The sequence below is a fragment of the Rhodopila globiformis genome (assembly GCF_002937115.1).
Taxonomy (GTDB): Bacteria; Pseudomonadota; Alphaproteobacteria; order Acetobacterales; family Acetobacteraceae; genus Rhodopila; species Rhodopila globiformis.
In genome coordinates, this window is the sequence record NZ_NHRY01000250.1 from 1 (window position 1) to 82,307 (window position 82,307).

Annotated in this window: 77 protein-coding genes; 32 read left to right on the forward strand and 45 right to left on the reverse strand. The window is 66.8% G+C overall.

Annotation, left to right across the window (positions count from 1 at the left end; all coding sequences use genetic code 11):
• Nucleotides 1-39 precede the first annotated feature (39 nt).
• Both CCS01_RS25625 and CCS01_RS25630 read right to left on the reverse strand, forming a co-directional pair.
• Nucleotides 40-1,533 (reverse strand): PfkB family carbohydrate kinase, encoded by a 1,494-nt coding sequence (locus tag CCS01_RS25625; protein WP_104521607.1) that lies wholly within the window; start codon nucleotides 1,531-1,533, stop codon nucleotides 40-42.
• Nucleotides 1,534-2,451: 918 nt separating this feature from the next.
• Nucleotides 2,452-3,168, reverse strand: a complete 717-nt coding sequence (locus CCS01_RS25630) for a metallophosphoesterase family protein (protein WP_104521608.1) — start codon at nucleotides 3,166-3,168, stop codon at nucleotides 2,452-2,454.
• A 98-nt stretch (nucleotides 3,169-3,266) separates the two neighbouring features.
• On the opposite strand from CCS01_RS25630, the gene CCS01_RS25635 reads away from it, so the two are divergent.
• Genes CCS01_RS25635 through CCS01_RS25645 form a run of 3 tightly spaced genes read left to right on the forward strand, consistent with a single transcriptional unit; the run spans nucleotide 3,267 to nucleotide 5,463 of the window.
• A complete protein-coding gene (locus tag CCS01_RS25635) occupies nucleotides 3,267-4,007 on the forward strand; it encodes an ABC transporter ATP-binding protein (RefSeq protein WP_104521609.1) in 741 nt (246 codons plus the stop codon).
• A complete protein-coding gene (locus CCS01_RS25640) occupies nucleotides 4,004-4,846 on the forward strand; it encodes an ABC transporter permease (RefSeq protein WP_239992394.1) in 843 nt (280 codons plus the stop codon). The genes CCS01_RS25635 and CCS01_RS25640 overlap by 4 nt, the downstream gene beginning before the upstream one ends.
• A complete protein-coding gene (locus CCS01_RS25645; RefSeq protein ID WP_104521610.1) occupies nucleotides 4,846-5,463 on the forward strand; it encodes a histidine phosphatase family protein in 618 nt (205 codons plus the stop codon). The genes CCS01_RS25640 and CCS01_RS25645 overlap by 1 nt, the downstream gene beginning before the upstream one ends.
• Nucleotides 5,464-6,024: 561 nt before the next feature.
• Here the strand turns inward: CCS01_RS25645 and CCS01_RS25650 are convergent.
• Nucleotides 6,025-7,491 carry an oligosaccharide flippase family protein gene (locus CCS01_RS25650; protein ID WP_104521611.1) on the reverse strand — a complete coding sequence of 489 codons (1,467 nt, stop codon included), beginning with the start codon at nucleotides 7,489-7,491 and terminating at the stop codon, nucleotides 6,025-6,027.
• Between the two features lie 1,510 nt (nucleotides 7,492-9,001).
• Nucleotides 9,002-9,739, reverse strand: coding sequence for a pyridoxine 5'-phosphate synthase (locus tag CCS01_RS25655; RefSeq protein WP_104521612.1), 738 nt, complete (start codon nucleotides 9,737-9,739; stop codon nucleotides 9,002-9,004).
• 168 nt (nucleotides 9,740-9,907) lie between these two features.
• Here CCS01_RS25655 and CCS01_RS25660 point away from each other — a divergent pair, with 168 nt between their 5' ends.
• The gene (locus CCS01_RS25660; RefSeq protein WP_104521613.1) at nucleotides 9,908-12,130 is read left to right on the forward strand and encodes a CHASE3 domain-containing protein; all 2,223 of its coding nucleotides are present in this window, start codon (nucleotides 9,908-9,910) and stop codon (nucleotides 12,128-12,130) included.
• A gap of 219 nt (nucleotides 12,131-12,349) precedes the next feature.
• Here CCS01_RS25660 and CCS01_RS25665 read toward each other — a convergent pair whose 3' ends face one another.
• The 3 genes from CCS01_RS25665 to dctP all read right to left on the reverse strand — a co-directional run bounded on the left by CCS01_RS25665 (nucleotide 12,350) and on the right by dctP (nucleotide 15,753).
• Complete coding sequence (locus CCS01_RS25665; RefSeq protein WP_104521614.1) at nucleotides 12,350-13,981, reverse strand: acyl-CoA synthetase; 1,632 nt, start codon at nucleotides 13,979-13,981, stop codon at nucleotides 12,350-12,352.
• Nucleotides 13,982-14,122: 141 nt separating this feature from the next.
• Nucleotides 14,123-14,512: a DUF4280 domain-containing protein gene (locus CCS01_RS25670; protein WP_104521678.1), complete on the reverse strand. Its 390-nt coding sequence runs from the start codon at nucleotides 14,510-14,512 to the stop codon at nucleotides 14,123-14,125.
• A gap of 206 nt (nucleotides 14,513-14,718) precedes the next feature.
• On the reverse strand, nucleotides 14,719-15,753 hold the full coding sequence (gene dctP / locus CCS01_RS25675; RefSeq protein ID WP_104521615.1) for a TRAP transporter substrate-binding protein DctP: 1,035 nt from the start codon (nucleotides 15,751-15,753) through the stop codon (nucleotides 14,719-14,721).
• Nucleotides 15,754-16,291: 538 nt separating this feature from the next.
• On the opposite strand from dctP, the gene CCS01_RS25680 reads away from it, so the two are divergent.
• Nucleotides 16,292-16,720, forward strand: a complete 429-nt coding sequence (locus tag CCS01_RS25680; protein ID WP_239992395.1) for a GFA family protein — start codon at nucleotides 16,292-16,294, stop codon at nucleotides 16,718-16,720.
• 75 nt (nucleotides 16,721-16,795) lie between these two features.
• On the opposite strand, the gene CCS01_RS25685 is transcribed toward CCS01_RS25680, so the two are convergent.
• The 12 genes from CCS01_RS25685 to CCS01_RS25745 form a co-directional block, all read right to left on the reverse strand.
• Nucleotides 16,796-17,200, reverse strand: coding sequence for a hypothetical protein (locus tag CCS01_RS25685; RefSeq protein WP_104521617.1), 405 nt, complete (start codon nucleotides 17,198-17,200; stop codon nucleotides 16,796-16,798).
• A 357-nt stretch (nucleotides 17,201-17,557) separates the two neighbouring features.
• A complete protein-coding gene (locus tag CCS01_RS25690) occupies nucleotides 17,558-18,868 on the reverse strand; it encodes an MFS transporter (RefSeq protein WP_158258596.1) in 1,311 nt (436 codons plus the stop codon).
• 390 nt (nucleotides 18,869-19,258) lie between these two features.
• Complete coding sequence (locus tag CCS01_RS25695; RefSeq protein ID WP_104521619.1) at nucleotides 19,259-19,723, reverse strand: hydrogenase maturation protease; 465 nt, start codon at nucleotides 19,721-19,723, stop codon at nucleotides 19,259-19,261.
• A complete protein-coding gene (locus CCS01_RS25700; protein ID WP_104521620.1) occupies nucleotides 19,716-21,005 on the reverse strand; it encodes a Ni/Fe hydrogenase subunit alpha in 1,290 nt (429 codons plus the stop codon). Before CCS01_RS25700 ends, CCS01_RS25695 begins: the two co-directional genes overlap by 8 nt.
• Nucleotides 20,995-21,777: an NADH-quinone oxidoreductase subunit B family protein gene (locus CCS01_RS25705; RefSeq protein ID WP_104521621.1), complete on the reverse strand. Its 783-nt coding sequence runs from the start codon at nucleotides 21,775-21,777 to the stop codon at nucleotides 20,995-20,997. The genes CCS01_RS25700 and CCS01_RS25705 overlap by 11 nt, the downstream gene beginning before the upstream one ends.
• Before the next feature lie 12 nt (nucleotides 21,778-21,789).
• Complete coding sequence (locus tag CCS01_RS25710; protein WP_204848436.1) at nucleotides 21,790-22,644, reverse strand: FAD/NAD(P)-binding protein; 855 nt, start codon at nucleotides 22,642-22,644, stop codon at nucleotides 21,790-21,792.
• Between the two features lie 4 nt (nucleotides 22,645-22,648).
• A complete protein-coding gene (locus CCS01_RS25715; RefSeq protein ID WP_204848437.1) occupies nucleotides 22,649-23,140 on the reverse strand; it encodes a cyclic nucleotide-binding domain-containing protein in 492 nt (163 codons plus the stop codon).
• A 48-nt stretch (nucleotides 23,141-23,188) separates the two neighbouring features.
• The gene (locus CCS01_RS25720) at nucleotides 23,189-24,049 is read right to left on the reverse strand and encodes an FAD/NAD(P)-binding protein (protein ID WP_104521622.1); all 861 of its coding nucleotides are present in this window, start codon (nucleotides 24,047-24,049) and stop codon (nucleotides 23,189-23,191) included.
• A complete protein-coding gene (locus tag CCS01_RS25725; RefSeq protein WP_104521623.1) occupies nucleotides 24,033-24,494 on the reverse strand; it encodes a cyclic nucleotide-binding domain-containing protein in 462 nt (153 codons plus the stop codon). Before CCS01_RS25725 ends, CCS01_RS25720 begins: the two co-directional genes overlap by 17 nt.
• Nucleotides 24,481-25,611, reverse strand: a complete 1,131-nt coding sequence (locus CCS01_RS25730) for a 4Fe-4S dicluster domain-containing protein (RefSeq protein WP_104521624.1) — start codon at nucleotides 25,609-25,611, stop codon at nucleotides 24,481-24,483. The genes CCS01_RS25725 and CCS01_RS25730 overlap by 14 nt, the downstream gene beginning before the upstream one ends.
• A gap of 896 nt (nucleotides 25,612-26,507) precedes the next feature.
• Nucleotides 26,508-29,321 (reverse strand): phosphoenolpyruvate carboxylase, encoded by a 2,814-nt coding sequence (locus CCS01_RS25740; RefSeq protein ID WP_104521626.1) that lies wholly within the window; start codon nucleotides 29,319-29,321, stop codon nucleotides 26,508-26,510.
• A 336-nt stretch (nucleotides 29,322-29,657) separates the two neighbouring features.
• Nucleotides 29,658-30,074 carry a cupin domain-containing protein gene (locus tag CCS01_RS25745; protein ID WP_158258597.1) on the reverse strand — a complete coding sequence of 139 codons (417 nt, stop codon included), beginning with the start codon at nucleotides 30,072-30,074 and terminating at the stop codon, nucleotides 29,658-29,660.
• Between the two features lie 132 nt (nucleotides 30,075-30,206).
• Here CCS01_RS25745 and CCS01_RS25750 point away from each other — a divergent pair, with 132 nt between their 5' ends.
• Nucleotides 30,207-30,983: an ABC transporter ATP-binding protein gene (locus tag CCS01_RS25750; RefSeq protein WP_104521628.1), complete on the forward strand. Its 777-nt coding sequence runs from the start codon at nucleotides 30,207-30,209 to the stop codon at nucleotides 30,981-30,983.
• A 50-nt stretch (nucleotides 30,984-31,033) separates the two neighbouring features.
• Nucleotides 31,034-31,495, forward strand: coding sequence for an NMCC_0638 family (lipo)protein (locus CCS01_RS25755; RefSeq protein ID WP_104521629.1), 462 nt, complete (start codon nucleotides 31,034-31,036; stop codon nucleotides 31,493-31,495).
• A gap of 209 nt (nucleotides 31,496-31,704) precedes the next feature.
• Here the strand turns inward: CCS01_RS25755 and CCS01_RS25760 are convergent, their stop codons facing one another.
• Both CCS01_RS25760 and CCS01_RS25765 read right to left on the reverse strand, forming a co-directional pair.
• Nucleotides 31,705-32,013 carry a HigA family addiction module antitoxin gene (locus tag CCS01_RS25760; RefSeq protein ID WP_104521630.1) on the reverse strand — a complete coding sequence of 103 codons (309 nt, stop codon included), beginning with the start codon at nucleotides 32,011-32,013 and terminating at the stop codon, nucleotides 31,705-31,707.
• A 14-nt stretch (nucleotides 32,014-32,027) separates the two neighbouring features.
• Nucleotides 32,028-32,309, reverse strand: a complete 282-nt coding sequence (locus CCS01_RS25765; RefSeq protein ID WP_104521631.1) for a type II toxin-antitoxin system RelE/ParE family toxin — start codon at nucleotides 32,307-32,309, stop codon at nucleotides 32,028-32,030.
• Nucleotides 32,310-32,454: 145 nt separating this feature from the next.
• Between CCS01_RS25765 and CCS01_RS25770 the strand changes: the two genes are divergently transcribed.
• The 7 genes from CCS01_RS25770 (at nucleotide 32,455) to CCS01_RS25800 (ending at nucleotide 38,185) form a co-directional block, all read left to right on the forward strand.
• Nucleotides 32,455-32,919 (forward strand): copper chaperone PCu(A)C, encoded by a 465-nt coding sequence (locus CCS01_RS25770; protein ID WP_158258598.1) that lies wholly within the window; start codon nucleotides 32,455-32,457, stop codon nucleotides 32,917-32,919.
• 298 nt (nucleotides 32,920-33,217) lie between these two features.
• Nucleotides 33,218-33,415 (forward strand): type II toxin-antitoxin system VapB family antitoxin, encoded by a 198-nt coding sequence (locus CCS01_RS25775; RefSeq protein WP_104521633.1) that lies wholly within the window; start codon nucleotides 33,218-33,220, stop codon nucleotides 33,413-33,415.
• Entirely contained in the window at nucleotides 33,415-33,810 is a 396-nt protein-coding gene (gene vapC / locus CCS01_RS25780) for a type II toxin-antitoxin system VapC family toxin (RefSeq protein ID WP_104521634.1), read from the forward strand. The genes CCS01_RS25775 and vapC overlap by 1 nt, the downstream gene beginning before the upstream one ends.
• A 126-nt stretch (nucleotides 33,811-33,936) precedes the next feature.
• Nucleotides 33,937-35,328: a DNA repair protein RadA gene (radA, locus tag CCS01_RS25785; RefSeq protein ID WP_104521635.1), complete on the forward strand. Its 1,392-nt coding sequence runs from the start codon at nucleotides 33,937-33,939 to the stop codon at nucleotides 35,326-35,328.
• Nucleotides 35,329-35,389: 61 nt separating this feature from the next.
• Nucleotides 35,390-35,974 carry a CvpA family protein gene (locus CCS01_RS25790; RefSeq protein ID WP_104521636.1) on the forward strand — a complete coding sequence of 195 codons (585 nt, stop codon included), beginning with the start codon at nucleotides 35,390-35,392 and terminating at the stop codon, nucleotides 35,972-35,974.
• Between the two features lie 12 nt (nucleotides 35,975-35,986).
• On the forward strand, nucleotides 35,987-37,453 hold the full coding sequence (gene purF / locus CCS01_RS25795; protein WP_104521637.1) for an amidophosphoribosyltransferase: 1,467 nt from the start codon (nucleotides 35,987-35,989) through the stop codon (nucleotides 37,451-37,453).
• A 3-nt stretch (nucleotides 37,454-37,456) separates the two neighbouring features.
• The gene (locus CCS01_RS25800; protein WP_104521638.1) at nucleotides 37,457-38,185 is read left to right on the forward strand and encodes an SDR family NAD(P)-dependent oxidoreductase; all 729 of its coding nucleotides are present in this window, start codon (nucleotides 37,457-37,459) and stop codon (nucleotides 38,183-38,185) included.
• A 256-nt stretch (nucleotides 38,186-38,441) separates the two neighbouring features.
• On the opposite strand, the gene CCS01_RS25805 is transcribed toward CCS01_RS25800, so the two are convergent.
• The 7 genes from CCS01_RS25805 to fabD form a co-directional block, all read right to left on the reverse strand.
• The gene (locus CCS01_RS25805; protein WP_146101960.1) at nucleotides 38,442-38,693 is read right to left on the reverse strand and encodes a hypothetical protein; all 252 of its coding nucleotides are present in this window, start codon (nucleotides 38,691-38,693) and stop codon (nucleotides 38,442-38,444) included.
• A gap of 136 nt (nucleotides 38,694-38,829) precedes the next feature.
• Complete coding sequence (locus CCS01_RS25810; RefSeq protein WP_104521640.1) at nucleotides 38,830-40,134, reverse strand: MFS transporter; 1,305 nt, start codon at nucleotides 40,132-40,134, stop codon at nucleotides 38,830-38,832.
• Between the two features lie 226 nt (nucleotides 40,135-40,360).
• The gene (gene mltG / locus CCS01_RS25815; protein ID WP_239992396.1) at nucleotides 40,361-41,458 is read right to left on the reverse strand and encodes an endolytic transglycosylase MltG; all 1,098 of its coding nucleotides are present in this window, start codon (nucleotides 41,456-41,458) and stop codon (nucleotides 40,361-40,363) included.
• A 61-nt stretch (nucleotides 41,459-41,519) separates the two neighbouring features.
• Nucleotides 41,520-42,782: a beta-ketoacyl-ACP synthase II gene (fabF, locus tag CCS01_RS25820; RefSeq protein WP_104521642.1), complete on the reverse strand. Its 1,263-nt coding sequence runs from the start codon at nucleotides 42,780-42,782 to the stop codon at nucleotides 41,520-41,522.
• A 36-nt stretch (nucleotides 42,783-42,818) separates the two neighbouring features.
• The gene (locus CCS01_RS25825) at nucleotides 42,819-43,055 is read right to left on the reverse strand and encodes an acyl carrier protein (protein ID WP_104521643.1); all 237 of its coding nucleotides are present in this window, start codon (nucleotides 43,053-43,055) and stop codon (nucleotides 42,819-42,821) included.
• Between the two features lie 169 nt (nucleotides 43,056-43,224).
• The gene (fabG, locus tag CCS01_RS25830; protein WP_104521644.1) at nucleotides 43,225-43,962 is read right to left on the reverse strand and encodes a 3-oxoacyl-[acyl-carrier-protein] reductase; all 738 of its coding nucleotides are present in this window, start codon (nucleotides 43,960-43,962) and stop codon (nucleotides 43,225-43,227) included.
• 15 nt (nucleotides 43,963-43,977) lie between these two features.
• Nucleotides 43,978-44,940 carry an ACP S-malonyltransferase gene (fabD, locus tag CCS01_RS25835; protein ID WP_104521645.1) on the reverse strand — a complete coding sequence of 321 codons (963 nt, stop codon included), beginning with the start codon at nucleotides 44,938-44,940 and terminating at the stop codon, nucleotides 43,978-43,980.
• An 830-nt stretch (nucleotides 44,941-45,770) separates the two neighbouring features.
• On the opposite strand from fabD, the gene CCS01_RS33955 reads away from it, so the two are divergent.
• From CCS01_RS33955 to CCS01_RS25845, 3 genes are all read left to right on the forward strand, one after another.
• Nucleotides 45,771-46,148, forward strand: a complete 378-nt coding sequence (locus CCS01_RS33955) for a DUF29 family protein (protein ID WP_158258599.1) — start codon at nucleotides 45,771-45,773, stop codon at nucleotides 46,146-46,148.
• A gap of 87 nt (nucleotides 46,149-46,235) precedes the next feature.
• On the forward strand, nucleotides 46,236-46,514 hold the full coding sequence (locus tag CCS01_RS36235; RefSeq protein ID WP_408887511.1) for a toxin-antitoxin system TumE family protein: 279 nt from the start codon (nucleotides 46,236-46,238) through the stop codon (nucleotides 46,512-46,514).
• Nucleotides 46,511-46,906, forward strand: coding sequence for an HVO_A0114 family putative DNA-binding protein (locus tag CCS01_RS25845; RefSeq protein ID WP_104521647.1), 396 nt, complete (start codon nucleotides 46,511-46,513; stop codon nucleotides 46,904-46,906). The genes CCS01_RS36235 and CCS01_RS25845 overlap by 4 nt, the downstream gene beginning before the upstream one ends.
• 171 nt (nucleotides 46,907-47,077) lie before the next feature.
• On the opposite strand, the gene CCS01_RS25850 is transcribed toward CCS01_RS25845, so the two are convergent.
• The 12 genes from CCS01_RS25850 to CCS01_RS25900 all read right to left on the reverse strand — a co-directional run bounded on the left by CCS01_RS25850 (nucleotide 47,078) and on the right by CCS01_RS25900 (nucleotide 57,975).
• Nucleotides 47,078-47,863, reverse strand: coding sequence for an MlaE family ABC transporter permease (locus CCS01_RS25850; protein WP_104521648.1), 786 nt, complete (start codon nucleotides 47,861-47,863; stop codon nucleotides 47,078-47,080).
• Entirely contained in the window at nucleotides 47,860-49,047 is a 1,188-nt protein-coding gene (locus CCS01_RS25855) for an alanine racemase (RefSeq protein WP_104521649.1), read from the reverse strand. Before CCS01_RS25855 ends, CCS01_RS25850 begins: the two co-directional genes overlap by 4 nt.
• The gene (locus tag CCS01_RS25860) at nucleotides 49,037-50,536 is read right to left on the reverse strand and encodes a replicative DNA helicase (protein ID WP_104521650.1); all 1,500 of its coding nucleotides are present in this window, start codon (nucleotides 50,534-50,536) and stop codon (nucleotides 49,037-49,039) included. The genes CCS01_RS25855 and CCS01_RS25860 overlap by 11 nt, the downstream gene beginning before the upstream one ends.
• 555 nt (nucleotides 50,537-51,091) lie before the next feature.
• On the reverse strand, nucleotides 51,092-51,418 hold the full coding sequence (locus CCS01_RS25865) for a type II toxin-antitoxin system PemK/MazF family toxin (protein WP_104521651.1): 327 nt from the start codon (nucleotides 51,416-51,418) through the stop codon (nucleotides 51,092-51,094).
• A complete protein-coding gene (locus CCS01_RS25870; RefSeq protein WP_104521652.1) occupies nucleotides 51,415-51,663 on the reverse strand; it encodes an AbrB/MazE/SpoVT family DNA-binding domain-containing protein in 249 nt (82 codons plus the stop codon). The genes CCS01_RS25865 and CCS01_RS25870 overlap by 4 nt, the downstream gene beginning before the upstream one ends.
• A gap of 616 nt (nucleotides 51,664-52,279) precedes the next feature.
• The gene (locus CCS01_RS33960; RefSeq protein WP_158258601.1) at nucleotides 52,280-52,456 is read right to left on the reverse strand and encodes a hypothetical protein; all 177 of its coding nucleotides are present in this window, start codon (nucleotides 52,454-52,456) and stop codon (nucleotides 52,280-52,282) included.
• Nucleotides 52,457-52,654: 198 nt separating this feature from the next.
• On the reverse strand, nucleotides 52,655-53,506 hold the full coding sequence (locus CCS01_RS25875) for an LLM class F420-dependent oxidoreductase (protein ID WP_104521653.1): 852 nt from the start codon (nucleotides 53,504-53,506) through the stop codon (nucleotides 52,655-52,657).
• Nucleotides 53,507-53,608: 102 nt separating this feature from the next.
• On the reverse strand, nucleotides 53,609-54,865 hold the full coding sequence (locus tag CCS01_RS25880; protein WP_104521654.1) for an SAM-dependent methyltransferase: 1,257 nt from the start codon (nucleotides 54,863-54,865) through the stop codon (nucleotides 53,609-53,611).
• Between the two features lie 151 nt (nucleotides 54,866-55,016).
• Nucleotides 55,017-55,580, reverse strand: a complete 564-nt coding sequence (gene rplI / locus CCS01_RS25885) for a 50S ribosomal protein L9 (protein WP_104521655.1) — start codon at nucleotides 55,578-55,580, stop codon at nucleotides 55,017-55,019.
• A gap of 12 nt (nucleotides 55,581-55,592) precedes the next feature.
• The gene (gene rpsR / locus CCS01_RS25890) at nucleotides 55,593-55,865 is read right to left on the reverse strand and encodes a 30S ribosomal protein S18 (protein ID WP_104521656.1); all 273 of its coding nucleotides are present in this window, start codon (nucleotides 55,863-55,865) and stop codon (nucleotides 55,593-55,595) included.
• 6 nt (nucleotides 55,866-55,871) lie between these two features.
• The gene (gene rpsF, locus CCS01_RS25895; RefSeq protein ID WP_104521657.1) at nucleotides 55,872-56,342 is read right to left on the reverse strand and encodes a 30S ribosomal protein S6; all 471 of its coding nucleotides are present in this window, start codon (nucleotides 56,340-56,342) and stop codon (nucleotides 55,872-55,874) included.
• Between the two features lie 457 nt (nucleotides 56,343-56,799).
• Nucleotides 56,800-57,975, reverse strand: a complete 1,176-nt coding sequence (locus CCS01_RS25900) for a M20 aminoacylase family protein (RefSeq protein ID WP_104521658.1) — start codon at nucleotides 57,973-57,975, stop codon at nucleotides 56,800-56,802.
• Nucleotides 57,976-58,084: 109 nt separating this feature from the next.
• Between CCS01_RS25900 and CCS01_RS25905 the strand changes: the two genes are divergently transcribed.
• Nucleotides 58,085-59,038 (forward strand): alpha/beta fold hydrolase, encoded by a 954-nt coding sequence (locus CCS01_RS25905; protein WP_104521659.1) that lies wholly within the window; start codon nucleotides 58,085-58,087, stop codon nucleotides 59,036-59,038.
• A gap of 1,115 nt (nucleotides 59,039-60,153) precedes the next feature.
• Nucleotides 60,154-60,408, forward strand: a complete 255-nt coding sequence (locus CCS01_RS33195; RefSeq protein WP_146101962.1) for a hypothetical protein — start codon at nucleotides 60,154-60,156, stop codon at nucleotides 60,406-60,408.
• A 176-nt stretch (nucleotides 60,409-60,584) separates the two neighbouring features.
• Here the strand turns inward: CCS01_RS33195 and CCS01_RS25910 are convergent, their stop codons facing one another.
• Both CCS01_RS25910 and CCS01_RS25915 read right to left on the reverse strand, forming a co-directional pair.
• Nucleotides 60,585-61,511, reverse strand: coding sequence for a hypothetical protein (locus CCS01_RS25910; RefSeq protein ID WP_104521660.1), 927 nt, complete (start codon nucleotides 61,509-61,511; stop codon nucleotides 60,585-60,587).
• A 41-nt stretch (nucleotides 61,512-61,552) separates the two neighbouring features.
• Nucleotides 61,553-63,007, reverse strand: coding sequence for a BCD family MFS transporter (locus CCS01_RS25915; protein WP_104521661.1), 1,455 nt, complete (start codon nucleotides 63,005-63,007; stop codon nucleotides 61,553-61,555).
• A gap of 501 nt (nucleotides 63,008-63,508) precedes the next feature.
• Between CCS01_RS25915 and CCS01_RS25920 the strand changes: the two genes are divergently transcribed.
• The 6 genes from CCS01_RS25920 (at nucleotide 63,509) to CCS01_RS25940 (ending at nucleotide 69,815) form a co-directional block, all read left to right on the forward strand.
• On the forward strand, nucleotides 63,509-65,842 hold the full coding sequence (locus CCS01_RS25920) for a GAF domain-containing protein (protein WP_104521662.1): 2,334 nt from the start codon (nucleotides 63,509-63,511) through the stop codon (nucleotides 65,840-65,842).
• Entirely contained in the window at nucleotides 65,839-66,489 is a 651-nt protein-coding gene (locus CCS01_RS25925; RefSeq protein WP_104521663.1) for a response regulator, read from the forward strand. Before CCS01_RS25920 ends, CCS01_RS25925 begins: the two co-directional genes overlap by 4 nt.
• 475 nt (nucleotides 66,490-66,964) lie before the next feature.
• Nucleotides 66,965-67,105 carry a hypothetical protein gene (locus CCS01_RS33965; protein ID WP_158258602.1) on the forward strand — a complete coding sequence of 47 codons (141 nt, stop codon included), beginning with the start codon at nucleotides 66,965-66,967 and terminating at the stop codon, nucleotides 67,103-67,105.
• 589 nt (nucleotides 67,106-67,694) lie between these two features.
• Entirely contained in the window at nucleotides 67,695-68,288 is a 594-nt protein-coding gene (locus tag CCS01_RS25930) for a YoaK family protein (RefSeq protein ID WP_146101963.1), read from the forward strand.
• A gap of 66 nt (nucleotides 68,289-68,354) precedes the next feature.
• A complete protein-coding gene (locus CCS01_RS25935) occupies nucleotides 68,355-69,215 on the forward strand; it encodes a hypothetical protein (protein ID WP_104521665.1) in 861 nt (286 codons plus the stop codon).
• A 108-nt stretch (nucleotides 69,216-69,323) separates the two neighbouring features.
• Entirely contained in the window at nucleotides 69,324-69,815 is a 492-nt protein-coding gene (locus tag CCS01_RS25940) for a cytidylyltransferase family protein (RefSeq protein ID WP_104521666.1), read from the forward strand.
• 54 nt (nucleotides 69,816-69,869) lie between these two features.
• Here the strand turns inward: CCS01_RS25940 and CCS01_RS25945 are convergent, their stop codons facing one another.
• Complete coding sequence (locus tag CCS01_RS25945) at nucleotides 69,870-70,835, reverse strand: metallophosphoesterase (RefSeq protein WP_104521667.1); 966 nt, start codon at nucleotides 70,833-70,835, stop codon at nucleotides 69,870-69,872.
• Nucleotides 70,836-71,288: 453 nt separating this feature from the next.
• Between CCS01_RS25945 and CCS01_RS25950 the strand changes: the two genes are divergently transcribed.
• Nucleotides 71,289-72,812: a hypothetical protein gene (locus CCS01_RS25950; protein WP_104521668.1), complete on the forward strand. Its 1,524-nt coding sequence runs from the start codon at nucleotides 71,289-71,291 to the stop codon at nucleotides 72,810-72,812.
• A 127-nt stretch (nucleotides 72,813-72,939) separates the two neighbouring features.
• Here the strand turns inward: CCS01_RS25950 and pgi are convergent, their stop codons facing one another.
• Nucleotides 72,940-74,577, reverse strand: coding sequence for a glucose-6-phosphate isomerase (gene pgi / locus CCS01_RS25955; RefSeq protein WP_104521669.1), 1,638 nt, complete (start codon nucleotides 74,575-74,577; stop codon nucleotides 72,940-72,942).
• A gap of 428 nt (nucleotides 74,578-75,005) precedes the next feature.
• Between pgi and CCS01_RS25960 the strand changes: the two genes are divergently transcribed.
• Entirely contained in the window at nucleotides 75,006-77,348 is a 2,343-nt protein-coding gene (locus tag CCS01_RS25960; RefSeq protein ID WP_104521670.1) for a 4Fe-4S binding protein, read from the forward strand.
• Nucleotides 77,345-78,355, forward strand: a complete 1,011-nt coding sequence (locus tag CCS01_RS25965; RefSeq protein WP_158258603.1) for an FAD:protein FMN transferase — start codon at nucleotides 77,345-77,347, stop codon at nucleotides 78,353-78,355. The genes CCS01_RS25960 and CCS01_RS25965 overlap by 4 nt, the downstream gene beginning before the upstream one ends.
• Nucleotides 78,356-78,463: 108 nt before the next feature.
• On the opposite strand, the gene CCS01_RS25970 is transcribed toward CCS01_RS25965, so the two are convergent.
• Nucleotides 78,464-78,856: a hypothetical protein gene (locus CCS01_RS25970; protein ID WP_146101964.1), complete on the reverse strand. Its 393-nt coding sequence runs from the start codon at nucleotides 78,854-78,856 to the stop codon at nucleotides 78,464-78,466.
• Between the two features lie 431 nt (nucleotides 78,857-79,287).
• Between CCS01_RS25970 and CCS01_RS25975 the strand changes: the two genes are divergently transcribed.
• The 4 genes from CCS01_RS25975 (at nucleotide 79,288) to CCS01_RS25990 (ending at nucleotide 82,293) form a co-directional block, all read left to right on the forward strand.
• Nucleotides 79,288-79,848 (forward strand): flavin reductase family protein, encoded by a 561-nt coding sequence (locus CCS01_RS25975; protein ID WP_104521673.1) that lies wholly within the window; start codon nucleotides 79,288-79,290, stop codon nucleotides 79,846-79,848.
• Between the two features lie 309 nt (nucleotides 79,849-80,157).
• Nucleotides 80,158-80,355, forward strand: coding sequence for a hypothetical protein (locus CCS01_RS33200; protein ID WP_146101965.1), 198 nt, complete (start codon nucleotides 80,158-80,160; stop codon nucleotides 80,353-80,355).
• A 406-nt stretch (nucleotides 80,356-80,761) separates the two neighbouring features.
• Complete coding sequence (locus tag CCS01_RS25985; RefSeq protein ID WP_104521675.1) at nucleotides 80,762-81,421, forward strand: cytochrome c3 family protein; 660 nt, start codon at nucleotides 80,762-80,764, stop codon at nucleotides 81,419-81,421.
• Nucleotides 81,409-82,293, forward strand: a complete 885-nt coding sequence (locus CCS01_RS25990; protein WP_146101966.1) for a molybdopterin-binding domain-containing protein — start codon at nucleotides 81,409-81,411, stop codon at nucleotides 82,291-82,293. The genes CCS01_RS25985 and CCS01_RS25990 overlap by 13 nt, the downstream gene beginning before the upstream one ends.
• The last annotated feature ends 14 nt before the right edge of the window (nucleotides 82,294-82,307 follow it).

Sequence of the window (82,307 nt, forward strand, 5' to 3'; positions counted from 1 at the left end):
GGGGAGGGCCAAGGGGGCGGCCCAGGGTCGAGGGCGGCTTTACCGGGTCTTCAGCACGGTCATCCCCGGCTGCGGCATCGACTCGGCCAGCAGGTCGATCTGCATCAGCCGCCCGCCCCAGCTGCGGATCAAATCGGCGCCGGCGACCGCCCCGCGCGCATGGTTGGCGCCCTTGATCAGCACCTCGGGGCGCAGCGCCTCGATCAGCGACTCGGGCGTGTCCTCGTCGAACAGGCACACCTGGTCGACGCAGGCGAAGCTGGCCAGCACGGCGGCGCGGGCGGCCTCCGGCTGCACCGGATGCGGCAGACCCTTGCTCCGCCGCACGCTGCTGTCGCTGTTGACCCCGACGATCAGCCGATCGCAGGCGGCGCGGGCCTGCTCCAGCAGGTGGATGTCGCCCGGCTGCAGCAGGTCGAAATAGCCGTTGGTGAAGCCGACGCGCCAGCCGCGGTGGCGCCAGCGCTCGGCCTGCTCCACCGCCTGCTCACGGGTGACGACCTTGCGCAGGGCACTGCGCTGCGGCGTCAGCGCCGCCATCAGGTCAGCCTCCCGCACCACCGAGGCGCCGACCTTGCCGACGGAGATGCCGGCGGCCAGGTTGGCCAGGCGCGCGGCAATCGGCAGGTCCAGCTTCGCCGCCAGGGCGGCGGCGAGCATCGCCAGCGCCGTGTCCCCGGCCCCGGAGGTGTCATAGACCTCAGCCGCCTCGGCGGGGAAATGCTGCGAGCGGGTGGCGTCGACCAGCGTCATGCCGGCGTTGCCCAGCGTCACGACCACGGCGCCGAAGCCGTGCTGCGCGCGCAGGGCCTGTGCCGCGGCAACGACCGCAACCTCGTTGTCCACCGGCATGTGCGTGGCGGCGGCGAGTTCCTGGCGGTTGGGCATGACTACGTCGGCGCCGGCATAGCGGGCGAAATCGCTGCCACGCGGATCGACGATCAGCTTGCGGCCGGCCTTGCGGGCGGCCGCCACGAGTTGCATCGGCACGTCGCCCGACAGCACGCCCTTGCCGTAGTCCGACAGCACGGTGACCGAGGTCGCCGCCATGGCATCCAGCGCGATGCGCACCATCCGTTCGGCCAGCCGCGGCTGGATCGGGTCGGTCTGCTCGCGATCGGCGCGCAGCAGGTGCTGGCCGGCGGCGATCAGCCGGGTCTTCTGGGTTGTGGTCCGCCCGCCCTGCACCATCAGCCAGGGCTCGACATTCGGCTGTCCGCCGATCAGCCCGGTCAGGTCCGACCCGGCCTGGTCGTCGCCGACGACCGAGATGAAGGCGGTTGCCGCCCCCAGGGCGGTAAGGTTGCGTACGACATTGCCGGCGCCGCCCGGCAGCGCCACTTCCCGCTCGATGGAAAGGACCGGAACCGGCGCTTCCTGGCTGATCCGCGTGACCTCGCCATAGGTGTAGCGGTCGAGCATGACGTCGCCGATGACCAGGACGCTGGTCCGCGCCAGGCGCCGGACGGCGCCCGCAAGGTCCGGCTGAGGCTCATCACCGCGCGATGCGGCTCCAGGGGTAATCTGGTTCATTCATTCTGCCGTAACGGGACTGTCGCACTGGCGCAACCCATCTTCGCGTGGAGCGCGCGCAAGAAGCAAGCGATGATGAAGAAACCGTATAGTTCCTGGTATCATACCAGAAACGGATCGGCCGGGCCCGTCGGCCACGGCGGGCGCGGAGCCTTGTCGCGGCCATTGCTGGGATGCATTCACAGGGAGAAAGTTCGGATATTTGAGGGGTTGAGGGAGGGAAGTATCAGCCACAGGTCGGCGTTGGCCCACTGGCGTGGGCGGGGGTTGCCCGGGTTTCGGCTGATGAGCGTCACCGGCGGCGGGCGTGCGGTGGATTGTCGGGAAATGTAACCACAGAGAATAAGTAGAGGTTCGTGGAGGGCCACAGGGAAAAGCCCATGCCGCCGCGCGCGAGGCGCATGACGCACTGTACTGCCGGACGATGCGATGCCAGGCACCGTTGCCTGGCCGGGCGGATCAACCTGCCTGCTCCTGTGAACATGCGACCCCACACGCGCCAATGGCAGGGCAGAGCAAGGTCGTCTCCCTATCGTCATGGCCGGGCGTGTCCCGGCCATCCCCCCAACCGTCGAAGCGCAGATGGCCGGGACACGCCCCATACGCGCTAACTTAGGCGGATGGTGGCACGGCCGTTGCCCCAACGTCATGGTGGGCGAAGGCCCACCATCGACGCCTTCTGCTGATATCAGCACCGCAAGGCATGGATGGCGGCCCTGCGGCCGCCATGACGACGGGACGGTGCCGCGCATACGGCCGCGCGACGCCCCCCCTGATTCTCCGGGGCCCTCCGCAATTCTCAGCCTTTCTCTGTGTGAACAGAAATGCGTGATCGGCCACGCGACCGCCACCGGGGACGCACCGCCCCGTATCAAACCGCGGCCGTCCCGCCCCAGGCAAACACCGACGCTCACCTCCTCACGCTTGCAGGAAGGCCAGCTTGTCCTCTTCCAGCACGACGCAGGTCAGGGCGCCGCCCAGCACCGCCCCGGTGTCGATGGCGATCCGGTTGGGCTGGATCACCGGCTCCCGCTTCGGGGTATGGCCGTGGACGATCACCGCGCCGTGGTCCGCCCGCGACGACAGGAACGGCTCCCGGATCCAGATCATGTCGTGCCGGGTCTGCCGGTCCAGCGGCAGGCCGGGCAGGATGCCGGCATGGACGAACAGGTAGGGGCCGGCGCGGTGGCTGATCGACAGGTCGCGCAGGAACAGCAGATGTTGCGGCGGTATATGGCTGGCCCACGCCTGCGGCGGCACGAGGCGGGAGATCCCCCAGCTGAGCAGCGAATCGGCCCCGCCGTTGGCCAGCCACAGCGAGGCCGCCTCCTTGTCCGCCCCGGCGATCGCGGCGAGCATCATTTCCTCGTGGTTTCCCATCAGGTTGATGATCTCGTCCGCCGGCACCGGCGGGCCGTTGATCAGCCAGTCCACCACCTGTGCGCTGTCCAGGCCGCGATCGACATAGTCGCCAAGATGTACCAGGGTCGTTTGCTCCGCCGGACGGGTGGCGATGTCCTCGGCGACCAGTTCGTGCAGGGCCGCGAGCCGGTCCATGCAGCCATGGATGTCGCCGATGGCATAGATGCGCTGTCCAGGCGGCAAGGTCGCGGGGGCGGCGGCGAATTCAAGCATGGAGGCCAGACTAAGCCTGTCGGCGGATTTGGCCAATCACCACTTGTTCGCCCAATCGTCGCTTGGCGGATGGCGGATGGGACACTATCCGAAGGGTCATGGAAGCAATTCAGGTCGAACACCTCGTTAAACGCTACGACAGCGTGCTGGCCGTCGACGACATCGGCTTCACCGTCCCGGCCGGCGGCACAGTCGGTCTGCTGGGCGGCAACGGCGCCGGCAAGACCACCACCATCGCCATGCTGCTGGGGCTGATCGTCCCGACGTCCGGACGCATCACCGTGCTCGGGCACGACATGGCGAAAGACCGCTTCGCGGCGCTGGAGCGGATGAACTTCTCGTCGCCCTACGTTGCCCTGCCGCATCGGCTGACCGTCAGGGAGAACCTGCGGGTCTATGGCCACCTGTACAACGTGGCGCATCTCGATGACCGGATCGCCACGCTGGCGCGCGACCTCGACCTCGGGCAGATCCTGGATCGTCCCGCCGGCCAGTTGTCGGCCGGGCAGAAGACCCGCGTCGCCCTGGCCAAGTCGCTGATCAACCAGCCGGAGGTGCTGCTGCTGGACGAGCCCACCGCCAGCCTCGATCCCGACACCGGCGACATGGTCCGCACCTGGCTGGAACAGTATCGCGCGCAAAGCGGCTGCACCATCCTGCTCGCCAGCCACAACATGGCGGAGGTCGAGCGGCTGTGCCACCAGGTCATCATGCTCAAGCAGGGCCGCGTGGTCGACCGCGGCACGCCGGACGAGTTGCTCGCCCGCTACGGGCGGCAGGACCTGGAGGACGTGTTCCTCGACATCGCCCGCGATCGCCGGCAGGCGGTGGCGGCATGAAGATCCGCTCCCTGCCCATGGTGCAGCCGCCCCAATGGCAACCGATGGCCCGCCGCATCTGGGGGCTGATGTACCGGCACCTGGCGCTGTACCGCCGCTCCTGGCCGCGGCTGCTGGAGCTGATGTACTGGCCGATCCTGCAGATGTGCATCTGGGGCTTCACCGCGCGGTTCCTGGCGACGCGGATGGGCAGCAACCCGGCGATCATGGCCGGCGGCCTGCTGCTGAGCGGCGTGCTGCTGTGGGAGGTGACGCTGCGCAGCCAGATGGGCATGTCGATCTCGTTCCTGGAGGAGATGTGGTCGCGCAACCTGGGCCACGTCTTCGTCAGCCCGCTGCGCCCGTTCGAGATGGTCGCGGCGCTGATTGCCATGTCGGTCATCCGGATGTTGACCGGCGTGCTGCCGGCGATCCTGCTGGCCTGGGCGTTCTATGCCTTCAACCTGTTCAGCCTCGGCCCTGTGCTGGTGCTGTTCTTCGTCAACCTGATGATCTTCGGCTGGGCGATCGCGCTGGGGGTGGTGTCGCTGGTGCTGCGGCACGGCGCCGGGGCGGAGCCGCTGGCCTGGGGCATCCTGTTCGGCCTGGCGCCGTTCTCGGCGGTGTTCTACCCGGTCTCGGTGCTGCCGGCGGCCCTGCAGCCGCTGGCATTGACGCTGCCGACGACCCATGTGTTCGAGGGCATGCGCGCGGTGCTGATGCACGGCACGGTGCGCTGGGACCATTTGGCGGCGGCCTTCGTCCTGAACCTCGTCTGGATTGCCGGCGCGGCGGTGTTGTTTGCGTGGCAGTTCCATCAGGCCCGGGTGCGGGGCGCGCTGATGAGCATTGGTGAGTAATGGAAACAGGTTTTTGGCTGATCCGCCACGCCCTGGTGGCGGAAAACGCGCGCGCTTTCCTGTATGGCGTGATGGACGTGCCGCTGTGCGAGCCGACATTGCTGGAGCAGGCGCCGATGTACCGCTCGCTGGCGGCACGGCTGCCGCGCCCGGCCGACTGGCTGGTGACGCCGCTGTCGCGCACCCGGCGCACCGCCGAGACGCTGTTCGCCCACGGCTATCCGCGCGCCGGACTGACGGTCGAGCCCGGTCTGACCGAGCAGTCCCTGGGCGAGTGGCAGGGCCTGCCGCACGCCGAATTGCCCGCCCGGCTGGCGCTGCCCAAGCACGCCTTCTGGCCGCTGGGCGGGCATGAGAAGCCGCCGGGCGGCGAAAGCATGGCCGAGGTGATCACCCGCGTCGGCGCAACGATAGAGCGCCTGGCGGAAACCCATGCCGGGCGGGACGTGGTGGTCGTCTCGCACGGCGGGGCGATCCGCGGCGCCGTCGCCCATGCGCTGTCCATCGGCCCGGACAATGCGCTGCACCTGTCGATCCAGAACCTGTCGCTGACGCGGCTGGAGCGGACGCCGGACGGCTGGCGGGTGGTGTGCGTCAACGAGATGCCGGGCTACTGAGGCATTGGCGCCACGGTAACCGCAAGCTGGTCAGAGCGTCCCTCGAGGGAAGGCAGGTCTCCCGAATCGTCTCGGCCCGGCGAGATCGTCTCCTTATCGTCATGGCCGGGCGTATCCCTGTCGCATGCGCATATCTCGGAAACGGCCTGCCGCGGCCCTGGCCCCTGTCGTCATGGCCAGCATGCCGAGGCTTGCCGCGATCAGGCGCGTGACACGGGGCCGGACGGCGACGGGGACCCCCGGTATCTTGGCGTCTTGGCGTTGAACGGGAACCGTGCCACCGCGCCCGGCGCTGATGGGTGCGCTGCGCCGCTGGCCCGTGCGGTTGCTTCCACCGATAAAACGCCAAGACGCCAAGATACCGGAGCATGCGTCACTGTCCGGGGTGGCGGCACCTGTCATGCCTTCGATCGCCCCTTGCCGATCCGTACCGGCGCGGGATCGGCACGAAGGCATTCCCACGGTATCCGGCCAAGGCGGCCCGGGTTGTTCCCGGGATGTGTGCACGCCGTAGGGCGTGTCCCGGCCATGACACGCCCGGCCATGACGGAAGGGTGCTCCCTATCCTGCCAGCACCGGCAGCTTCCGCTGCAGCCGCCGGCGCAGCGCCCGCTGGCCGATGGACCGCACCTTGCCGACATCCAGCACGACGGCGCTGACGCCGTAGATCGCCCCGCCCATCATCACGGCCCCGACCAGGCCCAGCCAGTCCATCGGCAGCGGGATCAGGACCAGTGCCGCCGCCATCGGCACGATGGCCAGGAGGCACCGCACCACCTGGCCCGGCGGCAGCCAGACCGGGAACTGCCGGTTGGCCAGATACCAGCACCCAGCGGCCGCGGCGCCATGGCAGACCACGGCGACCCAGGCCGCGCCGAACATGCCATAGTGTGGTACGGCCCACAGGTTCAGCAGGATACTCAGCACCGTGGCCGGCCCATAGCTCCAGAGCATGGTCAGCGGCTTGCCCGACAAATGGAAGGCATGGTCGATGAAGTGCGCCCGCACGCCGCGGATCAGGGACGCGAAGCAAATGATCGGGATCAGCGCCGCGACTCCGTCGCGGAACGCCGGGCCCACCAGGACGGTAGCGATGTTGTGGGCGGTCAGCGACAGGCCGACACAGGCGGGCAAGGCCAGCGCCAGCAGCGCGATGCCGTTGCGCCCCGCCTGGATTCGCGCCGCTTCCCGGCCCTGCCGCTCCAGCACCTGCATCGCCAGCGCGAAGGTCGTGGTGGTGATCGACAGGCAGATCAGCGTCATCGGCCGGTCCACCAGGTTGTACGCGACGGCGTAGATGCCCAGCGCGCCGGCGCCGACCAGCGAGCCGAGCAGGAACCGGTCGGCGTTCTGCATGACGATCTCGGTCGCCTGCGCAGCCACCAGCGGCCAGGCGTAATCAACCAGCTGGCGCAGTTCCTGACGCCGGAAGGCGCCGGCGGCCGGGCGGAACGGCGCGCCGAGCAGCCGGAAATCCACCGCGGCGCAGACGACCGCGGCGACCAGCAGCCCGAGAATGATCGATTCAGGCCCGTGGCCGAGCACGAACAGCGCCCCCAGACCAAGACCGAAGCCGAGGGCGGCATGCAGTCCCTCGATCAGATTGTACCGCCCCATCCGGTTGGTGGAGCGGTTGACCGATTGGTTGAGCTGGACCAGGGCCCGGACCAGCAGCAGCGGCAGGCCCAGCCAGGCGGCCCAGCGGTAATCCGCGGGCAGGTGCACCAGCAGGCCGGCGGCAACGCCCAGCATGGCCGTCACGCCGGCCAGGGCGTAGAACAAGGCGTAGGCCTGCTTGAGGAAGCGGTCCTGCCAGCCGCCGACCGCGGCTTGCGGATAGAAGCGCATCACCGTGATCGGCAACGCGAAGAACAGTGACGTCTGTAGGACGAGAACGCCGGAAAAGACGAACGTATAGCTGCCGAGCGCTGCCGGCGTCAGCAGTCGCGTATAGGCAAAGACCATCGCCATCGAGACGAAGGCCGGAACGATGACCGAAGGAATATAGCCGATGATCTGACGGTACACGGATGAGCTGCCTCGTCGATTAGGATCAATGCATGAATGTGATGCGCGGGGGCAGGAGCCCGGGAGTCGTCGGCGTCCGGCAGAAAGGGTGGAACCCGGAAATAATCAACGATGCGACCATTGCCCGCAAGTCGCGAGCGCCGCAAATCACGTTGCTCGGGCGGAAGTGAACTATTTTTGATTTCACAACAAGAACGGGCTGTCTGGCGCGCGGCTGGCATCACCTGGCGCAAAGTCGCCGGGCAAGACTGGCCCGTTACGCCGCCGCGAGCGGCGATGCGCCGAGCGGAAACGATCTGCGCGTGGTGTGATAACGCAATGTTTATTGCCCTCGACGCCAGACGGAAGCGGCCGCGCACCTCCATATCGTGTAGGAACGCTGCCATCCTTGTTTCGCGGCCAATTTCACCACCCGGGAATGCGTTGCATGATCGGCGCCGGACGACGCCGTCATGGCGGGTACCCGGGGCCAGGCCCGGGCACGAACCGGGCATCCCGATACTGGGAGGCTGTTCGCTGCGATTTCGATCCGAGATGGGTATGTGTCCTGCGTCAAAGGCTGGGGTCGGAACCCGCGGCGGGTGGTACCAGGGGTCATCCGGAATCGCCCGTGCTTGTTGATCCTTCCGAAATGCTACAGACCCGGCCCTCAATATCCTGGCGATGGCAGCGCAGTGATCAACGCACGGCCACCCCGCCCGCAGGGCATCCGAATCGCTTCTCTGCGTGCTCTGCGCCCCGCTATGCGATCTCTGCGTTGCAAAAATGCGGTGCCGCAACAAAAGCCAGCGTTGCCGGTGAGTCGCCGAACCTCCAACGCCGGTGGCGCCCCGCCCACCGCGATTCAACGCAGAGCACGCAGAGCGGGGCGCAGAGCACGCAGAGAAGATTTCATTGCGGCCTGCGGCCGCGATGGCTCGAACGCGGCCTGGCTGTTCCTGCTGCGACTCGCGGCCCGGCATTCAGGACAATCAGGGCCAGATCCGTAACGCCGTATGGGGAGCGGTCGTCCGTCCAGGCTCCGCCGTTGCCCCGGGCCGCCCCTACGCAATGCACACATCCTGGAAACGAGTCGGAAATGACCGTAAAATCAAGTGCTTGCCTGGGCGCCAAGAGCGTTCCACCATCGTCATGGCCCGGCTTGTCCGGGCCACCTATTCCAGCACTTGTGCCGCGACAGGTGACCCGGACAAGCCGGGCCATGACGAAAGGGAAACGCAGCGGCGGACCGTTTCCGAGATGTGTGCATCCCGTAGGGGCCGCCCGGGACGACCTTGAATCCCACGGCCGCCTTTCACAAGCGCCCCAGCACGAAGGCCTTGACCGGTTGAGCATCGGCGGAGCCGTTTGCCGCCGCGAGACCGATCCGATACGGTTCCGATCTCAACACGGAGTCGCGGCGAACGCTGGTGGAGGCCCCTTTTTCCCAGGTTTACCCGGCTGTTGCCGATCCAACGCCATATGCAACGAAGCCGCCTGCCCAGCCGGTCAGGATCACTGCACGGAGGGACTAGACCTGAAGCGCCTTCACATAGGCCGCAACCGTCGCCGTGAAGCCGTTTTCCAGCGCGTCGGCGGTCAGCTCATGGCCGATGGAGGCCTCGGCCAGGAACGGCACGGCGGCCATCAGCGGCGGGATGTTGTGCAGGTTCAAGTCGTGGCCGGCGTTGACGACGAGGCCGGCCTCCCGGGCACGCGCCGCCGTCGCGGCGATCCGCTCCAGCACCGGCTGGTGCGTGCCGGCGCGGAATGCCTCGGCATAGGGGCCAGTGTAGATCTCCACGCCGTCGGCGCCGCTCGTTCGCACCCGGTCGATCACCGCGGGATCGGCGTCGATGAACAGGATCGCCCGGCCGCCCTGCGCCTTGATCGCCTGGATCGCCGGGCCGGTCACCTGCACCTGCGCCGGGGTGAGCTTCCAGCCTTCATCCGAGGTGAAGGCACCCGGCGCGTCCGGCACCAGCGTCACCTGCTCCGGCCGGTTGGCGCGCACGATGTGCATCAGCCGCGCGTCCGGGTAGCCCTCGATATTGAACTCGATTCCCGGACGGAGCGGACGCATCAGGTCCGCCAGCATGGGCACGTCGCTGCCACGGATGTGCCGCTCGTCCGGCCGCGGATGCACCGTCAGGCCATGCGCGCCGGCCTCCAGCGCCAGATGGGCGAAGCGCCGCAGGTCCGGCACGCCGGTGTGGCGGGAGTTGCGCAGCAGGGCGATCTTGTTGAGGTTGACGCTGAGGTGAGCCATGCCGGCACGATACCGTGTGCGGCCCGGCAACTCAACGCGGATACCGGCCGGCGCGCTCAAGGTATTGACTGGACCTGGGCAGAACCCGACCCAGATTGCCCGCCCAGGCCCCGTCCGATTTATCGGCACGATGGCAGGGAATGAGGCTTTTCGCCGGGGGACCGTCACATGTCGAAACAGATCGTCGCCCGCGCCAACTTCCTGGTCTTCGCCGTCCTGATCGGCTTCCTGGCCCTGATCGGCGCCCTGACCTGGGATGGCTTCGCCACCACCCGCTCGGCGCGGGGATGGACCGAGCACACCTACACGGTGCTGGCCACCCTGCGCGACCTGCGGATCGCGCTGCGCGATGCCGAGACCGGCGAGCGCGGCTACCTGCTGACCGGCGGCGACGACTACCTCGCGCCCTACCAGGCCGCGCTGGGCCGGATTTCCATCCTGGAAGGCGACCTGCAGCAACAGACCGCCGACAATCCGGCGCAGCAGGCGCGGCTGCGGTCCCTGGTGCCGACCATCCAGAGCCGCCTGGAGCAGTTCGCGCAGACCATCCAGGTCCGGCGCGATTCCGGCCCGGACGCGGCGATCCAGCGGTTCCGCGACCGCGCCGGACACGACACCAGCCAGGCGATCGAAGCCGGGCTGACCGCCATGACTGCCGAGGAGCAGACCCTGCTGTCCCATCGCCTGGCGGCTGTCGACGAGCACACCGAATGGGTCCACCGGCTGGTGCTCGCCGGCGTCGCGGTCGCCATCCTGGCCTTGCTGTGGGCCGCCCGCATGCTCAACCACGCCTGGTCGCGCTCGGCCGGCGCCGAGGCCACCCAGCGCGCCCTGGCCGGAGAGCTGCGCGCCTCGCTGGACAGCCTGAGCCAGGGGGTTGCCGTGTTCGGCCCGGCGTTCCGGCTGAACCACTGGAACGAGTGCTTCCAGACCCTGCTGGCCGTGCCGCCCGCCATGCTGCGGGTCGACATGCCCTATGCCGCCTTCGTCGAATTCGCCGCGTCTGATGGGGGGGAATTCCTGGAAACCGAGGACCAGGTGCGCCACGGCCAGAGCCGCAACGGCGAGCCGGTGGTGTATGAGCGGACGCGGACGGACGGCCAGGTGCTGGAAATCCGCCGCACCCCGACGCCCGGCAACGGTTTCATCCTGACGCTCAGCGACATGACCAAGCGCACCCAGTCCGAGGCGGTGCTGCGCGAATCGCAGAAGATGCAGGCCATCGGCCAGCTGACCGGCGGCATCGCCCACGATTTCAACAACCTGCTGACGGCGATCATGGGCAACCTGGAGCTGGCGCGCACCAGGCTGGACCCGCAGCATCCGGTGGTCACGCATATCGAGCGGTCGCTCTGGGCGGCCCAGCGCGGCGGTACGCTGACCAGCCAGTTGCTGGCCTTCGCGCGCCGGCAGCCGCTGTCGCCGACGGCGATCGACCTGTCGGCGACCTTCCCCGAACTGCTGCCGCTGCTGCGCCGGACCCTGGGCGAGCATATCGAGGTACGGTTCGTCGACACCGCGGGCCTGTGGCCGGCGATGGCCGATCCGGCGCAACTGGAAAGCGCGGTGCTGAATTTGGCGCTGAATGCGCGCGACGCGATGCCGGGCGGCGGACGGCTGACGATCGAACTGGCGAACAAGGTGCTGGACGAGGAGTACGCCCGCAGCCACGCCGAGGTCACGGCCGGCGACTACGTGATGGTCGCGGTCTCCGACACTGGGCACGGCATGACCCCGGACTTGGTTGCCCGGGCGTTCGAGCCGTTCTTCACCACCAAGACCGAGGGCCGCGGCACCGGGCTCGGGCTGGCGATGGTGTTCGGCTTCGTCAAGCAGTCCGGCGGGCACGTGAAGATCTATTCCGAGCCGGGCGAAGGCACCGCGGTGAAGATCTACCTGCCGCGCGCCGTCGGCGCCCAGGTGCCCACCATGCAGCGCAGCAGCGCGCCGGCGGAGCTGCCGCGCGGTTCGGCGACGATCCTGCTGGTCGAGGACGAGGCCGCGGTGCGCGAGGTGGCCGGGGCGATCCTGCGCAACCTGGGCTACCGCGTGCTGGAGGCGCAGGATGGCGACGAGGGGTTGCTGGTGTTCGGCGCCCATGCCGCCGAGGTGGATCTGCTGCTGACCGACGTGGTGCTGCCCGGCAAGGTGCGCGGGCGCGAGCTGAGCGAGCGGATCACGGCGATGCGGCCGGAGGTGAAGGTGCTGTACATGTCGGGCTATACCGAGAACTCGATCGTGCACCACGGGCGGCTGGACGACGGGGTGCAGTTGCTGGGCAAGCCGTTCAAGCGCGAGCAGCTGGCGCGGAAGGTGGCGGACGTGCTGGGGGTGGCGCCGGGGGCCGGTCCGGAGAACGTGGTGGACCTGCGGACGCACAAGCGGGAGTGAGGCAGACAGCCTGGCTGGGCGTTGCCATGCGTATCAGGATAGGGAGGTGGATGGGGAAGGATCTGGCGCCAGGTCTGTTGCCCCACCGTCGTGGCCGGACGTGTCCCCATGGCTACCGGGATAGGGCGGCGATTGGAGAAGGATCTCGGGGCCGGTCCGTTGTCTTACCGTCATGGCCGGGCGTGTCCCGGCCATGACGGGGAGGCAACGGACCCGCGCCTACTCGATCGCCGAACTCGACTTCGCAAGCTCCCGCAGCACGAACTTCTGGATCTTGCCGGTCGAGGTCTTCGGAATCTCCCGGAAGACAAACGTCTTCGGCACCTTGAACCGGGCCATGTGCTCGCGGCAGAAGTCACGCAGTTCCTCGGCCGTGGCCGTCGCCCCCAGCTTCAGTTCGATGAACGCGCAGGGCGTCTCGCCCCATTTCTCGTCCGGCTGCGCCACCACCGCGGCGCTCAGCACCGCCGGGTGGCGGTACAGCGTCTCCTCCACCTCCAGCGAGGAGATGTTCTCGCCGCCGGAGATGATGATGTCCTTCGACCGGTCGCGGATCTTGACGTAGCCGTCCGGCTGCATCACCGCGAGGTCGCCGGTATGGAACCAGCCGCCGGCGAACGCCTTGTCAGTGGCGGACGGGTTCTTCAGGTAGCCCTTCATGGTGATGTTGCCGCGGAACATGATCTCGCCCATGGTCTCGCCGTCCCACGGCACCGGCTGCATGGTCTCGGGATCGAGCACGGTCATGCCGTCCTGCAACGGCGTCCGCACCCCTTGCCGCCCGTTGCGCTCCGCCCGGCGGTCGATCGGCATGAAGGCCCAGGATTCCTGCTTGTCGCAGACGCTGGCCGGACCATAGACCTCGGTCAGGCCATAGACGTGCGTCAGGTCGATGCCGATGGCCTCGGCGCCTTCGATGATCGCCGCGGGCGGGGCGGCGCCGGCGACCTGGCCGTAAATGCGATGGGAGATGCCGGCGCGCAGGTCCTTCGGCGCGTTGATCAGCATGGAATAGACGATCGGGGCGCCGCACATGTGCGTCACCTCGTTGTCGCGGATGGCGTCCAGCACCGACTGCGCGTCCACCCGGCGCAGGCAGACGTTCACCCCGGCGCGCTCGGCCACCGTCCAGGGGAAGCACCAGCCGTTGCAGTGGAACATCGGCAGCGTCCACAGGTACACCGCGAAGCGCGGCATGTCCCAGTTCAGGATGTTGCTGACCGCGTTCAGGTGCGCGCCGCGGTGATGATACACCACCCCCTTCGGGTCGCCGGTGGTGCCGGACGTGTAGTTCAGCGCGATCGCATCCCACTCGTCGCCCGGGGGCTGCCAGTCGTACTCCGGGTCGCCCTCGGCCAGCAGCGCCTCATAGGTCACCTCCCCCAGCAGCTTGCCGCCGGAGAAGGCGGGATCGTCGATGTCGATGACCAGCGGCTTTTCGTCCAGCAGCGCCAGGGCGGGCTCGATCACGGCAGCATACTCCCGGTCGGTGATCAGCGCCCTGGCGCCGCCGTGCCTCAGCATGAAGGCGATGGTGTCGGCGTCCAGGCGGGTGTTCAGCGTGTTCAGCACCCCGCCGCACATCGGCACGCCGAACGCGGCCTCATACATCGGCGGCGTGTTGGGGGCCATGATGGCGACGGTGTCGTTCTTGCCGATGCCGCGGCGCGACAGGGCGGAGGCAAGGCGGCGGCAGCGGGCGTAGGTCTGCTTCCAGGTCCAGCGGTCGGTGCCGTGCACGACGGCCAGCCTGTCGGGATAGACATAAGCCGCCCGCTCGATGAAGGTCAGCGGAGTCAGCGGGGCGTGGTTGGCCTGGTTCCTGGGCAGATCGTCGAAGGGGCTGGTCATCGTGGGCGTCTCCCTGACAGGCGGTCCGGTGGAGCCGGGCCTTTAACCACCTGACATACCGCCGAAAGGCGGAAGGCGGCAATCGGAGTCGTTGCACATCGACGCCTGGTGAACGGAGCGGGACCGGCGCTGCCGCCCGGGTCAGGGCACCATCACGGTGACCTGGCCGGGCACGGTGACACTGATCACGCCGGCGTAGGCACACATGCATTTGCAGTTGTTGTCGAGCGCCGGCATGCTGCCCAGCAGGACCGTCGGCGCGCCCGGCACCCACGGCGCCACGGTCGCGGGAATACACGGCATCGGCGTCAGCACGCCCAGCGCTGCCGCGGTCGCCGAGGCGACGGTGGGGTTGGCGATGCTCATGCACATGCCGAACGGCATGATGTTCACCATCGGCGCGAAGTCCATGATGGTCGCCGCCGGCATGCCACCGGCCATGGTGCGGTTGGTCGGCAGCACGACCAGGGATGACGGCGCCGCCCCCATCGTGCAGGCGAGCATGGCTCCATTCACGACCTGGATCGCCATCTGGGTTTCCCGTTGCGGCTGGTGGGTCGCCGGCAGGATGCGCGTTTCGGTGTTGATTGACAATAATGATGTGAGCGCCCCGGGGTGGCATGGCAGAGCGGGAACCATGCCGGATCATGCGGGAAGACGGGTCCGCCAGGCGGCCGCCGGGACGGATGTCCGGCTTGCGCCATTCGGCGCCGCTGACGATCGCACGGCGGTGCGCGTCAGGCCGGGCCATTCACCGACTCCTCGGACAGGCGTACGACATCCGGCGACAGCCTGGCGTCGCGGACCAGGCTGGCGACGTCCGCCTGTATCCGCTTGCGCGTCTCCGCCAGCACCGCAGGCGCCGGATCGACGAAGCGGACGCCGTTGTCTGCCATCATCCGCCGGGCGCGCGCCTGCGCCGCCAGGGCGTCGGCGCGATAGCCGCTGATGTTGGTGATCCAGAGATCAGCCATGATCTTCTGCACGTCGGGCGTCAACTTCGCCCAGAAGGCCCGGCTGATCATTGGAATATACTGGCCGGCGGACTGGTGGTCCTGGTACGAATACCGGACCCCGGCCTCCCACAACCTGGCGCTGGCGCAGCTTTCATTGGTCGAGACCAGGCCGTCGAAGCGACCCCGCGACAGCGCCGTCGGCGCGCCGGGCCAGGCGGTGGCGACTGGAATGCCGCCGCAGAAACCGATGCGCCAGCTGACGCCGGCGCCGCCGGCACTGCGGATCCGCAGGCCGCGGATGTCGTCGAGGCTGCCGATGGGCCGTTTCGTCGTGTACCAGTTCTGCAGGCCCAGGTCGATCCACGGGCCGATGACGTGCACCCGCAGCGCGCTTTCGATCTGCCGCACGATCAATGCGCCGGGCTTGCCGTCGGAGGCGCGGTCCGTCACCGCGACCCTCTGGCCGTAGAACACCGGCAACTGGCAGAAATCGCAGTCGGGCACGATGCCCGTCTGGGTCCAGGCACCCGGCGCGGCCATGTCGATCCGCCCTTGCAGCAGCGCCGTGGCGACGTCCAGGTCCGCATAGAGCTGGCCGGAGTGGAACACCTGGCTGCTGACCTGGCCCCCCGTGGCATCCTCGACCCTGCGCAGGTAGTCGACGATCGCGCGGTTGCGGGCATGGGACGGGGCGGTGTCGAGGGAACAGCGGATCGTCAGCGCCTCCTGCCCGCGGGGGTGGCGCAGGATGGCGCATGTTCCGGCCGTGGCGGCGGCCGAGCGGGCGAATGCCCGGCGAGACAAGCCTTGCCGCATGGGCTGACCCTTCCTGGCCCCCCGGTTGACCGGGATGGCGCGACTGTTTGCCGTTCAATCCATGTGCGTCAAGAGGGCGAGGCTACGCTGCCCGCCACCGGGACAACGCCTTGCGGGACCGCTTCCCTTCGTGGCGCCGCGGCGGCGGCAAGCAAAGGGCGCCGGAGGGCGCCCTTGAAGTTTCGACCAGCATCCACTCGGCTTGCGCCTTGGCCACCGTTGCTGGTGGCACGGAACCGAAGTTCCGCCAGGAGGTGCTATCTCAGCCGGTGTCACCTCGTTAAATCCAGCGTAACACGTTGCGGGCGACGCGCAAGGTCCGGCATATCACATGTCAAGTACGCCGCAGGCGGCCGCCGGCAGCGCGGTCACGATGCCGGTCCCCGGCCGCCGGCGTGGCCGCAGCCGAGGACGGGCGGACACCGGACCGATGGCGGTGGCGGGCCAGCCGCCCCGCTCGGCCCCGGACCGCGCCCCTATACAGCCGGTGAAATCCGCCTAGACTTGCCGCCGCGCGACAACGAACAGGAGGAACGTCTTGAGCGATTCATATTCCGGAGCATGTTTTTGCGGCGCGGTGGAGATCCGCGTGACCGGCAAGCCCAATGCCATGGGCTACTGCCACTGCCGGTCATGCCGTTCCTGGTCCGGCGGGCCGGTCAACGCCTTCAGCCTGTGGCCGCCCGAGGCCGTGCAGGTGACCAAGGGCGCCGAGCACATCGCCACCTTCGCCAAGACGGAAATGAGCCATCGCCAGTTCTGCCGCCTGTGCGGCGGCCACCTGATGGCGCGGCACCCGCCGCTGAACATGGTCGACGTGTTTTCCGCAACCATTCCAGACCTACGGTTCGAGCCGGCGGTGCACGTGAATTACGCCGAAACGGTGCTGCCGATCCGCGACGGGCTGCCGAAGCTGAAGGATTTTCCGGCCGAGTTCGGTGGCTCCGGGGAGGCGGTGCCGGAATAGGCCGGCGCCACCCCCGCCAGGGCCGGCCGCCAGCACCGCCCGGCATGCCGACGCGCGTGCCGGGCGGTTCGGCGTTCAGGTCCCGGCCGGAGGCGCGAAGCACTGCACCAGGCCATGGTACAGCCACAGAATCGGGCTGCCGGTCGGGTTGGCGCCGACGATGATCTTTTCGTCCGGAACGATGATCCAGTGATCCGGCTGCCCGGGGAAATGCGCCGGCGTCACATGTGCCCGCCAGTGCGTCCGCCTGACGTGATCGGCATCGATCATCGTGATCATGTCGGCGTCCACCGGCCGGCCGTCGCCGATGTCGCAGCACGGAATCTGATACTGGTCGTGTTGCGTCGTGATCCATGCCTTGTACGGCGCCATGAACCGGGCGTCGTCGCTGCCCGGCGTGGGGGGCGCCGCCAGCGCCGTCCGCAGCAACAATGCCGCTGCGATCAGGCCGTACCGGCCGGCGGCCAGGCGGTTGCTCATGGCGGTGCCTCGTGCCTATCGTTCATGCCACCTCGATGCGTCCCGGCGGGACTGTGGAAAGCGCCGGCAAATGGCCCGCAATTTCCGTGCCACGCCCTCTGCAGCCCAAGAAACGGTCGCTTGCCTGGCAGCATATGTCCTGTAGAGACGGATGTTCCCAAGAAAAAGCGGCGCCTGGTGGCGCGCGGGAGAAGACTTCAACGGGACGCCTGAAGTCCACAATTTTCGCGTGTTCATTTGTTGCGGATGTGGCGCGCGGCCCGCGGCCAGGCAGCACGGCCGCCGCCGGAGCCGCGCTGCCCGCCAACGGCGGGGCCATGCCGCACGGCGCCGATCGGCAGGACCGTGCGGCGAAGCTCAGTGCATCAGGGTGCCGCTTTCCAGCGCCACGCCGCGCGGCATGTGCTTGCGGATGCCCGAGGCCAGGATCAGCCCGGCGCCGGCCAGCATGACGGCGCCGGCGACCAGCATCGGCACCGTGTAGCCGCCGGTGGCGTCGCGCAGCGCGCCGGTCACCTGCGGCGCGAGATAGCCCGAGATGTTGCCGATGGAATTGATGAAGGCGATGCCGCCGGCCGCCGCGCCGACGCCCAGGTACGCCGTCGGCAGGTTCCAGAACACCGGCAGGCTGGCGGCGATGCCGCAGAACGCGACGCAGAAGGCGCTGATGGCCAGGTAGATATTGCCCAGCAACAATCCGGCGGCCATGGCGCCGAACCCGGCGACGACGGTAGGCAGCACGACGTGCCAGATCCGCTCGCCGGTGCGGTCGGAGCTGCGCGAGCACAGGATCATGCCGATGCTGCCGCAGATGTTGGGCAGCACCAGGATATAGCCGATGGCGGTGTTCGACAGGCCGAGCGACTTGACGATCAGCGGCAGGAAGAAGGCCATGGCGTAGATGCCGTAGGCCATCGCGACATAGGCCACGGTCAGGATCAGCAGCTGCGGGCTGGCGATCGAGCTGAGCACGCCCTTGCCGTGGCCGGCTTTGGCGGCGGCCTCGCTGTCAAGCTGGCCCTGCAGCCAGGTGCGCTGCCCGGCGGTCAGCCAGTGGGCATCCGCCGGCCGGTTGCTCAGGGTGATCAGGCCATAGCAGGCGAGCATGACGGCGGGGACGCCCTCGACCAGGAAGATCCATTGCCACCCCCGGACGCCGAACGCGCCGTCGAGCTGCAGCAGCGCGCCGCCGAGCGGGCCGCCGATGACGCCGGCGAAGGCGCCGAAGGCGAAGAAGATGCCCATCATCTGGCCGCGGTAGCGGGCGGGGAACCAGCAGGTCAGGAAATAAGCGACGCCGGGGAAGAAGCCCGCCTCGGCAATGCCCAGCAGGAAGCGGGCGGCGACGAAACTGGTTTCTCCTGTGACCAGTGCGGTGCCGGCCGAGAAGACGCCCCACATGGCCATGATGGCGCTGATCCAGACGCGGGCGCCAACGCGGTTGAGCATCATGTTCGCGGGAAGCTGGAACAGGATATAGGTCCAGAAGAAAGCGCCGGCGCCGAAGCCATAGGCGCTGGCGGTCAGGCCAAGGTCCTTGTTCATGGTCAGCGCGGCCATCGAGACGTTGAAGCGGTCGAGCGCGTTGATCATGTAGCCGATGCTGAGAAACGGTATCAGGCGCCATGCGACCTTGCGCATGACGGCGCGTTCGAAATCGGGCGTCATTGTTTCCTCCTGCGAACTCTGTCGGTCCCGCGGGAAGGCTAAAGCAGTTTCGCGCGACAGGGAAATGGGAAGGCGGCTTATTGGTTCGAATTCGTAACGTATCGATGCCGCGGGCTGGCGGCACGCCATTGCCTCCTCGTCATGGCCCGGCTTGTCCGGGCCACCTGTCGCGATGCACGTGCTGGAATAGGTGGCCCGGACAAGCCGGGCCATGACGGATCGGCAAAGTTCTTCGCTATGTTAACGCCTATGGTGCGTGTCCCGGGCCATGACGGTGAGGGACAAGCCCTTGCTCGCTGTTTCGCTTACCCTGGTGCGCATGGGGACACGCCCAGCCATGACAAAGGGAGAACAATCGCGGCAGTCAAAACGCTCTTCGACCCGCACCAGTCACGCCGCCGTCAGCTCCGTAACGATCAATCGCGCGGCCTCCTGCGCGGCAGACACGACCTCACCCGACATCGCCCCGCCTACCGCGAACGAGCCCCCCTCGATCACATACGCTACGCACACGCGCGGCATGCACGACAACGCGGCCGCCAGGGCGACCGCCTGCGCCACGCCGAACCCGTGCGACGAGGCGCCGCCGCTCTCCGGCACCACGTCCCCGGCCCGGCAGTCCAACCGCCGGATCGTGCCCGGCGGCGCGCCCGACACCGCGGCATCCACCAGGATCACGCAATCCGCCTGCTGCAGCAGGTCGACCAGCTCCGCCGCGCCGCCGGCCTGTTCCTCGATCCGCACGTCCGCCGGCAGCCGCCCGCGCAGCAGGCGCGCGACCAGGCGGCCCACGCCGTCGTCGCCACGGTCCGGATTGCCGACGCCGACCACCAGCCGGCGTGGCGGTTCAGACACGCACGATGTCCAGCTTCAGGAAATGCACCGAGCAGGAAATGCACGGATCATGGTTACGAATCGTTTGTTCACACAAATGACGCAGCCGGTTGGTGTCCTGCTGCAGCCAGGCCGGCGCGAACGTGCGCAGGTCGTCCTCGATGCTCGGCAGGTTCTGCGATGTCGGCGGCACGATCTTGGCATCCAGGATGGCGCCATCCTCGGCAATGCTGTAGCGGTGATACAGCATGCCGCGCGGCGCCTCGGTGCAGGCATAGCCGGTGCCGGCGCGCAGCGCCACGTCCTCGAACGGACGGTCCGGCGGTTCGTAGGCGTCGATGACCCGTAGCGCTTCCTCGAACGCGAAGATCACCTCCACCGCGCGGACGACGATGCTGCGGAACGGATTGTTGCAGGTCGCCTCCAGTCCCGCCTCGCGCGCCGCCTGTTTCGCCAGCGGCGACAGCAGCGCCGAGTTCAGGCTGTAGCGGGCAATCGGCCCGGTCAGGTACGACCCGGCGCCAACGCGGCGCGAATGCAGCGCGTTCGAGTGCTCGACGTGGTATTCCTCGAAATGCGCGTCGTATTCCTGCGGCGTGATGTCGACGCCCTTGCTGCTGACGACGCGCCCGGCGTTGAACGGATACTCGCCGGCCTTGCCGAGCGAAACCATCTCGTAGTCGCGGGTGCAGTCGGGGAATTCGAAGCCGGCTATCAGCCTGACCGCGTTCAGGGACATCTCCAGCGCGCGTTGCAGTTCTTCCCGCAGCGGCGCGAGTTCCCGCTTGGTCGGCACGCGGTAGAAGCCGCCGACGCGCACGTTGATCGGGTGGATCTCCCGCCCGCCCAGCAGCTTCAGGATGGCGTTGCCCGCCTTCTTGATGCGCAGGCCGGTCTGCACGATGTCGGGATAGTCCTTCGCCATCTCGACGGCGCCCTCGTACCCAAGGAAGTCCGGCGCGTGCAGCATGTACATGTGCAGAACGTGGCTTTCCACCCACTCGCCGCAGTACAGCAGCCGCCGCAGCTCCCGGATCGGGTGCGAAACGGTGATGCCGAGCGCATCCTCCATCGCGTGCACCGCGCTCATCTGGTACGCGACCGGACAGATGCCGCAGATCCGCGCGGTGATGTCAGGCACCTCGGTGTAGTTCCGGCCGCGCAGGAACGCCTCGAAGAAGCGCGGCGGCTCGAAGATCTTCAGTTCGGCCTCGCGCAGCGTGTTCCCGTCGATGACGAGACGCAGGCCGCCCTCGCCTTCCACCCGGGCCAGAACATCGACCTTGATCGTCTTACGCGTCATGACGTTCGCTTTCCTTCTGGAAGGCCTCGGCCGTTGCGTTGAACGTGCGATAGACGCGTTGCAGCGCACGTTCATCCAAACCCCGATCGGCCAGCCTTGGGCTCAGCGACTGCGGATTCGGCGTCTCCTTCGGGCCGAAGCAGCCGTAGCAGCCGCGGTTGTAGGCCGGGCAGATCGCGCCGCAGCCGGCATGAGTCACCGGCCCCAGGCACGCCGCCGCGCCGCGCACCAGCACGCACACCGTGCCGCGCAGCTTGCATTCCATGCAGACGCTGTGCGACGGGATGTTGGGCTTTCGGCCGTGCAGATACGCCGTCAGCACCTCCAGCAACTGGTGCTTGTTGATCGGGCAGCCGCGCAGTTCGTAATCCACCTCGACATGCGCGCCGATCGGCGTCGATTTCTCCAGCGTGGAGATGTATTCCGGATGCGCATAGACGATGTTGGTGAATTCCTTCACGTCCTTGAAGTTGCGCAAGGCCTGGATGCCACCGGCGGTGGCGCAGGCGCCGATGGTGATCAGGCTGCGCGACTGCCGGCGGACGTCCTTCAGCCGCTCCAGGTCATGCGGCGTGGTGACAGACCCTTCCACCAGGGAAACGTCGTACGGCCCCTTCAGAACGCCGCGCGTGGCCTCGGGGAAATAGGCGATTTCCACCGCGCCGGCGACCGCCAGCAGTTCGTCCTCGCAATCCAGCAGCGACAACTGGCAGCCGTCGCAGGATGCGAACTTCCAGACTGCGAGTTTCGGCTTGCCTGGTGCCTTGGCCATGCCGGTTCTCCTCTAGAATTCCCGGACCGAGTACAGGTGCTCGATCTGGTCGTAGCGGTACACCGGCCCGTCCTTGCAGACGAAAGTGGTGCCGATCTGGCAATGACCACACAGGCCAATGGCGCACTGCATGTTGCGCTCCAGCGTGACCCAGACACGATCCTTGGTCACCCCAAGCTCGCCCAGCGTATCCACCGCCTGCCGTGTGAGCGCCTCCGATCGGCAGACAAAGGCAGTCGTCGCCGACCAGTCGGGACGCGCCGCGCGGATCGCCGCATTGACGCTGCCGACGCGGCCGCGATAGCCGCTCGGCGCGGAATGCACGGTCAGGTGCACATTGGTGTCGAACCGCGCCCGCCAGCGATGCAGGTCCTGCTCATACATGATGTCGTCGACGCCACGAGTGCCGTAGCAGATGATCACCTTGCCGAAGTCCTGGCGGCGGTGCAGCACCTCGTAGATCAGCCCGCGCAGCGGCGCCAGGCCGATGGTGCTGGTGACGAACACGATGTCGGAGCCGACCACCTCGTCGATCGGCCAGGGCCGGCCGAACGGGCCGCGGATGCCGACGACGGCGCCGGCGTGCAGTTCCTGCATGGCGTTGGTCACCGGCCCGACGGCGCGGATGGTGTGCACCAGGGTATCCGGCTCGCGCGAGTCGCCGCTGATCGAGACCGGGATTTCGCCGACCCCGAACTGATACACCATGTTGAACTGGCCGGGCCGGTAGTGGAACGGCTTGCCGTCGAGCGGTTTCAGGTGCCAGGTGTAGACGCCGGGAATCTCCCGGATCACCCGGGTGATCCGGAACGGCATCGGCACCATGGGATCCGTTGTCGCGACGACGTTGGCGGCGATCACATCCACGGGTTCAGCCCTTGTGCCTGGGAGTGACCGCCGGCTCCGTCGCCAGTTCGACGATCCGCATGCGAGTGCTCGCCAGCCGGCGTGCCATGATCGGCACGAAACGTTTATAGATCTCGTAGCCCAGCGACCGGTCGCTCTCCATCTTGCCGCGCAGGCAGGCGCCGTCGAGCTTCAGCAGGCGCACCTGCTCGCTCGCACGGGCGTCGCTGGTCCAGCGATACGGCGGGATCAGCCAGCTCCAGCCGAAGATGTCGCCCGCCTCCAGGGTTTCGACGACAATGGGCGGGCCTTGCGGCACGTGGATCTCCAGCGCCACCAGGCCGTGGCGGATCAGGTAGAAATTGTCCGCGGCCTCGCCTTCCCGGAAGATATAGTCGCCCGGGTGATAGACCGCATTGGCACAGCAGCCGACAATCGTGCGCAGTGCATCCGGGTCCATGCCCTCGGCAAACGGGTGGCTGCCCAATGTGTCTTCCAACCCGACGATATGGACCACAGCGATCTCCTTCTGGTTAATTCACGAAATGGCTGAATGGCCGTCGCATCACAGCTCCTTCACGCCCATGAGCCGGCGCACGCGGTCGTAGCGCAGCACCGGGCCGTCCTTGCAGACGAACAGCCCCTCGACCTGGCAATGGCCGCACAGCCCGATGGCGCATTCCATGTTCCGTTCGAGCGAAACCCAGATGCTGGAGTCGGGGATGCCAGTGTCGCTCAGGCCCGCGGCGACGAAACGCATCATCACCTCGGGGCCGCAGACCAGCGCGGTGGCCCGCGCCGCATCCACCGCCAGGCGCGGCAGCAGCAGGGTCACGGCGCCGACGCGGCCGTGCCATGACGAGTCGGCGTGATCCACCATGACGTCAAGCTGCACATCCAGCCGCTTGCGCCACATCTCCAGCTGGCTGCGGAACAGGATGTCCGCCGGATTGCGCGCGCCATACAGCAGCGCGACGTTGCCGAAGCGCGCGCGGTTCGCCAGCACGTGGTAGATCACCGATCGCAGCGGCGCGAGGCCGAGGCCGCCGGCGACGATGACCACGTCGCGGCCGTTCAGGTCCTCCAGCGGCCAGGCGGTGCCGAACGGCCTGCGCAGCCCCAGGGTGTCGCCCGGCTGCAGCTCCGTCACCGCCTGGCTGACCGCGCCGACAGCGCGCACGGTCTGCACCAGGCAGGTTTCGTCGGCGGCGTCGCCGCTGATGCTGACCGGGATTTCGCCGACGCCGAAGACATACAGCATGGTGAACTGGCCTGGCCGGAACGTCGGCAGCGGCATCTCGTCCGCCGATTCGAGGGTCAGGGTGACCGTTCCGTTGTGGTCGCGCGCGCGCTTGCCGACCCGCACGATCCGCGGCAGCATGGGATCGCCTTCCGCCGGGGCGAGCGGTTCAGTAATGGCGGGCATAGATGTCCAGCACCTGGAACCGGGCGGCGTTGACCTTCTGGACCAGCAGCCCGAGGAAGCGCTTCAGCACCTCGCAGCCCAGGTCGTGGTCCGTCTCCCACTTGTTGCGAAGACAGGTTGCATCGAGCGCGAGCGCGCGGGTCGGCTCGATGGCGCGGGCGTCGTGATCCCAGCGATACGGCGGCAGCAGCCAGGTCAGGCCGGCGACGTCGCCCTCGCTGACGGTTTCGAACATGACCGCCCCGCGGCCCGGCACCGCGGCCTCCAGCGCCACGTGGCCATGCCGGACCAGATAGATCCAGTCGGCCGGATCGCCGCTGCGGAACAGGTAGTCGCCGGCGTTGAACGCCACGTTCCGTGCGCAGCCGGCGGCCAGCGCCACGAACGGCTGCGGCAGGCCGACGAACAGCCGGTGCTCGCCGAGGATGCGTTCAAGCCCTTCCATGGCCCCCTCCCGGCGCGTCGCCGCGGATGGCGCTGACTTCCTCGGTGATGTCGATGCCGACCGGGCACCAGGTGATGCAGCGGCCGCAGCCGACGCAGCCGGAGGTGCCGAACTGCTCCACCCAGCTGGCCAGCTTGTGCGTCATCCATTGCCGGTAGCGCGAGCGTGGCGAGGGCCGCACGGCGCCGCCGTGGATGTAGGAGAAGTTCTGCGAGAAGCAGGAATCCCAGCGCCGCGTACGCTCGGTCGCGCCGGACAGGTCGTTGGCGTCGGTGACCGCGGTGCAGAAGCAGGTCGGGCAGACCTGGGTGCAGTTGCCGCAGGACAGGCAGCGGGCGGCGACGTCGTCCCAGCGCTTGTGCTCCAGGTTGTCCAGCAGCAGGTCCGGCACGTCGTCGGACCGCATGTGGCGGCCCATGTTGCCGGCGGTCTTCGCCACCACGGCGTCGGCGCGCTCGGCATCGGCGGGGGTGGAGGGACGCTGCGGCAGGCGGGCCAACAGGGCGGCGCCGCGCTCGGTGCCAGCTTCCAGCAGGAATTCGTGCGGCTCGCCCGGGAACTCGGTCAGCGCGAGGTCATAGCCGGTGGCGGCTTTGGGGCCGGTGTTCATCGAGACGCAGAAGCAGGTGCCACCGGCCTCGCCGCAGTTGACCGCGACGATGAACGCGCCGTCGCGCCGGGCCTGGTAGTGCGGATCGACATAGGGGCCTTGCAGGAAGACCCGGTCCTGGATGGCGATGGCATGCAGTTCGCAGGAACGGACGGCGAGGAACGCGAAGCGCTCGGTCGGCTTCGCGTCGGTGGCCACCTGCATGCCGGTGCCATCCGGTTCGGCGCGCCACAGGCGGAGCAGCGGCTGGTGCAGGAAGCGCTTCCAGGCGTGCGGGCCGACCGCGTAGCCGAACAGGGCGTTGTCGGCGCGCCGCTTCAGCCGGTAGCGGCCGCCGTCCTGCTCGTCGGTCCAGCCGGCGGGGAGATCGTCCACGGTAACGACGTCGTCATAAACGATTGCGTCGTCACGGACAGTCGGTCCCAGGACGCGGAACCCGTCGCTGTGCAGAGCGGCGATGAGTGCCGCCAGGCCGTCCCGTCCGACTACTACTGGTTGGTGTGACATCGGGGCAATGCTTCCAAATCAGCGAGGGCGGTGCATTGATGCATGTCAACGGCCTGTGATTCAAGCATTCGTGCGCGAGGGGCGGCAGGTTTTTTCGTGAAGTTTTTTGTATGTCTGGCGCCTGGCTGGTCGCGGATAAATGTACAGGCTTGAGGCGTGCGACGTGTGCGGTCCCGGCAAGGCGATCACAAGAATCTGATCAACGAGATCGTGCGGTTACCGTATTGTTCAGCCATTTGCATGGACATCTGTCATGACATCCAGCCATGCGCGGCGCGCGGTCGCACGGCAACCAGGGCATGAAGCCGCCGTTGCCTCTCCGTCATGGCCGCGCGCGGCCAGGGCGACTGCGTTGAATCGCGGTGGACGGGGCGCCACCGGCGTTTCCGGTTGGGTGACTCACCGGCCACGCCGATCTTTACTGCGCCACCGCATTTTTGAAGCGCAGAGCGCGTAGAGAAGAATTTGTTGCGACCTGCGGTCGCGGTGGGCCAGGGGCAATCGGCCTGCCGGGCCGCCGCTGCCGGCCAGCGCGACGGAATTCCAGCGAGTGGCGACCGCATCAATACCATTCAATTCATGCCGCTCGTTGTGGGTTCGTTATGCACGGGCGCCGACAGGTTGATATCCGCGGGCGGCCTGCTGATCGTCATGGCGGCGACCCCGGACATGCCGGAACACGGCCTCCGGGCCGCCACCCACGTCTCGTGCCGACATCAGCAGAAGGCGTGGATGGCGCGCCTCCGCCGATGATGACGTGCGAGGCGACGGCCGAGCCACTCAGCCGGGTATTCCATGCCTATGTGCGCCTGCGTCCGGCATGACGTAACTGCAACAACCACCGCTTCTTAATCGAAACAAAATCGGACTTTCCGGCGGCTCGGGATGGAAATCGCCTACCCAAACGCCCCAACCTCGTGCGTGATGGCCGTCGCGATCTCCCGCACCATGGCGAACAACCGGCGCATCGGCTCGAAGATCTCCTCGTGCTCCCGCGCATACGCCGCCGTGCGCCGCGGCGCCGCCGGCTCGCCATAGTCGCACTCCGCCGCCGGATCGGCGCCGGAGGGAAAGATCTCCGCCAGCAGCGTCAGCGACGCCTCGATATCCAGCCGCAGGATCGCCGCCTCCATCGCCAGCCGCGTGACGTTGTGGCGCGGCGAGAAATCACGGATCTCCGTCGCCAGCAGCCAGATGCGGTGGATCAGCGCCAGCCGCAGCGCGTGCAGCAGCACCTCCCGCGTCGCCATGTGCGGCATGTCCGGCCAGATCACCCGCAGCGCCAGATGATCCGCCTCGATCCGCCGGAACATCGACTGCACCGACGCCCAGATGTCCAGCCGCTCCAGCGCCCGCGCCACCGACACCAGCGCCTCGCGCCGCCCGGGCCGCTTGCTGTGGGCCGAGCGGTCGAGCCAGGTGCCCGGGTCGAGCGTCGCGATCACCCCCCGCAGCACCTCCAGGTCGGAGTGCGCCAGGGCATGGCTCGCCAGGTCCATGGCACGCCTGAACCGCCGGCTGGTCTGGCGCAGTTCGGCGAAGGTTTCGGGATGCCGCGCCGCCGCGGCGCCCAGGCCCTGCAGCGTGTTCGCGCACCACCCGAGCTGCTGCAGGATCGCGTTGTTCGGAATCGCCCGCAATTCCCGCGGGTGGCGGATGCGCGCCACCCCGGTCATGCCGTCCGACTGCCGCGCGGCGGGGCGGGAGCCGGTGGGATCCAGCAGCGCCGGTCCGAACGCGCCCAGCAGCGCGGCGTAGCCCTGGTCCTCCACCAGCCCGGCCATGCCGGTGCGGATCGTGGCGAAGAAATCGGCGGCAAAGTCCGGATCGGCATAGACCGGGTCCTCGATCGGCCCGGCCGCCGGGTGATAGGTCTGCTCGGCGATGCGGGTGATGGTCGCCAGCGCCAGTTCCGGCGTGCCGAACAGCAGGTAGCCGTCGCCGCCCTGGAATGCCGTTTCCTCGCGCACCTTCACCCCCGCCCGCCCCAGCGCCTGCCGCGACGCCGTCGGCGACAGATACTTCAGCCGATCGGCCAGCGAGCCGGGATGGGCGCCGCGGCCGATGCTTTCGCCGTGGGTGTCGAACAGGATCACCTCGACATTGGTGATGCCGTGATGATGCAGCGTGTGGGCGATCTTCATCCGCAGCCGCTCGATCAGGTAGCTGGCGGCAAGCTGGCCGACATAGCGGCCGGAGTCGGAGTAGCCGAACTGCAGGGCCAGCCGCCCGGTGTTCCTGAGGTATTCGCGATAGTGCGGGCTGCGCAGCGCCTCCTCCAGCACCGACGCGCCCTGTTCCAGCGCGTCGGCGGTCTCGAACAGCGGGCTGATTTCGACATGCCGCTCGACCCCGAACAGCTTCGCCAGGTACAGCGCGGCGAGCAGGGTGTAGCCGGTCTCGGTCTCGGCGATCAGGAAGCGGATAGGGATCGAGCCGTCCACGTGCTTGATGATCTGCGCCACCGTCATCATCAGCTTGGCGGCCGAGGCCTGCTCGACCAGCAGCGCGCCGAAATCGACCGGGATCGGCTGCACGGTGTCCAGCGCGGCGTTGATCGCGGCGAACAGTACGCGCCGGCGGGACAGGTCCTCGGGCGGATCGACGATGTTCAGCCGCTGGCGGGTCACGTTGTGGATCTGCGCCGCGTTCAGCCGCGTGTGGGTGTGCGCCAGCGCCAGGCCGTGCGACACCAGGCCGGCGCGGGCCACCGTCAGGGCCAGCTTGGCACGCTCGTCGGCGCCGGCGATCGCCTCCTGGAACAGCGGCAGCAGCGGCGCCGGGCTGGTCAGGGCGGCCTCGCGCCCGCCGACGAGCGCATGCGCGAAGGCGGCGACCTTCGGCGGGTTCGGATAGTCGGGGCACAGCTCGATCTGCCGGTCGACGACGTCGCGCGCCTCGGCGATGCGCTCGGCGAGGGCGGTGGCGGTGGGCAGGACGGACACCTGGCCGTGCAGGCGGTTGAGCTGCAGCCGCTTCATCTCCAGCCGCAGGCGCAGCGTGTGCCACCAGCCGATATCGGTCCGGCCGTCGGTGTCGTAGCCGACCCAGGAGGACAGGACGACGGGGCTTGGGTTCAGCTCGGTCCAGCGGTCGGGCCAGGCGGTCTTGGCGACCGAGATCAGCGCGGCGTTGAAGCGGTCGATCGAGTCGCGGCCGTTGGCGATGGCGGCGGCGGCCTGGTCGAACTCGCTGCGCAGGGTGATGGGCGGCGGGCGGTGGGAGTCGAAGGACGGCGCCGGCCGCCCGCAGGCCGTCTCGGCCAACGCCTTGCCGACTGCCAGCGGCAAGGAGAAGGTGGGATGCGCGGTGAACACCGCGGCGAAGCGGGTGCGCTCGGTCAGCGCCCGGTATTCCGCCCAGCGCACCGGGCTGTCGTTCGGGTCCGGGCGCAGCAGGGTGTGCGCCAGTTTCGCCAGGCAGGCGTCGTTGACGGCGGTATCGGTGCCGCCGACATACGCCGCCAGGCGCGCCGCCCGATCGGCGAAGGCGGCGTCGCGCAAATAGCGGACCAGCGCCGCGACGTCGCTTTCGGCGAGGATCTCGCTGTCCATCTGGCGGGTGATCGCCAGCGAGGTCAGCAGCACGGGATTGCCGAACGGATCCTCGTCCGCCCGGGCCGTCAGGCGTGCGGTCAGGTCGAGAAGGTTCCGCGCGAGCGTGGCGATCGCGTCGGGTTCGGTAGCGGGGGCGGTTGGCGCATCGGGCATGCGGGAAGTTTGACGGCCTCTGTGCGGCGCAGCAAGTACTTACCGCATCCCAACGGCCGGCGCCTCACCGTCATGGCCGGACGTGCCTCCATGCGTATCAGGATAAGCGGACCGGGGGAGCAAGGTCTTCTCCCTCACCGTCATGGCCGGGCATGTCCCGGCCATCTGCGCTTCGACGACGCGGGGTGGATGGCCGAGACACGCCCGACCATGACGATGGGGCGACGATTTGGCGCCAGGTCCTTCTTCGTCCTCCGCCTTAGCCTCATGCCGATGGGGCCAGGCTCGGCCATGACGAAGATGCAACAGCCCAGTCGCCAGCGCGCCATGAAGAGGCTATGCGGCCATCCCGGGCGGCGGGTCACACACGACCGTCTTCATCTCGGCCGGCACGGACACCTCCAGCAATTCCAGCTCATCCGCCGTCCCGGTTTCGTTGTGCCGCATGCCGCCGGGGATCATCAGCGAATCGCCGGGCATCAGGCGCACCTTGGTGCCGTCCTCGAACACCAGGTCCACCCAGCCCTTCATCATATAGACGAACTGGTGCTCGCAGACGTGATAGTGCCAGCCCGTCGGCTTGCCCATGCCCTGGGTCGCCGAGGTCACCTGCGCCCGCATCTTCCCGGCGGTGGCATCGGTGACGCCAAGGTCGCGGTACTTGAAAAAGGCGCGCCGCCCTTCGACGTATCTGGCGTTGTCCACGGTGGCGTGCGCGAGTTTGCCGGTGGGCGGTGCCACGGTATCGTTCATGGTCGTTCTCCTCCTGTGCGGGCGCGGGCCTTCCTGGCCGGCGCCACAGGCAGCTAACACCCGATCGCAGGTGGGCCGCAATTCGCGACAGGCAGCCTTGTCGAAATCCCTCCCGCACGGCATCTACCCGGCATGAGCGAGACGACACCCAAAATCCGCATCCGCGGGCTGTACAAGAGCTTCGGCAACAAGCTCGTGCTGGACGGCGTGGACCTCGACGTCATGCCCGGAACGTCGATGGTGGTTATCGGCGGCTCCGGCTCGGGCAAGTCGGTGCTGCTGAAATGCGTCCTGGGCCTGCTGGAGCCGGATGACGGGCTGATCGAGATCGACGGCGTGAACCTCGCCCGGCTGCCACGGCAGGAGAGGGAGGAGATGCGCGCCCGCATCGGCATGCTGTTCCAGAACGGCGCGCTGTTCGACAGCCTGTCGGTGTGGGAGAACGTCGCCTTCGGCCTGCTGGCCCGGCGCAAGCTGCCACGCGCCGAGGCCCGCGCCCGCGCCAACAGCTTCCTGGAGCAGGTCGGCCTGGCCGCCAGCGTCGGCGACCTGTCACCGGCGGAGCTGTCGGGCGGCATGCAGAAGCGCGTCGCCCTGGCCCGGGCGATCGCGGCGCACCCCGACATCATGTTCTTCGACGAGCCGACGACCGGGCTGGACCCGATCATGGGCGCGGTGATCGACGGCCTGATCGTGGATTGCGTCAAGAGCCTGGGCAGCACGGCCGTGGCGATCACGCATGACATGGCGAGCGCGCGGCGCATCGGCGACCAGGCGGCGATGCTGCACCACGGGCGCATCATCTGGCACGGCCCGGCCTCGCACCTGATGGACAGCGGCAACCCGGAGGTCGACCAGTTCACCCACGGACGGCGCGAGGGGCCGATCCAGATGGAGTTGCGGCGCTGAGGCGGGCGGGCTGGCTGCTGCTGGCGGCGGCGCTGCTGGCGGCGCCATCGGTGGCGCGGGCGGATGCCGCGCAGCAGATGGTCGGGCTGTTCATCCAGGGATGCGTAGCGTTCGCCGGCAATCCGCCGGACCTGCGGGCGTGGGCGAAGCGCAACGGACTGCCCTCCGTGCCGGAGCAGGCGCGGGCCGTGTTCCTGCATGGCGCGCCCGGCCAGGTGTTCGATGGCTCGACGCCGGATGGCAAGCTGGTGCTGGTGTCGTCGGACGACGGGCAGTGCTCGGTGGTGGCCGACAAGATTGTCGACCAAGCGGCCGCCGACAGCCTGGAGGCAGGATTCCGCCAGGCCGGGCTGAAGTTCCGGCTGGTGATCGAACGGGATGATCTCCATCAGAGCGGCATCCATCATCGCGAGTACCTGGCGGCGAAGGACGGCCGGGGCTGGCGGGTCCTGCTGGAGACCGTGAAGGATCCGGATGGTGGCGAAGCAATGTTGACGGCGGCGCCGGAGTAGCCGGCGGTGATCGTGGCCGGCACCCCATTGGCGCTGAAATAGCGGCGAGCATTGCTATCCCGTCATGCCGGGCGCAGGCCCGGCATCCACGCCTGGCAGTGCTGAAACCAAGGAAAGGCGTGGATGGTGGGCCTTCGCCCACCATGACGGGGTGGGAACAGTCGTGCGCCTATCCCGCTATTTTCACCCCAATGGGCCGGGACCCGGTCTCAGGCCGCCGGCAGCGTGTTCCGGAAGCTGTCGGCGCGTTCAATCGCCGCAGGCGAGACGCGGCTCTTGGCCACGTCGAGTTCGTAGCGGCTTTGCAGGTTCAGCCAGAACGCCGGCGTGGTACCAAAGGCATGCGCCAGCAGCAGCGCCGTTTCCCCGGTGATGCCGCGGGTGCCGTTGATGATCGCGGTGATCCGGTTTGCCGGCACGTCGAGCGCGTTGGCCAGGCGGTTGGCGCTCAACCCGTACGGCTTCATGAATTCCTCGGCCAAGACCTCACCGGGGTGTATCAACAGATCAGCGTCCATGCCGGGTCCTCATCCTAATGATAGTCCGTGATTTCGACACGTGTTGCATTCCCGTCCTCCCAGACAAAGCAGATCCGGTACTGATCATTGACCCGGATCGCGTGCTGGCCAAGCCGATCGGCTTTCAGGGCCTCAAGCTTGTTGTTCGGCGGTGACTTCAGATCGTGCAGGCTGGTTGCTGCATCGAGCAACAGCAACTTGCGCCGCGCGACTCGCAGGAAGCTTAGCCACCTCCTGTCGCCGCGGCCGCCGTTGAAAAGGTCCTCGGTCTCTTTGTCGTAGAAACTCAGGATCATCGGGGTTGATAACAGCTATTATGCATTACGTCAAGCATAATAGAGCCGTTACGCCCCTCTTGGCATGGATCCCGTTGGTCCCGGGCCGAAGCCTGTCGCTCAGAGACGCCATATGCGACACTGGGATGAGGATTTCAGGGAAATCATGATGAAAACGATCGGCCTATCCGGATTGGTTGCAGTTCTGGCACTCCTCGCGGGCGCCACGTTGGCCGCCGCCTCAGGGATCGAGGTCACGGATGCCTGGACGACAGCCGGCGGCACGAGCGGGGGTGAGGCTCCACTGTACATGACCGTCATCAATCATGGCAGCACCCCGGACGCACTGACCCGAGTACGATGCCCGGTCGCCTGGGCCGCCGAGCCACGCACCACCGACATCGGCGAGGGGGCGCCGATCAGCCGACTCGTGAAGTCGATCGCGATCCCGGCAGACACGCAAGTGAAGCTGGCGCCCGGCCGGTTCCACGTGGCTCTGCTGCAACTGAAGGAGCCGTTGCGCGAGGGCGATACATTCACCTGCGCTGTGACCTTCAAAGGCGGTCCCACGAACGTATCCGTCCGGGTGAAGGCGGCGGCCGGCATGGCGCACGACAGCAAGTCGTCCTGAATTCAGCTTGGCCGGCAGCGCGCCTTTCTCTCACCAACCCAGAGGCGGATAGCGGCGCAAGACGAGGATAGCCAGGCCCCGTGGCTTCGGCAGGCTAACCGCTGGCGGCTGGATCGTTCTCGTCAACATGGCATTGCGCGATCCCCGGTACGGTTCTTCGGCCTTGCCGGGCATATCCGATCAGAACCCTGCGCAAGGTTTTCGGAAGCGACCGGCTGATGCCCCTCCCGCCCGATGCAGAAAGTGTGTATATAGTTGGCGACTTTATACACACCAAGGCACATTCAAAGGCACACTCATGAGAACAAATATCGATCTCGACGACAGGCTCCTCAAACATGCCATGGCCGCAGCCGGACAAAGGACCAAGAAGGGAGTGATCGAGGAAGCCCTGCGACGCCTGATACGGGCGCACGAACAGAAGCAGGCCATCGAGGACCTGCGTGGTCTCGGGTGGGAAGGTAACCTCGACGAAATGCGCGCCGATCGGCCGTGATGGTTGTTGTCGATAGTTCGGTCTGGATCGGCGACCTGCGGAATGATGAAACGGCTGCCGTCGTGAAGCTCCGGACCCTGGACCCGATGCTGGCCGACATCGTGGTGCCTGATCTGGTATTGCTCGAGGTTCTTCGCGGCGCGCTTGACGAGGCCTATGCCGCCCGCATCGAGCGCGCATTGTCCAGGTTCGATATCGTTGATCTCGGCGGCAGGTCACTCGCCGTCGCTGCGGCGCGTCATTATCGGCACCTGCGCGGCCTTGGCATTACCATTCGCAGCGGCATCGATGTGCTGATCGGCACGTTCTGCATACAGCATGGTGCGTGGCTGCTGCGTCATGATCGGGGCGACTTCCTGCCGATGGAAAGACACCTTGGCTTGCGGTGCCTTTGATGCCGGCCGAAAACCGACCCGTCGACGGACGGCTATGACGCGGAATGGCCACAAGCCGGAATTGCATCGTTGACCGCCACCACCAACGTTAATACCCACTGCCCAGTTCCGAGGTCAAACAGCACATTGGCCAAAGCCGTCACCCGTTTCGTCTGCCAGAGCTGCGGCGCCGTCACGCCCAAATGGGCCGGGCGCTGCGAAACCTGCGGCGAGTGGAACACCATCGAGGAAGAAACCGTCGCCGCCCGCCCGGGCGCCACACCCAAGACGGCCGCCCGCAGCGTCACCTTCGTCGGCCTCGCCGGCCACGCCGAGCCGCCGCCGCGCGCCGCCACCGGCATCGTCGAGCTCGACCGTGTCCTGGGCGGCGGCCTTGTCCCGGCTTCGGCCGTCCTCGTCGGCGGCGATCCGGGCATCGGCAAGTCCACCCTGCTGCTGCAGGCCGCGGCGCAACTGGCCGCCACCGGCCGCCGCGTCCTGTACGTCTCGGGCGAAGAGTCGATCGACCAGATCCGCCTGCGCGCCCGCCGGCTGGGGGTCGCCGGCTCGGCCATCGAGCTCACCGCCGCCATCAACGTCCGCGACATCATCGCCGGGCTGGAGCAGGCGAAGGACACCACGCTGGTGGTGATCGACTCAATCCAGACCATGTGGATGGATCAGATCGACAGCGCCCCCGGCACCGTCGCCCAGGTTCGCGCCTGCTCGTTCGAGCTGATCCGCCTGGCGAAAGCCGGCAACTTCGCCATCGTGCTGGTCGGCCACGTCACCAAGGACGGCGCTCTCGCCGGCCCGCGCGTGCTGGAGCACATGGTCGATGCCGTGCTGTATTTCGAAGGCGACCGCGGCCACCAGTTCCGCATCCTGCGCGCCGTGAAGAACCGCTTCGGCGCCACCGACGAGATCGGCGTGTTCGAGATGACCGACTCGGGCCTGGCGGAAGTGCCCAACCCCTCGGCCCTGTTCCTGGCCGAGCGCCGCGGCAACATCGCCGGCAGCGCGGTGTTCGCCGGGCTGGAGGGCACCCGTCCGGTGCTGGTGGAGGTGCAGGCGCTGCTGGCGCCGAATGCCGGCGGCGCGCCGCGGCGGTCGGTCATCGGCTGGGACAGCGGACGGCTGGCGATGCTGCTGGCGGTGCTGGAAACCCGCGCCGGGGTGCGGCTGAACCAGATGGACGTCTATCTGAACATCGCCGGCGGCCTGCGCGTCAACGAACCGGCGGCCGATCTGGCCGTCGCCGCGGCGATCGTCTCCGCCGCCTTCGAAACCCCCACCAGCCCCGGCATGGTCTACTTCGGGGAGGTCGGCCTGTCCGGCGAGGTGCGGCAGGTGGCGCAGGCCGAGGCGCGGCTGAAGGAAGCGGCCAAGCTGGGGTTCGATTTCGCCACCCTGCCCCGCCGCGTGGCGCACGGCAACCGCCGTCTGGCGGCGCCGGAGGGGCTGCAGTTGCAGGAAATCGGCCACATCGCCGATCTCGTCATGCGGTTTGCGCCGGAATCGGCGCGGAACGATGCATGATCTGCTTGGCGACAGGGGGTGGCATGAACCATAAGAGCCCCTTCCTGACGGCGGCAAACGTATGACATGGGTTGACCTGGCAGTCTTCGGCTTCATGGCGGTCTCGGGTCTGGTGGCTTTTGTGCGTGGCCTGGTGCGCGAAGTCCTGGGCATCGGCGCCTGGGCCGGTGCCGTCGCCGCCGCCTTCCTCTTCCTGCCGACGATGCGCCCCATCGTGCGCAACTGGTTCCAGGGCACGGAAGTGGTGGACATCGTCAGCTTCGTCGTCGTCTTCCTGGGCTCGGTGATCATCCTGACCCTGATCGCCAGCAGCATCGGCCGCTATGTCCGGCGCTCCGCGCTGGGCGGCATTGATCGCACGTTGGGTCTGGTATTCGGCCTCGCCCGGGGTGCGGCGGTGGTCGTCGTCGCCTATATCCTGGGACAGATGGTCTTCCCGATCGAACGCTGGCCGGATGTGGTGCTGCACGCCCGCAGCCTGGGTCCGACGTATGAGGCGGCGCGCTGGGTGCGGGATCAGTTGCCGGAGAACTTCCGTCCGCACCGTCTTGATCCGCCGCCGGCGGGGCGCGAAACCAGCGCGGAGGCCCTGCTGCACCTCAACCCGCAGGGCCGCGCCACCGGCAAGCAACCTGTCCGCGAGTAGGAGTTGGTACAGATGGCATTCAACGGCCGCCACAGCGAAGAGGACTCCCTGCACGAGGAGTGCGGCGTCTTCGGCGTCTGGAACGTGCCAAGCGCGGCGGCCGTGACCGCTCTCGGCCTGCACGCGCTGCAGCACCGCGGGCAGGAGGCGACCGGCATCACCAGTTTCGACGGCAGCCGCTTCCACTCGCATCGCGGCATGGGGCTGGTGGGCGACAATTTTGGCGACGCCCGCGTCATTGAAAAGCTGCCCGGCCGCATCGCCATCGGCCATAACCGCTACGCCACCACCGGCGACACGATCCTGCGCAACGTGCAGCCGTTGTACGCGGATTTCGAGTTCGGCGGGTTCGCGGTGGCGCACAACGGCAACCTGACCAACGCGCACCTGCTGCACCGGCAACTGGTGCGCCGCGGCTGCCTGTTCCAGTCCACCACGGACTCGGAAGTCTTTATCCACCTGATCGCCATCAGCCTGTATTCCACCGTCGTCGATCGGCTGATCGACGCGCTGAAGCAGGTCGTCGGCGCCTATTCGCTGGTCGCACTGTCGAACGAGGCGCTGATGGGTGTGCGCGACCCGCTGGGCGTGCGGCCGCTGATCCTGGGGCGCATCGGCTCGGAAGGTACCGGCGGCTGGGTGCTGGCGAGCGAAAGCTGCGCGCTGGACATCGTCGGCGCCGACTTCATCCGCGACGTCGAGCCGGGCGAGATCGTCATCATCAACGACCAGGGCGTGCGCAGCATCAAGCCGTTCACCCGCATGCGGGAGCGGTTCTGCGTCTTCGAATACATCTACTTCGCCCGTCCCGACTCGATCGTCGAGGGCACGCCGGTGTATGAGGCGCGCAAGCGCATCGGCGCCGAACTGGCGCAGGAGGCGGCGGTGCCGGCCGACGTGATCGTCCCGGTGCCGGATTCCGGTGTGCCGGCGGCGATGGGCTATTCCATGCAAAGCGGCATCCCGTTCGAGCTTGGCATCATCCGCAACCACTATGTCGGCCGCACCTTCATCGAGCCGACGGACCACATCCGCCACCTCGGGGTGAAGCTGAAGCACTCGGCCAACAAGCCGGTGCTGGACGGCAAGCGGGTCGTGCTCGTGGACGATTCGATTGTCCGCGGCACCACCAGCAAGAAGATCGTCGAGATGGTCCGCGCCGCCGGAGCGAAGGAGGTGCACATGCGCATCTCCTCGCCGCCGACGACGCATTCCTGCTTCTATGGCATCGACACGCCGCAGCGCAGCAAGCTGCTGGCCTCGACCCATACTGTCGATGAAATGGCCGCGCTGATTGGCGCCGACAGCCTGGCGTTCATCTCGATCGATGGCCTGTATCGCGCGCTGGGCCAGCCCGGCCGCGACCCGGAGAAGCCGCATTACTGCGACGCCTGCTTCACCGGCGACTACCCCATCCCCCTGCCCGACCAGCACGAACTGGCCGATCGGCAGTTGAGTTTGTTGAGTGCGGGAAACTGATGGATGACGAAGGAACTTGAGGGCGCGGTGGCGCTGGTCACCGGCGCCAGCCGCGGCATTGGCGCGGCGGTGGCGGCGGAACTGGCCCGGCACGGCGCGCATGTGGTGATCACCGGACGGACCCAGGGCGGGCTGGAGGAAACCGACGACGCGATCCGCGCCGCCGGCAGCAGCGCGACCTTGCTGCCGCTCGACCTGAAGGAGGTGGACCAGATCGACGCCATCGGGCCGACGCTGTTCCAGCGCTTCGGGCGGCTGGACATCCTGGTGCACAATGCCGGAACGCTCGGGAAGCTGACCCCGGTGGGCCATATCCAGCCGAAGGACTGGGCCGAGGTGGTCGCGGTGCACATGACCGCAAGCTGGCGGCTGATCCGCACCTGCGATCCGCTGCTGCGCCAGGCGCCGGCGGGCCGGGCGGTGTTCGTGACGGAAAGCCGGGCACGGGAGCCGCGGGCGTACTGGGGCGCGATGGGCGCGACCAAGGCGGGCATGGAGCACCTGGTGCTGACCTGGGCGCAGGAGCTGGCGAACACGCCGCTGCGGGTGAACCTGTTCGATCCGGGCCCGGTGGCGACCCGCATGCGGCTGAACGCCTTCCCCGGCGAGGACCGCTCCGCGCTGCCCCTGCCCGAGGCGGTGGCGCCGGCGCTGGCGGCGCTGTGCCTGCCGTCGGAACAGCGGCACGCAATGCTGGCCGTGGCTGATCAGGCGGCGCCGGCAACGGTTTAGGCCGGGCGGCCGCGGGCGCAACGCCTATAGGCACCAGAGCAGGCCACAGGTGTGTTGGGACGCAGAGGCGGCCTGTCTCAACCGACCCGCGGTTTGCTCCGGGACAGCAGGGTGCGAAGCACGGTCGTTCCCACCCCGTCATGGTGGGCGAAGGCCCACCATCCACGCCTTTGTCTGAACCTGCACCGTAAGGCGTGGATGGCGGGCCTTCCCCTGCCATGACGCAAGGGGCGGTTAGCGCCGTCGGCCACGCGCCTTACTCCTTTGGGTACTGGATGCTCATGATCGCGCCGCCGATGGCGGCCGAGCCGAATGTCACCACCATCCCAAAGGTCAGCAGCGCGAAGGCCAGCCATCCGCCCTGGGTGTGCATCATCAGGTCACGCAACGAGCCGAGGTTGGTCATCACCAGCCCGACCGACGCCACGACGCCGCCGAGGCAGCCGGCCAGCATATGCGGGAGGACGTAGCGGATGACTTCCATACGGCTGGAAACGGCTGTACGCACCCGGGTTTCTCGCTATCGCGCATTTGTCTGAACAGCTGCCGGTCAACCCGAGGCGCGGCAGGCGGCGGCGGCATGAACGGATTGGCCGCATCCGGGCGGCCTGGCCTGCACCGGCCAGGCCGCCCGCGTGCCGCCCCTACTCCGCCGCCGGCATCGCGTGCGGCGGCGCCTTCTCCAGGTGCGTGTCGTGCCGCAGCAGCAGCACGATCACCATGCCCATCACCGCGCAGGCGGCGATGGCCCACAGGCCGGAGGCGAAATTGCCGGTCAGGTCCTTCAGCCAGCCCATGATGAACGGCCCGAAGAACCCGGCCAGGTTGCCGACGGAGTTGATCACCGCGATGCCCGCTGCCGCGGCGGCGCCGTGCAGGAACGCGGTCGGGAAGGTCCAGAACACCGGCAGCACCGCGAACACCCCGAACGCGCCGATGGACAGGGCGACCATTTTTAGCGTCGGGTCGCTCACCAGCGTCGATCCGGCGATGCCGGCGGCGGCGATCAGGAAGGCGACGGCAGTATGCCCCTTCCGCTCCATCCTTTCATCGGAGCTGCGGCTCCACAGCACCATGCCGATGGCGCCGACGACATAGGGAACGGCCGAGACGAAACCGGTCGCCGCATTTGACAGGCCAAATCCCTTGACGATCTGCGGCAGCCAGAAGGCGATGCCGTAGTTCGCCGCCACCGCGCCGAAATACACCAGCGACAGCGCCAGCACCTTCGGGTTGAACAGCGCCTGCGCGACGCTGATGCCATGGACCTCTTGCTTCTGCTGCGCTTCCTGGGCCAGGCGGCGGGCCAGCCAGGTGCGCTCCTCCGGGTCCAGCCAGTGCGCGTCCTCCGGCCGATCGGTCAGGTAGAACCAGACGGCGCCGGCCAGGATCAGCGCCGGCGCCGCCTCGATGACGAACAGCCATTGCCACCCGGCGAGGCCGCCAAGGCCGTGCATGCCCAGGATCAGGCCGGAAATCGGCAGGCCCAGCACCGAGGACAGCGGGATGGCCGCCATGAACCAACCGACGATGCGGGCGCGGTAGGAGCCGGGGAACCACAGCGTCAGGTAGAAGATGATGCCGGGGAAGAAGCCGGCCTCGGCAGCGCCCAGCAGCACCCGGACCAGGTAGAAGCTGTACTCGCCGCGGACCAGTGCCATCGCGCCGGACAGCAGGCCCCAGGTCAGCATGATCCGCGCAATCCACCGGCGCGCCCCGAAGCGCTCCAGCGCGAGGTTCGACGGCACCTCGAAGATGAAGTAGCTGAAGAAGAAGACGCCGGCGCCGAAGCCATAGGCGGTCGCCGAGATGGCCAGGTCCTTGTTCATGGTCAACGCGGCGACGCTGACGTTGACCCGGTCGAGGTAGGCGATGAAATAGCACAGCATCAGGAACGGCACGAGCCGCCAGGAAACCTTGGCCAGCGTGCGTTTTTCAATCGTATCCATGAACCCGTTTCCCCCGGGCGACTACGGTCCGGTATCCGCCGCTACCCGGCAATAGACAGCGGCAACCCGCCGGTCAATCGCCCGGGATAACGGTTACGCCGGAGAGGTGGATCATTTGAGCTTGAGCTGCATCGAATAGGGTTGCCATCGTGCATCCGCGGCCACCTGTGGCATGATGCGTTGTGATGGCGAGCCGTAATGCCACCCGAGGCCAGCGCCGCCGCGGTCAGTCCGGGCGGCCGTGCGGCGAGGCGGACTGCAGGGCCCGCCAGCGGACAACGGCGCTGTCATGCGCCTCGTAGGTCCGGGAGAACACATGCCCGCCGGTACCGTCGGCAACGAAATACAGGTCGCCGCTGCTCATCGGATGGGTCACCGCCCACAGGCTGGCCTCGCCCGGCGCGCAGATTGGCCCCGGCGGCAGGCCGGGATTGCGGTAGGTGTTGTAGGGATTGTCGAGTTCCAGGTCCGACCGGGTCAGCGGGTGATCCAGCACGCCGGACCCGCCGCTGGCCGCATAGGCCACGGTGGGATCCGCCTGGAGCCGCATCCCCAGCCGCAGCCGGTTCAGATAGACCGCCGCGACATGCGCCCGCTCGTCCGGTTTCGCGGTTTCCCGCTCCACGATGCTGGCCAGGATCAGCGCGTCGCGCGGGCTCGACAGCGGCAGGTCCGGCGCGCGATCGGACCATATCGCCGCCAGGGCCTTGTCAAGCGCCGCCTGGGCACGGGCAATCAGGCCGGCACGGTCGGCCCCATAGGTGTAGTCGTAGGTCTGCGGCAGGATGCTGCCTTCCGGGACGGACGGCACGCTGCCGGTCAGCGCGTCGGCGCGCTGCAGCACGCCGGCGATCTGCTGTGCGGTCAGGCCCTCGGCGATCGTCAGGTGATGTTCAACCGGATGCCCGAACCGCAGGATGCCCAGCACCTGGCGCAGCGACGCATGCCGGGGAAAGGCAAACTCGGCGGCGTGCAGCGTTCCCCGGCCCTGGGTCAGGAAGGCGACGGCACGAAACAACAACGGCTCGCGGATCACCTGGCTGGCAGCGAGGGCCCTGCCAAGCTGGGCGCTGCTGCCGTGCTGCACGACCACCGCGCGGGCTTCCGGCAGGGGACCGGGCGCATCCATCACAATGCGCCATCCATAGGCGCTCCCGGCCGTTACCACGCCGAGCGCGCCAACCGTCAGGGCGACAGCACGGAACGCCCGGGCCAGCCGCCCGGACCGCCCACCGCCGCGCGAGCCGGTGTCCCCCGGGCTGGTGTCCTCCGGGCTGGTGTCCTCCGGGCTGGTGTCCCCTGGACCAGTGCCCCCTGGACCCATGCCCTCTGGACCCGTGCCCCCGGGACTGGTGCCCTCTGGGGGAACCTCCGGGGGGCCAGGCTCAGCCAGGGGCGCGGAAGATGACAGAGGCGTTCGTGCCACCGAACCCGAAGCTGTTCGACAGGGCGACCCGGATGCGCCGCTGCTGCGCTTCCTTCGCCACCCGGTCGATCACGCTCTGCCGGCTCGGCTCATCGAGGTTCAGTGTCGGCGGCGCCACGCTGTCGCGGATCGCCAGGATCGAGAAAATCGCCTCGATCGCGCCAGCCGCGCCCAGCAGGTGGCCGGTGGCCGACTTGGTGGACGACATGGCGAGGCCATGCGCCGCGTCGCCGAACAGCCGCTCGACCGCTTCCAGCTCCAGGTCGTCGCCCAGCGGGGTGGAGGTGCCATGCGCGTTGACGTACTGGATGTCGCCCGGGCCATAGCCGCCGCTGCGCATCGCCGCCTTCATCGAGCGGAAGGCGCCGTCATGGCCCTCGGCCGGCGCGGTGATGTGGTAGGCGTCGCCCGACATGCCGTAGCCGGAGATCTCGGAATAGATCTTCGCGCCGCGCTTGCGGGCGTGTTCGTACTCTTCCAGCACGAGGCACCCCGCGCCCTCGCCCATCACGAAGCCATCGCGATTCTTGTCCCAGGGACGCGAGGCCGCCTGCGGACGGTCGTTGAAGCCGGTGGACAGCGCGCGGGAGGCGCAGAAGCCGGCGATGCCCAGGGCGCAGACGGTCGCTTCCGCGCCGCCGGCGACCATGACGTCGGCATCGCCCAGGGCGATCAGGCGGGAGGCGTCGCCGATGGCGTGCACGCCGGTGGCGCAGGCCGTCACGACCGAATGGTTCGGCCCCTTGAACCCGTACTTGATGGAAACGTGGCCCGAGGCGAGGTTGCCCAGCGCCGACGGGATGAAGAACGGCGACAGCCGCTTCGCCTTGCCCTCGTGCACCTGGATCGAGGCGTTGAAGATCGTCTCGAGCCCGCCGATGCCGGAGCCGATCATCACGCCGGTGGCGCAACGGTCGTCTTCGGTTTCAGGGGTCCAGCCGGAGTCCTCGACGGCTTCCGTGGCGGCAACCAGACCGAGATGGATGAAGCGATCCATCTTCTTCTGGTCCTTGACCGGAACCCATTCGTTGACGTCCAGACCGCCAGTGGCCCTGGTGCCAGCGGGCACCTGGCCCGCCACCTGGCAGGACAGATCCTTGGCATCGAACGCCGTGATGGCGCTGATGCCGGACTCGGCGTTGATCAGGCGGCGCCAGACATGCTCGACGCCCACACCAAGGGGACAGGCGATCCCCATGCCCGTCACCACTACTCGACGCATCGCAGCACGCCCTTTCGCAACTGTCGCAAGCGGCTCTTACTTGCTCTGCTTGGTGATGTAATCGATGGCATCCTGAACGGTTGCGATCTTCTCGGCCGCATCCTCAGGGATTTCCACGTTGAAGGCTTCCTCGAACGCCATCACCAGCTCGACGGTGTCGAGGCTGTCGGCGCCCAGGTCGTCGATGAAGGACGCTTCCGGCGTCACCTTGGCTTCGTCCACACCCAGGTGTTCAACGACGATCTGCTTGATCTTTGCGGCAACATCGCTCATCGGCTCGGCAACTCCTGAACTATTGTCTCGACAGTGGTTTTACGTCCGGTTTTTGTTCGCAACCGGCGCCTTGTCCCGGTGCACGAAGCGATCCCGCGCCAGACGTGGCCCGGGGCGCTTAGCATGGTTTCCCGCGAACGGGAAAGGTCAGCGCATCGTGGCGCCGGGACTAGATCATCGCCATCCCGCCATTCACGTGCAGTGTGGCGCCAGTGACCCACCCGGCCTCCTCAGACGCCAGATAGGCGACCGCGGCGGCGATGTCAGCAGGCTGGCCCAGCCGCCGCAGCGGAATGGACTCGGACAGCTTGGTGCGTTGCGCCTCGCCCAGCGCGTCGGTCATCGCGGTGACCACGAAGCCCGGGGCGACGACGTTGATGGTGATCCCGCGGGAGGCGACTTCCTGCGCCAGGGCCTTGGTCATGCCGACCATGCCGGCCTTGGCGGCGGCATAGTTGGCCTGGCCGGCATTGCCGGTGGCGCCGACGATGGAGGAAATGTTGATAATGCGGCCGGCGCGGCGGCGCACCATGCCGCGCAGCGCGGCGCGGGCCAGGCGGAACGGCGCCGACAGGTCCACGTCCAGCACCGCCTGCCAGTCCTCGTCGGACATGCGCAGCGCCAGCATGTCCTTGGTCATGCCGGCGTTGTTGACCAGGATGTGCAGCGGGCCCATGGCGGCTTCCGCGGCCTCGACCAGCTTTTCGGCCTCGGCCGGGTCGCGCAGGTCCGCCGGGCAGACATGCGCACGTTCCCGCAATTCGATCGCCAGAGCCCCCAGGGCGTCGCGGCGGGTGCCCGACAGGGCGACGGTGGCGCCCTGGGCGTGCAGCGCACGGGCGATGGCGGCGCCGATGCCGCCGGAGGCGCCGGTGACCAGGGCGGTCTTGCCGTCCAAACGAAACATGGGGGATTCCTTCCCTCAGAAGCTCTTCAGGACCGCCTCGATGTCCGCCGGGGTGCCGGCGGCAATGCCGGCGGCGTCAGGCGCGATGCGCTTGATCAGCCCGCTCAGCACCTTGCCGGCGCCAAGCTCGACGAAGCGGTCGATGCCCATCTCGGTCATCGCGGCGACGCTCTCGCGCCAGCGGACGGTGGCGGTGACCTGTTGCACCAGCAGCGAGCGGATGCGGTCGGGATCGGATTCGCGCTCCGCCGAGACATTGGCGACCACCGGCACGGACGGCACGTGCGGACGGGTCTTGTCCAGGGCTTCCGCCATGGCGTCGGCGGCGGGCGCCATCAGCGCGCAATGGAACGGGGCGGAGACCGGCAGAAGCATGGCGCGCTTGATGCCCTTGGCCTTGGCGATCTCGATCGCGCGCTCGATGGCGCCGCGATGGCCGGAGATCACCACCTGGCCGCCGCCGTTGTCGTTGGCGGGCTGAATGACTTCGCTGCCCTCGGCGTCGGGCAGCGGGGCGGCCTCGGCGCAGATTTCGTGGGCCTGGTTCATGTCGGCGCCCAGCAGGGCGGCCATGGCGCCCTCGCCGGCCGGCACCGCCTTCTGCATCGACTGGCCGCGCAGCTTCAGCAGCCGCGCGGCGTCGGCGACGCTGAACGCGCCGGCGGCGGCAAGCGCGGTGTATTCGCCCAGCGAATGGCCGGCGACGACGAAGGCCTTATTCGGGATGGTGATCCCGCCTTCCTTTTCCAGCACGCGCAGCACGGCCAGCGAATGCGCCATCAGCGCGGGCTGGGTGTTCTCGGTCAGGGTCAGTTCCTCGCCCGGGCCTTCGAACATCAGCTTGGACAGCTTCTGGTTCAGGGTGTCGTCGACTTCCTGAAACAGTTCCCGGGCGATGGGGAAGGCCGCGGCAAGGTCGCGGCCCATGCCGACGGCCTGGCTGCCCTGGCCCGGGAAGATGAACGCGTAAACCGGCATGCGCGATGACTCTCGGAGACGTTGGCGCGGGGGCGTAGCGGCGGGTTACGGGACTGTCAAGGAATACGCGGCGGTTTTTGGCCGGAGGTGGGGCCGGTTCATGCCTCCGCGAGCGGAAATCCTGAGGAAAAGGCATCATGCAGGCAGGAATGACCGGACCGGCGAGCCGGCGAGGCTGATCCGCTGCCGCGCGGCCTGCTGCTGGACGGTGGTATTGCCGCCGGAATGGCTTTGCTTGCCGCCACACCGGGCCAGATCCGCCCGACTCGGTTCCAGGTCGATGCGGAACCGTGGGTTCTGCACGGGCGGCCGCTGCCTGGGCCGCCGGATCGCTCGGCCGGTCCGGTGAGCGCCGGGCGCGGCCCTGCCCTGATGAAAAGGTCACGGTCGTCACCGGGGCGAAGTACGGCATCGGGCGATCGCGGTGGCCATCGACATTACCAGGCCGGCGAGCGGCCGGACTCGACGCAACGACGAGATCCGCTGATCTCGTTGTATAGTCGCCTCATGCCATCATCTGAGCGGTGTGCGAGCGAAGGGGCGTAATGCATGACCAGGATACTTGACGCCACAAATGGTTCGCCCCCCTTCGGGTGCCACGGTCGGTTAGGATGTCGATGTCCTGTCCTGGTCCGAACCGCAGGCAGCCCTGCTGCGACGCGTCGCGGCCGGCGGGAGTAATAGGGGCAAAACCCCGGGCACGCATGTGCAGCATACGCTCGAAACTGGGACGACAGGCACGGAATTCCGCCATTTTTTTGGCATCCAACTGCGGAACGATATGGGCAATCACCAAATTCGCCCGGGGTTTTGCCCCTATTACCGGCGGGATGGTCAACGACCTGATCGATTGGGAGAATGTTGCCTCGGCGGTCGAGAGCGTGGGCCAGTCTGAACGCCGCAGTCTGGCGGGCCATGTCAGGACCATTCTCGAACATTTCGCCAGGCTGGAAACCTCTCCGGCTGTCGCTCGGCGTGCCGGGTGGCAGGACACGGTATCACGCGCCCGGGCCGACATTCAGGATCTGCTGCAGAGCAGCCCGAGCCTGAGGCCGACGCTTGAGACAGCCGTCGCTGAGCAGTTGCCGCGGGCGCTGAAACTGGCCGCGTCTGCCCTGGCGCGCCACAGTGAGACGCCGTGCGTGCCGCTGGACGGGCTGCGATATGACGTCAATCAGGTGGTCAACGACTGGTTTCCGCAACTCTGACGATCATGCCAGGCGACGCATGTCCCCGGCGAAGGCGGGAAACCCGCCATTTGCGCCTGACGGTTTTGATGCCGCGGAAAGGCGTGGATGGCGGCCCGGAACCTGTGCCCGGGCTTTTCCCGGGTAGCCACCCTGAGGCTGAGATGCCGGCCGCCCAACGGTCAGTGTAAAGCATGCACACATCGGTACAAATACCGGCTCTATTACCGCCCCACCGGGGGACGGATCGTAGGTTTCGACAACGAACGAGGCAAAGGCGACCACTTTCATCTTGGGGACGAGGAGTTCCCCTACGATTTCAAAATTCTTGACAAGTTACTGGGGGATTTCGAAATCCTCTCACATATGAGGGAAATCCCGAGATGAGCAAGTTGCTCTTTCGCATCGGTGGCCTGGGTATCCCCGACGACCTGCGCCTGCAATATGCGCTGGAACGAGCTGAACGCGGCGAGGATGCGGACACGCATATCACGTTCACGGATGCCGGCGCGTTTTTCGGAATCATGACCGCCGCCCGCATGAGGCTGATGCAGTATATCCATGATCGCCGCACCGTCCCGAGCATACGCGCCCTCGCGGAAGGGCTTGAACGCAGCTACGCGAACATGCACCACGATGTGCAGGCCCTGCTGGATGCCGGCCTGCTGGAGCAACGGGGCACCACGTTGATGGTAAGCTGGGACGGCGAGGATGACCCCAGCCAGGAAGAGTGTGGTGCTCCAGATCCCCACGCCGACACCGTGGTCAACCAGGTCTGATGGCGATCAGCGACTTGACTGTTGCTGCCACCTGGCCGGGTCAACCCAAATCGATCATGCTCCGATCGTGACACGCAGGCATCGCCCAATGCGGGCGTCGCAAACCCGTGCCGCGACAAGTGGCCCGGACGATCCCCCGAACAAGTCGGGGGAAAGCCATGGCGGCGGAGACTACCGCGCGAAGAACATCTCGGTCAGCACGTAGTCGAACGCCAGGATCAGGATCGACGCGCTCACCACCGCCGAGGTGGTCGCCGACCCCACGCCCTGGGCGCCGCCCTTGCTGTTGTAGCCCTGGAAGCAGCCCATCAGCGCGATGATGAAGCCGAACACCGCCGCCTTCACCAGGCCCGACACCACGTCCTGGGTCTCGAGGAAGTTGATCGTGTTGATCAGGTAGGTCTCGGCGTTGAAGCCCAGCTTCAGGGTGGAGACGATGAAGCCGCCCAGCACGCCCAGGATGTCGGCTACCACGACCAGTGCCGGCAGGGCGATGACCCCGGCCAGCAGCCGCGGCGCCACCAGGTATTTCATCGGGTTTGTGGACAGGGTGGACAGTGCGTCGATCTGGTCGGTGACGCGCATGGTGCCGATCTCGGCGGCCATGGCGGCGCCAACGCGGCCGGCGACCATCAGGCCGGCCAGCACCGGCCCCAGTTCGCGGGTCATCGACAGCACCACCAGGTTGGCGACCGCGCCCTGGGCGGAGAACCGGGCGAACCCGGTATAGGATTGCAGCGCCAGCACCATGCCGGTGAACACTGCGGTCAGCGCCACCACCGGCAGGCTGAAATAGCCGATGTCGAACAGCGAGCGGATGAACAGGCGCCAGTACAGCGGCGGGCGAAACAGGTGCGACAGCCCGTTCAGCGCGAACAGCGCCAGCGCGCCAGCCGCGCGGCTGACGGCGATGACCGGTCGGCCGATCGCGGCCAGGAAATCCAAGGTTGCAATCACGCTGTTCGATACACCCGTTGAAAGCGGCGGCCGAGGGATGTCAGCACCTCATACCCGTTCGTGCCGGCCGCGGCGGCGACATCATCGGGCGACAGATGCGGGCCAAGAACCTCCAGCCAGCAACCGGGTTGCACGGCGGGGTGGTCGGTCACGTCGAATGTGGTCAGGTCCATGGAGATGCGGCCTACCAGCGGAACGGGGGTGCCGTCAAAGCACGCCGATGCGCGACCGGACAGACTGCGGTGGTAGCCGTCGGCGTAGCCCAGCGCCGCGGTGGCGATTCGCGTCGGCCGCGCAGCGGTCCAGGTGGCGTTGTAGCCGACGGTGGCGCCGGCCGGCACCTGCCGCACGGCCAGCACCCGCACATGCAGGCGCACGACGCTCTGCATCGGATTCGGCCACCCGGGCGTCGGATTGATCCCGTACAGCGCCGCTCCCGGCCGGGCGAGGTCGGAGGCGAACTCCGACCCGAGGAAAATGCCTGAGGAATTCGCCAGGCTCAGCGGCGCCGGCGGCAGCATCGCCCGTGCCTCCGCCAGGCGTCGGCGTTGCAACTGGTTCAGTGGATCGTCCGCCACCTCGGAGGCGATCAGGTGCGACATCACATAGCGGATGGCCACCCCGTTGAGACGGCCCGGGTCGGCCGCCAGCGCCGCCATCGCCTCGGCATCCAGGCCCAGGCGGCTCATGCCGGTATCGACGTGCAGGATCGCCGGGTGAGGTCCCCGTCCCCTCGTCATGGCCGGGCGTGTCCCGGCCATCCGCCCCCCGCCGTTGACGCGCGGATGGCCGGGACAAGCCCGGCCATGACGAGGGGATGGGGCGCGCTCTGCGGCCACCCGCCGCCAGCGGTCGATGTCGTCCAGGGAGCACAGCACCGGCGTGAGGTCGTTGGCGACATACGTCGCCTCGGTGCCGGGGATCGGGCCATTCAGCACGGCGATCATGGCGCCGGGCAGCAGGTCGCGGACCTCCAGCGCTTCCTCCAGGTAGGCCACGAAGAAGTGCCGGCAGCCGGCTTCATACAGCGCCGCGGCGACCGGGCGGGCGCCCAGGCCGTAGGCGTCCGCCTTGATCACGCCGGCGACGCGACCCGACGGATGCCGCGCCGCCAGCGACCGCCAGTTGGCAACGACCGCAGCCAGGTCGATGTCGAGAACGGCGTGCGCCGTGTCAGCCGGCATAGTCTGTGTGGACGAGGTCGAGGTCGCCGAAGCGGGTGAACTCGCCCTCGAACAGCAGCGGGATCGTGCCGGTGGGCCCGTGGCGCTGCTTGGCGATGATCAGGTCCGCCCGGTTGTGCGCCTTCGACATGCGCTGCTGCCAGTCTTCCATTGCGGCGTTGAACTTCTCCGCGCTGCCCTCGAAGCCGACCTCCTTGGGCATCTTCTGTTCGAGGTAATACTCGTCGCGATAGACGAACATCACCGCGTCGGCGTCCTGCTCGATCGAGCCCGATTCGCGCAAGTCGGCAAGCTGCGGCCGCTTGTCCTCGCGGTTTTCCACCTGGCGGGAGAGCTGCGACAGGGCGATGACCGGCACCTCCATTTCCTTCGCCAGCGCCTTCAGGCCCTGGGTGATCATGCTGATTTCCAGCACGCGGTTCTCGGGCCTTGTGCCGGCGGCGGGGCGCATCAGTTGGAGGTAGTCCACCACCACCAGCGCCAAGCCCTTGGTCCGCTTCAGCCGGCGGCAGCGGGTGCGCAGCGCCGACATGGTGATCGCCGGCGTGTCGTCGATCTGGATCGGCAGGGAGGCGATGTCCCGCGAGACCTGGACGAACTTGTCGAAGTCCTTCTGGCCGATGTCGCCGCGGCGGATGCGGTCGCCGGAGATGCGCGCTTCCTCGCTGAGCAGACGGGTGGCGAGCTGCTCGGCGCTCATTTCCAGCGAGAAGATGGCGACGCTGGCCTTGGGCATGCCGTTTGGATCTGCGGCCCGCCCCTCGGCCTGCAGCGCCTTGGCGGCGCCGAATGCGATCTTGGTCGCCAGGGCCGTCTTGCCCATGCCGGGGCGGCCGGCGAGGATGATCAGGTCCGACGGATGCAGGCCGCCCATCTTGGTGTCAAGGTCGCGCAGTCCGGTGGTCAGGCCGGAGACGCCGCCGGGCTTGCGGAAGGCGCGCTCGGCGCCGAGGATCGCCTCGGTCAGCGCGCGCTCGAAGGCGACGAAGCCGCCGGTGCTGCCGCCCTCGGTGGCGAGCTGGAACAGCGCCTGCTCGGCCGCCTCGATCTGCTGCGGGGCGTCCAGCTCGGCGTCGGCGCCGAAGGCGTTGTTGACGACGGTCTCGCCGACGTCGATCAACTGGCGCCGCAGCCAGGCGTCGTGCACCGCGCGTCCGTAGTCGCCGGCATTGATGATGCCGACCATGGCGGTGAGCAGTTGCGTCAGGTAGGCGGTACCCCCGACTTCCTCGAGGATGCCGGCGTGTTCGAACTCGGCCTTCAGCGTTACCGCGTCGGCGAGTTGTCCAGCCTCCACCCGTCGCTGGATCGCCTGGAAGATCCGACCGTGGATCGGATCGGCGAAGTGCTCGGGCGCCAGGAATTCAGAGACCCGCTCGTAGGCCTTGTTGTTGGCGAGCAGGGCGCCGAGCAGCGCCTGTTCCGCCTGAAGGTTGGAGGGCGGGAGACGGTGGGAGAGGCCAAACAGGGGCGGGTCGATGGTGTTCACGCAGGCACATTAGCGCAGCCCGCGATCGTGTGCAGCGGCCTCGGCCTGTGGACAACTGTGGATAACGGGGAGCAACGCGGGCGGAAAAACAAGCTGGAAAATGCTGGAATTCAGCCGCGGCGAGGTTCGCTTTTTGCCCTCCGCTCCCGGATCACAAGATACCGATAAGGCACTCCTGCTGGGCGGGCCGCGGTTGCCGCCGGCACGTCAGACGCTTCCGCCGAATTCGTCCTGGCCCATGGCAACGACCAGGTCGCCGCCGCAGCCATGGCATGCGCGCTGTTTCGGATGATGGAGATCAAACCGATGGCTGGTGCCGGAGTGGCGGGGGTTTGGCCCGGCCGTCCCACACTTTCATGCAGGGTGGGTCGGCCGCGCCGGCCATGCAGGGTGGGCCGGCCGCACCGGCCGGTGGCGAACTATCGCGGAGAACTATGAGCGATGCCGGACGTCGATTTCGTCGGCGGCAAGCGCGTCGTGTACCCGGTCTGCCAGGGCGGGGGCAGGATCATGCTCCGGCTGCAGGACAAGGCGCCCGTTACGGCATAACGCGAGCTATTCAAAAAGCGTGGCGACCCTGGCGAGCACTTCGAACACGACCTCATCCGGAACCGTTTCAAGGAGCCGGCCGCCGCGATCCTGCAAATCCAGTACGCGCGGCTGATCGCAGCGGACAACGCCGGTCGTCTGGGTGCCGGCCAGCGGCACAGCAAACCTGATCCGGCGCGCGAACTCACCGCCATTGGTGATTGGCAGGACGACGGGCAGCCGTGTTACCGCGTTGAATGCGTCGGGTGACACAATCAGTACTGGCCGGTGCCCGCGCCGTTCGCGACCGCACGTCGGCTCAAGCGCCACCATCCAGATTTCGCCGCGGTTCACAGTTCCTCCAGTCCTCTTGGAGGCGAATCCAGCCATTCGTCGTCTCGCGTATCCCGCGCATAATCGGAACCATCCAGAAGGGCCTGAAGCGTGTAGCGTGGCCGGGACGCCTTGATCTCGATGACGTCGCCGACGAGCGTGATCTCGACTTCCGATCCCGCGTGCAGGCGGGCTTGATCCAGCAGGGCGGGCGGCACCGGAAGCATGATCGATCCGCCTACCTTCCGCAACCGCGTGACGGACATGGGCATCTCTCTAATTATACTTTTATATAACTACCCGCGACCTTGATGTAAAGGGCCTGAGCCAAAATTACCGCTTCAATTGGCGCTCGAGCGCCCTTGCCCGATAGGGGTCGGGAAGTTTCCTCCCCGCCCTCCGAACCGTGCTGGCGGATCACCCGCACACGGCTCTAGTTGCTGGTTTCCTCATCGGGAGTGTCTGGCTGCTGCATGAGCTTCTGAAAGGGTGACCCGTCCATGCTTTGCCGAGAACTACAGCAGACCGCAGGTCGGTTGGGACGCACAGGCGGCCTGTCTTCGCGGCCTGTCTTCACCGTCATGGCCCGGCTTGTCCGGGCCACCTGTCGCGGCATCGGTGCTTGAACAGGTGGCCCGGACAAGCCGGGCCATGACGCTGTCGGTGCACCGTCGCCCTGTCCCAACCTACCTGCGGTTTGCTGCAGCAGGCGATCCCTGATGGCTTCCCTGACGCCGTTGCCCAGCGCCAACACCATGCAATTGATGCCGATCAAAAGCTTCGTCCACCACAGTTCGTGGGGCTCCCCACCGGTGGCTTTCGTAACCCTCAGCAAGGTGCCCAGCAGCGGGACGACCACCGCTGGGACCTCATACGCAGCCGTCAGAGCAGCAGGACGATCGCCAATGCGACCATTGCCCCGCCAAAGGCTGAATTTTCCGGCTTCGGCTTCGGGGTGTCCTTGCATACCCCAACACCAGGAAGCGCACCGCCGCCGACCTGGTCGAGTTCTGCCAAGCTAAGCGCTCGTGGTGACGAAATAACCTTTGATTGCATCATGTTGACCTCTCCCGGCGCTGGATGAAGGCATGCGCCGGTCGCTTTATTTCAAAGGCAAAGACGATCGTCTGTGGGCCGGGCCACATGGCTGCAGGGTGATTGCCAAACAATCGTCTCCCGACCGCTACCTATCATTCGCGCTTGGACATGACGGTGACGGCGCGCGGTCGTCCTGTCTCAACCGATCTGTGGCCTGCTTCAACCTGTCGCGCGGATCAGCGCCGCCCAGCGGTCCAGGATGGGCAGCACCACGCCCTCTTTCTCGGCCGGCAGCGCGACCGCCACGCGGTCGATGCCGAGGTCGCGATAGCGCTTCAGCGTGTCGGCATCCTCGGACGCGGCGAACACCGAGACCGGACAGGATGCCGGGTCACGGCCGGCTTCCTTCAGCATCTCGCGGAACTTCGGCACGGTTTCGAACACGTCGCCATAGCCCGGGCGTCCCGCCAGTGGAATCCAGCCGTCGCCGTAGCGGGCGGCGCGGCGGGCGCCGTGCGGGAAGGCGCCGCCGACGATCACCGGCGGATGCGGCTGCTGCACCGGCTTCGGCCAGGTCATCATCGGGTCGAAGTTCACGAACTCGCCGTGGTATTCGGGCTTGGTTTCGGTCCAGATCGCCTTCATCGCCTCGATCCGTTCGCGCACCAGCTTGGCGCGGGTGGTGAAGACGGTGCCGTGGTTCTCCATCTCCTCGGCGTTCCAGCCGACGCCGATGCCGAACAGGAAGCGCCCGGCCGACACCTGGTCGATCGAGGCGACCAGCTTCGCCGTCTGGATCGGGTCGCGCTGGTTGACCAGGCAGACGCCGGTGCCGACCTTCAGCGTCTTCGTGGCGGCCGCGGCGGCAGTCAGGGTGACGAACGGGTCCATCACGTCGTAGTACATCTTCGGCAACTCCCCTCCCCCCGGCCACGGCGAGCGCCGCGACAGCGGGATGTGGGAGTGCTCCGGCGCCCAGACCGACTCGAAGCCGCGTTCCTCCAGCGCTTTCGCCAGCGCGGCCGGGGTCATCGAATAATCGGTGAGGAACATCGAAGCGCCGAAATGCATGGCCCGTCTCCTGTTGTTATGCCAGTACTCGTTATGCCGGTACTCTGGCACGATCAGGAGACGCCGTTAATCCTGCCGCCACGGCAGGCCATCACCGGCGCGCTACCGCTGGAGCGGATTTGAGGCCGCGACAGGGTGCGTTGCCGGCTGCGCGCCTTCCATGGCAGTGACATAATCCCGCGTGATCGGCACCACCCCGTGCCGATGGACAAGCTGCGCCTGCCAGACCATGTGGCCGCGGTAGCGGAAGGTCAGTTCCGACACGCAGAAATAGAATTCAAACATACGGCAGAAACGTTCGTCGTACAGCGTCGCGATCGCGTCACGGTTGGCGGCGAAGCGGCGGCGCCAGTGACGCAACGTCTCGGCGTAGTGCATCCGCAGGATCTCGATATCGGTGGTCATCAGACCACTGCGTTCAATCGGCAGCAGGACCTCGGACAGCGCCGGAGAATAGCCGCCGGGGAAGATATATTTCTGCAACCAGGGGTTAGTACCACCCGGTCCATCACTACGGCCGATAGCGTGAATCAGGGCAACCCCGCTCTCGTCGAGGCAGCGGGCCACCGTGTTGAAATACTCATGGTAGTGGCTGATGCCAACGTGCTCGAACATCCCAACCGAGACGATCCGGTCGAACGTTTCATCGACCTGACGATAATCCATCAATTCGAACCGCACGCGGTCCTGCAGCCCTTCCGCCGCCGCGCGCGCCCGGGATTCGGTCAGTTGTTCCTGCGAGAGGGTGATGCCGGTGACATGTGCGCCATAATCGCGCGCCAGGGTCAGCGCCATGCCGCCCCAGCCGCTGCCGATGTCCAGCACGCGCAGCCCCGGACGGTCCAGCAGCAGCTTCGCGGCGATGTGACGTTTCTTCGCCGCCTGCGCTTCCTCCAGCGTTTCGTCGCCCCTTGGGAAATAGGCGCAGGAATATTGCCGATCACGATCCAGAAAAAGACTGTAGAGCCGGCCGTTGAGATCGTAATGATGCGCGACATTCCGTTGCGACCTTGCAATCGGATTGTACTGCCTCAGGCGCCGATCGGCGGCGCTGAGCAGTTCCTGCAGCCGCAGCAGCGGATGGCCGTTGGGATTGTCCCCAAGGCTTGCCATCACCACGTCCATCACATCGTAGATACTGCCATCTTCGGGCACCAGCGTGCCATCCATGTAGGCTTCGCCGGTGGCCAGGGCCGGAGTCGCCGTCAAACGGCGTACCGTTTGCCAGTCCCGCAGGCGCATGGTGGCATGCGGTTCATTATCGGTGCCATAAGTTTTACGGGATCCATCCGGCCAGATAACTGTCAACCGGCCGGCTGTGATGAGTCCCTGCAGAATGGCGTCAAGAACAACTCGCATCGCACCCGAATCCTGATCTTGACCCGGCGATCGGGCCAAGCATGGACCAGTAGCGCGATCCTGTCAAACCGGTGACAGCCGTCCAGTGTTCAAGTCTTTGTGCCATGAGGCGTTCTGTCCCGTTTCTGGAACAGAACGCCTTCGTTTCGGGCTAGGCTTGCGTGTCGCCCTCGAAAATTTGTTCCGCGGTCGGCGCCTGCTCCTCGTCCTCCTCGGCCGGGGCCTCGGCACGCTCGCCGCGGGCCTGGCGCTCGGCCTCTTCCGGGCTGCGGGCGACGTTGACGGAAACCGGGATCGACACTTCCGGATGCAGCGCGACGCGGACCGCGGCGACGCCGAGGGTCTTGATCGGGTGCTCCAGCACCACCTGGCTGCGGCTGATGGTCAGGCCGGCGGCGGTGGCGGCGTCGGCGATGTCGCGCGCGGACACCGAGCCGTACAGGCTGCCCGACTCACCCGCCTGGCGGATGATGACGACGGTCAGCCCGCCGACACGCTCGGCCAGCCGCTCGGCTTCCTCGCGGCGCTTGATGTTCTGCGCTTCCAGCTGCGCGCGCTGCTGCTCGAACCGGGCGATGTTGTCCTTGCTCGCGCGCAGCGCCTTCTTCTGCGGCAGGAGGCAGTTGCGGGCATAGCCCGGCTTCACCTTCACCCTGTCGCCCATCTGCCCCAGCTTCTCGACGCGCTGCAGCAGGATCAGTTCAACGGCGGCCATGTCTCCTGCTCCTTACGCGACGATGTAGGGCAGCAGCGCCAGGAACCGGGCGCGCTTGATGGCGACCGCGAGTTCGCGCTGCTTCTTGGCCGACACCGCGGTGATGCGGCTCGGCACGATCTTGCCGCGCTCGGACAGGAAGCGGGACAGCAGGCGGACATCCTTGTAGTCAATCTTCGGCGCGTTCGGGCCGGAGAACGGGCAGGACTTGCGGCGGCGGTAGAACGGGCGGCGGGCGCCGACAGCGGTGCGCCGGGCGGCGGGATTGACTTCGGTATCGGACATGGCTGCTTACTCCTCGACGGCGCCAGGACGGAATTCTTCACCCTGGAAGGAGTCGCGGGCACGGAACTCCTCACGGTCGTCGAAGCCGCGGCGGCGGCCGCTTTCGAAGCGCCCGGCGGGCTTCGGACCACGGAAGGTGCGCTCCCGCTCGTCCGACTTGCGCGACAGGATGGCGGACGGGGCTTCATCGATCTCGTCGACGCGCACGGTCATGAAGCGCAGCACGTCTTCATTGAGCCCGAGCTTGCGCTCCATCTCGGTGACGAAGGCGGGCTTGGCGTCGAGGCCGAGGAACAGGTAGTGGCCCTTGCGGTTCTTCTTGATCCGGTAGGCCAGGCTGCGCAGACCCCAGTACTCGCGCTTCTTCACCGCGCCGCCATCGGTTTCCAGCTCGGACCCGATGTCGTCGGCGATCTGCTCGACCTGCTGCTGCGTGACATCATTCCGTGCGATCAGCACGGTTTCATAAAGCGGCATGATGAACCCCCTGTGGCTTGTCTCTGCCCATGGCCTGGATCGGGCCGTTTCCGGGATGGAAACCGGGCATAGCCGGACGCGATGCCGTCGCCTCCGGCAGGGAAGGCGCGGCTTGAAGCACGGATCGGGGGCGAACGCAACAGAAGAACGTGATGGCTACGCGGCGCCGGCGGCGGCCGGCCGATGGCAGGGCGGCTTGCGAGCCTGGTCTTTCCGGTCGGAAGGCCGGGGGGTCCCGGTGGTCGGGCCGGCGTTCGGGCTACCCGCGTAGTCCGCCTCGGGACGCCACGCCCGTTCACGACGCTGTCGATGCCGCTCTCCTGCGGCCTGTCTTATTGTCTTGTACGTATCGTGATGTTGCCAACCATGTCCCGAGGCTGACGAGGGACACGGCGGCATGCCGCTGGTTTCCAGGTTCGGCGCGCCCCGGGTCGGCGCGATCAACCCATGGCCGGCCTCACCCAACCGCCCCCTTCGGCAGCTTCTTCTCGGCGATCCTGGCAAACAGCGCGACGCCATACGGGATGGTTGCGTCATTGAAGTCATACCGGTGATTGTGCAGCGCCGCGCTGTCGCCGTTGCCCAGGTTGATATGCGCGCCGGGCACCTGTTCCAGCATGAAGCTGAAGTCCTCCGATCCCATGCCGGGCGGCGCGTCGCGGCGCACATTGTCCTCACCCGCCAGTTCCGCCGCCGCATCGCCGAGGACGATGGCTTCCTGCGCGTTGTTGACCAGCGGTGCGAACAGCAGCCGGAAATCCAGTTCCGCCTCGGCGCCGAACCCGGCGGCCAGGCTGGTGGACAGCCGCGCCATGTTATCCCGGATCGCGTCCATCACCTCCGGCTTCAGCGTCCGCACCGTGCCGGCCAGGGTCGCGGATTGCGGAATCACGTTGTAGGCGTCGCCGGCCTGGATGCGGGTGATGCTGAGCACCGCGGTGTCCGCCGCGGCGATGTTACGGGACACAATCGATTGCAGCGCCGTGCCCAGGTGGCAGGCGACGATCACCGGATCGATGCCATGATGCGGATGGGCGCCGTGCGCGCCCTTGCCGGTGATGTGGATGTCGAAGAAAGCCCCGCCCGCCATGCGCGCCCCCGGGCCGATCATGAAGCGGCCAACCGGCAGGCCGGGGCGGTTGTGCATGCCATAGACGTAGTTGCAGGGGAAACGTTCAAACAGGCCGTCCTTCAGCATCTCCAGCGCGCCGCCGATGCCTTCCTCGGCAGGCTGGAAGATGAAGTTGACGGTGCCGTTGAAGTTGCGCGTCTCGGCCAGGTATTTCGCCGCCCCCAGCAGCATCGTGGTGTGGCCGTCATGGCCGCAGGCGTGCATCCGCCCCGGAATCCGGCTGGCATAGGGCAAATCCGTCGCCTCCAGGATCGGCAGGGCGTCCATGTCGGCGCGCAGGCCGACGGCGTCCTGGCCGTTGCCGCTGCGCAGCACGCCGACGACTCCGGTCCGGCCGACGCCGCGATGCACCTCGACGCCCCATTCCTCCAGCTTGCGGGCGACCAGATCGGCGGTGCGATACTCCTCCAGGCCCAGTTCCGGATGCGCGTGGATGTCGCGCCGGATCGCGGCAAGTTCGTCCTGAAACTGGCGGGCACGTTCGAGCGGGTTCTGGGTCATCAACAGGATCCTGGCTGGTGGCTCGAGCGGTGACCATAGCCAGCCGTCCCTTGCCAGGCCAGAGCCGGCGGGGTGTTGTTGCGGACCGGCACGGGGAGAACCATCGTCCATGTACCTGAATACCTTTGCCCAGGACGGGCAACCGCTGGACATGACCGGCACCGACGAGTTCCGCAGCCTGCTGGCCAGCGCAGCCGATCTGGGCATCCCGCATGGGACGGCGGCGCGCTACCGGTCGTGCAACATCGTGCTGCGGCAGATGCGGTTTCACTTCCTGGAGTGGGGCGAGGCGGATGCGCCGGCGATCGTGCTGCTGCATGGCGGGCACCAGTCGGCGCATTCCTGGGACCTTGTCAGCCTGCACCTGGCGCAGCGCTACCGGGTGCTGGCGCTGGACCAACGCGGGCACGGCGACAGCGAATGGGCACGGGACGTCACCTATTCGAACCACGAGATGTCGCTCGACGCCGAGGCGTTCATCCAGGCGATGGGGCTGGTGCGGCCGGTGCTGGTTGGCCACTCGATGGGCGGCCGCAACACGATGCTGCTGATGCGGCGCAACGCGATGCCGCTGCGGGGCGCGGTGATCGTCGACGTCGGGCCGGAACTGTCGGATAAGGGGCGCGCGGCGATCGCCGGGTTCGTGCAAGTGAACCAGGAATTCGATGACCTGGAGGACTTCGTCCGTAACGTGCGCCGCTACGACCCGTACCGCAGCCGGGCGCATATCGAGCGCACGGTGAAGTACAACATGCTGCAGCGGGCGGATGGCAAATACATCAGCAAGTGCGATTCCAATCCACGCCGCCTGGGCATCGTGCGGGCCAGTGGGCCGCAGGAAAACATCACGCTGCAGGACGCCGCGGGGTTCGGCCTGCCGGTGCTGCTGGTGCGCGGAGCGAATTCCAGCATCCTGGCGGCGGATGCGGCGGAACGGTTCGCCGCGGCGTTGCCTCGGGGACAGCTGGTGACGGTGCCGGATTGCGGCCACAACGTGCACGGACAGAACACCAAAGGGTTCATTGCCGTGCTGGACGAGTTCCTGGAGACCCTTGACGGCTGATTCCCGCTTCCGCCTCTGTCCCGGTGCGGCAGAAGGCAAATGTGCCACGGGTGGCGTTATGATACCAACCGCCCGAAATTCTGACACGTCGGCACAGACGATCCCACCCGGCATGGCCAGCGCAGGCCGCATTGGCGTCAGAATAACGTGGAATGGGGCAGGCAGCCTCTTCCCGTCATGGCGGCCGAAGGGCCACCATCCACGCTGTTCTGCGCTGATTTCAGCACAAGGCGTGGATGCCGGGCCTGCGCCCGGCATGACGATGAGAGGCCGGTGCCGACGTGTCAGAATTTCGGGCGCTTGGTATGACTTGTCTTCGCCGCATTCGCCTCGCCTTCAAGGCAAAGTTCGGGGCGATGATCCTCGGCTGGGGGAGCGCCAACGGCGGCGGGCGTGCGGTATGACCGTCCAGACGTGTAACCACAGAGTTGGCCAGCCGGCGGCGCCGGCACCGCGAAGGCGGAAAATGGGCGAGGCCGGTGCCACCTCGTTATGGCCGGGACACGCCCCATGCGTATCAGGATAAGACGACGGACGGAGAAGGATTAGGCGCCGCGGCCGTTCTCTCACCGTCATGGCCGGGCGTGTCCCGGGCCATCTGCGCTTCGACCGGGGGGGGGGGTGGATGGCCGGGACACGTCCGGCCATGACGGTGAGGGAGAAGCCCTTGCTCCGCCGCTTCACTTGTCCTGATACGCATAGGGACACACCCGGCCATGGCGATGGGGAGACGACCGGCACCTGCGAAACCGCATTTTCACAGGAGAATAAGCGAGCACCGCACCGGGTGGCATATCATTGTGCGCAAGTCACATCCTCGAAATACTTCGTCTCGCATATATTCGTAACAAAATAGGTTTGTTACGGTTACTTTATGTCACTGTTTGACCAAGACGTCGCACCTATCCCATCTTATTCACGGCAATGGCCCACTGTAGCCAACATCGTAGGAATCCCAGGGGTTTCGTCCTTTTGGGCTGTGGCAAGAACCCGCGATAAGGCAATCGCCCGCAAGTTCATGATTCAAAAAGGCTTTCCGTCAACTCCCGACTCACCCGTGAATAAGATGGGCTATTTGTTTGCTATGCATGTCGTTGTCAGAAAGGATATCAGCGATGAGCATCTCCGGTGTTTCCTCGACATCCTCGGTTGGCTATCCGCAGTCCACGGTGACGGCAAACCAAACCGCGGCACAGGCTCAAAGCGGGACAACCAACCAGGCAACCGCCGCCCAGCAAACAGCGTCGACCCAGCAATCCGGACAGGTTCACCACCATCATCACGGTGGCGGCAAACCGCCAACGGCTCAATCTGCCGACATCACCCAGTCGGGCACGACGACGGCCGCCGGTGTAGACATTCTCGCCTGACGCCGCGGCTTGCCGTCACAGAGCGGCTCTGCGCGCCCCTGCGCCGGCCGGCCAGCTTACAGCTCCCGGCATGCCGAGGTCGCCACGGGTGGCCCGGATGCGGCAAGATCAGGCTTTCAAAAGCCGCAGCCCCGGCGCATCCGTTGCCTCAACGCCTGCCGCAACAGGCCGAGGCGCTACACCTTCTCAAGTGCGGCCGTCCTGGCCATCAGCGTATTGATCGCCTCCAGCGCCGCCGCCACCGGCACGACGATCCGGGCCGCGTTCAGGATCAGCCGGAAGGTGGCGGTATCCAGGCTTTCGGCGTCGCGGAACTCCACCGACGTGCCGCTTCGGTCGATGGCGCCGAACACGGCGTACTGGCCCAGCGCCTCGGGACCGGCGATCTCGCTCAGCCGGTCGTAGCTGAACCGCACGCCGGCGCACACCCGATCCGCCTCATTGATCAGCGCCAGCGTCTCGACCGGGCGGGACGTGCGGGCCTGCTCGATCCAGCCTCCGGGCTGGCTGACGAATGCCCGATCGGCCACGTAGGCGTCGATCTCGGCCAGCTTTCCCGCCTCTGCCAGGCGGCCGAGCTGCCGTTCCATCGCCAGCACCAGCGCGCCCGATTCCACCAGGCTGCGGGCCGACAGCGTGGCGCCGAGCGGATTCCGCGCCTCCCACATGGCGATCGCGCCCGAGGCCAGGGCGGTGATGCGATACAGGATCGCCTGTTCGAACACGGCGATCAGCCAGGCGGTCCGCGATGCCTGCAGGTCGCCCTGCCGCATCAGCGTCGCCTTTTTGCGGTCCTGCAACGCAGCCAGCGCGGTGTTGATGGCCTCCACATCCTCCCACTCCGCGCCGGCGGTGATCACGGCCGAGCGGTTGAACGCAATCGCGGCGCCGGCGCCGCTGCCGGCGGATGCGACCTGGCGGGGCTTGCTGGCCTGCCCGCCCACGCCGCGGCCGACGTTCATCATGCCAGCCAGCCCGGCCATGCCCACGCGCATGAAAAACACGGCGATGTAATAAAACGCGATCGCGACGGAAATGACGATCGCGATCCTGGGAATCTGATGCCCGAAAACCGTCGGGATCTGGTAGCCGAAGATGTCCATGCGTTTGCTCTTCCAGAAAGAACGCGCGGGTCGCCCGCCCGTCAGGCGGCCCGATCGATCGGCGGCGACGAGTCAGCCTGCGCGCCGGCGCCGGACAGCGCCGCCCGGTGCGCGGTGACCAGCGGCACCAGGGCGACCAGCGTGGCCAGCAACAGCACGATTTCGGTGCCATAGACGACGGCATAGCCGGTCACCGGCGTGGCCAACGCCTCGCCGAACAGGCCGCGCGTCGCCAGGGCCGAAATCACGTCACGGGTGACGCCGCCCAGCGCGATCGCCGCGCCGGCCGCCGAGGCCTGCACCGCGCCCCAGGTGCCCAGCGCCAGGCCGTTGTAGCCGCCATGCGCCTCGCCCATCGCCGCCGACAGTGTGCCGACAATGAACAGCGCGCTGCCGAAGCCGATGAGCATGGTGCCGAAGCCAAATGGAATGATCGAGGCGAGCGGCGCCGCGCCCAGCACGCAACTGAAGGCAACGAGGCCGCCCAGCACGCCGAGGCCGGCCAGCCGGTACGGCATGATGCCGCCCTTCAGCAGCCGCGCCGACAGGCCGAAGCCTGCCAGCCCGCCGATGGCGAGGAACGCCGTCAGCAGCGTCGTGGTGCCGACCGGCAGGTGCAGGATCTGGCCGCCGAACGGCTCCAGCAGGATGTCCTGCGCCTGGAAGCCGAAAGTGCCGAGCCCCACCACCACCAGCGCGCGCTTCGACCCGGCCTCCCGCATGATCAACGCCCAGGCCTCGCGGAACGACGGTAGTTTCGGCGGGTTCTTGTCGCGCTTGCTGACGAAGTAGCTGATGTCGAACGGCTCCTGCTTCCACAACGCGAAGAAGTTGACCACCAGGGTGACCGCCGCGGCGGCCTGCACCACCTGGATCAACTTGACATTGTCGAAGGGTCGCAGCGCGATGCCGAAGATGACGGCGCTGATCACCATGCCCAGCAGCATCATGCCGCACAGCAGGGTGACCACCTGCGGATGCTTTTCCTTCGGCGCCAGGTCGGTGGCCAGCGCGAGCCCGATGGTCTGCACCGTGTGCAATCCGGCGCCCACCAGCAGGAAGGCCAGCGCCGCCCCCGCCTCGCCGATCAGCGTCGGGTCCCGCCCGTCGCCCGACATCGCCAGCAGCGCGAACGGCATGATGGCGAGGCCGCCGAACTGCATCGCCGTGCCCTTCCACAGGTACGGCAGCCGCCGCCAGCCCATGACCGAGCGGTGCGTGTCCGACTTGTAGCCCACCACCGCGCGGTAGGGCGCGACAATCAGCGGCAGCGAGATCATTACCGCAACGAGCCAGGCGGGGACATTGAGTTCGACGATCATCACGCGGTTCAGCGTGCCGACGACCAGCACCACGGCCATGCCGACGGTCAGTTGGAACAACGACAGGCGCAGCAGGCGGCGCACCGGCAAATCGTCCGATGCCGCCTCGGCGAACGGCTGGAACACGGGGTGATCGAAAATCGTTTTGATAATGCGGATACCGAGCTTGCTCATCGGGGTACTCTTCTCCAGGGCCTGGAAGGTGGTGACGCCCGGCGCAATCGCGCAGACCCGTTCGCCCCGCGTGACGGACGACGGCTGAAATCGGCCAAACTGTTACAGTGCTGCCTCGTTACGACCTTCGCTCAGACGCTACTGCAATAAGGCGTCTTCATTATTAAATCAATGTGGGATTTCCCGCCCCCGGCCGTACTTCGCCGCGGGCCGGCAGGCCATGCGTTATCCCGTTATCACAGCAGGGCTTTTCCGGCGATGGGCAGGTCTGTCCATCGTCGCGGCGAGCCGGTGCGGCACAGCGGTCATTTATGGACCGAAAGTACATGAATAAAGGCCCGCACATGAGCGACATTATATAAATGGTCATGATCGTTATTCCATGCGCGCTCTCGCAGCGGACTGGTAACAAGGCGGCTGTGGTGACATTGTGGGGATGTTGCGGTTGCCTCGGCGCCGCGGAGACACATCGATGCGTTCCAGATCCACGACACCCGTGCGATGAGCAGCCCTCCGGCCGACGCTGCCGTCGGCGTCCCCGCCTTCGGCGCTGCGGATCTGACCGATTGCGACCGGGAGCCGATCCACATCCCGGCCGCCATCCAGCCGCATGGCGCGCTGCTGACGCTCGATCCGCAAACATTTTCGATCGTCCAGGCCGGCGGCGACACGGCGCGGATCCTGGGCACGCCGCCCGGCGCCCTGCCGGGGCAGCCAATGGCGGCTTGGTTCCCGCCGGACTGCGTCGCCCGGCTGCGCTGCCTGCTGGCCATCGAGGGGCCGACGCCGCGCCCGGTGCACGCCTTCACCATGGCGGCCCGGCGGCATGGCCAGGTGACCGAGGCCGTGGTGCACCGCTCCGGCGGCCTGCTCGTGCTGGAACTGGAACCGCTGCGCGAGCCCGGTCCCGATGACGCGCTGGGCCAGGTGCAGGCGATGCTGCTGCGCGTGCAGCAGGCCGCCACGCCGCAGGCGTTCTGCCAGAGGCTGGCCGACGAGGTGCGGCGCATCTCCGGCTTCGATCGCGTGATGGTGTATCGCTTCCTGCCCGACGACACCGGCGCCGTCATCGCCGAGGCACGCCATGCCGAGGCGGAAAGCTTTCTCGGCCTGCATTATCCGGCGTCCGACATTCCGCGGCAGGCGCGGGCGCTGTACCTCAGCAACTGGATCAGGCTGATCCCCGACACGCACTACGTCCCTGCCCCGGTCCTGCCGGCCGTCAACCCGCGCGACGGCCGCCCGCTCGACCTGAGCTTCAGCGTGCTGCGCAGCGTCTCGCCGGTTCACCTGGAATATCTGCACAACATGGGCGTCGCGGCATCGATGTCGCTGTCGCTGGTGCTGGGCGGCCGGTTGTGGGGCCTGATCGCCTGCCACCACCGCACCCCGCGCTTCCTGCCGCACCGCCTGCGCATGGCCTGCGAGTTGTTCGCCCAGGTGGCGTCCTGGCGGCTGGAAACGCTGGTCGCCGGCGAGGATTTCGAGGCGCAACTGCACAGCAAGCGCGTGCACGAGGCGCTGATCCAGACCATCAGCCGGGAAGCCGACCTGGCCGAGGGGCTGACGCGGCAGCGACCGAACCTGCTGGACTACATCCCGGCGGATGGGGTCGGATTGTGGCTCGACGGCCACTTTACCCCGCTCGGCCGCACGCCGGGTGCAGAGCAGGTGGCCGCGCTGGTCACCTGGCTCAACCAGACGGCCGACGATGGCGTGTTCCATACCGATCGGCTGCCCCTGGCCTATCCGCCCGCGGCCGCGTTCGCCGACGTCGCCAGCGGCCTGATCGCGCTGTCGGTGTCGAAGACGCCGCGCGACTACGTGCTGTGGTTCCGCCCGGAGGTGATCCGCACCGTCACCTGGGGCGGCAACCCGAACAAACCGCTGCAAGCCGGGCCGGACGGCGAGCGCCTGACCCCGCGCAGGAGCTTCGCCGCCTGGCGCGAGTCCGTCACGCTGCATGCCGACCCCTGGCGCAGCGCCGACGTCGAGGCGGCCAGGACGCTGCGGACCTCGCTGCTGGAAGTGGTGCTGCAACGCATCGACCAGGTGGCGCGGGAACGCGAGATCGCCCATGTGAAGCAGGAAAAACTGACGGTCGAGCTGGACCGGCGGCTCGACCAGTGGCAGGCGCTTGCCTCCAGGCTGAAGGAAGAGGCCGAGCGCCGCGCCGTGCTGGAAACCGAGCTGTCGCAGGCGCTGCGCTCCACCGTGGAGGAGCAGGAGGCCGAGCGTCACCGCATCGCCCGCGAACTGCACGACACGCTGGGCCAGACGCTGACTCTGCTGAAGCTCGGCCTCGATGGGCTGGGACGCGCGCTGCCGGCGGCCGAGGCGGTGCAGAGCCAGTTGGCGGCGCTGAAGGGGCTGACCAACAGCATCGGCTCGGAGGTGAACCGGCTGGCATGGGAAGTGCGGCCGACGGCGCTGGACGACCTGGGGCTGGAAACCGCCATGCGCCAACTGACCGAGACCTGGGCCGAGCGGTCGAACCTGCGCTTCGCCCTGCACCTGGCGCTGAACGGGCGGCGGCTGGACCGGAAGGTGGAAACCGCACTCTACCGCGTGCTGCAGGAAGCCCTGGTGAACGTCATCCGCCACGCCAACGCGACGCGCGTCGGCGTGCTGCTGGAAGCGAACGAGACGGAGGTCCGCATGATCGTCGAGGATGATGGCTGTGGCTTCGCCCCCGATCCCGCGCCGGGCGACGCGCCGGCGAAGCGGCTGGGGCTGCTGGGAATCCGGGAGCGGCTGTCGCTGGTCTCCGGCACGCTGGAGATCGAGTCCACGCCCGGCCACGGCTGCACCCTGTTCGTGAGCGTGCCGCTATGACCAGGCTGCGCGTCTTCCTGGCCGACGACCATCCGGTGGTGCTGGCCGGCATCAAGGCGCTGCTGCAGGCCGATCCCGACCTGGAGATCGTCGGCGCGGCGCGCGACGGACAGACGGCGCTGCGGATGGCGAGGGACCTGAAGCCCGATGTCGTGGTGCTGGACCTGTCGATGCCGGCGATGAACGGCATCGACCTGGCGCGCCACCTGCGCACGGAATGCCCGGCCTGCAAGGTGCTGGCGCTGACGGTGCACGAGGACCGCTCCTACGTCCGCAAGCTGCTGGAAGTCGGCGCCGTCGGCTACGTGCTGAAGCGATCGGCGTCGGAGGACCTGCTGCGCGCCATCCACGCGGTTGCCGCGGGCGGCCTGTACCTGGACCCTGCGATTGCCGGGCAGGCGATCGTCGGCGCGGCCGATGGGCCGCACGACGTCGCGCCGGGCGGCGTCGAGCTGAGCGACCGCGAGGTCGAGGTGCTGCGGCTGACGGCCGTTGGGCACAGCAACAAGGCGATCGCCGGCATCCTGGGGATCGGCGTCAAGAGCGTCGAGACCTACAAGGCGCGGGCGATGGAGAAGCTGGGCTTCGGCAACCGGGTGGAGCTGGTGGGGTATGCGCTGACCCAGGGCTGGCTGGCGAAGGGATAGCGCAAATTCGTTGCCGTCCCCCGGGTCCGCCCACAGGCGCCACGATAGATGAAAACGGCAGCGGCCGTTCTCTCATCGTCATGGCCGGGCGTGTCCCGGCCATCTGCGCACGAGCGGCGGGGGGTGCATGGCCGGGACACGCCCGGCCATGACGATAGAGCGACGACCGGCGCCGGCGAAACCGCATTTTCATAGCAGGACAGCGCACATCGCGCGGCTTCGTCGCGGATTCGCGTTCCGTGTCATGCGGAACGATACCGGCGCTCGCCCCGCCTCCCGCTGGTCACGTCCGGCAGGCCGGGACGGCTCTATGCAGGCATCCGGATTCTGGATACACGGTTCGCCGCGCGGGACTGGCTGATTGGGGCCGGGCCCCGGCGCACACCGGGAGGCCGCTTCTGCCAACCGTCCCGCCTGAGAAATAATCGGAACTAAAATGGTGCACCATGCGATACAATAGCTGCCGGATGCCGTCATGACCCGTTCGGCTTGGCTTGGCATGGCGGGCATCGTGGTGACGGTCATCGGCTTTGCGAAAACCATCGAGCCGGTGATCGAGGTTGGCGTTGCGCTCGTCATCATGGCGCTGATCACCGAGCCGAAGCCCAAGGCATGATCCGGCGCGGCCGTCCTGCTTTGCGGCCACGCCGCCGTTGGCGAATGCAAAGGGCTCGCGGCTGACCCGCCGTTGATGGGAATGGCGATCGCGGCGACATCAGCGGGACAAAGGCCGGCATCGCCGGCGTGTGAGGCGTCGCCGCTGCGGGAGCCGGCAGGCTCCGCGTGACCTTGGCCATGGTTCCTGCCTGGCCTCGGCTAAAGCGGCGCCTTCCGGGCAGTGATGGTGGACAGGAAGCCTCGGCAGGCTAGACTGTCGCCGCTTGGCTGTTCTTTGCATCACTGATTCACTATCGGAATTAACGTGCCATGGCAGTGCCCTGGCGGCTGATCCCTGCCGATGCCTCCCGCCACCCCGGCGCGTTGGGCGCAGGGCGTGCCGGATCCGGATGCAACGTCCTTCGGGGCCATGAGGCGAGTCGGTTCGTGATCCAGGCTTTCATGCGCCGGGTCATCCGGCGCGGGCACGCGCGCGCTTCGACAGGCAACCACCCGGGGCCGGCGTGACCAGGGCCGGCGTGACCAGGGCCGGCGTGACCAGGGAAGGTGGCCAGCCCGACGCGGTCGCCTTCCTGCTGGCCTGCGCCATGGCATTCCTGGCCGGCGCAACCGACGTCTGCGGCCTGTTCAGGCTGCGTGACCTGTTCGTTTCCTTCATGAGTGGCAACACCACGATGCTTGCCCTCGCTCTCGGGCAAGGCCATCTGGGGCGCGCCATGATGATTGCCGGGCTGATCGGCTTGTTCATGGCAGGTGCCTTCGTGGGTACCGTCATTGCGGTGATGGCGGGACGCCGGCACCTCGGCGTCGTGACCCTTGTGGTCGCGGTCATGCTGGCGGCAGCGGCCTTCCGGCCCGTGACGACGGCCGGTGTCCTTGCGGTTGCGATGGGAATCCTGAACGCCGCCATGCACCGTGCGGGAGCAGTCGGCGTCAGCCTGACCTATGTCACGGGCGTCCTGGTCAAGTTCGCGCAGGGCCTCGGGCACGTGGCTTGTGGCCGGCCCCCGGATCCGTTCTGGTACCTGCAAGGCGTGCTCTGGCTTGCCCTGCTCGCCGGAGCGGCCGCCGCGACGCTTGCGCTGCTGGCCCGGCCGATTGGCAACGTTCTGCTCGCCCTCTCGTTGCTGGCATTGCTTTTGGCGCTTGTCGCGGCATTTCGACCCGAGCGTCCGGAATAGGATGACATGAAAGAACCCGTCACCCGGGCCGCGGCGGCCGGACACGGACATGAGTGTGGAGGCACAATGATGCGCGCGCGGTTACCGGCCTGCGCCCTTGCCCTGCTGCTGGCCATGGCCCATGCCTCGGCCGCCGAGGTTTGCCGCTTTGCCGGAACGACCGACCAGAATGGCCAGGTTGCGGTCACAACCGACGTAACCGCAACGAACGGCACCACCCGCGTGGACGTAGCCGTCAGGTTCGAATCGACAACCATGATCTGGTTCCACGTTCATTATCTGGTTGAGGAAATCAGCACCTGGCGCGCCGGCGAGCTGGCCGCCGTGGCGGTGAACACACGCTACCTGGTCGGCAGCCGCATCATCAGGCAGCAATGGGATGTGTTCCGGCGCGACAACGATGCCATGCTGGCACAGCGCGTTCAGGCGAAGACCCTGGCCGACTTCCGTCGCCGGCATCCCGGCTTCGTTCGGCATTGGGACCCCGCAACGTTCGGCCAGCCCTGGCTTGACGACTATCGGGCCGCATCCCCCGACCGCCGCGCCGATCTCGACCTTTCGGGCGCGCCGGCGTCGCCGAAATTGCGGTCCCCGCTGGCTCTGGCCTTCTACTGGGTCAGGTGGCTGCCGCCGGGCGGCCAGGACGTGGCTGTGTTCCTGCCTGGCTTCAAGGGCAAGCGATTGGTGGACCTGCCGATCACGGCGGCCGCCTGGGCCGGCGGCACCCTGTGGAAGGTGCCGGTGCGGTATCCGGCGCTGAGCGAGCGACCGGTGTCCACCGCCTCGGCCTGGACCTCCCGCGACAGGCGTCTGTTGCAGCTTGCGTTTGATCTGCACGAGCCACGCGGGTCGGCTCGCGGGCTGATCAGGCAGGAGGGGTGCGACGGTCCCCCGGTGGTGCCGGCCAAGGCGACCCTGCGCCGGTGATCGCCGCGCCGCAATTTCCGGTGCGCCTGCCGGAAGACCGCGCCGCGTCCTGCTGATGCGCGGCACAATGTTATAACACGTATGGACCATCCGTAATAGGATACCACCATGCCCGATCCTGTTGCGGTCCTTTGCGTGCTTGTGCTCCTCGGCGCCGCCAACGGGTCGCCGATTCTCGCCAAGAAACTGCTGCGCGACCGGTTCGCTGCCCCGCTGGATGGCGGAACGATCCTGTGGGACGGCCGGCCCCTGTTCGGCGCGTCGAAGACCATCCGCGGATTCCTGGTTTCCATCGTCGTGACCGCGCTTGTCGCCGTCCTGCTGGGTTACGATTGGAGCCTGGGCGCGCTGTTCGGCGCGGCCTCCCTCGCCGGGGACCTGCTGTCGAGCTTCCTGAAGCGCCGCCTTGGCCTGTGGCTGCACGACCAGGCATCCGGGCTCGACCAGATACCGGAGGCGCTGGTGCCGACGCTGCTGCTACGGAACGAACTCGGCCTGTCCGCCGGCGGGATTGCCGTGACGGTCGTCGCCTTTGTCATCCTGGCGCTGGTGCTGTCGCGGCTGTTGTTCGCCCTGCGCATCCGCGACCGGCCGTACTGATCGCCTCCGGCCTGGTCCACCCGGGCAAGCCGGGACCAGGCCCCGGGGGCGCGGCTAAGCCGGACGCCGCAGCCGGTGCAGCGTGACCTCGGGTGGGCAGTTGAGCCGCACGTCGACGATGCTGGCCCCGGCGCCCGCGGAGGTATAGCCGGCCAGCCCATGATAACGCCACGCACCACGCGCGAAACCACGTGGGATATCGGCGTCGGTCAGCACCGGAACGCCCCCGGGCAGGCAGATCTGCCCGCCATGCGTGTGGCCGCACAGCATCAGGTCGAACATCGCATGAGCGGCGTGCCGGTAAACCTCGGGGGTGTGCGACAGCAGGATCGAAACCGCGTTGCCCGGAATAGCGTGCGCGGCCCGATGGAAGTCCTGCAACTGGTAGGAATGCGCGTCATCGATGCCGGAGAGGTAGATCGCCTCGTCCCCGCGGTCGAGCCGCACCCATTCGTTCAGCAGCATCTGGTAGCCCATGGCCTCCATGACGGGGACCATGCGGATGCTGTCGTGGTTGCCGAGCACGCCGTACACCGGTCCTGCGAGGTAAGGCCGAAGGCGTCCGAGCTCGGACAGCGCCTGGTCAACCGGCCCGACCGTGCGTGCCCGGTAATCGCCGGTCAGGACGCAAAGATCATATTGCAGTGATTGGATGCGCTGCTGCACGGCCGCGGTGATGGCGCCGTTGATGTCGAGGTGCAGGTCGGAGATATGCAGAATGGTGTATCCATCGAAGGCCAGCGGCAGCCCGGCAAGCGGCACTTCGTTCTCGCGCAGTTCGATCGCCAGCGCGTTGCGTTGCCCGCGCCGGTGCAGGCCAACCGCCCGCAGGCTGCCGCGGATCAAGCCACGGAACGAGTCCCAGTTGTCGAGGGGAAAGCGGTGCGTGCCGCGCCGGTGGACCCGCGCTTCGTAGTCCCGCTCCAGGCCCAGTCGCTGCCGCACGTGCAGGTGACCGAGACGGGTTTCCAGAGCGGCCAGCGTGGCCTCTTCGTCAGGGGGCGGATTCCATGGCTTCATGATGACAGCTTATACAGCAACCGGACGTTCTGGCTCGTGAAAGGAGTCTCAAATTGCCCGGATCATGCGTCGGCGCCCGGCGGTGGCGGCGGCGGTGGCGGCCCTGACAGGGGCGGCACCCCGGACGTGACCAAACAGGAACGGCCGCGCCCCGGGCCGGCTGGCCTGGCGGGGGTTGGGACTGCAGCGTTTCGTTGCTTATCAGTAGTGGTGGCCGGCGTGGCCTTTGCTTCATCCGCCAAGCCACGGGATGGACGCTCGGTGCTTCCGGACGAGTGGGCCGGCACGGTTGACACGGCCGGCACGCGGTTGGAGCATCGGGCCAACCATGAAGGAGACTGGTTCGATGCCTCTCCTGTCCCCATGCCCGGATGACGCGCGGCGCGCGATGACCCTTATCGCGGCGGTCGTCCCTTGCGGGCTTACCCATCGAAAACAAGCGAAAGGCTGATCATGCACAAGCGCGTCACGTACCCCGGCGACATAGAGCCTCTGGTCCGGTTCGTGGAGGAAACGCCGCGCAACGAAATCATCGACCGGACCCTGGAGAAGCTGCGCGCGGGTGTTCCGATCCGGACGATGCTGACGGCCTCGGCCCTGGCTGTCACCCGCTCGGCCGATCTGCCGCCCGGCCATCATGGCGGCCCGCTGCATCCGGTCGCCGGGCTTTACGCCGTTTCCAGGCTGGTCGAGCGGCTGGAGGGGGACGCGCGCTTCCTTCCGGTTATGCAACACGTGGCGCTGGCCAACAAGCACATCAACGACCCGGTCACCGGTCCCTATCAGTTGCTGGAATTCGAGCCGCTGGACGCCGCCCATGCGTCCGTCAGCCGGCTGGCGGACATGGCCGCCGATGGCGGCGGCGACATCGTGACCGAGGCGGGGATCGAGGCCACGAAGCAGGCTTTCCTGAACGCCGTCGAGCGCGGCGAGAGCAACAAAGCGGATCATCTGTTTCTTTGGTTATGGGACAACGTGCCGGCGATGGAGGCGTTCGACCTGCTGATGAGCGTGGCGATCCCGAAGAACGCGCTGGACGACCACTACTTCATCTATCCGGCGGCGCTGTGGCGCTACCTGGAAACCTACGACAGGCAGCACCTGAAGGTCCTGATGCGGCCCGCCGTCCGCTACGTCGCGCGCTTCCCGACCTTCCGCGCCGTGCCGGAGATCGACGCGCTGATCGAGCAGCACGGCCTGCTGAACCGCATCCTGCGCCAGCGCTCCGGCCCCGACGAAACTGAAACAATCGGCCGGATCGGCCAGGCGATCAGTGCGGTCGAGAAATACACAGAGATCCCCAGGCTGCTGACCCAGGCGTTAGCCGACGGCCTGTCTCTGGAAGGCGCCGGGGAAGCCTTGTCCATCGGCGCGGCCGGCCTGTTCCTGCGCTCGCAGACCGGCAATCCGATGGACGTGCACCTGCACACCAGCGCCAACCTGCGGCGCTGGCTGCTGAAACTTGACGGCTTCAGCACCCGGAACAAGCTGCTGACCCTGCTGCACTGGCAGACGGGGCCGGAGATCAAGTCGACCCAGTATCGGATGGAGCCGTGGCCGCAGCCGGACATGGCGGCGGTCGCCGCCCTGCCGCATCGGTCGCAGAACGAATTGCTGGACGCGATCGTGCACAGCATTCACACGCAGCCGCCGACGGATTGGTCCAAGGTCTCCAACCTGGGCAAGATGATCGCGGTGCCGGAGGTGAAGGACAGCGTCAACCTGGCGCAGCAATACGTGACCCTGGGCTATAACCCGGACGCGCTGATCGCCCGCCTGGCCGAGATCGTCTGCCACGACAGCTTCACCGAAATGCACGCCTTCAAGCATCATCAGTCGATCGTGGAGGAGTTCCGGAACACGCGCGAACCGTGGCGCTGGATGCACCTGGTTTGCGGCGTGCAGGCGGCAGCGATCTCGTTCGGCAAGAACATGGAGGTCTATGAAGGCGCGCTTGACCTGATGCACGCCGCCTGAACCGGCGGCGCCGCGGCGCGAGGGGTTGCGGACGGTCCGTGACCAGCGCCGTGGCTGCCGTCTTCCTGAAAGATCTTGCCGCCACGGCTTTCATCCGTGTCACGGAACCGGCGTTCGCCGGAGGGAATCAGCGCGCCCTGCGCCTGTCGCGAAACCGCTGGATCAGCGTATTGGTTGAACCGTCGTGGTGAAGTGCCGGCTGAGCCGATGCGGTCAGTTCCGGAATGATCCGCTGCGCCAGGACCTTGCCGAGTTCAACGCCCCACTGGTCGAACGAATCGATTCCCCAGATTGTGCCTTGAGTGAACACGCTGTGCTCGTACAGCGCGACCAGCGCCCCGAGGGTGAACGGGGTCAGTTCGTCTGCCAGGATCACGTTGCTCGGACGGTTTCCCTCGGTCACCCGGAACGGTGTCTGGAACGGCGGTGAGCCTTCGGCTGCCAGTTCCTGCGCGGTTTTGCCGAAGGCCAGCGCCTCGGCCTGCGCGAACAGGTTGGCCATCAGCAGGTCGTGCTGGTGCGCGACCGGGCTGAGCGGACGGCAGAAACCGATGAAGTCGCATGGCACCAGCTTCGTTCCCTGATGCAGCAACTGGTAGAACGAATGCTGCCCGTCGGTGCCCGGCTCGCCCCAGATGATCGGCCCGGTCTGCACGTCCACGCTGTGGCCTTGCAGATCGACATGCTTGCCGTTGCTCTCCATCTGCAACTGCTGCAGGTAGGCCGGAAACCGCCGCATGTTGGAGGAATAGGGCAGCACGGCGATGGTCTCCGCGCCGAAGAAATCATTGTACCAGACGGTCAGCAGGCCCAGCAGAAGCGGCAGGTTGCGTTCCGGCGGCGCAGTGAGGAAATGTTCGTCCATCGCTCGAAAACCCGCCAGCATGTCCCGGAACCCATCGCGACCGATGGCGATCATCGTCGAGAGGCCGATGGCGCTGTCCATTGAGTACCGCCCGCCGACCCAGTCCCAGAAGCCGAACATGTTGTCCGTGTCGATACCGAATTTTCCTACCGCCTCGGTGTTCGTTGATAGGGCGACAAAGTGCCTGGCGACGGCGGCGTCGGAGCCAAGCGCATGGACCAGCCATTGCCGCGCGGTCGCGGCGTTGGTCATGGTTTCCAAAGTCGTGAAGGTCTTGGAGGCAACCACGAACAGCGTCTCGCCCGGGTCCAGGTCGTGCGTCGCCTCGGTGAAGTCGGCGCCGTCGACGTTGGAGACGAAACGGAAGGTCATCGAGCGGTCGCTGAATGGGCGCAGCGCCAGATAGGCCATTTCCGGCCCGAGATAGGAACCGCCGATGCCGATATTGACGACGTTGCGGATACGCTTGCCCGTATGACCGAGCCATGCGCCACCGCGGACGCGATCGGCAAACGCGGCCATGGCCTGGAGCACCTGATGCACATCGGGAACGACATCGTGGCCGTCGACCAGAATCCGCGCGCCCAGGGGCGCGCGCAGTGCCACATGCAGAACCGCGCGCCCCTCGGTGAGATTGATCTTCTCGCCGCGGAACATTGCGTCGCGGCGCTGCGCCACGCCTCGCTCCTGCGCGAGCTGCAGCAACAGCCGCAGGGTTTCATCGGTGATGCGGTTCTTGGAGTAGTCCAGGTAGATCCCGCCGGTTTCCGCCGTCAGGCGCTCGCCGCGGCCGGGGTCGTCGGCGAAAAGCTGTCGCAGATGCACGTCCTTGATCTGCTGGTAATGCGTGGCCAGGGCTTTCCACGCCGCCACGTCGTTTGCCCGCTGCGAGTCCGCCATCGTGATCTCCGTATGGTTGTGTCGGCACCTTGCTGTCTTTCCCGATCGCGCCGAGCCGGTCCTCCCAGGAAGCGACGAAGCCGGTTCGCGCAATTGCCGCCATCGCGCGACGGTGGCCGGGCGACCGTGCCACGCCCGGTGAGCGCGGGCAAGGTTTCGTCCGGGATGGCATCGATCGTATTGGGCACGTTCGCGAAAATTGGCTTCCGGAGGGCCGGTCCTGCCGCAACCCGCCTGGCGGCTGATCTCCTCGTCATCGGCCGAGCCGTGTGTGATAGAGGGAAAGGGAAGCACGAACTCGCCCGTTTTGTTACTTGGCCGGCGCGTGCGGCCGGCAGCCATACGGTTCGAGGATTGCGATCGGTCGCGATCGGCCGGATAAACAGGTGTAGGCTCGGTCGTGAAGAGGTCGTGAAGGGGGAAAGACAATGACTTCTCAGCCCGGCAATGCCTGGGCCAAGCCAGGATCGCAACGGTATCCGAACGGGTACACGGTCGGCAGATGGCCTGGATCTGCGGCGCCGGCCGGTCTGCTGCCCAGCGGCACCAGGGGCAAGGCGCGGTTGGCCGGGCGCTCTCTCTGTTTCGTGCTCGTCCTCGCATTCCTGTTGATCAGCCCGATGGCGGCCTGGGCCAGGAGCGAGGAACCCGCCGTGGGCAAGACCATCGGGCACTTTCTGACGCCGGCCATGCTGCAGTCCTTTTTTCCCGGTGCCGATCGCGTCGGAGGCACCGAGGGCACACCGCCGGCTGCCGCGGTCTACAAAGCAGATCGTCTGATAGGATACATTTTCTCGACATGGGACGTGACGCGATCCCGAGGATTTGCGGACCGTCCGTTGGTGCTGCTGGTCGGGCTCGATCTCACGGGCCGGATCACTGGCGCGAAGCTCGTCCAACACAATGAGGCGATTGGCATTCTCGGCCTGCGCGACGAGGACTTTCGTCACTTCCCCGAGCAGTTCGCCGGCTTCAATGTCAACGGCGGCACCGTCGTCGTGCAGCAGCCGGCCTTGATGTCATCCGGTCGGGGCGATGCTTCGCGACAGCAGGCACAGCAACAGGCCCAAGTCGATGCGATCGCGCATGCGACCACGAGCTCGGTCATGATGAGCGATGCGATCATTCGCGGTGCCCGCATCGTGGCGCGCAGCCGTGGCATCGCGGGTGCTGCCAGCAGCCAGCGGCGCGTTGACATCGATCGATTCGAGCCCGCTGACTGGCGCAGGCTGGAAGCCTCCGGAGCCATCGCTCATCTTCGTCTTGCTTATAGCGATGTGCTTGGGAAGCTGCGTGAGCACGGTGCCATCCGGATCGCCGGTGTCGACCGCGATGCCAGCGCCGGCGATTCATTTCTTGATCTTTACATCGCGCTGCTTACGCCTGCCGCCATCGGCATCAACGTCCTGGGCAGGATGCGGTACGATCTTTATTCGTACTCGGCGGAACGTGGCATCAGGAACCAGCTTCTGCTTGTCGCCGCGAACGGCCGCTTCTCGGTTCTGAGCCGGAACGGGGACCATGCCGACCTGGCCCCGATCCAACTCGTGCAGGGCGCGAGGACCATTCGCCTGTCGGCCGGGCAGATCAAAACCCAGCCGTTCCTGCAGGCCGACAATGCGCCGCCGCTGACCGAGCAGGCCGTGGCCTTCATCCCCGGCGATGCCGGGCTTGATCCCGCTGCCTCCTGGCAGATCCAGTTGCTGGTTCCGGGTGTAACGGCCGACGGCAGAACGGTCTTCGCGGAGTTTACCCTGCCGTACCGGTTGCCGGAAAGCTACCTGCTGAAATCGACAACAGAATCTGCTGCCATCGGCGATAATGCGGATGACAACGCGCGCATGGCATGGACGGCGATCTGGCGGGCACGCTACGGCGAAATTGCCATCCTTGGCGTCGCCCTGGCAACACTCGCGACGATCCTGTTCCTCCAGGCTCCTATCAGCCGCAGGCCAAGGCTGCACCGCTGGATCCGGATCGTGTTCCTGAGTTGGACCCTGATCTGGCTTGGATGGTATGCAGGCGCTCAGCTGACTGTCGTCCTGGCCATCACCTGGATTCATTCGTTGGTAACGGACTTTCGCTGGGACTACCTGCTTGCGGATCCGTTGATCGCGATTCTTTTGGGATTTACCCTCATCAGCATGGTCTTTTGGGGACGCGCCGCCTTCTGCGGCTGGCTCTGTCCCTTCGGCGCGCTTCAGGAGCTGACGAACAGGATCGCCCGCCGCCTTCGCATCCCGCAGTTGCGAATTCCAGCGGCGCTGCACGGCCGTCTGGTGCTGCCGAAATACGGCCTGTTCGTTGCGCTTCTGGGAGTTTCGTTCGTCTCATGGGACCTGGCCATGGCGGGGACCGAGGTCGAGCCGTTCAAGGCCGCGATCATCCTTCATTTCATGACCCGTTGGTCGTTGGTTGTTTATGCAGCGGCGCTGATCTCGGCGAGCCTGTTCGTCGAGCGCTTCTACTGCCGGTTCGCCTGCCCGCTGGGTGCCGGGCTCGCGATTCTTGGAAGGGTGCGTGTCTTCAACACGCTGAAACGCCACCCCGAGTGCGGCAGCCGATGCCATTTCTGCGAAACTATCTGCCCAACGGGTGCTATCAGGCACAGTGGACACATCGACATGAATGAATGTTTCTTTTGCCTGGACTGCCAGGTTGCCTATTACGACGATCACGTCTGTCCGCCGATGGTGTGGCGCCGGAAACTATCGGAGCAGCCGCCGGCCGCCCGGCTGCGGGGTGTCCGCCCCGGGACAACAAGCCGATGACGCCCGGCAGGCTGGGGCGCCGGCGGGCCATTACCATCCTGGGGACATTTGCGGGCATACCGTTGCTGGCGACTGATCGCCGCGCAACCGATCCGGCGGTGTTGTATCAATGGACGGGTACAGCGTTGGGTTCGCCTGCGCGTGTGCTGCTCTATCATCCGATGCGGATGCAAGTACAGCGTGTCGTGGCGCTCTGCACAGCCGAAATCGAGCGGCTGGAGCGGATCTTCGCGTTGTACCGCCCTGACAGCGAGATTGCGCGTGTGAACCTGGATGGCCGCATCGCACAGCCCTCTGATGATCTGCTCCTGGTTCTGTCGCTGTGCGAACGTTTGTCCGCGCTAAGCGACGGGGCATTCGACGTAACGGTGCAGCCGCTTTGGGACCTGTATGCCCGGCATTTTTTTGGCGCCGAGACACCGCCGCGGGAAGGACCGAGCCCACGTGCCATTGCGGTGGCACGCTCGTTGGTGAACTGGAAGGAGATTGCGTTCAGCGGCCGGCAGGTCGCGTTAGGGCGCCCCGGCATGGGTCTTACCCTCAATGGCGTTGCCCAGGGTTACCTGACTGACCGGGTCGTCGATATTCTGCGTAACAACGGTTTTGACCGGTTGCTCTGCGATTTTGGAAAGAGCGAGATCGCGGTGATCGGCCGCCGCGCCGACAACCGGCCGTGGCGAGTCGGCCTCGCCGATCCGCGGCAACCGGAAAAGTTCGCTTCCGTGCTGGACTTGCTGCAGGGGGCGCTTTGCACATCCGGCGGCTACGGCACGAAATTCGAAGCGAGCGGCAAATATCACCATCTCTTCGACACCGCTACCGGCACCAGCGCCAGTCATTACATTGCCACATCGGTATTGGCGCCGAGCGCAATGGTGGCCGATGCGTTGTCGACCGCGCTCTATGTCGCGCCGCCCTGTCGCAGCCGGGACATGCTTGCCAACTATCCCGGTGCGAAGGCCCTGATGACGCTTCCCGACGGGGCAGTCCAGCATCTTCCCGGATGAATGGTCTGATATTGCGCGTATTGGCTCGTCTGGATCGCTTCGCGTGGCCAAGTGCGGGCCTGGCGTTCAGGCGTGCGGCACGCTCCGAGCCATGGGCCGTCGGCGTGTTCAAACCAGGAATGACGCAACCGTCAGCCAAGCGCTGAAGACGACAATGACGGCCATGTAACGACGAAACCAGGCGGGAAGATTCATCGCGCGATAGAAGGCGGCCAGCGTATGCGGCGGCGTCGCCATCACCGCAAGTCCCTTGATCAGTGTCAGCCAACCCAACAGCGTCACCACCACAGGCAGAATACCGCCTGACCAGACATTGTGGCCAACGACCATGGCGCTGCCGCCGGCCGTGGTAGAGATACCGGTCAACAGAATCAACCCGGGGTTCTCCATCATGGAACTGATCGCGGCCAAGGACTCATTTGGCCTGGCCAGCAGGACACTACTCATCAGAAGACAGAAAAGGCCAAGGAACCTTCCCAGAAATATCGTTGCTGGTGACATAGCCCTTTGTCCTCCGCCCAAATGTGCCTGGTGGGGCGCGTGGCTCTGGTCGAGGCGACACCCCGTCACGGGCTCCAGTCTCGCAGCCTGATCCGGCCGGGCTGGTGCCAATGTTCCGCTATGTTAATGCCAATTCAGGGCAGCTTCCTCTCCTGCTCCGGTCAGACCTGTCCCGCATTTCCCGCAGGAGTAACGGGTTCAGCCTCGGCGTGCCGAAAGCTGACGCTGACGGACAGCCGCCCGTGGTGAGGCCTGGGGGCCAGGAGACGAAGCCCTGCCCACGACGTTGATGTTCCTTATGGTCCGGTGAAATGCGAGGCTTCAGGGCACCAGAGCGAACTTCATAGCCTGAAGCGAAGACACCAGTTCGTTGTCGTTCTATGTTTGCTGCGCCGGGAATGGCCTCCCGGTGCCCCGATTGGAAGGTGGACATGTCAGGACGCCCGAATAGAATCGACTTCCCGGTAAGCCAGATCCGGCGATACCTGGAACCTGGCCCGATCGTGCTGGTTTCGTCGCGTTGCCAAGGCAGGACGAACATCATGACAATGGCCTGGCACACGGTCATGGAATTCGCCCCGTCCCTTGTCGGCTGCGTCATTGCCTCCGGCAATCACAGCTTTCAGATGATCCGGGACAGCCGGGAATGTGTCATCAATCTGCCGACAACGAGCCTGACGGACCAAGTCATTGGGATCGGCAATACGTCAGGTGCGAAGATTGACAAGTTCGCGCACTTCGGTCTGACTGCGGAAGATGCTGAACAGGTCGCGGCACCTTTGATCAGCGAATGCCATGCCAGCTTCGAGTGCCGCTTGTACGACGACAGCGTGGTCGAGCGCTACAACTTCTTCATATGGGAAGTCGTGAGGGCGCATGTTGCCGCCTCGCCGAGGCATCCGGAGACGCTGCACTACACCGGCGATGGCGTTTTCATGATTTCGGGGAAGATCATCAGCCGTCGGTCACAGTTCCAGCCGGAGATGCTTTGACGGACAAATCTCCCGAGGCAACTGCCGAGCAATCCGCCATTCTCGGCGAACATCACTCGCAATCGCAAGGTCGTTGCAGAAGGAAACGCCTCGCGAACGCCCGGCGACAGATAGTGATTCACGGCGGGCTGCGCAAACGGCAATCATAATGCATCCATTTGCGCAATCATAGTCTCTCTGTTCGCATGCACAGCTATCAGCCGGTTCCGCTGCTTTATGTCGTTGCGGATACGGATAGTCGTTTGGATCCGAACCGATTCTCTCGGCCTTGAAACTCTCCACCGCGGCCCGGACACTCTATCGTTCACGATGGAGTTTTCGTCGGTCAACACGCCCTGGTTCAACTGGACGCCCAACAAGGTTGGCAAGCGCGTGTACTTCGGCGCCTCGCGCCTCAGCCAGCGGGCTTGGGTCGGGTTTCGTTTTGTCAAGACGACGCCGCCCACCGCGGCACGCGCGCGCTGGATGACCACTATCTCCCGAAATTCGGCTGCGCCGGGCAACTGACGGACGAACCAGCGCCACCCGTCAGTCAGATCGTTGGTGCTGGCTTGTTCCCAATTCCCTGGCCGCACGCGGCCATTTTGATTCACAATCATCATCTTTCAGTGGGAGGTGTTCACAAGCCCCTACCACCATGCGTTGTAGGCCGCGATCGGCATCGTCGCCGTGATCTGTCCGCACCAACTTATGAAGCGCATGGATATTTGGCCCGGCTACGCAACATTCGCGGGGCGTTGGTGATAGCGCGGGTTATATCTACGTAACTTATGAACCGACCGGTTTTACGATTGTTAAAGCGTGGTCAATGACAGCGGCAGCAGCGCAGGGTCATTGTATCTGAACGGCCGGCCATGTCGGCTTATCATTTGACAATTATCTGGCCTTTGGCCGAGAGCGTCGGGAGGGGCAAGTGTCTCAGCTTTTTCAGCCTCGAGCCGATGCACTGTTTCGCTTCCTGCTATGGGTGGCATTTCTCGGTGCCTTCCTCGCCGTTGCCGTGGCCGAAGCACTCTCGCATTCGCCGTATTTGACGGGGCGCAGCATTGTTGAGGCGCAGCCTACGGAGTTCAGCCATCAGCACCACGCCGGCGAACTTGGAATCGATTGCCGCTATTGCCATACGTCGGTGGAGAGCGCGGCAACCGCAGGCATGCCGCCCACCCATACCTGCATGACTTGCCACTCGCAGATCTGGACGAACGCCCGCATGCTGGCACCGGTCAGGGAAAGCTTGGCCAACAATGTGCCGCTCCGCTGGAAGCGTGTCGGACGTCTGCCTGCGTACGTCTATTTCGATCATTCGGTGCACGTCGACAATGGCGTCGGGTGCTCCAGTTGCCATGGTGACATGACACGCATGCAAATGACATATCAGCCCCACGCTTTCTCGATGGATTTCTGTCTCTCCTGCCATCAGGCCCCGCAGAACTTCCTGCGCCCCAGAGACAAAGTCATGGATATGCAATGGCAGCCGCCCTCAGATCAGGACAAGATCGGACGCAGGCTGCTCGCGCAGTACCACATCAACGTCAGCGGCCTGTTGTCGGATTGTTCCACATGCCATCGATAAAGGGCAGAGCCTTCGAAATCGCCGCGCTACGTCGCCTGCTGACGGGTTCGGGCAGCCGTTTGTCCTGGCAAGCGCTGGAAAATGTCGCGGAGTCGGCTGAATTCCACGCCTTCGTGCAAAGCAGCCATCCCTCACTTACGCCAATGCTTGCCGGTCCCGGACGGCGGCGGGTGTTGCAAGTCATGGCTGCATCTCTCGCGTTGGGCGGACTAACCGGTTGCGATCAGCGCGGCGAGAGCAGCTTCAGCGAGATCATTCCGTACGTCAACCAGCCAACCAGCCTGACGCCATCGGTGCCGCTCTCTTATGCATCGGCAACACTGCTCGACGGCTTCGCGAATGGCGCACTCGTGACGACCATCGACGGCCGGCCGATAAAAATCGAAGGCAACGCTGAACATCCCTGGACCCGAGGCGCGACCGATCTCTTCATGCAGGCATGGGTGCTGGGACTCTACGATCCGGACCGCTCGCAGACCGTGCGACACTTAAGCCGTCCTGCGGATTGGGATACGTTCCGGACTGTCATGCTCAGCCGTTTCACCGGTCTGCGTGCGGTGCGAGGACAGGGGTTGCATCTGCTGACCGGCCCTGTCAGTTCGCCCGCCATCCTGGCGCAGATTGTCCGGATGCGGAACGCATTTCCGGAAATGCACTGGCACGTACACGCGCCGGTAGGGCGGGATTCCGTGTATGCCGGGGCGCAGCAGGCGTTCGGCAAGCCGGTAAATATCCCCCGGCAGAGCCGGGGGCTTTATGGTGTTGGCCGCTCAAAGCGGCCGGGCGGGTCGCTGACGCGGCCCGTTGAGTGTGAGCCGCTCAAAGCGGCAAGCGGGACCGCTAACGCGGTCCCGGGTTCAGTTGGCCACTAAAGTGGCCGGTTCAG

What these genes read in the sequence shown, in the direction of transcription:
- CCS01_RS25625 (WP_104521607.1), bottom strand. Translation starts at nt 1,533, where the DNA reads ATGAACCAGATTACCCCTGGAGCCGCATCGCGCGGTGATGAGCCTCAG.
- CCS01_RS25670 (WP_104521678.1), bottom strand. Translation starts at nt 14,512, where the DNA reads ATGGCGATCCAGGTCGTGAATGGAGCCATGCTCGCCTGCACGATGGGG.
- CCS01_RS33200 (WP_146101965.1), top strand. Translation starts at nt 80,158, where the DNA reads ATGGAGTTTTCGTCGGTCAACACGCCCTGGTTCAACTGGACGCCCAAC.
- CCS01_RS25730 (WP_104521624.1), bottom strand. Translation starts at nt 25,611, where the DNA reads ATGTCACACCAACCAGTAGTAGTCGGACGGGACGGCCTGGCGGCACTC.
- CCS01_RS25910 (WP_104521660.1), bottom strand. Translation starts at nt 61,511, where the DNA reads ATGGACATCTTCGGCTACCAGATCCCGACGGTTTTCGGGCATCAGATT.
- pgi (WP_104521669.1), bottom strand. Translation starts at nt 74,577, where the DNA reads ATGGCGGACTCGCAGCGGGCAAACGACGTGGCGGCGTGGAAAGCCCTG.
- CCS01_RS25690 (WP_158258596.1), bottom strand. Translation starts at nt 18,868, where the DNA reads ATGACGCCCGATTTCGAACGCGCCGTCATGCGCAAGGTCGCATGGCGC.
- CCS01_RS25975 (WP_104521673.1), top strand. Translation starts at nt 79,288, where the DNA reads ATGTCAGGACGCCCGAATAGAATCGACTTCCCGGTAAGCCAGATCCGG.
- CCS01_RS25745 (WP_158258597.1), bottom strand. Translation starts at nt 30,074, where the DNA reads ATGAACGATACCGTGGCACCGCCCACCGGCAAACTCGCGCACGCCACC.
- CCS01_RS36235 (WP_408887511.1), top strand. Translation starts at nt 46,236, where the DNA reads ATGGCGGCCCGGAACCTGTGCCCGGGCTTTTCCCGGGTAGCCACCCTG.
- fabG (WP_104521644.1), bottom strand. Translation starts at nt 43,962, where the DNA reads ATGTTTCGTTTGGACGGCAAGACCGCCCTGGTCACCGGCGCCTCCGGC.
- CCS01_RS25725 (WP_104521623.1), bottom strand. Translation starts at nt 24,494, where the DNA reads ATGGAAGGGCTTGAACGCATCCTCGGCGAGCACCGGCTGTTCGTCGGC.
- dctP (WP_104521615.1), bottom strand. Translation starts at nt 15,753, where the DNA reads ATGCGGCAAGGCTTGTCTCGCCGGGCATTCGCCCGCTCGGCCGCCGCC.
- CCS01_RS25640 (WP_239992394.1), top strand. Translation starts at nt 4,004, where the DNA reads ATGAAGATCCGCTCCCTGCCCATGGTGCAGCCGCCCCAATGGCAACCG.
- fabD (WP_104521645.1), bottom strand. Translation starts at nt 44,940, where the DNA reads ATGCCGGTTTACGCGTTCATCTTCCCGGGCCAGGGCAGCCAGGCCGTC.
- CCS01_RS25700 (WP_104521620.1), bottom strand. Translation starts at nt 21,005, where the DNA reads ATGACGCGTAAGACGATCAAGGTCGATGTTCTGGCCCGGGTGGAAGGC.
- CCS01_RS25935 (WP_104521665.1), top strand. Translation starts at nt 68,355, where the DNA reads ATGATGCGCGCGCGGTTACCGGCCTGCGCCCTTGCCCTGCTGCTGGCC.
- CCS01_RS25775 (WP_104521633.1), top strand. Translation starts at nt 33,218, where the DNA reads ATGAGAACAAATATCGATCTCGACGACAGGCTCCTCAAACATGCCATG.
- CCS01_RS25645 (WP_104521610.1), top strand. Translation starts at nt 4,846, where the DNA reads ATGGAAACAGGTTTTTGGCTGATCCGCCACGCCCTGGTGGCGGAAAAC.
- CCS01_RS33955 (WP_158258599.1), top strand. Translation starts at nt 45,771, where the DNA reads ATGGTCAACGACCTGATCGATTGGGAGAATGTTGCCTCGGCGGTCGAG.
- CCS01_RS25855 (WP_104521649.1), bottom strand. Translation starts at nt 49,047, where the DNA reads ATGCCGGCTGACACGGCGCACGCCGTTCTCGACATCGACCTGGCTGCG.
- CCS01_RS25665 (WP_104521614.1), bottom strand. Translation starts at nt 13,981, where the DNA reads ATGACCAGCCCCTTCGACGATCTGCCCAGGAACCAGGCCAACCACGCC.
- CCS01_RS25905 (WP_104521659.1), top strand. Translation starts at nt 58,085, where the DNA reads ATGTACCTGAATACCTTTGCCCAGGACGGGCAACCGCTGGACATGACC.
- CCS01_RS25655 (WP_104521612.1), bottom strand. Translation starts at nt 9,739, where the DNA reads ATGGCTCACCTCAGCGTCAACCTCAACAAGATCGCCCTGCTGCGCAAC.
- vapC (WP_104521634.1), top strand. Translation starts at nt 33,415, where the DNA reads ATGGTTGTTGTCGATAGTTCGGTCTGGATCGGCGACCTGCGGAATGAT.
- rpsF (WP_104521657.1), bottom strand. Translation starts at nt 56,342, where the DNA reads ATGCCGCTTTATGAAACCGTGCTGATCGCACGGAATGATGTCACGCAG.
- CCS01_RS25770 (WP_158258598.1), top strand. Translation starts at nt 32,455, where the DNA reads ATGATGAAAACGATCGGCCTATCCGGATTGGTTGCAGTTCTGGCACTC.
- CCS01_RS25925 (WP_104521663.1), top strand. Translation starts at nt 65,839, where the DNA reads ATGACCAGGCTGCGCGTCTTCCTGGCCGACGACCATCCGGTGGTGCTG.
- rplI (WP_104521655.1), bottom strand. Translation starts at nt 55,580, where the DNA reads ATGGCCGCCGTTGAACTGATCCTGCTGCAGCGCGTCGAGAAGCTGGGG.
- CCS01_RS25750 (WP_104521628.1), top strand. Translation starts at nt 30,207, where the DNA reads ATGAGCGAGACGACACCCAAAATCCGCATCCGCGGGCTGTACAAGAGC.
- CCS01_RS25880 (WP_104521654.1), bottom strand. Translation starts at nt 54,865, where the DNA reads ATGCGAGTTGTTCTTGACGCCATTCTGCAGGGACTCATCACAGCCGGC.
- CCS01_RS25740 (WP_104521626.1), bottom strand. Translation starts at nt 29,321, where the DNA reads ATGCCCGATGCGCCAACCGCCCCCGCTACCGAACCCGACGCGATCGCC.
- purF (WP_104521637.1), top strand. Translation starts at nt 35,987, where the DNA reads ATGGCATTCAACGGCCGCCACAGCGAAGAGGACTCCCTGCACGAGGAG.
- CCS01_RS25845 (WP_104521647.1), top strand. Translation starts at nt 46,511, where the DNA reads ATGAGCAAGTTGCTCTTTCGCATCGGTGGCCTGGGTATCCCCGACGAC.
- CCS01_RS25800 (WP_104521638.1), top strand. Translation starts at nt 37,457, where the DNA reads ATGACGAAGGAACTTGAGGGCGCGGTGGCGCTGGTCACCGGCGCCAGC.
- CCS01_RS25945 (WP_104521667.1), bottom strand. Translation starts at nt 70,835, where the DNA reads ATGAAGCCATGGAATCCGCCCCCTGACGAAGAGGCCACGCTGGCCGCT.
- CCS01_RS25635 (WP_104521609.1), top strand. Translation starts at nt 3,267, where the DNA reads ATGGAAGCAATTCAGGTCGAACACCTCGTTAAACGCTACGACAGCGTG.
- CCS01_RS25790 (WP_104521636.1), top strand. Translation starts at nt 35,390, where the DNA reads ATGACATGGGTTGACCTGGCAGTCTTCGGCTTCATGGCGGTCTCGGGT.
- CCS01_RS33965 (WP_158258602.1), top strand. Translation starts at nt 66,965, where the DNA reads ATGACCCGTTCGGCTTGGCTTGGCATGGCGGGCATCGTGGTGACGGTC.
- CCS01_RS25825 (WP_104521643.1), bottom strand. Translation starts at nt 43,055, where the DNA reads ATGAGCGATGTTGCCGCAAAGATCAAGCAGATCGTCGTTGAACACCTG.
- fabF (WP_104521642.1), bottom strand. Translation starts at nt 42,782, where the DNA reads ATGCGTCGAGTAGTGGTGACGGGCATGGGGATCGCCTGTCCCCTTGGT.
- CCS01_RS25970 (WP_146101964.1), bottom strand. Translation starts at nt 78,856, where the DNA reads ATGTCACCAGCAACGATATTTCTGGGAAGGTTCCTTGGCCTTTTCTGT.
- CCS01_RS25900 (WP_104521658.1), bottom strand. Translation starts at nt 57,975, where the DNA reads ATGACCCAGAACCCGCTCGAACGTGCCCGCCAGTTTCAGGACGAACTT.
- CCS01_RS25760 (WP_104521630.1), bottom strand. Translation starts at nt 32,013, where the DNA reads ATGGACGCTGATCTGTTGATACACCCCGGTGAGGTCTTGGCCGAGGAA.
- CCS01_RS25920 (WP_104521662.1), top strand. Translation starts at nt 63,509, where the DNA reads ATGAGCAGCCCTCCGGCCGACGCTGCCGTCGGCGTCCCCGCCTTCGGC.
- CCS01_RS25990 (WP_146101966.1), top strand. Translation starts at nt 81,409, where the DNA reads ATGCCATCGATAAAGGGCAGAGCCTTCGAAATCGCCGCGCTACGTCGC.
- CCS01_RS25940 (WP_104521666.1), top strand. Translation starts at nt 69,324, where the DNA reads ATGCCCGATCCTGTTGCGGTCCTTTGCGTGCTTGTGCTCCTCGGCGCC.
- rpsR (WP_104521656.1), bottom strand. Translation starts at nt 55,865, where the DNA reads ATGTCCGATACCGAAGTCAATCCCGCCGCCCGGCGCACCGCTGTCGGC.
- CCS01_RS25930 (WP_146101963.1), top strand. Translation starts at nt 67,695, where the DNA reads ATGGCATTCCTGGCCGGCGCAACCGACGTCTGCGGCCTGTTCAGGCTG.
- CCS01_RS25870 (WP_104521652.1), bottom strand. Translation starts at nt 51,663, where the DNA reads ATGTCCGTCACGCGGTTGCGGAAGGTAGGCGGATCGATCATGCTTCCG.
- mltG (WP_239992396.1), bottom strand. Translation starts at nt 41,458, where the DNA reads ATGGGTCCAGGGGGCACTGGTCCAGGGGACACCAGCCCGGAGGACACC.
- CCS01_RS25705 (WP_104521621.1), bottom strand. Translation starts at nt 21,777, where the DNA reads ATGGCCAAGGCACCAGGCAAGCCGAAACTCGCAGTCTGGAAGTTCGCA.
- CCS01_RS33195 (WP_146101962.1), top strand. Translation starts at nt 60,154, where the DNA reads ATGAGCATCTCCGGTGTTTCCTCGACATCCTCGGTTGGCTATCCGCAG.
- CCS01_RS25875 (WP_104521653.1), bottom strand. Translation starts at nt 53,506, where the DNA reads ATGCATTTCGGCGCTTCGATGTTCCTCACCGATTATTCGATGACCCCG.
- CCS01_RS25960 (WP_104521670.1), top strand. Translation starts at nt 75,006, where the DNA reads ATGACTTCTCAGCCCGGCAATGCCTGGGCCAAGCCAGGATCGCAACGG.
- CCS01_RS25660 (WP_104521613.1), top strand. Translation starts at nt 9,908, where the DNA reads ATGTCGAAACAGATCGTCGCCCGCGCCAACTTCCTGGTCTTCGCCGTC.
- CCS01_RS25630 (WP_104521608.1), bottom strand. Translation starts at nt 3,168, where the DNA reads ATGCTTGAATTCGCCGCCGCCCCCGCGACCTTGCCGCCTGGACAGCGC.
- CCS01_RS25950 (WP_104521668.1), top strand. Translation starts at nt 71,289, where the DNA reads ATGCACAAGCGCGTCACGTACCCCGGCGACATAGAGCCTCTGGTCCGG.
- CCS01_RS25720 (WP_104521622.1), bottom strand. Translation starts at nt 24,049, where the DNA reads ATGCCCGCCATTACTGAACCGCTCGCCCCGGCGGAAGGCGATCCCATG.
- CCS01_RS25685 (WP_104521617.1), bottom strand. Translation starts at nt 17,200, where the DNA reads ATGAGCAACCGCCTGGCCGCCGGCCGGTACGGCCTGATCGCAGCGGCA.
- CCS01_RS25915 (WP_104521661.1), bottom strand. Translation starts at nt 63,007, where the DNA reads ATGAGCAAGCTCGGTATCCGCATTATCAAAACGATTTTCGATCACCCC.
- CCS01_RS25965 (WP_158258603.1), top strand. Translation starts at nt 77,345, where the DNA reads ATGACGCCCGGCAGGCTGGGGCGCCGGCGGGCCATTACCATCCTGGGG.
- CCS01_RS25765 (WP_104521631.1), bottom strand. Translation starts at nt 32,309, where the DNA reads ATGATCCTGAGTTTCTACGACAAAGAGACCGAGGACCTTTTCAACGGC.
- CCS01_RS25810 (WP_104521640.1), bottom strand. Translation starts at nt 40,134, where the DNA reads ATGGATACGATTGAAAAACGCACGCTGGCCAAGGTTTCCTGGCGGCTC.
- CCS01_RS33960 (WP_158258601.1), bottom strand. Translation starts at nt 52,456, where the DNA reads ATGATGCAATCAAAGGTTATTTCGTCACCACGAGCGCTTAGCTTGGCA.